The organism is Lacrimispora amygdalina, assembly GCF_900205965.1.
In the GTDB taxonomy this organism is placed as follows: domain Bacteria; phylum Bacillota; class Clostridia; order Lachnospirales; family Lachnospiraceae; genus Lacrimispora; species Lacrimispora amygdalina_A.
The window spans coordinates 1-115,343 of the sequence record NZ_OAOF01000004.1; the positions used below are offsets into that span (position 1 = coordinate 1).

The 115,343-nt window shown below is 40.5% G+C and carries 111 protein-coding genes, 1 tRNA gene, 1 pseudogene and 1 riboswitch (1 of these 114 running past the window's edge); of the genes and pseudogenes, 39 read left to right on the forward strand and 74 right to left on the reverse strand.

Annotated elements, in window-relative coordinates; translation table 11 throughout:
* Both CRO04_RS06820 and CRO04_RS27265 read right to left on the reverse strand, forming a co-directional pair.
* On the reverse strand, positions 1 to 1,731 hold a 1,731-nt coding region (locus CRO04_RS06820; protein ID WP_141400951.1), incomplete at its 3' end, for a condensation domain-containing protein.
* Positions 1,732 to 1,849: 118 nt separating this feature from the next.
* Complete coding sequence (locus tag CRO04_RS27265) at positions 1,850 to 2,134, reverse strand: cyclic lactone autoinducer peptide (RefSeq protein WP_278321359.1); 285 nt, start codon at positions 2,132 to 2,134, stop codon at positions 1,850 to 1,852.
* Positions 2,135 to 2,198: 64 nt separating this feature from the next.
* On the opposite strand from CRO04_RS27265, the gene CRO04_RS06830 reads away from it, so the two are divergent.
* The 3 genes from CRO04_RS06830 to CRO04_RS06840 are packed head-to-tail and all read left to right on the forward strand — an operon-like array spanning position 2,199 to position 4,785.
* Entirely contained in the window at positions 2,199 to 2,906 is a 708-nt protein-coding gene (locus CRO04_RS06830) for a LytR/AlgR family response regulator transcription factor (protein ID WP_097003499.1), read from the forward strand.
* Positions 2,907 to 2,918: 12 nt separating this feature from the next.
* Positions 2,919 to 4,247 (forward strand): sensor histidine kinase, encoded by a 1,329-nt coding sequence (locus tag CRO04_RS06835; protein WP_097003500.1) that lies wholly within the window; start codon positions 2,919 to 2,921, stop codon positions 4,245 to 4,247.
* Entirely contained in the window at positions 4,216 to 4,785 is a 570-nt protein-coding gene (locus CRO04_RS06840) for an accessory gene regulator ArgB-like protein (RefSeq protein ID WP_097003501.1), read from the forward strand. Before CRO04_RS06835 ends, CRO04_RS06840 begins: the two co-directional genes overlap by 32 nt.
* Positions 4,786 to 4,874: 89 nt before the next feature.
* Here CRO04_RS06840 and CRO04_RS06845 read toward each other — a convergent pair whose 3' ends face one another.
* The 5 genes from CRO04_RS06845 to CRO04_RS06865 are packed head-to-tail and all read right to left on the reverse strand — an operon-like array spanning position 4,875 to position 10,315.
* On the reverse strand, positions 4,875 to 6,356 hold the full coding sequence (locus CRO04_RS06845; RefSeq protein WP_097003502.1) for a sulfatase-like hydrolase/transferase: 1,482 nt from the start codon (positions 6,354 to 6,356) through the stop codon (positions 4,875 to 4,877).
* A 30-nt stretch (positions 6,357 to 6,386) separates the two neighbouring features.
* Positions 6,387 to 7,694, reverse strand: coding sequence for a PTS sugar transporter subunit IIC (locus tag CRO04_RS06850; RefSeq protein ID WP_097003503.1), 1,308 nt, complete (start codon positions 7,692 to 7,694; stop codon positions 6,387 to 6,389).
* Between the two features lie 44 nt (positions 7,695 to 7,738).
* Positions 7,739 to 8,044, reverse strand: coding sequence for a PTS sugar transporter subunit IIB (locus tag CRO04_RS06855; RefSeq protein ID WP_097003504.1), 306 nt, complete (start codon positions 8,042 to 8,044; stop codon positions 7,739 to 7,741).
* Between the two features lie 14 nt (positions 8,045 to 8,058).
* Positions 8,059 to 8,379 carry a PTS lactose/cellobiose transporter subunit IIA gene (locus CRO04_RS06860; RefSeq protein ID WP_097003505.1) on the reverse strand — a complete coding sequence of 107 codons (321 nt, stop codon included), beginning with the start codon at positions 8,377 to 8,379 and terminating at the stop codon, positions 8,059 to 8,061.
* 16 nt (positions 8,380 to 8,395) lie between these two features.
* Positions 8,396 to 10,315 (reverse strand): BglG family transcription antiterminator, encoded by a 1,920-nt coding sequence (locus CRO04_RS06865; protein WP_166432493.1) that lies wholly within the window; start codon positions 10,313 to 10,315, stop codon positions 8,396 to 8,398.
* A gap of 122 nt (positions 10,316 to 10,437) precedes the next feature.
* Here CRO04_RS06865 and CRO04_RS06870 point away from each other — a divergent pair, with 122 nt between their 5' ends.
* Complete coding sequence (locus CRO04_RS06870; RefSeq protein WP_330400793.1) at positions 10,438 to 11,187, forward strand: DUF554 domain-containing protein; 750 nt, start codon at positions 10,438 to 10,440, stop codon at positions 11,185 to 11,187.
* Between the two features lie 17 nt (positions 11,188 to 11,204).
* Here the strand turns inward: CRO04_RS06870 and CRO04_RS06875 are convergent, their stop codons facing one another.
* Positions 11,205 to 12,101, reverse strand: a complete 897-nt coding sequence (locus CRO04_RS06875) for a metallophosphoesterase family protein (RefSeq protein ID WP_097003508.1) — start codon at positions 12,099 to 12,101, stop codon at positions 11,205 to 11,207.
* Positions 12,102 to 12,285: 184 nt separating this feature from the next.
* On the opposite strand from CRO04_RS06875, the gene CRO04_RS06880 reads away from it, so the two are divergent.
* Both CRO04_RS06880 and CRO04_RS06885 read left to right on the forward strand, forming a co-directional pair.
* Positions 12,286 to 12,861, forward strand: a complete 576-nt coding sequence (locus CRO04_RS06880; RefSeq protein WP_097003509.1) for a TetR/AcrR family transcriptional regulator — start codon at positions 12,286 to 12,288, stop codon at positions 12,859 to 12,861.
* Between the two features lie 96 nt (positions 12,862 to 12,957).
* Positions 12,958 to 15,369, forward strand: a complete 2,412-nt coding sequence (locus CRO04_RS06885) for a PEP/pyruvate-binding domain-containing protein (protein ID WP_097003510.1) — start codon at positions 12,958 to 12,960, stop codon at positions 15,367 to 15,369.
* 95 nt (positions 15,370 to 15,464) lie between these two features.
* Here CRO04_RS06885 and CRO04_RS06890 read toward each other — a convergent pair whose 3' ends face one another.
* The gene (locus CRO04_RS06890; RefSeq protein WP_097003511.1) at positions 15,465 to 16,175 is read right to left on the reverse strand and encodes a 4Fe-4S binding protein; all 711 of its coding nucleotides are present in this window, start codon (positions 16,173 to 16,175) and stop codon (positions 15,465 to 15,467) included.
* A 268-nt stretch (positions 16,176 to 16,443) separates the two neighbouring features.
* Here CRO04_RS06890 and CRO04_RS06895 point away from each other — a divergent pair, with 268 nt between their 5' ends.
* Complete coding sequence (locus tag CRO04_RS06895; protein WP_242974366.1) at positions 16,444 to 17,082, forward strand: O-methyltransferase; 639 nt, start codon at positions 16,444 to 16,446, stop codon at positions 17,080 to 17,082.
* A 63-nt stretch (positions 17,083 to 17,145) separates the two neighbouring features.
* Here CRO04_RS06895 and CRO04_RS06900 read toward each other — a convergent pair whose 3' ends face one another.
* Complete coding sequence (locus CRO04_RS06900; protein WP_097003512.1) at positions 17,146 to 17,730, reverse strand: AAA family ATPase; 585 nt, start codon at positions 17,728 to 17,730, stop codon at positions 17,146 to 17,148.
* 155 nt (positions 17,731 to 17,885) lie between these two features.
* Here CRO04_RS06900 and CRO04_RS26135 point away from each other — a divergent pair, with 155 nt between their 5' ends.
* The 9 genes from CRO04_RS26135 to CRO04_RS06940 all read left to right on the forward strand — a co-directional run bounded on the left by CRO04_RS26135 (position 17,886) and on the right by CRO04_RS06940 (position 25,169).
* On the forward strand, positions 17,886 to 18,032 hold the full coding sequence (locus tag CRO04_RS26135; protein WP_166432494.1) for a hypothetical protein: 147 nt from the start codon (positions 17,886 to 17,888) through the stop codon (positions 18,030 to 18,032).
* Between the two features lie 52 nt (positions 18,033 to 18,084).
* A complete protein-coding gene (locus CRO04_RS06905) occupies positions 18,085 to 19,617 on the forward strand; it encodes a DUF4118 domain-containing protein (RefSeq protein ID WP_242974367.1) in 1,533 nt (510 codons plus the stop codon).
* Positions 19,601 to 20,299, forward strand: a complete 699-nt coding sequence (locus tag CRO04_RS06910) for a response regulator (RefSeq protein WP_097003513.1) — start codon at positions 19,601 to 19,603, stop codon at positions 20,297 to 20,299. Before CRO04_RS06905 ends, CRO04_RS06910 begins: the two co-directional genes overlap by 17 nt.
* 159 nt (positions 20,300 to 20,458) lie before the next feature.
* Complete coding sequence (locus CRO04_RS26560; protein ID WP_207654412.1) at positions 20,459 to 20,845, forward strand: tetratricopeptide repeat protein; 387 nt, start codon at positions 20,459 to 20,461, stop codon at positions 20,843 to 20,845.
* On the forward strand, positions 20,832 to 21,281 hold the full coding sequence (locus CRO04_RS06920) for a potassium channel family protein (protein ID WP_097003514.1): 450 nt from the start codon (positions 20,832 to 20,834) through the stop codon (positions 21,279 to 21,281). The genes CRO04_RS26560 and CRO04_RS06920 overlap by 14 nt, the downstream gene beginning before the upstream one ends.
* Entirely contained in the window at positions 21,278 to 21,943 is a 666-nt protein-coding gene (locus CRO04_RS06925) for a potassium channel family protein (RefSeq protein WP_097003515.1), read from the forward strand. Before CRO04_RS06920 ends, CRO04_RS06925 begins: the two co-directional genes overlap by 4 nt.
* A 4-nt stretch (positions 21,944 to 21,947) precedes the next feature.
* Complete coding sequence (locus CRO04_RS06930) at positions 21,948 to 23,450, forward strand: TrkH family potassium uptake protein (RefSeq protein ID WP_097003516.1); 1,503 nt, start codon at positions 21,948 to 21,950, stop codon at positions 23,448 to 23,450.
* Between the two features lie 19 nt (positions 23,451 to 23,469).
* A complete protein-coding gene (locus CRO04_RS06935; protein WP_097003517.1) occupies positions 23,470 to 24,246 on the forward strand; it encodes a Ku protein in 777 nt (258 codons plus the stop codon).
* Positions 24,246 to 25,169: a DNA ligase gene (locus CRO04_RS06940; protein ID WP_097003518.1), complete on the forward strand. Its 924-nt coding sequence runs from the start codon at positions 24,246 to 24,248 to the stop codon at positions 25,167 to 25,169. Before CRO04_RS06935 ends, CRO04_RS06940 begins: the two co-directional genes overlap by 1 nt.
* 112 nt (positions 25,170 to 25,281) lie before the next feature.
* Here the strand turns inward: CRO04_RS06940 and CRO04_RS06945 are convergent, their stop codons facing one another.
* From CRO04_RS06945 to CRO04_RS06955, 3 genes are all read right to left on the reverse strand, one after another.
* Complete coding sequence (locus CRO04_RS06945) at positions 25,282 to 25,623, reverse strand: four-helix bundle copper-binding protein (protein WP_242974368.1); 342 nt, start codon at positions 25,621 to 25,623, stop codon at positions 25,282 to 25,284.
* A 202-nt stretch (positions 25,624 to 25,825) separates the two neighbouring features.
* On the reverse strand, positions 25,826 to 26,740 hold the full coding sequence (locus CRO04_RS06950; RefSeq protein WP_097003519.1) for a non-reducing end alpha-L-arabinofuranosidase family hydrolase: 915 nt from the start codon (positions 26,738 to 26,740) through the stop codon (positions 25,826 to 25,828).
* A 165-nt stretch (positions 26,741 to 26,905) separates the two neighbouring features.
* The gene (locus CRO04_RS06955) at positions 26,906 to 27,172 is read right to left on the reverse strand and encodes a hypothetical protein (protein ID WP_097003520.1); all 267 of its coding nucleotides are present in this window, start codon (positions 27,170 to 27,172) and stop codon (positions 26,906 to 26,908) included.
* Positions 27,173 to 27,320: 148 nt separating this feature from the next.
* Here CRO04_RS06955 and CRO04_RS06960 point away from each other — a divergent pair, with 148 nt between their 5' ends.
* Positions 27,321 to 28,991, forward strand: a complete 1,671-nt coding sequence (locus tag CRO04_RS06960; protein WP_097003521.1) for a DUF2207 domain-containing protein — start codon at positions 27,321 to 27,323, stop codon at positions 28,989 to 28,991.
* Between the two features lie 190 nt (positions 28,992 to 29,181).
* On the opposite strand, the gene CRO04_RS06965 is transcribed toward CRO04_RS06960, so the two are convergent.
* The 6 genes from CRO04_RS06965 to hypB all read right to left on the reverse strand — a co-directional run bounded on the left by CRO04_RS06965 (position 29,182) and on the right by hypB (position 36,146).
* Positions 29,182 to 30,510, reverse strand: coding sequence for an AraC family transcriptional regulator (locus CRO04_RS06965; protein ID WP_166432495.1), 1,329 nt, complete (start codon positions 30,508 to 30,510; stop codon positions 29,182 to 29,184).
* Positions 30,511 to 30,678: 168 nt separating this feature from the next.
* Complete coding sequence (locus CRO04_RS06970; RefSeq protein ID WP_097003523.1) at positions 30,679 to 31,263, reverse strand: TetR/AcrR family transcriptional regulator; 585 nt, start codon at positions 31,261 to 31,263, stop codon at positions 30,679 to 30,681.
* 22 nt (positions 31,264 to 31,285) lie between these two features.
* Entirely contained in the window at positions 31,286 to 32,092 is an 807-nt protein-coding gene (locus CRO04_RS06975) for a nitroreductase family protein (RefSeq protein ID WP_097003524.1), read from the reverse strand.
* A 299-nt stretch (positions 32,093 to 32,391) separates the two neighbouring features.
* Positions 32,392 to 32,733: a hydrogenase maturation nickel metallochaperone HypA gene (locus CRO04_RS06980; protein WP_097003525.1), complete on the reverse strand. Its 342-nt coding sequence runs from the start codon at positions 32,731 to 32,733 to the stop codon at positions 32,392 to 32,394.
* Between the two features lie 20 nt (positions 32,734 to 32,753).
* A complete protein-coding gene (locus CRO04_RS06985; RefSeq protein ID WP_097003526.1) occupies positions 32,754 to 35,444 on the reverse strand; it encodes an FAD-dependent oxidoreductase in 2,691 nt (896 codons plus the stop codon).
* 33 nt (positions 35,445 to 35,477) lie between these two features.
* Positions 35,478 to 36,146: a hydrogenase nickel incorporation protein HypB gene (gene hypB, locus CRO04_RS06990; RefSeq protein WP_097003527.1), complete on the reverse strand. Its 669-nt coding sequence runs from the start codon at positions 36,144 to 36,146 to the stop codon at positions 35,478 to 35,480.
* Between the two features lie 182 nt (positions 36,147 to 36,328).
* On the opposite strand from hypB, the gene CRO04_RS06995 reads away from it, so the two are divergent.
* A complete protein-coding gene (locus tag CRO04_RS06995) occupies positions 36,329 to 37,030 on the forward strand; it encodes a FadR/GntR family transcriptional regulator (protein ID WP_097003528.1) in 702 nt (233 codons plus the stop codon).
* Between the two features lie 58 nt (positions 37,031 to 37,088).
* Here CRO04_RS06995 and CRO04_RS07000 read toward each other — a convergent pair whose 3' ends face one another.
* The 6 genes from CRO04_RS07000 to CRO04_RS07025 all read right to left on the reverse strand — a co-directional run bounded on the left by CRO04_RS07000 (position 37,089) and on the right by CRO04_RS07025 (position 44,098).
* Positions 37,089 to 37,421, reverse strand: coding sequence for a hypothetical protein (locus tag CRO04_RS07000; protein WP_097003529.1), 333 nt, complete (start codon positions 37,419 to 37,421; stop codon positions 37,089 to 37,091).
* A gap of 203 nt (positions 37,422 to 37,624) precedes the next feature.
* Positions 37,625 to 38,155 (reverse strand): PTS sugar transporter subunit IIA, encoded by a 531-nt coding sequence (locus CRO04_RS07005; RefSeq protein ID WP_097003530.1) that lies wholly within the window; start codon positions 38,153 to 38,155, stop codon positions 37,625 to 37,627.
* A gap of 21 nt (positions 38,156 to 38,176) precedes the next feature.
* Entirely contained in the window at positions 38,177 to 39,979 is a 1,803-nt protein-coding gene (uidA, locus tag CRO04_RS07010) for a beta-glucuronidase (RefSeq protein WP_097003531.1), read from the reverse strand.
* A 47-nt stretch (positions 39,980 to 40,026) separates the two neighbouring features.
* Entirely contained in the window at positions 40,027 to 41,406 is a 1,380-nt protein-coding gene (locus tag CRO04_RS07015; protein ID WP_097003532.1) for a PTS transporter subunit EIIC, read from the reverse strand.
* Between the two features lie 100 nt (positions 41,407 to 41,506).
* A complete protein-coding gene (locus tag CRO04_RS07020; protein ID WP_097003533.1) occupies positions 41,507 to 42,346 on the reverse strand; it encodes a PRD domain-containing protein in 840 nt (279 codons plus the stop codon).
* Positions 42,347 to 42,691: 345 nt separating this feature from the next.
* The gene (locus CRO04_RS07025) at positions 42,692 to 44,098 is read right to left on the reverse strand and encodes a glycoside hydrolase family 1 protein (RefSeq protein ID WP_166432496.1); all 1,407 of its coding nucleotides are present in this window, start codon (positions 44,096 to 44,098) and stop codon (positions 42,692 to 42,694) included.
* Between the two features lie 169 nt (positions 44,099 to 44,267).
* Between CRO04_RS07025 and CRO04_RS07030 the strand changes: the two genes are divergently transcribed.
* The 3 genes from CRO04_RS07030 (at position 44,268) to CRO04_RS07040 (ending at position 46,481) form a co-directional block, all read left to right on the forward strand.
* Entirely contained in the window at positions 44,268 to 44,720 is a 453-nt protein-coding gene (locus tag CRO04_RS07030) for a TrmO family methyltransferase domain-containing protein (RefSeq protein ID WP_097003535.1), read from the forward strand.
* A 106-nt stretch (positions 44,721 to 44,826) separates the two neighbouring features.
* Entirely contained in the window at positions 44,827 to 45,795 is a 969-nt protein-coding gene (locus CRO04_RS07035; RefSeq protein WP_097003536.1) for a helix-turn-helix transcriptional regulator, read from the forward strand.
* 188 nt (positions 45,796 to 45,983) lie between these two features.
* Positions 45,984 to 46,481, forward strand: a complete 498-nt coding sequence (locus CRO04_RS07040) for a hypothetical protein (protein ID WP_141400952.1) — start codon at positions 45,984 to 45,986, stop codon at positions 46,479 to 46,481.
* A 96-nt stretch (positions 46,482 to 46,577) separates the two neighbouring features.
* Here CRO04_RS07040 and CRO04_RS07045 read toward each other — a convergent pair whose 3' ends face one another.
* Positions 46,578 to 46,979 (reverse strand): sigma-70 family RNA polymerase sigma factor, encoded by a 402-nt coding sequence (locus tag CRO04_RS07045; RefSeq protein ID WP_097003538.1) that lies wholly within the window; start codon positions 46,977 to 46,979, stop codon positions 46,578 to 46,580.
* A 171-nt stretch (positions 46,980 to 47,150) separates the two neighbouring features.
* Here CRO04_RS07045 and CRO04_RS07050 point away from each other — a divergent pair, with 171 nt between their 5' ends.
* Entirely contained in the window at positions 47,151 to 47,993 is an 843-nt protein-coding gene (locus CRO04_RS07050) for a peptidoglycan-binding protein (protein ID WP_097003539.1), read from the forward strand.
* A gap of 52 nt (positions 47,994 to 48,045) precedes the next feature.
* Positions 48,046 to 49,635, forward strand: coding sequence for a pectate lyase family protein (locus CRO04_RS07055; protein ID WP_242974369.1), 1,590 nt, complete (start codon positions 48,046 to 48,048; stop codon positions 49,633 to 49,635).
* 63 nt (positions 49,636 to 49,698) lie between these two features.
* Here the strand turns inward: CRO04_RS07055 and CRO04_RS07060 are convergent, their stop codons facing one another.
* Together CRO04_RS07060 and CRO04_RS07065 are read right to left on the reverse strand one after the other, a co-directional pair.
* A complete protein-coding gene (locus CRO04_RS07060) occupies positions 49,699 to 50,553 on the reverse strand; it encodes a hypothetical protein (protein ID WP_097003541.1) in 855 nt (284 codons plus the stop codon).
* A gap of 17 nt (positions 50,554 to 50,570) precedes the next feature.
* Entirely contained in the window at positions 50,571 to 51,692 is a 1,122-nt protein-coding gene (locus CRO04_RS07065; RefSeq protein WP_097003542.1) for a phosphotransferase enzyme family protein, read from the reverse strand.
* Positions 51,693 to 51,941: 249 nt separating this feature from the next.
* Between CRO04_RS07065 and CRO04_RS07070 the strand changes: the two genes are divergently transcribed.
* Complete coding sequence (locus CRO04_RS07070; protein WP_097003543.1) at positions 51,942 to 52,181, forward strand: hypothetical protein; 240 nt, start codon at positions 51,942 to 51,944, stop codon at positions 52,179 to 52,181.
* Positions 52,182 to 52,253: 72 nt separating this feature from the next.
* Here CRO04_RS07070 and CRO04_RS07075 read toward each other — a convergent pair whose 3' ends face one another.
* Positions 52,254 to 52,832, reverse strand: a complete 579-nt coding sequence (locus CRO04_RS07075) for a MarR family winged helix-turn-helix transcriptional regulator (RefSeq protein WP_097003544.1) — start codon at positions 52,830 to 52,832, stop codon at positions 52,254 to 52,256.
* A gap of 308 nt (positions 52,833 to 53,140) precedes the next feature.
* Here CRO04_RS07075 and nirJ1 point away from each other — a divergent pair, with 308 nt between their 5' ends.
* The 3 genes from nirJ1 to CRO04_RS07090 are packed head-to-tail and all read left to right on the forward strand — an operon-like array spanning position 53,141 to position 55,301.
* Positions 53,141 to 54,325: a putative heme d1 biosynthesis radical SAM protein NirJ1 gene (gene nirJ1, locus CRO04_RS07080; protein WP_097003545.1), complete on the forward strand. Its 1,185-nt coding sequence runs from the start codon at positions 53,141 to 53,143 to the stop codon at positions 54,323 to 54,325.
* 25 nt (positions 54,326 to 54,350) lie between these two features.
* On the forward strand, positions 54,351 to 54,806 hold the full coding sequence (locus tag CRO04_RS07085; protein WP_097003546.1) for an Lrp/AsnC family transcriptional regulator: 456 nt from the start codon (positions 54,351 to 54,353) through the stop codon (positions 54,804 to 54,806).
* A 3-nt stretch (positions 54,807 to 54,809) separates the two neighbouring features.
* On the forward strand, positions 54,810 to 55,301 hold the full coding sequence (locus CRO04_RS07090) for an Lrp/AsnC family transcriptional regulator (protein ID WP_097003547.1): 492 nt from the start codon (positions 54,810 to 54,812) through the stop codon (positions 55,299 to 55,301).
* Positions 55,302 to 55,372: 71 nt separating this feature from the next.
* Here the strand turns inward: CRO04_RS07090 and CRO04_RS07095 are convergent, their stop codons facing one another.
* From CRO04_RS07095 to CRO04_RS07105, 3 genes are read right to left on the reverse strand one after another with little or no spacing between them, the layout of a single operon-like run.
* On the reverse strand, positions 55,373 to 56,128 hold the full coding sequence (locus CRO04_RS07095) for a TIGR03943 family putative permease subunit (RefSeq protein ID WP_097003548.1): 756 nt from the start codon (positions 56,126 to 56,128) through the stop codon (positions 55,373 to 55,375).
* Positions 56,125 to 57,696 (reverse strand): permease, encoded by a 1,572-nt coding sequence (locus CRO04_RS07100; RefSeq protein WP_097003549.1) that lies wholly within the window; start codon positions 57,694 to 57,696, stop codon positions 56,125 to 56,127. Before CRO04_RS07100 ends, CRO04_RS07095 begins: the two co-directional genes overlap by 4 nt.
* Positions 57,697 to 57,744: 48 nt before the next feature.
* Positions 57,745 to 58,236 carry a metal-dependent transcriptional regulator gene (locus CRO04_RS07105; RefSeq protein ID WP_242974370.1) on the reverse strand — a complete coding sequence of 164 codons (492 nt, stop codon included), beginning with the start codon at positions 58,234 to 58,236 and terminating at the stop codon, positions 57,745 to 57,747.
* A gap of 222 nt (positions 58,237 to 58,458) precedes the next feature.
* On the opposite strand from CRO04_RS07105, the gene CRO04_RS07110 reads away from it, so the two are divergent.
* A complete protein-coding gene (locus CRO04_RS07110; RefSeq protein ID WP_097003550.1) occupies positions 58,459 to 58,695 on the forward strand; it encodes a FeoA family protein in 237 nt (78 codons plus the stop codon).
* 58 nt (positions 58,696 to 58,753) lie between these two features.
* On the forward strand, positions 58,754 to 60,907 hold the full coding sequence (gene feoB, locus CRO04_RS07115; protein ID WP_097003551.1) for a ferrous iron transport protein B: 2,154 nt from the start codon (positions 58,754 to 58,756) through the stop codon (positions 60,905 to 60,907).
* Positions 60,908 to 60,996: 89 nt separating this feature from the next.
* Here the strand turns inward: feoB and CRO04_RS07120 are convergent, their stop codons facing one another.
* The 9 genes and pseudogenes from CRO04_RS07120 to nuoE all read right to left on the reverse strand — a co-directional run bounded on the left by CRO04_RS07120 (position 60,997) and on the right by nuoE (position 70,565).
* A complete protein-coding gene (locus CRO04_RS07120) occupies positions 60,997 to 61,554 on the reverse strand; it encodes a chromate transporter (protein ID WP_097003552.1) in 558 nt (185 codons plus the stop codon).
* Positions 61,554 to 62,150: a chromate transporter gene (locus CRO04_RS07125; protein WP_097003553.1), complete on the reverse strand. Its 597-nt coding sequence runs from the start codon at positions 62,148 to 62,150 to the stop codon at positions 61,554 to 61,556. Before CRO04_RS07125 ends, CRO04_RS07120 begins: the two co-directional genes overlap by 1 nt.
* A 1-nt stretch (position 62,151) precedes the next feature.
* Positions 62,152 to 62,511, reverse strand: coding sequence for an ArsR/SmtB family transcription factor (locus tag CRO04_RS07130; RefSeq protein WP_097003554.1), 360 nt, complete (start codon positions 62,509 to 62,511; stop codon positions 62,152 to 62,154).
* Between the two features lie 124 nt (positions 62,512 to 62,635).
* Positions 62,636 to 64,342 (reverse strand): S8 family peptidase, encoded by a 1,707-nt coding sequence (locus CRO04_RS07135; RefSeq protein ID WP_097003555.1) that lies wholly within the window; start codon positions 64,340 to 64,342, stop codon positions 62,636 to 62,638.
* A gap of 21 nt (positions 64,343 to 64,363) precedes the next feature.
* Positions 64,364 to 66,058, reverse strand: a complete 1,695-nt coding sequence (locus tag CRO04_RS07140) for a S8 family peptidase (RefSeq protein WP_097003556.1) — start codon at positions 66,056 to 66,058, stop codon at positions 64,364 to 64,366.
* Between the two features lie 62 nt (positions 66,059 to 66,120).
* Entirely contained in the window at positions 66,121 to 67,863 is a 1,743-nt protein-coding gene (locus tag CRO04_RS07145; RefSeq protein WP_097003557.1) for an NADH-dependent [FeFe] hydrogenase, group A6, read from the reverse strand.
* 15 nt (positions 67,864 to 67,878) lie between these two features.
* Positions 67,879 to 69,671: pseudogene (locus CRO04_RS07150) on the reverse strand (NADH-ubiquinone oxidoreductase-F iron-sulfur binding region domain-containing protein).
* Positions 69,672 to 69,684: 13 nt separating this feature from the next.
* The gene (locus tag CRO04_RS07155) at positions 69,685 to 70,080 is read right to left on the reverse strand and encodes a (2Fe-2S) ferredoxin domain-containing protein (RefSeq protein WP_097003558.1); all 396 of its coding nucleotides are present in this window, start codon (positions 70,078 to 70,080) and stop codon (positions 69,685 to 69,687) included.
* The gene (gene nuoE / locus CRO04_RS07160; RefSeq protein ID WP_097003559.1) at positions 70,080 to 70,565 is read right to left on the reverse strand and encodes an NADH-quinone oxidoreductase subunit NuoE; all 486 of its coding nucleotides are present in this window, start codon (positions 70,563 to 70,565) and stop codon (positions 70,080 to 70,082) included. The genes CRO04_RS07155 and nuoE overlap by 1 nt, the downstream gene beginning before the upstream one ends.
* A gap of 161 nt (positions 70,566 to 70,726) precedes the next feature.
* On the opposite strand from nuoE, the gene CRO04_RS07165 reads away from it, so the two are divergent.
* Positions 70,727 to 71,266 carry a rubrerythrin family protein gene (locus tag CRO04_RS07165; RefSeq protein WP_097003560.1) on the forward strand — a complete coding sequence of 180 codons (540 nt, stop codon included), beginning with the start codon at positions 70,727 to 70,729 and terminating at the stop codon, positions 71,264 to 71,266.
* 124 nt (positions 71,267 to 71,390) lie between these two features.
* Here CRO04_RS07165 and CRO04_RS07170 read toward each other — a convergent pair whose 3' ends face one another.
* The gene (locus tag CRO04_RS07170) at positions 71,391 to 73,490 is read right to left on the reverse strand and encodes a methyl-accepting chemotaxis protein (protein WP_166432497.1); all 2,100 of its coding nucleotides are present in this window, start codon (positions 73,488 to 73,490) and stop codon (positions 71,391 to 71,393) included.
* Positions 73,491 to 73,916: 426 nt separating this feature from the next.
* Complete coding sequence (locus CRO04_RS07175; protein WP_207654413.1) at positions 73,917 to 74,489, reverse strand: uracil-DNA glycosylase family protein; 573 nt, start codon at positions 74,487 to 74,489, stop codon at positions 73,917 to 73,919.
* A 249-nt stretch (positions 74,490 to 74,738) separates the two neighbouring features.
* On the opposite strand from CRO04_RS07175, the gene CRO04_RS07180 reads away from it, so the two are divergent.
* Both CRO04_RS07180 and CRO04_RS07185 read left to right on the forward strand, forming a co-directional pair.
* The gene (locus CRO04_RS07180; protein ID WP_097003563.1) at positions 74,739 to 75,332 is read left to right on the forward strand and encodes a TetR/AcrR family transcriptional regulator; all 594 of its coding nucleotides are present in this window, start codon (positions 74,739 to 74,741) and stop codon (positions 75,330 to 75,332) included.
* Positions 75,333 to 75,347: 15 nt separating this feature from the next.
* Positions 75,348 to 77,915 carry a PEP/pyruvate-binding domain-containing protein gene (locus CRO04_RS07185; RefSeq protein ID WP_097003564.1) on the forward strand — a complete coding sequence of 856 codons (2,568 nt, stop codon included), beginning with the start codon at positions 75,348 to 75,350 and terminating at the stop codon, positions 77,913 to 77,915.
* A gap of 147 nt (positions 77,916 to 78,062) precedes the next feature.
* On the opposite strand, the gene CRO04_RS07190 is transcribed toward CRO04_RS07185, so the two are convergent.
* From CRO04_RS07190 to pduA, 12 genes are read right to left on the reverse strand one after another with little or no spacing between them, the layout of a single operon-like run.
* Complete coding sequence (locus CRO04_RS07190) at positions 78,063 to 78,851, reverse strand: glycyl-radical enzyme activating protein (RefSeq protein WP_097003565.1); 789 nt, start codon at positions 78,849 to 78,851, stop codon at positions 78,063 to 78,065.
* A gap of 18 nt (positions 78,852 to 78,869) precedes the next feature.
* Positions 78,870 to 81,398: a glycyl radical protein gene (locus CRO04_RS07195; RefSeq protein ID WP_097003566.1), complete on the reverse strand. Its 2,529-nt coding sequence runs from the start codon at positions 81,396 to 81,398 to the stop codon at positions 78,870 to 78,872.
* A gap of 20 nt (positions 81,399 to 81,418) precedes the next feature.
* Positions 81,419 to 82,198 carry an MIP/aquaporin family protein gene (locus CRO04_RS07200; protein ID WP_097003567.1) on the reverse strand — a complete coding sequence of 260 codons (780 nt, stop codon included), beginning with the start codon at positions 82,196 to 82,198 and terminating at the stop codon, positions 81,419 to 81,421.
* A 4-nt stretch (positions 82,199 to 82,202) separates the two neighbouring features.
* Positions 82,203 to 83,321 carry a 1-propanol dehydrogenase PduQ gene (locus CRO04_RS07205; protein ID WP_097003568.1) on the reverse strand — a complete coding sequence of 373 codons (1,119 nt, stop codon included), beginning with the start codon at positions 83,319 to 83,321 and terminating at the stop codon, positions 82,203 to 82,205.
* Positions 83,322 to 83,342: 21 nt separating this feature from the next.
* Entirely contained in the window at positions 83,343 to 83,603 is a 261-nt protein-coding gene (locus tag CRO04_RS07210) for a EutN/CcmL family microcompartment protein (RefSeq protein ID WP_097003569.1), read from the reverse strand.
* A 14-nt stretch (positions 83,604 to 83,617) separates the two neighbouring features.
* A complete protein-coding gene (locus CRO04_RS07215) occupies positions 83,618 to 85,090 on the reverse strand; it encodes an acetaldehyde dehydrogenase (acetylating) (protein ID WP_097003570.1) in 1,473 nt (490 codons plus the stop codon).
* Positions 85,090 to 85,872, reverse strand: a complete 783-nt coding sequence (locus CRO04_RS07220; protein WP_097003571.1) for a flavoprotein — start codon at positions 85,870 to 85,872, stop codon at positions 85,090 to 85,092. Before CRO04_RS07220 ends, CRO04_RS07215 begins: the two co-directional genes overlap by 1 nt.
* Positions 85,873 to 85,879: 7 nt before the next feature.
* Entirely contained in the window at positions 85,880 to 86,734 is an 855-nt protein-coding gene (gene eutJ / locus CRO04_RS07225) for an ethanolamine utilization protein EutJ (protein WP_097003572.1), read from the reverse strand.
* Positions 86,735 to 86,747: 13 nt separating this feature from the next.
* The gene (locus CRO04_RS07230) at positions 86,748 to 87,380 is read right to left on the reverse strand and encodes a phosphate propanoyltransferase (protein WP_207654415.1); all 633 of its coding nucleotides are present in this window, start codon (positions 87,378 to 87,380) and stop codon (positions 86,748 to 86,750) included.
* Positions 87,377 to 87,904, reverse strand: coding sequence for a BMC domain-containing protein (locus tag CRO04_RS27015; RefSeq protein ID WP_097003573.1), 528 nt, complete (start codon positions 87,902 to 87,904; stop codon positions 87,377 to 87,379). The genes CRO04_RS07230 and CRO04_RS27015 overlap by 4 nt, the downstream gene beginning before the upstream one ends.
* A gap of 27 nt (positions 87,905 to 87,931) precedes the next feature.
* Positions 87,932 to 88,717 (reverse strand): propanediol utilization microcompartment protein PduB, encoded by a 786-nt coding sequence (gene pduB / locus CRO04_RS07240; protein ID WP_097003574.1) that lies wholly within the window; start codon positions 88,715 to 88,717, stop codon positions 87,932 to 87,934.
* Between the two features lie 18 nt (positions 88,718 to 88,735).
* A complete protein-coding gene (gene pduA, locus CRO04_RS07245) occupies positions 88,736 to 89,020 on the reverse strand; it encodes a propanediol utilization microcompartment protein PduA (RefSeq protein WP_097003575.1) in 285 nt (94 codons plus the stop codon).
* Positions 89,021 to 89,336: 316 nt separating this feature from the next.
* Between pduA and CRO04_RS07250 the strand changes: the two genes are divergently transcribed.
* A complete protein-coding gene (locus CRO04_RS07250; protein WP_097003576.1) occupies positions 89,337 to 90,557 on the forward strand; it encodes a PocR ligand-binding domain-containing protein in 1,221 nt (406 codons plus the stop codon).
* Positions 90,558 to 90,577: 20 nt separating this feature from the next.
* On the forward strand, positions 90,578 to 91,315 hold the full coding sequence (locus CRO04_RS07255; protein WP_097003577.1) for a response regulator transcription factor: 738 nt from the start codon (positions 90,578 to 90,580) through the stop codon (positions 91,313 to 91,315).
* Positions 91,316 to 91,477: 162 nt separating this feature from the next.
* Here the strand turns inward: CRO04_RS07255 and CRO04_RS07260 are convergent, their stop codons facing one another.
* The 11 genes from CRO04_RS07260 to CRO04_RS07315 all read right to left on the reverse strand — a co-directional run bounded on the left by CRO04_RS07260 (position 91,478) and on the right by CRO04_RS07315 (position 102,942).
* Positions 91,478 to 91,954: a hypothetical protein gene (locus tag CRO04_RS07260; protein WP_097003578.1), complete on the reverse strand. Its 477-nt coding sequence runs from the start codon at positions 91,952 to 91,954 to the stop codon at positions 91,478 to 91,480.
* Positions 91,955 to 92,142: 188 nt separating this feature from the next.
* Positions 92,143 to 93,600: a SulP family inorganic anion transporter gene (locus CRO04_RS07265; protein WP_097003579.1), complete on the reverse strand. Its 1,458-nt coding sequence runs from the start codon at positions 93,598 to 93,600 to the stop codon at positions 92,143 to 92,145.
* Between the two features lie 497 nt (positions 93,601 to 94,097).
* Complete coding sequence (locus CRO04_RS07270) at positions 94,098 to 94,535, reverse strand: arsenate reductase ArsC (protein ID WP_097003580.1); 438 nt, start codon at positions 94,533 to 94,535, stop codon at positions 94,098 to 94,100.
* A gap of 288 nt (positions 94,536 to 94,823) precedes the next feature.
* Positions 94,824 to 96,560 carry an arsenical pump-driving ATPase gene (gene arsA, locus CRO04_RS07275; RefSeq protein ID WP_097003581.1) on the reverse strand — a complete coding sequence of 579 codons (1,737 nt, stop codon included), beginning with the start codon at positions 96,558 to 96,560 and terminating at the stop codon, positions 94,824 to 94,826.
* Positions 96,560 to 96,967, reverse strand: a complete 408-nt coding sequence (gene arsD, locus CRO04_RS07280; protein ID WP_097003582.1) for an arsenite efflux transporter metallochaperone ArsD — start codon at positions 96,965 to 96,967, stop codon at positions 96,560 to 96,562. The genes arsA and arsD overlap by 1 nt, the downstream gene beginning before the upstream one ends.
* Positions 96,968 to 96,994: 27 nt before the next feature.
* Entirely contained in the window at positions 96,995 to 98,062 is a 1,068-nt protein-coding gene (gene arsB, locus CRO04_RS07285) for an ACR3 family arsenite efflux transporter (RefSeq protein WP_097003583.1), read from the reverse strand.
* Positions 98,059 to 98,424 (reverse strand): ArsR/SmtB family transcription factor, encoded by a 366-nt coding sequence (locus CRO04_RS07290; RefSeq protein ID WP_097003584.1) that lies wholly within the window; start codon positions 98,422 to 98,424, stop codon positions 98,059 to 98,061. Before CRO04_RS07290 ends, arsB begins: the two co-directional genes overlap by 4 nt.
* 71 nt (positions 98,425 to 98,495) lie before the next feature.
* On the reverse strand, positions 98,496 to 100,139 hold the full coding sequence (locus CRO04_RS07295; protein WP_097003585.1) for an FAD-dependent oxidoreductase: 1,644 nt from the start codon (positions 100,137 to 100,139) through the stop codon (positions 98,496 to 98,498).
* Entirely contained in the window at positions 100,130 to 100,453 is a 324-nt protein-coding gene (locus tag CRO04_RS07300) for an ArsR/SmtB family transcription factor (RefSeq protein WP_097003586.1), read from the reverse strand. Before CRO04_RS07300 ends, CRO04_RS07295 begins: the two co-directional genes overlap by 10 nt.
* Positions 100,454 to 100,785: 332 nt before the next feature.
* Complete coding sequence (locus CRO04_RS07305) at positions 100,786 to 101,544, reverse strand: sugar phosphate isomerase/epimerase family protein (protein WP_097003587.1); 759 nt, start codon at positions 101,542 to 101,544, stop codon at positions 100,786 to 100,788.
* A gap of 459 nt (positions 101,545 to 102,003) precedes the next feature.
* On the reverse strand, positions 102,004 to 102,942 hold the full coding sequence (locus CRO04_RS07315; RefSeq protein ID WP_097003588.1) for a carbon-nitrogen hydrolase family protein: 939 nt from the start codon (positions 102,940 to 102,942) through the stop codon (positions 102,004 to 102,006).
* 452 nt (positions 102,943 to 103,394) lie between these two features.
* Here CRO04_RS07315 and CRO04_RS07320 point away from each other — a divergent pair, with 452 nt between their 5' ends.
* Positions 103,395 to 103,619 carry a hypothetical protein gene (locus CRO04_RS07320; RefSeq protein ID WP_097003589.1) on the forward strand — a complete coding sequence of 75 codons (225 nt, stop codon included), beginning with the start codon at positions 103,395 to 103,397 and terminating at the stop codon, positions 103,617 to 103,619.
* A 379-nt stretch (positions 103,620 to 103,998) separates the two neighbouring features.
* Here CRO04_RS07320 and CRO04_RS07325 read toward each other — a convergent pair whose 3' ends face one another.
* The 3 genes from CRO04_RS07325 to CRO04_RS07335 all read right to left on the reverse strand — a co-directional run bounded on the left by CRO04_RS07325 (position 103,999) and on the right by CRO04_RS07335 (position 106,233).
* Complete coding sequence (locus CRO04_RS07325; RefSeq protein ID WP_097003590.1) at positions 103,999 to 104,490, reverse strand: NUDIX hydrolase; 492 nt, start codon at positions 104,488 to 104,490, stop codon at positions 103,999 to 104,001.
* A gap of 340 nt (positions 104,491 to 104,830) precedes the next feature.
* Positions 104,831 to 105,115 (reverse strand): hypothetical protein, encoded by a 285-nt coding sequence (locus tag CRO04_RS07330; protein WP_242974371.1) that lies wholly within the window; start codon positions 105,113 to 105,115, stop codon positions 104,831 to 104,833.
* Positions 105,116 to 105,327: 212 nt separating this feature from the next.
* Positions 105,328 to 106,233 (reverse strand): SDR family NAD(P)-dependent oxidoreductase, encoded by a 906-nt coding sequence (locus CRO04_RS07335; RefSeq protein WP_097003591.1) that lies wholly within the window; start codon positions 106,231 to 106,233, stop codon positions 105,328 to 105,330.
* Positions 106,234 to 106,395: 162 nt separating this feature from the next.
* On the opposite strand from CRO04_RS07335, the gene CRO04_RS07340 reads away from it, so the two are divergent.
* A complete protein-coding gene (locus CRO04_RS07340) occupies positions 106,396 to 106,863 on the forward strand; it encodes a MarR family winged helix-turn-helix transcriptional regulator (RefSeq protein ID WP_097003592.1) in 468 nt (155 codons plus the stop codon).
* 291 nt (positions 106,864 to 107,154) lie between these two features.
* On the opposite strand, the gene CRO04_RS07345 is transcribed toward CRO04_RS07340, so the two are convergent.
* Positions 107,155 to 107,227, reverse strand: a tRNA-Ala gene (locus CRO04_RS07345).
* A 94-nt stretch (positions 107,228 to 107,321) separates the two neighbouring features.
* A riboswitch (FMN riboswitch) is annotated at positions 107,322 to 107,438 on the forward strand.
* Between the two features lie 83 nt (positions 107,439 to 107,521).
* Here CRO04_RS07345 and CRO04_RS07350 point away from each other — a divergent pair.
* Positions 107,522 to 108,190 carry an ECF transporter S component gene (locus tag CRO04_RS07350; RefSeq protein WP_207654416.1) on the forward strand — a complete coding sequence of 223 codons (669 nt, stop codon included), beginning with the start codon at positions 107,522 to 107,524 and terminating at the stop codon, positions 108,188 to 108,190.
* A gap of 52 nt (positions 108,191 to 108,242) precedes the next feature.
* On the opposite strand, the gene CRO04_RS07355 is transcribed toward CRO04_RS07350, so the two are convergent.
* From CRO04_RS07355 to CRO04_RS07370, 4 genes are all read right to left on the reverse strand, one after another.
* Positions 108,243 to 109,214, reverse strand: a complete 972-nt coding sequence (locus tag CRO04_RS07355) for a DUF4846 domain-containing protein (protein WP_242974373.1) — start codon at positions 109,212 to 109,214, stop codon at positions 108,243 to 108,245.
* Between the two features lie 86 nt (positions 109,215 to 109,300).
* A complete protein-coding gene (locus tag CRO04_RS07360) occupies positions 109,301 to 110,176 on the reverse strand; it encodes a carbohydrate ABC transporter permease (RefSeq protein ID WP_097003593.1) in 876 nt (291 codons plus the stop codon).
* 14 nt (positions 110,177 to 110,190) lie between these two features.
* A complete protein-coding gene (locus CRO04_RS07365; protein WP_097003594.1) occupies positions 110,191 to 111,120 on the reverse strand; it encodes a carbohydrate ABC transporter permease in 930 nt (309 codons plus the stop codon).
* Positions 111,121 to 111,232: 112 nt separating this feature from the next.
* Complete coding sequence (locus CRO04_RS07370) at positions 111,233 to 112,669, reverse strand: ABC transporter substrate-binding protein (protein ID WP_166432498.1); 1,437 nt, start codon at positions 112,667 to 112,669, stop codon at positions 111,233 to 111,235.
* A 214-nt stretch (positions 112,670 to 112,883) separates the two neighbouring features.
* Between CRO04_RS07370 and CRO04_RS07375 the strand changes: the two genes are divergently transcribed.
* Both CRO04_RS07375 and CRO04_RS07380 read left to right on the forward strand, forming a co-directional pair.
* Positions 112,884 to 114,506: a response regulator transcription factor gene (locus CRO04_RS07375; protein WP_097003596.1), complete on the forward strand. Its 1,623-nt coding sequence runs from the start codon at positions 112,884 to 112,886 to the stop codon at positions 114,504 to 114,506.
* Positions 114,506 to 115,343: the 5' end (the start) of a sensor histidine kinase gene (locus CRO04_RS07380; RefSeq protein WP_097003597.1), read on the forward strand. The gene runs 947 nt beyond the window's last position; the window shows 838 of its 1,785 coding nt (coding positions 1-838); it begins with the start codon at positions 114,506 to 114,508; its stop codon lies off the right edge, out of view. The genes CRO04_RS07375 and CRO04_RS07380 overlap by 1 nt, the downstream gene beginning before the upstream one ends.

Below are 115,343 nucleotides of genomic sequence, written 5' to 3' on the forward strand. Positions count from 1 at the left end.
TCTGTCTTTTAGATGCTTTTGTGTGAGCAGAACGCCTGCGCCGCTGTCCTCCAGCATATATTCAATCCTGTCCTCCGGGTAACCGGGATCTATGGGCAGGTAGGCACCTCCGGCCTTTAGAGTACCAAATATTCCTGTCACCATATCCAGGGAACGCTCGGTCATGACAGCAACAATACTGTCCGGTTTCACTCCCTTCCTCCGCAGCGCATGGGCAAGCCTGTTGGCTTTTTGGTTCAGTTCCCTATAGGTCAGTTTTTTATCTTCAAAAACAACCGCGGTATGCTCCGGTCTTTGTTCTGCCTTCTCCTCAAATAAACCGTGGATGGTCTGATCTTTGGAATATTCCATCACTGTCTGATTAAAATCATGAAGCAGCATACGCTTTTCCGCCTCCGGTACCACTTCTATTGCAGAGATCGGAGTATCGCCATGTTCCATTGCTTTTGTGAATAAATATTCAAAATGGGAAATGAAGTTTTCAATTGGTATAAACTTTCTAAACACATCCAGCCGGTAATCAAAATTAACACATACATCCGCTTCCCCCTCATGTCCCCAGATCAGAAGCATTAGAGCATTTCTTTCATGTTGATGCGTCATTGTTACATTCTGGCATTCATCAGCAGTAACAAATTTTTTTCTCATTTCCTGTTCTTCAAAAGAAAGGGATATATCAAATAAGTTGCCTTTTTCACTTACCCCTTCATAAACCGCCCGGCTGATGTCACCAAAATTTGTTCTTTTATGCCGGTAGCATTCAAAAAGTCCATGCCTGATCAGTTTCATGAGCTCTTTAAAACTCATATCCGTCTCCGGGTTTATTCTAAGTGGTAATACATTTGCAAAATGTCCTATGGTCTGTTTATATTTGGCATTGCTCCGGTTAAAAACAGGGACACCAATCACCAGGTCCTTCTGTTTGCAGACCTTGCTGAAATAAAGATATAAAATCCCTAATAAATAATGAAATGCAGAGCTGTTTTCCTCTTTACAAAACTCAAGCATTCTGTTATATAGCACTTTTTTAATTTTTAAAGTACTCCTGTCGCTCCAAACGGAGCTGTCATTTTCACAATCATATCCGATTCCTTTGCTTAACAGCGGTTCAGGAATCGTCTGGTATTTATTCTTCCAAAATTCAATGTCTTTTAGGAAGGCAGGTGAATTTCTATATTCCTGATCCTCAGCGATAAAATCAGTGTAGGAATAAGCATCTGCCTTTATTTCCGTATTTCCTTTTGCCAGTTCATTATAAGTATCAATCATCTGGCTGTATAATAGCGCAAACCCCCAGCCGTCAATGATCATATGATACACTTTCAGTAAAATAAAATATTCATTTTCATTGCTTTTTAATAAATAAAACTGAAAAAAATAATCATTGGGATCAAATGGTTTTAAAAACTCCTTTTTAATCCATTCGGCACAGAAAGCAGCCGGGTTTTCTTTCATTGAAAAGTCCAAAAATGGAGCTTTATAGTGGATTTGGGGCAGTATGGTCAGATACGCTTCTCCTGCCCGGTCCATAAGACGTGTTCTCAGAGTATCATTTTGATTGATGATTCTTAGCATCGTATTTCTGAATATTTCGATATCAATGTTTCCTTTAATCCTGATATAACCGCCAAGATTATAAATCGGTTTTCCCGGATGCATACACTGCTCTAACCATATATCTCTCTGGTAAGAGCTTAGACTAAATTCTTTTGCATTTTCATTTGTACTCATAAATATCTCCCCTCATAAAAAAAGCAGTCTGTCCCCATAAAATTATTGGAACAGGCTGCAGTCATTGCCTGGTTTCCTTCGGCGGCCTGGCAATCATAGCTGTGTTACCAGCTATTACTTAAAATCTGCGCAGTTTTTTAGCATTGTCCGGAAGTTTGGGCTGATGAATAAACAGCATGCATGCTAAATTCATATTTAATGATGTAAAACTCAGCGCAAGACTCGCTATTATTTTTACAAGTTTAAAAAATAAAAGTTCTATGATTTTCCCCTCCTCTCTATTGTATTCTGCTTTCAGACTGTATTTTATCAAATAATTTACTATAAAATAGTTTAATGTAGTGAATGGTACTTTCGATTGATGTGAAATGTAACGATAAATTAAGAGTAGCAAAAATGACACATTTTGCTATAATAAGAGTGTAATCGACAGATTTGTTACCATTATCTAACGGAAAGGAGAAACTATGATTGATATTGCTATATGTGATGATGATAATGCGATATGTTCCCAAATGGAACAGATCATATCGGATTATGCTGCCAGAAATTTTTTGAAGATTGATTTAAGCATTTTTAACAGCGGCGAAAGTCTGTTAAAATCGTTTAACCAGGATAAATCATTTGACCTGATTTTTCTGGATATTGAACTGGGCTGCATGAACGGGGTGGAAGCGGGCAGGCAGATAAGAAAAGTGCTGAAAAATTATAACACTGAAATTGTGTATATTTCAGGCAAGGACGCCTACGACAGACAGTTGTTTGATATTCAGCCCCTCCATTTTATCCCGAAGCCCATTAGTCCACTCACAGTCATCGAAGATTTAAAACTGGCTATAGAAAGAACCCAGAGGCTGGGGGGATATTTCACCTATCAAAAAGGATATGATATGCACAAGATACCAATTAGTGAAATCATATATTTTGAAAGCTTAAACCGGGAAAACAGAATTGTTTTTACAACTGGAGAAGACTTTTTTTACGGAAAACTGGAGGACACCGCCTTAAGTGTTACAAAATATCAATTTGTTCAGATACACCGGTCCTATCTGATCAATTATAACCATATTGCGATATTGCGTTATACAGAAGTAGTGATGTCAAACGGTACGGTACTTCCTATCAGCAGATCAAAGCGTCATGAATTCCGCAAACTGCAGATCAGCGAAGAATAAGGGGGAAACTTTATGAATATGGAAAGCTACAATGCGGTCTACTGCCTGGGTAATTTGTTTATGACGTTTGTCATATACAAATATATGCATATTTTCTACTCAGACTGCAGGGTGAATTTTAAGTTGGAACGTCTGGCTTATTTCGGCTATTTTGTGGTGATCACACTTACATATATTTTTTTAAAAATTCCATTGGTAAATTTAACTGTCAATCTGATTACACTCTTTTTAACTGCACTTTTGTATGAAGGCAAAATCAGTAAGGCACTTCTTTCTACGACCATTATTTATTTTTCATTGATGATGATCGAGACACTTGTGGCGTTCTTAACCAGCATTCTGGAACTGAATCTTTTAATCCCTTTTAAATATAAATCGGGGTTTGGGATTGTTGCGCTAAATATATTATCCTTTTCTTATGTGCTGCTTGTGCAGGGATTTAAAAATGTGAAAACCAAATATCCCCTCCCCAATGTGTACTGGTTAAGTTTAATAACCGTTCCATATGGAACCATCATCATGCTTCTTACCATTTTTACTAACAATTGCAGTTCCCGCACCATTATTTTTATTTGCATGGCGAGTGCGTTCGCCATAAATATTGTTACATTCTATCTTTACGATAAAATATCTGACCTATTAGTTGCGCAGATGAACAGAAGAATTATAGAAGAACAGAACCGTTATTATGAAAATCAGGTGGAGATGATGGAATCAGCCTTAAAAAATATGAGAATGCTCCGCCATGATTTTAAAAATAAGCTTTCCCCTTTGTATGAACTGGCAAAATCCGGGAAAATAAATGAATTAACCGAACGGCTATCTGAATTAACTGACATGTGTCAGATAACTAAAGAATATGCTGTATCAGGAAACAGCACCATTGACAGTATCATTAATTTCAAATTACAGCAGGCTGAAAAAAAGAACATACAAATTAAGGCGGATATCCTGATTCCGGAAGACTTGTCGGTGGAAACGTTTGATATGGCTGTTATCCTTGGAAACTTATTGGATAATGCTCTGGAAGCAGTTGCCCAAACAGGGGACCGCTGGATTCATATAAGAATAAAATATACGAAAGGCCGCCTTATCATCGTCATAAACAACTCCTTTAACGGTTTGGTTAAGAAAACAGAGGATCACTATATGACCCGGAAAAAGGATGAAAAAAACCATGGATTGGGGCTGAAAAGTGTACAGAAGGCCATTAAGAAATACGACGGTGCCATGCAGATATCCCACGATGAAAAAGGGTTTCAGGTTAAGGTTCTGATGTACATGAATTTAAATAATTGGGGAGGTTATCATGGAACATTTAGCAAATGCACTAACGGATAAATTAATAGACTGGAAAATCATAAACAGGGAGGACCGGGATTTATATGCTTATGGATTCTGGCAGGGTGGTATCTATATTTTTAATTATGCCAGTGTATTTTTAATCGGTCTGCTGTTTGGTATGCTGTGGCAGAGTGTTGTATTTATTCTCTCCTACGGTCTGATCCGCCCCGTGGCGGGCGGTTATCATGCACGTACCCAGCGAAACTGCTACCTGTTTTCCATACTTCTGATTGTAATTGTTCTGAGTATATTAAAGTGGTTTCCGATAAGCAGCATCGTCTGCATTCTCATTCTTCTTTTCTCAGGTGCGGTTATCTTTATACTTGCACCTGTGGAAGACGAGAATAAGCCTCTCGACGAGACGGAACAGATGGTCTACAGGCACAGGTCCCGGATTGTTCTGTCAGTTCTTTCTGCGCTGACACTGATCTTTCTCGTAACGGGGCTGGTGTCAGTCGCAAACAATATTACTCTCTCTCTTTTGGTTGCGGCAATTATGCTGATACTTGGCATAATGAAAAACAAACGGAGCTGAAAAGCAGAATTTATGAAACTAAATTTTCCGTGAGACATAGCACTGGTATGGAAAAAGGGGAATGGTTTTTATTCCATTCCCCTCATGATCTATCGAATATCTTTACGGTCAGGCACATAATCTCCTGTTTCAAGAAAGAAAGTAAGCATACGCTCTTTCAGTTTTAAGATATCTTCCTTATAATTCTCATCATTGATTACATTATTTAATTCCATCGGATCTTTTTCAAGATCATAAAGTTCATCTGTCTCATACAGACGCCTGACGTATTTCAATTGCCCCATCCTGATCATAGCTGCCTTTGTATGCTCCGGACCTTCACTGCATTGTGTATCAAGTCTGGGCCAGTAAGGTGATAAAGGACCGTGTCCCTTTTCCATACAGTGCTCCTCCCCATGAAGCCTGCCTCCTTCGCAGAATACCGCATCCTTATGAAACTCCTTGCCGCTTACCGCATCCAATAGTGATTTTCCAAACTGCTTGTATGGCAGGCTGATTCCAGCCATATCTGCAACTGTTTGAGGTATATCCACCAGTTCCGCAAGTGCCTGTGTTACCCGGGGTCTGCATTCATGCCCGCTTGAGGGCTTTATTAAAAGCGGAACATTGCTGATGGGGTTCTCAAAACAATTCTGTACCTTTTCTGTTATCGTGTAATCCCCGGTGTAATCACCATGATCACTGAATACAATGATATTGGTATCATCGTAGACCCCTGTTTCCTTCAGCTTATCCGAGATTAAACCGTACTGATAATCAAATCGTGAAACCATGGCCAGATAGGTGGCTCTCAGTTCATCAAAGCGCTCCTCTGACCAGCCATTTAAATTCTGCCTGGAATTAATTCCATAAAGCATGGACGGTTTATCTTTTAAACCTTTCACACAAGGTCTTCTTGGCAGCAGCTTTTTCCTGTCTATACTGGAATACCATGGGTCTTCACATCCATAAGGCGGATGGGGGAAGGTCAGCGTCACATACAGAAAGAATGGCGGAGCATCTGCTTCTTTGCTTCTTCTCTCCAGATAATCCAGTGCACTTTTCATACAGTTCCAGTCAAAACTTTCCTGTGTTTCTTTTTTATCCAGCTTTCCGATATAGAAAGAATAATAATTATCGTCTTTTTCTGGTCTGACTGCAGGAATTTCACCTTTTTTCTTAAAACCAAAGACATTGTTACTCTCCCCTTTCGTATCCTCCATTACCACACCATTGTAGTACTCACTGCAATATTCTTCCTTGGTGCGGTTTCCTGGAATCACATCATTTCTGCCGACCCAGATCACTTCATAACCCGCCTGCTTCATAACTTTCAGGATATTGGGTTCATCCGGATTCTGAAGAAAATGCATGGTGCGGTGTCCAGTTGTATGTGGATATAAACCTGTAAGGAAACTGCATCTGGAAGGAACACATACCGGATTCTGGCAATACGCGTTCTGAAATGAAACGCCCTCCATTGTAAGCTTGTCAAGATTGGGAGTTATGGAAGCCGGATTCCCCAGATGCCTCAGGGAATCACTTCGCATCTGGTCTGCTGCAAATAATAGTATATTGGATTTTTTTTCCACACTGACTCTCCTTTCCAGATTATTTAATGATTAGTCTGTGCCCATTTCTTCTAATACAGCCTGTTTATCAAGAACTTTAAAAAACGGAAGATAAATTAATATTTGCATCGCTATTAATACAATCTGTAAAACTGCTGTTTTCCATCCTCCAGCAATAAGACCCGCAAACACCACCGGAGTACCAAGAGGAATGGTTGTACCATTAAGCGGAGGAATGATACCGATGCTCATCATAAAAAAGGAAAAAAGAAACGTGGCAATCGGCGTAATAATCAGCGGAATTATCATGATTGTATTTAATACCATTGGAAGACCAAATGTAATGGGCTCATTGATTCCGCAGGCTCCTGCCGGAAGTGCAAGCTTTCCAAGCGTCTTATACCGTGAGCTTTTTGCCATAAAAACCATAAGAATGCACAGTCCAAGAGTTCCGCCTGCTCCTCCCACTGAGGCGAAAATCAACCATGATGCATTGGTGATCAGATTAGGGCCTGCCACACCGTTTGCATATGCTTCCAGGTTTTCAAGCCCTGCTGCCGTGTATAGAACATTGATAAAAGGCATGACAATCATTCCGCCGTGGATACCGAAAAACCACATAAGGGAACAGACCAGAATAAACAAAATAAAGGTTGCAGGGCTGGCTCCAAGATTGGCCAGAGGTGCCTTCATCATTGTATATACAAAACTATTTGCATCCTCAAAAGGTGTTAAGGAAAATAAAAACCGGATCAGCCCAAAAATAAACGCAATACTAAACGCCGGAATCAAAGCACTGAACGATTTTGCAATTGTGGGCGGAACCTGTTCCGGCATCTTTAAAACGATATTGTGTTTAATAAATACCTGATAGATAAAGGGCACCAGCAATCCGATTATCATGGCTGTAAATAAACCTGCTGCTCCCAGATATGTGGTAGGTATTGCCCTGGCAATCGAGACAATTTCCTGACTTTTCTCCGCTTTTCCTGAAACGCCAAGAGGAATTAAAACAAGGAATGAAAACAGGCTCAATGCGCCGACTATTGTAGATACATTATCATCAAAATCATATTGCTCTGCCAGTGCTTTGCCAATAAGAAAAACTGCATAGACCGCAAGCATATCGGTCGTCACCTTCGGTGCAAAACCGAATATTTCTTTTAAATGAACGGCTGTTATAAGACTTTGATACGGCGCAATCTGCAGATTAGCAAGAAGTGTAAAAATTGCCCCGATCATTGTAATTGGCAGCAGTACGGAAAATCCATTGGAAATTGCTTTTAAATATTTGTTTTTTGAAAGCCTGCCTGCCATGGGAACGAAATATTTTTCAATTAATCCTGTTAAGTTATTCATATATCCTTCTCCTTTTAACGTGACTTTTTATCTGCTGCACCCAGTTACCCCAATAGTTTACATGCATCCTCCAATACTTTTTCCCCATTCATCATTCCATAATCTCTCATATCAATGACGGAAACTTTTATTCCCGCCGGCTCAAATTCCGCCTTAATATCTTCTAAAAGATACCTGACCTGAGGTCCAAGAAGAAGGATGTCAGTCTCACCCTTATATTTCCGGAATTTTGATTCTGGCATTGCTATAATTTCCACCTCCATATTTTTGCTTTCTGCTGCTTTTAACATCTTCTGTGTCAGCATGGAAGTAGACATTCCAGCCGCACAAATCAATGTAATGTGTAACATTCTACCACTCCTTTCTATTCGTTAGATATCCCCTTTTTGTAAAGCCTTACAAACTCTTTTGCCAGATCTCTTACAGTCATGGCATTCATTAAATGATCCTGTGCGTGAACCATAATAAGGCTCATAGGAAGGTGTTCCCCGGAAGCTTCTTCCTGTAAGATTCCGGTCTGGAATTCATGAGCCTTCTCAATTGATTCATCGGCTTCTTTCATTAACTCATCGGCCTGTTTAAGCTTTCCCTCTCTTGCGGCTGCAATTGCCTGCATCGCGCAGCTTCTGGCATTTCCGCCGTTTACAACCAGTTCCATCATAATTGTTTCAATTTCTATATCCATTTGTTATCCCCCATCCTCATCCTCTGATAGTTTTGTCATCCATTAAAAGCTCCATCAGCGTTTCAAACGATGCTTCCTTAATAAGCTTTAACATGCCTTTCTGATTCAGCAGAAGATTCATGGTAAGCTGATAAAAAGCCTGAAGCTGTTCCTGTTCCACTTCCCCTATGGATACAAGAAAAACTGCCTGAACCAGATTTGTATTCCACAGGACAGGTTTTCTTAGAATTCCCACGCATACAAAGTTCTCCTCAGAAAGTGTCTTATAAGGGTGCGGCAGTGCAGCCAGATTGCCAAAGTCTGTCTGGGCCATCTGTTCCCTTTTCAGTACTGCTTCATAAAATCCCCTGGGCAATTGTCTTATTTTGCCAATCCGTCTGCATAGTTCTTGAATGATTTCCTCTTTCTTTTCACCCTGGATATCTGTAAAAAACAGACGACTGTCATAAAATTCATACAAAAAGCTTTTATTTCCCATGAACAGAATTTTTTTGACTGCCAGTATCTCTCTGTCTGCCAGAAAATCTTTTACGGAAATAACCGGGACAGGAACCGTAATTTCCAAAGGTACCGTAGTAAAAATATAATCCACCCTGCTTAAATCAAAGTTATCCAGTTCATGTGTATTACAAGTGTATATTTGATTTATATAATTGCCGAACTCCTCTTTATAACGATAGGTTAACAGCTGGGCGCTGCCCTTTCCTGATGCACACACGATCAATATGTTTTTCTTGCCGTTATTTCCCTTTTCCTGCTCAAGTGCAAGTGCAAAGAGAAGGGCTATAAACCCCACCTCATCATCTGACAGGCTTTTGTGGTAATATTCCTTCAGAACAATGCATGCCTGTTTTGCAATGGCATATGCCAGAAAGTAGTTCTTTTTTGTTTCCTCCAGCAGAGGATTGTCGATACCCATGTCATACCTGACCCTGATATCCAACGGCACCATATGCTGAGACAACGAAAGAATTAAATCCCGGTTGTGTCTGAAGTCTATTTTAAAACTGTCATATACCGATTGCAGCATATTTGTGACCAGGTCCATAAGCCGTCCGGGAATTTCCGTTTTCAGCTCTTCTCCCTCCTCTTCGTCAATGCTTCTTTTTCCGGCCAGATGAATTGCCATATATTTTATCTCTGGCTGGGTAAAAACAATTCCCTGACTATGCTCCAGCCCTTTTGCCAGATCCTGTGCTATGACCATTTCTTTTTCGCCCAGACCTGACTGAAAAAAATCCGCCTCCTCAGAAGTCATGAAAAGCCCGGCTTTCATGCGCTTTAATGCGATATAAATATGAATGGTCAGATTTTGAAATAATACCTCAGACAATTTAATATTATGTTCCCTGATACAGGTGAGCAGTATATCACCGATGGACTTCATTTCATTCGTACTTCTGCGCCGGTGCCCCTGTAAAATAAAATCCGGTTTCATCAGATAGTTGGCAATACACAGCCGCTTATCAAATTCCGTTCCCTCTGCTCTGATTCCATAATGAGGTTTTCGCACCAGCCTGACATCGTATTTGGATAACATTTCCTCCGCCTTTTTTAAATCTCCAGTCAGCACATTCCTTGATATGAATAAAAAAGAACTTAAATCATCCAGTTTTACATAGTCCCTGCTGTTAAGAAAGCACGAAAGAAGATATAAAATCCGTTCCTGTGAAGAAGTGGGTAACGCCTGTTTGTCTGCTGACATAGAAATTATAAGTTCCTGATACAATGCCGGATCAGTAATTGATATCCGGTAACCATATCCTTGTTTGGATATGATATGTGCCCCACATGGCAAAAGCTCTTTATCCAGCTCCTTTACTCTTGTCCTTATCGTCTTTTCACTAAGTTCCAGTTGTCTGGCCAGTTCAGCTGCTGTAATGTATTGATTGCCGGTAAGCTTTGAGAACAAAAGCTGCTGCCTCCTGTTAAGCAAGCCGCCACCTCCTTTCGTTATCTTCATTATACCATTGGCAGAATGAAGATCCACCCGATTATTTTCCGTATGCATTACGGTAAATCTTTACGTCATTATTATTGGATGTTATAATATCGGTTATGAATCATAATACGAAAGGCGAAAATAAAATGACTGGGTCAGGAACAATTGTAAACAGCGCTGCTGTCATTGCGGGAGGAATCATTGGTCTTACGCTGAAGGGCGGATTGAAGCAGAGATTTCAGGATATTATTATGCAGGCGCTGGGCCTTTCCGTAATCTTTATCGGAATTGCAGGAGTTTTGCAGGAAATGTTTGTAATTAGCGCATCAGGACTGGAAACGAGAGGGACTATGAAAATGGTATTATCTCTGGTTCTTGGAGCCGTTACCGGTGAATTTATAAATATTAACAAACACACGGAAACTTTGGGAGATTGGCTGAAGCGGAAATTCAGCACACCGGATGACAATGGCTTTGTGGAAGGATTTGTTTCTGCTTCCTTAACCATCTGCATCGGTGCCATGGCAATTGTAGGCTCTTTACAGGACGGTCTGACCGGAGATGCTTCAATGCTCTATATAAAAGCTGTTTTAGATGGAATGATCCTGATTGTTTTTACATCTGTTTTTGGTAAAGGAGCTGTTTTTTCTGTCATACCCCTGTTTCTTTTTCAGGGCTCCATCACCTTATCAGCGTCTTTAGTCCAGCCATTTTTAACAGAGGAAGCTGTGAGTTACCTATCCTTTATTGGTTCAGCTTTAATCTTTTGTGTAGGCACGAATCTGATGTTTAAAACTAATATCAAAGTGGCAAATCTTCTGCCTGCCCTGATTTTTGCAGTTTTATTTCACTCGCTTCCCATATAGGTATAAAGGGGTATTGACTATTTCCTTCTATCATATTTTTCAATGGGTTCCGGTCCTCTTACCACGGTACGGTGAACTTTAAGACAACCCTCCTCATCTGCGGCTATTCTCCAGTCCACCAGCAGTATTTCTCCATTTATTATTTCTATTCCGGAGATTCCCCTGGTTCTGGTACAGCAGCCCGTATTAAAATATGGAAGATCCTCTGCTTTGGGAAATTTGGGTCTGTGCGTATGTCCGCAGATCAGCATAACTTTATGCCTATCAATCCATTCATCATAGATACGTTCTATTTTATGACGTTTAAATAAATTACGGGCAGGACTTGTAGGATTGTCAAACCCTACAAGATGAAGATATCTCCAGAAATATCGAAGCAGCAGCATGGACAGAAACCACAGCTGGTCATTCATAAAGTCACCCTGATGTCCATGCAGTACAAAAATCTTCTGACCAGTGTCTTTATAACGAAGTACCAGAGCTTCTTTTGGTCGTATTCCTTTAAACAAATCCACCGTCTTTTGGTTATATTCATCATAATATTGATAATAATTTAATTTTACGAAACGTTTTGATTTCAGATAAATATTATGATTACCATATAGTGAGAGGAATCGCTCAGAATCATAAAACTTCTTCATTACTGTAAAAACATCGGTATGAGCCAGTCGTATGACACTGAATTTTTTATACTCCCACAATTCATCCCCATCTCCCACCTCTACATATACATAGTTCTCTTTATAATAGTAGTTTAATGCATGTAAAAAGATGTTCTGGTTTCTGATAAATTCATCTGAAACACTGTCATCACCACGGTGACAATCACTGAAGAATATATATTTTGAAGTTTTATCAAATGTTATGGTCTCGGCATGCTTAAATGCGGTTGTAAGTCTTTTATCTGCTTTCATTATTTGCTCCATTTTTACTTTTATCATTAGTATTAAACTTATTTAATGTTTTATACGATTCAGAATCGTAAAAAGGAAGGGACAAACTTTCATTTACTTCGACAAACCAGAGTAACTCTGATATTGACGAATTTATGGCGGCAAGTTAATATAGAAATACAAACAGGGAAGGGGGGCAGTCATCTTGGGACGACCTTATTCGGATGAAGAGCGGGTAGAATTAAAGAATAAAGTAAAAGAAATCGCTTCGCTTATGTTTATGGAGGAAGGGTTTAAAAACTGCAAAATTCAGGATATAACCAAAAAGGCCGGTATTTCCATGGGCGGCTTTTATACCTTCTACAAAGACAAAGAAGCTCTTTACGAAGAAATCCTGCGGGATGAAAAAATGAGAATACGGCAGAAAATTCTGACAATCATTGATGAGGAAAACCAGACACCCCAGGGATTTTTTTCTGATCTGGCAAATGTATTTCTGGAAAAAACCTCCACAAACAAATTTTATGCCAGTGAATACGGCGGTCTTTTAGAATCACTGGTCTGGAATAATGATGCATCTGCATCTCAGGATAATTTAGACTTTATCCGAAAGCTTAAAAATATCTGGGCAGGCAAGGGGTTTTCCCTGTCAGCTTCCGATGAAGAAATCGCTTCTGCAGTTGCCGCACTGGCTGCTTTATGCATGCAGAAGGAAATGATTGGCGATGGCTTTCTTTTCTGGTATGAAAAAATCCAAAAATTAATTCTGGAGCTAATTTGATATTTTTTATTAAAGCTGTGAATATTATTTGATATTTTCATAGAACGGTGCTATAATCCAGAAAAAGGGGGTGTATATGCTTTGAAGGCTTTATCTATGAAATATGTTATGAAATTCAGTGAAATAAGAAAGGAAGATATCTCTGCCGCAGGTGGAAAAGGTGCAAATCTGGGAGAACTGTATCATGCCGGTTTTCCGGTTCCCAATGGTTTTTGCATTACCAGCCGTGCCTTTGATGATTACATGAAACGGAATGGGTTCGATTCTTCCGCACCAGGAAACAGCCTTACCAGTGAGAATATCGCTAAAGGACAGCTGTGGAAGGAACTGGAGGATGAAATCGCAGAATATTATCATGCACTGGGCCCGGATTCAAAAGTTGCGGTACGTTCCTCTGCCACTGCCGAAGACCTGCCGGAAGCAAGTTTTGCCGGGCAGCAGGAAACTTATCTCAACATACAGGGACTTAATCAGCTTTATCTGTCCGTCAAAAAATGTTTCGCATCCCTGTTCTCAACAAGGGCGTCCGCCTATCGAAAGCAAACGAACTTCGATACCATAAAGATATCGTTATCCGTCGTAGTCCAGTGTATGGTAAACAGTGAAATATCCGGTGTCCTTTTTACCGTGGACCCTGTTAGTAAAAATAAAAGCAGGATGATGCTCAATGCCTCATGGGGTCTGGGCGAATCCATTGTTTCAGGGAAAGTAACTCCTGATATCTATTTATATGACAGGGATCACCGGCAGATAGTTGAAAAACGGTTAGGCGATAAAAAGCTCCTGGTCTGCTATAGCGCAGATGGAACCGAAGAGAAAGAAACCTCCTCACAGCTAAGAAATGAATTTAGTTTAACCGAGAAACAGGCAATAGAAATATTTGAACTGGGCAGAAAAACAGAACAGCACTTTCATTGCCCCCAGGATCTGGAATGGGCCATCTCTGAGAACAGGCTGTATTTACTGCAGGCACGGCCAATCACCACTTTAAATGTAAAAAGCAGCAGCGATATCAAGATTACAAAATCTCAGAGAGCGGTATTAAACAACTGGATCGAACACTGCCCCACCCCGCTCTATCCCCTTGATGTGGCACCATGCCTGTTAGTGGATGAAGCAAAAAACAAAGTGTTTCATGAGCTGGGCATCTTTGTGGATAGCGAACTTACCATGGCTGATAACGGATTGCTTGCACTATCTGCCGGAAAAATACATATCTCACCTAAAATATTTAAAATCCCTTTCCTCCTGAGCCGTTTTACCGACTTTTCCATCAATTCAGCCAGGACAAAGGATTCTTTTCATAATATAAGGAAAGAATTGGACTCTATAGAGAATTCTGACCTTACCTCATTACCTGCCAAAGCATTGATCCGGCAGATCATGGAACTCATAAAACTTTCTGAAGAGCTTGCTTACACACGATTCCGATACAATATCTTTCCGTCTGTGGCTGTCTCAAAACTGATTCATCATGACCTGAAGAAAACAGATAAAAATATGAACGAATATGATTTGCTGAGTAATCTTTCCTATAAAACCTGGAATTTAAACATTGAATTAAAAAAACTATCCGGATACATCCACAGCAGCCCTGAACTGGAGCAGTTATTTATGGAACTGGACAGTACCAATCCCCGTGCCATATCGGCATTTCTGTCTAATCAGCCTGATTTTAAGTCGAAGCTGGAAAATTTCTTAAATGAATTCGGCTGGAAATCAAACAGCAGCTACTGTGCCTTCGGCTCCGTTTCATGGTTTGAGAATCTGGATTCCCTGTTTTCAATGCTGAAAGTGCTGCAAAACTCCGGAAGAAACGAGGAAGCAACAGATAAGTTTCAAAACATTATGACAAAGATTACAAAACAGTTTGATAAAAAGAAATCCCACCGGTTAAAATCGAAAATTGAAGAGATAAGGGTATATCATGTGAACCGGGAAGAGAGCCTTTATCTGATAGAAATGTGCTACGGTCTTGCCCGCAGAGCTGCATTTGAGCTGGGGAACCGTTTTCCCCAGCTGTTTGAGAAAGCGGACGACATTCGGTATCTCACCCTAAACGAGGTCTATGAATTACCGGGCAATATAACGGACCTGAAAGAATTGATTTCTGTGAGAAAATTGAACCGGCAGAAAAACGAAATGCTTTGGTCTGGGTTTTCAATGGGCACAAAAGCAAGTAATCAGAATACACTGACCGGTGTTTCCGGAAACGGAGGACGATGCCGAGGGCGGGTACGGAAAATACTGACTCAGCAGGAATTTGATAAAATGCAGCCCGGCGACATATTGCTCTGCCGCTATACAGATCCCTCCTGGACCCCCCTGTTTGTTCTTGCTTCGGCGGTTATATCGGATACAGGCGGTCCCCTGTCCCATAGCGCAATTGTGGCCAGGGAATATAACATACCTGCAGTGCTTGGAATTGGAAATGCAACCAATCTGTTAGAGGATGGGGATGAGGTGTTGGTTGACGGCAGTTCCGGAAAAGTGATTCTGTTAAAGTGAATATATGGCAGGCCCATCTGAAAAATGAGCCTGTCTTTTTCAATTATATCCTATTGCTTCACCACCAGATTCTTTAATACCTCATCAGTTGTGGGTCACTGTTTCTGACATATTCCAAAACTGATTGCTTTCTTAGGGCATTCATCCACGCATTCCAGACAGTTAATACATTCCGTATTATCTAATCTTCCAGATTTAACCATCTCAGCTATATTTAAACCCATAGGACAGATTCTGCTGCATTTTCCACAGGAAACACAGTCATCAGGTTTCGCTTTCAGCCTGAATCTTGGTATATGAAAAAAATCTGCAATGGTTTCACCAATTACCATAAAGGGAGCCATCCAACAGAGGCTGTGGCACATTCCCCGTCTGCCGGTCATTAGCGTGAACAAATATATAAGAGAGACTACAACTGCATAGATAATCATGTAAATTATGTTAATGTCCATAAAATGCAGGAAATCTCCTTTTATCGGGCCGTTATGTATCCACAGAAAAACGATAAAAGAAAACCACACCACCCAGATCACATATTTAGACAGATTTTTCCACCTGCTGTTCCAGGGGCGGCTGTTTGCATTGGAAATAAAATCCTGGACAGCACCTCCCGGACAGAGCCAGCCGCAGAAAAGCCTGCTCCCAATGACGGAAAACACCAGGAGCAGCCCAAAAATCATCGCGCTTCCATTCAGAACTCCATCTGCCGCAGAAATAACAATGACATAAGGCGATAAAAGAAAAAATGTCAGTGGAAACATCAGTGCAGAATACACTAATAACCCCTTGCGAACTCGTTGTCTCATTAAAAATACTCCTTTTTTATCAATTTTTTTATTTTAATATATTTTTATGATATAACATTATGATATATTAGTCAATATGATTTTTCTCATAATACTTTTTTCCTTTTAAATGCTTGATTATAATTTTAAATTGTTGTATACTGTCATTACATAAATTTCGTAAGCGTTCACGTAAGCCAACGCACTATCTGACCTACCTGGTTGGAGGGTGTGTTTTTTTTGCGTTCTCCTTCCTGTAGGAATACAAATAAAAAAGGAGAAATAAGCTATGGGAAAAGAATTGGAATTAGAGAAGACTTACATCGAAGATCTGTACAGGGTAACAACCTCTCTGCAAAAAAAGGATTTTGTAAATAAAACGGAGTGGAAAGATTTTGTGCCGGTTATAGAAGACGATACTGCGCGTTTTCTGCAATTGATATTACAGATGAAAAAGCCAGTGAATATTCTTGAAATTGGTACCAGCATTGGATTTTCGGCAACCTCTATGGCACTGACTGCCAGAGAATATGGCGGAACCATCACTACCATTGAATTCGACCCCACTGCTGCCGCACAGGCAAAAATTAATTTTATTCGTTCAGAAGTTGACAGTATCATACAGATCCTGGAGGGTGATGCGTGTCAGATTGTCCCAGAACTTCCGGATGCTTCATTTGATTTTATTTTTCAGGATGCAGATAAACGGATTTATCCCCGTCTGTTAAAGGATTGTATCCGTATTTTGAGACCCGGCGGTATACTCGCTGTTGACGATGCCCTTTTTCCTGTGATGGATCTGGATCCAAAATGGAGCGAACAGGTTGAAGCCGTGCATATATTCAACCGTCTGGTGGCAGATTCTTCTAAACTAAACAGTACTCTGCTTCCAATTGGAGATGGAATCATTGCGGCAGTAAAAAAGTAAAAATGAAGAAACAGGCTGACGCCATAACGGCCGGCCTGTTTCTTCATTCCACAACATACTGAACTAGCTTTCAATTATATCCAGTATATCTTTCATTGATTTCTGAAATTCAGTCTCTGATGAATTCTTAAAAATCAACAGATCATCTTTGCAGTCAGGATCGTCTAATTCTTTTGGAATATCAAAATTAACACCTGCAATATATTCATCCCAATGATCCAGTTTCCACCGGTCCCGGTCACTGTTCCGGTCAATCATTCTCTGTCTGCATACCTCTACATCCGTCTGAACCCAAATTACGGTAAGCACAACATTCTTTCTGGTCAGCTTCTCCCGCAGTGCATTCATATACCCGGTATCTCTGATTTCTCTTGTAAACGGAGCATTAATCAGCACAATATCATCATATTCCAGTGCTTCCATAGCGAGGTCAACGATTGCCGCATATTCATAATCCCGTATGTTTGCTTCAAAAAAATCAGAACTTCTGTTGTATTCCTGGCCCGCAACCACAAAGATCTGTTTCGATAAAACAATCAGAGTATCTTTATCAAGATAGACAACATGCTTTAAATTCTTGGCAAGCTGCTTTGATACGTAAGTTTTTCCGCTTGCAGGAGGAGATGTCACCAGTATCAGTCTTTTCATATTTTACCTCTCTTCTAAACTCCATTTTTAATCCTATTATACCATAATTATGGAATAATAACTGTATAAAAAACAGTAGAATCCTTCTTCTAAATGTGATATGCTCACATAATAAATAGCATTTCAACTGATGAAGCTTACAAGGAGAAATATTTATGAATTTTAAAATAACAGATGATATAAATGAGACAGATGAAAAAATTATCTATGAAGGTCTGCTGGATTATAATTTAGAAAGAATTGAAGATAAAAACCCCAGAGATCTGGGTATCTATCTCCATAATGAATCGGGAATCCGGTGACAGGTCAACGCCACTACTACACAAAAAATCTTTTATAGCGGAGGCAGCAGTCTTGAAATCTCTGAGAAATAATGATTTAAAAGAAATGATAAGATATGTATTAATAACAGCCCTGATCATAACCGCAGCAACCGGGATTGGCTGGATCTTCTTAATCATTGGTTTTCCGGAAACAAACATCGTCATTGTTTATCTCCTTTCTATTCTCCTGACCGCACGTTTTACAAGGGGAAGTGTTTACGGAATTGTGGGTTCTGTTGCAGCCACCTGCGCATTTAACTATTTTTTTACAGACCCTTTCTATACACTGTCTGTAAACGATCCTTCTTATTTTATTACATTCGGTATTATGACGATTACAGCAATAATTACCAGCGCTCTTACTTCAAAAGTAAAACAAAATGCTTTGGAATCTCAGGAAAAGCAGGCGGAAACAAGTGCACTCTTTCAACTAACAAACCGGTTAACAGATGCTGCTGATATATCTGACATTGCAGCCATCACCACGGAAACCATCAGCGGAATAATGAATTGCCGTGCCGCCTGTTTATGCTTTGACGAAAACGGACAGCCCCAGACCAGTTTTATTCAACAGCTAAGTGCTCATCAGCAGGTACGCAGAAAAGTTGACGATCCCTCTGAACTGAAGCACCGGATCGAGGGACTCAGGGGCGGTTACGTTGTAAGCGGAGAGTTTTACGACTGGCCCATCTATGGCAGAGAATCCATATTGGGTCTGCTTCGAATTCCAATAACAAACGCAGCTTCCATGGGGGAACCTCAAAAGCGCCTGCTGCGTTCTATGATTGAAAGTACTGCTCTGGCCATGGACCGGTATCGAAGTGCCAGGCAGCAGCAGGAATCAAGAGAAGAGACCATACAGGAACGTTACCGAAGCAACCTGTTACGCGCAATTTCCCATGATCTGCGTACACCTTTATCAGGAATCATGGGCACGTCGGAGATACTTATGGATATGACGGAATCAACAGATCCAAGATACGACCTGGCAGAAGGCATTCATAAGGACGCAGACTGGCTTCATTCACTGGTTGAGAATATACTGAGTCTCACCCGTTTGCAGGATGGAAAGCTCACAATCACCAAACAGCTGGAGGCTGCGGAGGAAGTCGTTGGCGGAGCAGTCAGACATATTTTAAAACGTTACCCCGGTTACGAGATCACAGTTGCTGTTCCAGAGGAGGTTCTTCTGGTTCCCATGGATGCGAAATTGATTGAACAGGTTTTGATTAATTTACTGGATAATGCCATCAAACATACGCCACCTGACCGCGAAATAAAAATAACGGTCAGTCAGGAGGACAATCTGGCTGTATTTTCAGTTGCTGACTCCGGATGCGGCATCGGGGCATCGGATCTGCCCAATATCTTTCAGATGTTTTATACCACACACTCCGGTAAGGCTGATGCCCAGCGAAGTGTCGGACTGGGGCTTCCCATATGCGAAGCCATTATCAAGGCCCATGAAGGAATGATCGAGGGTCATAACCGCGCAGGAGGGACCGGTGCGGAATTTATATTTACATTGCCAAAGGAGGAAATCACTCATGCAGAACCGGAATGAGCAAATTCTGATTGTCGAAGATGACTCACAGATACGGAACTTTATCTGCTATTCATTAAAGCAGGAAGGTTTCTCTTATACAACTGCAGGGACTGCCCAGGGTGCCCTGTCTACACTGGTCACAGAACAGATTGATCTTATGCTTCTTGACCTTGGACTACCTGATTTTGATGGTATGGAAGTGATTAAAAAAGTCCGGGAATGGTCTGAGATGCCGATCATTGTTGTTTCTGCACGGGATCAGGATAAGGAAAAGGCATCTGCGCTGGACAGCGGTGCGGACGATTACCTGACGAAGCCCTTCTCATCCATGGAGCTGATGGCACGAATCCGGGTAGCGCTCCGTCACTTGAAGAAAGCGGGCGGACTGCGGTCCCAGACAAATTTATCCGTAGGCGGACTTCGTATTGATTTTGATAAACATTTAGTATACCTTGATGACAATGAACTGCACACAACTCCCATGGAATACAGCCTGCTTTCCTTATTTTTCCGGAATATAGGAAAAGTGCTGACGACAAAATATATAATCAGGGAAATTTACGGCGTGGGTTATGGAACAGACACCCAGGCTCTTAGGAAGTTGATGGCTGGACTACGGCGTAAAATAGAAAATAACCCGGCAAAACCACGATATATTCTGACTGAGATCGGTGTGGGATACCGGCTTTCCGATGTATAAACGAAACTTGTTTTATTTAAGAGACTACTCTGAACTTCCAGGAGTAGTCTTTTTTTCATCCTCACAGCATCCTCACAGGGATTACCGGTCTCTCACGCCATACTCACAGCATTTTTGTTACGATCATTATGTAAAAAATCTGCAAGGAGGTTGGGATCAATGATAAATAACGAATTAAATAATAGAGAAAATCTTACAAAACTATGTGACACAGTAAAAGATCTGATCGGAATGCAGGACTATCAGACATGCGAAAACATGATCTGCCAGGCTATGGGAAGTTATCCTCACGCTCCGCAGCCCCATAATCTGATTGGAATACTGTTAGAAAAAAAAGGCGATCATTCTTGTGCCATGAAGCACTTCAGAGCTGCCTGGGCACTTGATCCCACTTATCTGCCTGCACGGCAGAATCTGGAATGTTATGGAACATTTTTTTCTAAAGGCCGGTGTGCTTATGATGAAAAAGACTGTATCACAGAAACAGATACAGGCTCACCAGCCATTACAATATTATCAGGAGGTATCAAACATGAAAATACATAACTACACGATTATTATCGGTTGCGGCAGGCTGGGTGCAAATCTGGCAAATACCCTGTCTGACAACGGTGAGGATGTTCTGATTATTGATAAAAACAGGGAAGCCTTTAGAAAACTGTCACCAGCTTTTGGCGGCCTTTCTTTACAAGGTGATGCAACAGACTTAGATGTACTGCAGGAAGCACAAATTGGAAATGCAAGTGCTGTCGTTGCTGTCACGAATCATGATAATGCAAACATTCTGACTGCACAGATTGCAAGGGAAATGTTCCATATTGAACGGGTAATTGCCCGGCTCTATGATCCGGAAAGAGAATACGTTTATCGTGAATTCGGAATTGATACCATTTGTCCGGCAGTCTTATCTGTAAAGGAAATTGATAAGATATTATCCAGGACAGAGATATCAAAAGATTCCATGCAGGAGGTGGCTCAATGAAAACAAAGGTCTTACTGGTTGGCGGAAGAAGTAAAGCAAAATCTCTAGCCGCGTCATTAATAAATAAAGGCTATCACGTGACTGTGATCAATGATACATATGAAGACTGTGTGAAGCTGTCCGAGATTGACAAGCTTACTGTCATTCATGGTGACGGAACAAGACCGTTTGTCTTAGAAGATGCAAATGCCGGGGATGCAAATATAGCAATCGCAATGACTGCAAAAGACGAGGATAATCTGGTAATCTGTGAATTATGCAAGAAGAAATTTCATATAGAAAAAACCGTAGCCCTTTTGACAGATCCGAAAAAAACAGATTTTTTCTATCGGATGGGAATAGACAGCGTTGTCTGTGCCATTACTGCAATTACCGGAATCATTGAACAGCAGGCTTTTGTAGATAAAATCACAACCTTAATCCCCATTGGGGAGGGTCGTGTCAATATTGCAGAGGTTCCAATACCTGACACATCTCCTGCCGCAGGAAAAAAGCTTTGGGAAATTAATCTTCCCAAAGAAGTAATTGTCGGCTGTATTCTCCGCGGGGATACGACCATGGTTCCAAGAGGGGATACCCGGATTCTGTCCGGGGATATGCTTGTGCTCATCTCCTCCGACAAACAGGAAATGGCTGCCATTCAGGAATTGACAGGAAGGTGATGAGATGACTCGTAAATTTTCTAACCGCAGCAACATTGGAAAGCTGATGCTGCTCATTGGCATACTTATTGCAGTTCCCCTGGTTATCGTTCCTTTTTATCCTCAGGATGCAGGTTATATTCTTCCCTTCCTCCTTCCCTCACTTGGTTCCATAACACTTGGAAGTATATTGTGTTTCATGAGAAAAAGGGAGGAATCCACATTCGAGTGGCGTTCTTCCATGCAGCGCAGCAGCCTGACCGTCCTGTTTGCATGGGGCTGGGGAGTTCTTGTGGGGGCAGGTCCTTTTGTACTGGGCGGACAGCTCACCTTTGCTCAGGCACTGTTTGAAGCAGTCAGTGGCTGGACAACTACCGGCCTTTCCGTTATGGATGTGTCCGCTACTCCCCATATCTATCTGTTTCACCGTAGCTTTATGCAGTTTTGCGGAGGCCTGGGCTTTGTTATGATGATGGTGATGCTTGTCCAGGATAAGCAGTCCATGAATCTCTATAATGCGGAAGGTCACCCGGATAAACTTCTGCCCAACTTAAAAAAAACAGCCCAGACAATCTGTCTGATGTACAATGCATTCCTGGTAATTGGTACTGCAGCTTATGTAACTGCCGGTATGAGTTTGTTTGACGCTGTCAATCATACCATGTGTTCCTTGTCCACCGGCGGTTTTTCCACCAGATTAAACAGTATCGGGGAGTATAACAGTCGTACCATTGAACTAATTACTATCATCCAGATGTTAATAGGTACTACAAATTTTGCAGTCCTTCTGCTTCTGGTAAAAAGAAAATGGAAGCAGGTTCTTAAAGTCAGTGAGGTCCGCTTTTTGTTTCTGGTACTTTTGTTTACTGTTCCTGTTACAGCCTTTTCCCTTATAAAAAGTCTGAATATGGGAATCGGTGAAGGATTCAGACGGGCACTGTTTGATGTTACATCTGCTCTTTCGACCACAGGTTACTCCAGTATGAGCTACACCTCCTGGCCTCCTCTCGCAGTGGCCATGCTGATCTTAACAATGTTAATCGGAGGCGGAATCGGATCCACGGCAGGCGGTCTTAAACTGACCCGCGTTTACCTGATACTTCGGACTACCCTTCAGAATATACGAAAACGCCTGTCCTCTCCACGAAATGTAGAAACACTTTATTATTTCAGAGCACAGGGAAAAACTACAATTGACTCCACTCTTGCCATGGACACCAGCGGCTTTGTTACAACCTATTTCATACTCTATATAACAGGCACATTGTTACTAACACAAACGGCAGATTGTTCGCTGACAGAAGCCATGTTTGAATTTGCCTCCGCTCTTGGCACAGTAGGATTATCCATCGGCATTACCTCTCCTGCCACAAATACTGCAACGCTGGTGGTAGAAATGTTTGGAATGATTTTGGGACGACTTGAGATTTTTATTGTATTTATTGGATTTTATTCCGCAGGTTCTTTAATAAAACAGTCATTTGAAAAGATGCGGCATGCATATTTTTCCCATATTGTCAAACAATAGCTAAAAAGGAGGCGTTGTTATGGCTGTAGCTCATAAAAGTGCGATTAGTGTAGGGATGCTTTATATTCCCGTAGGATTATATAAAACCACAAAAGATACTTCAGTAAGTTTTAATCAATTATGCAAAGACACTCATGAGCGGGTGAAATACAAAAAAATATGCCCATCTTGCAATAAAGAGGTGGATTCTGAAGGCATTATCAAAGGATATGAATATGAGAAGGGTAAGTATGTGACTTTTACTGAAGACGAACTGGAAAAAATTAAAACTAAAAAAGATAAGACGATTCATATCGAGCATTTTGCAAAATTATCAGATGTTGATCAGATTTTCTACGAAAAAAACTATTATGCCGTACCGGAACCAGGTGCTGAAAAGGCATTTGAGCTCCTGCGTCAGGCGATGCTGTCACAAAAAAAAGTGGGAATCGCAAAAACCGTATTGGGGTCTACGGAAAATTTAATTGTCCTTTACCCTACCAGGGAAGGAATCATTGCAAAAACATTGTTCTATCAGGCAGAAATACAGGCAGTACCGGTTGCAGTAACCAAACCAGAGGTCTCAAAACCAGAAGTGGAAATGGCGAAAACCATGATCGATTCCATGACATCAACCTTTGATCCTGCGATCTACCACGATGAATACCAGGAACGGCTGCGCCAGGCAATTGAAACAAAGATAGCCGGGAAAGAAATTGTCAATGCGGATACGGAAGGTCAGAATAATATCATCGATCTGATGGAGGCAATGAAGAAAACTGTTGAAATGGCAAAAGGGACCAAAGGGCTGGCATAATGGATATTTTTGACACCAAAGAGGTAAGCCCCATGCTTATCTCAGAAATGACGGATCCCTTTGATTCTCCCGATTATATATATGAAATAAAATGGGATGGTATAAGATGCATTTCTTTTTTAAGCGATGTGACAGAAATGAGAAATAAACGGAATAAACGTATGATTACCTTCTTTCCGGAGCTTGCTAAGCTTCATAACCAGGTGAAAGAAAGATGTATTCTGGACCACGAATTACTTGTTCTAAAAAATGGGGTACCTGATTTCTATGAGGTACAGAGAAGAGCTTACATGAGCAATCAGTTCAAAATAAAACTGGCTTCTGACCGTTATCCCGCCAGTATTATTGCTTATGATATCTTATATTACAAAGATAAGGATCTGACCGGACTTCCGCTCATGGAGCGGAAAAAGTACCTGGAGGATGCAGTTACGGAAAATAATCTGATATCCGTATCCAGATACGTAGAAACCAATGGAATCATGCTGTTTCAGCTGGTTAAGGAAAAGGGGCTGGAGGGGATTGTTGCCAAAAGAAAAGACAGCTTATACTGGCAGGGCAGAAAGACAAAAGACTGGATTAAATGCAAAGTAATGTCTACGGATGACTGCGTAATCTGCGGATATATCAGTAAGAAAAACAATATGACCAGCCTGATATTGGGACAGTACGATGACGAAATCCTGGTATATAAAGGTCATGTTACCCTTGGTGTCAGCCTTCGGATTTTAAACCAGCATAAATATAATGTAATTGATTATTCCCCATTTGGATACGTACCGGAAGGGAATCAGGATGCGGTCTGGATGGAACCGGAACTGGTTTGCATAGTTGAATCCATGCCAACTGAAAAAGACAGTTTCCGTCAACCTGTTTTTAAAGGAATCCGGGATGATAAGCCAGCAGCAGAATGTAAGATATAGTCTGAAAATAAAAAACTGCCGCCCTTTGATATGCTCCCCCTATATAGGACAATGAAATATAAAAGTCCTATATGGGGGTAGCATAGGGGCTGGCAGTTTTTTGCCGTATCATCTACATTGCAGACATATTTCTGCACTCCTGTGCACAAGTTTCGCATATCTGCGCACAATCTCTGCAATGCTGATCTTTAAACATACTGCACTCGTTTGCACAGCTTTCACAGATCTTTGCACACATTCCACAGTGCTCCTTGGAATATTGCCCGTTCATAGACATCATTGATACAGACATCTGACACATCATTGCACATTCGATTAACATACTGATGCAATTCTTTCTTTGATTTACATCCGGCTCATTCAGACAGGCATGAAAGCATTCATAGCAGGCCTGAGAACATTTTGCACATGCATCAATACAGGATTGATTCTTTTTTGTTTCCATCGTAAGCATATTTATTACCTCCAATTATTTTATCAAAATTGTATTATATACAAATAGACTTATATAATACATATTATTTGTAGGCCGATGCATTTTACTATGATATACACATAATAGGGAACACCCGGTGTCTGAACGCCGGGTGTTCCCTGCCAGCACAAGCAGAACTTCCATAAGCTTGTACCAATTATAACGCTTAGGTTATTGTAACCTATCTGTAATTCTTTATCATACCTAAATCCCAGGTGATCTGCTGATATGGTCCTGACAAGTTATTCGTACCCTGAATCAGAAAATCAACCCGGTTAATATCATTGATCTCCATCTTCTGATTATAGCCGGCACGTATAAACTCACCGTGAGATACATTGGTCGTCCATCTGTCAGCATTGTAACTTAAGTTGCCTCGCCATGCCCATTTCTCAGCCACTCTGTTCCATGGACCTCCGGCACTGTAGGACTGCCATAATTCATAATATCTGCCATCTTTCATATCTTCGATTGCAAGATAATATCTGCCATCTGCTAAGGATTTATAGACATTTGCGCCCTCAAAGGTATCTGATATGGCAACGGAAGGCGAACCCCAGCCATACGGGAAACTGGAAAGTGAAGTTTTTCGTACATATAATCTATGAGAATTGTCACTTGGGGTATTATACATATAAGCGTAAGAATCATCACAGATTATATAGTAATCCCACCCCAGGTTCCCGGAGATGCCAAAGGACTTTGGTCCTGACCAGGATCTGGGATCCGCTATATTAGTTGTTGTTGCATATGCTGCACCATGGGTTCCATCCTGATATACCAGATACCATAACCGTTTCGGCTCAAAATAAAATACCTGTGGTGCACAAAAATAGCTTTCCCCGATGGAACTCATATAGGTACGCGGGGCGTTTTTCAGGCCTGAAATTGAGGATGCTGACGTATAAAGCATCTGCCAGCCGCCGCCCTGATTGGCGCCGGTATAAAAGACATGATACTTTCCTCCATAATAAACGATGGTTGGGTCTTTTGCACCATAATAATCGTAAGGCCTTGCTTGTCCATGATAAATGACCCTCTCACCCACATACCAGGTGGGATTTGAAATTGCTGTTGCACTTAATGACTTCTCCATAAAATACTCTCTCCCTTTATATCTTTTTACTGCCCTTTACCTTTGGTATTATCTTCCGCTTTTTACCGCCTCCCTTACTATCATATGCATGGGGTGCAGAAATGCTCCCCCAGAATAACAGAGCCGCAGGAATTTACGCCTGCGGCTCTTTGTGTTAAACTAATTTTAAGCATCCGGATCATGTAATACGACCGGGTTTCCCTGGGCATCCACGATCTCCATACTTCCCGGCTCACACATTACGTCCAACGGAATTTTAAAATATCCATTTTCATTCATTGGATATTCTTTTCCATCAATTCTCCATACAGATTTGCCTCCGTTTATGTGTATAGATACCTTTCCAGGGGTAAACCCATAATCTTTTAATGTATTCATTACCCAGTCATTTTGGTAGAACAATGATACACCTACTGTATCATTATTAGCCATAACCTCCTGTAAGATACAAAGCTTGCTTATAGATAGTGATATATCGGCAAAAAATGTGGTATACTCACTATAAGCGCACCGTCAGTTCGTTACTCAACAGATATGTATAAGTATCTTATAACAGTTAAATATAGACAAGGAGAAGATAATGAAATTAAAACTAAAAAGGCTTTTTGTTTTTTTTACACTTCTTGCAGTACTTTTCATTCTGAATACAGTTGAGACATTAGCAGCAGAGGATGCAATACCATCTATTAACGTTGATGTCATGCTTCAGAATAATGGTTCTGCAGTTATAACGGAAACCTGGGATGTACGCGGTGTATCCAGTGGCACAGAATATTACAAGGCGCTGTATAACATGAAAGGAATGGGCGTTCATTCTCTTCAAGTAACGGATGAGTCCGGTAAGCAATATAAGACACTGGACACTTGGGATACCAAACGTTCCAGAGAAGAAAAGTCCGGTACATGCGGCATATTAAAAACCTCCCGCGGATATGAACTCTGCTGGGGTATCGGCAATTATGGAGACCATCAATATACCATTCAATATACACTTGAGGGATTGGTAAAAGATTACGGTGACTACGCTGGATTTTACCATCAGTTTTTATCAGAGCTTTCCAGTGCTCCCGGTTTGGCTTCTGTTCGGATCCAGCTGGCAGATACACGGCTGAGTGCTGACAACGCCCGCATCTGGGCGTATGGTTTTACCGGTGAGGCGGCGGTCGGAAACGATGGCAGTCTGACTGCTATTTCTACAGAAGCCATGAAAAGTAATGAGTATGTAAATGTGCTCTGCCGCTTTGACCGAAGCTTGTTCCCCTCGGCTTCTGCAGCCGGCATGTCCTTTGAAGAATTGAAGAATTCTGCTGATAACAATAATCAGCATATGGGCATAACTATTATTTTAGTTGTTTTAGCGGCATTTATTCTTATGACCATTCTTCTAATTACCTTTTTTTATTCCCGCTACAAACTGGCAGACAAAACGACTGTGCGCCTTCCGGCAAAAAAACGCATAGAAATAAACTGGTCAATCCCTTTTGGAGGAAGCATACCTGCTGCATATTCCACGATGATTCTGCTGCGTAAGGGTATATCTTATGATAATCTTATGGGCGCATATCTGATCCGCTGGCAGGAGGCTGGATATATCCGCATGGAAAAGCGTGATCATAAACAAGAAGATGAAAAAATAAAAAATGAGGAAGCAATCGTATTTGGCCCGGACAAACCAGATGGGACTGAAGCGGAAAACATGCTGTACTTCCTCTTATCCGGCTATGCCGATACAAACCACATTCTTTGGACCTCGGATTTGGAAAAACAGGCAAAAATAATATCAGAAAAACTCACTGCATGGGCAGAAAACGTGAAAACAGAGGGAAATAATGAATTAATTCGATTAAATGCAGCAGCTGCCGATACGAAAGGTACCATACGTTTCACTTCTTCCGGTTTTGAACAGGCTGTCAGAATGCTTGGCTTTCAGAAATACCTCCTTGATATGCAAAATCAAAGCACGGGCCAGGCTTCTGAAAAATCGCTATGGGGAGATTATCTTGTGTTTGCCACTTTATTTCATATTGGAGAAGAGGTAGCGAAAAGCATGAAAAATCTTGATCCGGAACATTTTAATTCCTTCTCAGGTATGTACGGATGCACCCCTTACAGTATGATATATTTAATGACTATGACCAGCCATATCTCAAACGCTGCCACTCCAAAGGCAAATATAGATGGAACCGGAGGTATGGCAGGTTCTGTTGGCGGCGGTGGTTTTTCCGGTGGCGGCGGGGGCGGCAGCCGGTAATTGTGGCTGCTTAACCTATAGATATTATTTCAATATATGGGAGAATTCATGATGAAACAAATGAATATAATTTATGGAAAGCACTGGATATCCACAAGCTCAGCGTACTGGTATCCAGAGGTTGGCAGCCACTCACTAAAAAATTATCACTGGATAAAGCATCTGTTTTAGTCGGCGTCCGATAGCAGTTCTATACCAAAGGATACATCACCGTTATTCCCTTTTCAGGAAATCCCCAATTGTTTAACTTCCATTCTTCTATCCATTGATGACTGCCACTTGCTATCTTATTGGCAGATACATACTGATTTACTTTCAGCCAGCTTGATACCAACTGTCTGAGATTTGTATCATACGTCAGATATTTTCCGCCTTTAAATATCTTTTCCTTAATCAGATCATCTTGAAATGCAAAATCCGAATCAAGTGTAATCATGATTTCAAACCAGTATTCTTTTACTTTGGTAAATCCATGATTGTACATATAAATTTTACTTTTGCTGCAATCGAGTTTATTCTTCTCCGCCCAGTTAAGCATTACATTCCAGACTTTATGTGCAGTCTGTTCCGAGTCACTTCCGTATTCCCGATAATATGCCACACGAACGGGCTGTACCGTCTCGTTCCCATATTCAGTCTGGCTTCTTTTCACCACAGGCATGTAGAGGTTGATCCTGATATTTTCCGGTTCCTTAAAATTCCGGTTAAGAAAACCACTTTCGACCTCATGTTCTTCCAGGCACTGATGCGCTCCCATCTCATACCGGCTGATATCCAGCCAGGATACAAATCTCTGCCATGCCTTTACGATCTCACCAACTGTTGTTTCTGTCACGGCGTACAAACCGCCTTCAAAATGTTTTTTTACTACCCCCTCTCCCCTGACTTCAAAATCATCCGGTATCGTTACAACAACTTCATATCCATATGTATCATCATCTTTTGCTGAGTTTGGAATATCATAACCATACACACGGTAATCCGGCATAATATTCCCAATATTATTTTTATCAAACCATGCTTTCAGACCCATAAAAGCGTCGTTTTCCGGCGTTTTACTCACTGCCCGAAACGCAGCTGCATAAAATGGTGCAGTTTCTTTCAGTACTTTTATATCGGGATATTTCTCTGACAGTTCCTGATCCTGAATTTCAAAATATTTATCCATTATATCAACCCTCTCAAACACGTATTGTCTTTCCTGTTTTCTGAAAATGCTGGGAAGAAATCCTGTTGCTTTTTTGAATGCACGCGAGAAGGAATCGGCACTGGTAAAACCATATTTTACAGCTGTATCCAGTATGCTGCAGTCATTGGATAACAGATCCTGAGCCGCCAGGTGAATCCGCCTTAAACGGATGTATTCTTTTACATTACAACCGACAATAGCGAAAAACAGTCTGTAATAATTGGATAATGACATAAATGAGCGTTCCGCAGCTTCAGTTAAATCAATTTCTTCATATATTTTATTTTCAATATAGTTAATGGATTCTTGCATACATTCATAATAATTCATTTTTTTAACTCCTTTCGTCTTAAGACAAGAAAAGTATATCATATGAATTTATGAAAAGTCCGACTTTTTTTCCAATTATATTGTTATTACAATTAACGAAAACACTCCCTCCTAAAGCATCAAGTGTTATTTCACCTGACTGCCCAGAAGGGAGCATCTTTTTATTTATTAATTCACAATCTTCAATAGTAGTATGAAATCATCTGCTAAACAGTTTAATTTTTCCTTGCTCATTGAAGTTCTGGCATATACCCGGATGCCTAGTAATGTACAGTGCAAAATCTTGCCCAATGCCTCTGCGCTTATTTCCCGGGAAAATTCACCTGAAACCTGACCTTTTCTTACCAGTTCCCCCAAAATTTTCTCTGTTTGAGCAAATACCGCTTCTATCTTTTCTTCCACCTCCTTATCCCGAAGAGCCAGCTCAGTTGCAGCATTTACAATAAAGCACCCCCAGGGTCTCTCCTTTGTGCCATTAATCATAAAAGTAAATAAATCTTTTATTCCTTTACTGGCAGTTTCTGCTTTTAATATAACAGTCTTTAATCTCTCCGAGATACAGACAGTATAGTAATCTATAGTTTTTAAATACAGGGTATGCTTATCCCCAAACGTATCATACAGGCTTTTCCGATGGATTCCCATGTACTCTACCAAATCACTCATAGAAGTCTTTTCATATCCCTGTTTCCAGAACAACTCCATCGCTTTCTGGAGAACAGCTTCCTCTTCAAACTCCTTATTCCTTCCCATTTATTGACCTCCTGCTGCCTGTCTATTCATTATAAAATGAAACAGATAATGGCTGTCTTTCTGTGAAACGTTTGTAGCTGTACTTAGGATATCCTACCATAACGCACCCTGTTATCTGCTTATCCTCCGGTATATTTAAGAGCTTAAGCATGGGTGATCCTTCAGCGCGTGCACAAATTTCTAATAATCCGGCCCAGCATGACCCCAGATCAAGAGATGGTGCAAATAATTCAAGATAAGTTAATGAGAAAATGGAGTTTTCTCTGCCATAAGAAAAATTTTTATCCGCCAATGTCAGAATGATACTGGGCGCACCTCTTAAAATAGTATCCACTTTAGTTTCTCTGTATCCCTTTGTTATTCCTTTCAGCAATTTACCATAGATCTCATGATTTTCAACCCAGTTTACATATTCCTCTACTACCGCTTCAATCTTTTCCTTATCATCAATAATCAGGTAAGAGATTCCTTGTGTATTACTGCCAGTTGGCGCTAAGTTGGCTACCTCAACCAGCTGCAGCAGCTTTTCTCTTTCTACCGGTTTATCCTTGTAGGAACGGATGGAACGGCGTGTCCGGATGAAATTCTTTGCTTCCTGTGGACTTAGTTTTGGCATATCTCCTATCTTTGTTTGCTCTGCAAGCGGTGATTTCACATTGTCCAGGGCTTCCTTCGGACAAATAGCGACACAATGACCACAGGCAATACACCCTTCTCCATTCACCTCTACCGGACCAGATGGTTCCAGTTTTATAATTGCTTTTGGACATTCTTCTGCACATAATCCGCATTTAATACAACTTTCTTCATTTACAGTTAAAAGACCCATTTTAATTTGCTCCTTACGATATTTTTTACCGTTCCAAATTATAGAACGATCGTTCTATTTTTTTTGTCCTGAGTATACCTTTTTTAGAATGAATAGTCAAGTATTATTTTACCCATATACGGTTTTCTGCTGCAATCCCATGTCCGAAATAAATCATTAACCAGCCCATTAATTAATTCTTCCTTTATCAATCCAACTAAAAAACAGACACTTTCTAAATGAATTACCATGTCAGGTAAATTCTCATAATAGAAAACGTCTGTTTTTATGCGGACTCTTTTTAACCGTCAGAAAATATTTTAGCAGCACACGATTTCTTTAATTATCATGTCATCACCCTCTAAAATTTCCATTTCCCTGCCGCCACAGTTGGGACAGCATAAATCACTGTAGACGGCATTAAATACCCTGCCGCATCCTTTGCATTTAACAATGCCTGGAATAACGATAAGTTCCAGCTGCGTTTTTTCCATAAAAGTCTTATAGGAAGCAGCCGGCCAGCTCTGTTCTAAATATCTGGGAACCATTCCGGAAAGCTCGCCAACCTCAATGACAAGTTTGCTGACCTCTGTCACATTCTGCTCTTTTACGATACGCTCAATGGTGTGAACCATGGAGTTTAGTACACCAAGCTCATGCATTGTTACCTCTCCTCTTCTCTCTAGCTTTTTTTGACGACACTTTCCCTGAGAGTGGTGGCAGCAATCTTTCCAGTGCGTACAATTGCATTGGCGGCAATTTTGACCGGGAGCTTCTCATAGGTATTGGGAACCGTGTCATAGATGCGTTCCAGGATGATTGCATCAAATTTACATTTGGTGGTACACAAACCGCAGCCAATGCACTTATAACTGTCGATTTCTACTGTACCGCATCCAAGACAGCGCTCCGTCTCTTTCTTTAGCTGTTCTTCAGTAAATGTCATACGTTCATCCCTAAAGGTGCCTTTTTTCTCCGGAGAATGGCCTGGTCTCTGGCGTGGAGTGGTATCAAATTCCTGTATGCCGATGGCAACGTTGTTCTTATCAAAAGCATGGTATTCACGTCGGTCACGTCCATATACAAGAGACTGTCCTGGCTGTACATAACGATGAATGGAAATTGCTGCTTCCTTTCCGGATGCAATGGCATGGATTGCAAATTTAGGACCGGTAAAGCAGTCGCCGCCCACAAATACATCCGGTTCTGAAGTCTGTAAGGTCAGACTGTCAGCTATGGCAGTACCGCTGCGTTCAAGTTCCACCCTGCTTTCTGTAAGAAGTCCGCCCCATTCTATGGACTGACCGATGGAAAGCAATACAAAATCAGCTTTTACTATAATCGTATCATTTTCATCATACATCGGTTTAAAGTGGTGGTCTGCATCAAATACGCTGGTGCAGCGTTTCAATTCCACACCGGTCACCTTTCCGTCTTCTGTCAGGATACGTTTGGGACCCCAGCCATTATGGAAGGAAACGTTGTCTTCTTCAGCCTCTGCAATCTCATCCGGTAAGGCCGGCATCTCACGAAGACTCTCCAGACAGTAAAGATCAATGGCGGCAGCCCCCTGCCTTGCAGCCGTACGGGCAACGTCAATCGCTACATTTCCACCACCGATCACAACTACATTACCGAAAAGCTCTGCCTCTCTGTCAAGGTTCACATTGCGAAGAAAATCTACACCTGAAATTACTCCTTCCGCTTCTTCCCCTTCTATGCCAAGACTTCTTCCGCCCTGTGCGCCAACAGCCAGATAAAAAGCTTCATACCCTTCTTTACGGAGTTTGTTAAGTGTTATATCCTTACCAACTTCAATTCCGGTTTTAAAGGTAACACCCATTTCCCGCAGAACATCGATCTCTGCATTCAGCACCTCTTTTTCCAGGCGGAAGGAGGGAATACCCAGGGTAAGCATACCGCCCAGCTTATCTTCTTTCTCAAAAACAGTTACCTGATAACCGTCAATAGCCAGGTAATACGCACAGGATAGACCGGAAGGACCGGAACCTACCACAGCGATTTTATTTCCAAGGTGATACCGCATAGGCGGGATGAAACGGACAGATTCATCCAGTTCTTTATCCGCAATAAATTTTTTAATTTCATCAATAGAAACCGGATCATCAATATCTCCACGGGTACATTCACTTTCACAGGCATGGGGGCAGATCCGCCCACATACTGCTGGGAACGGATTTTCTTTCTTAATCAGTTCCAGTGCTTCACGGTAACGGCCGGATGCAGCAAGCTTTATATAACCCTGTACGGAGATATGAGCTGGGCAGACTGTTTTACAGGGTGAAGTACCTTGTTCCGTAACATCCTGACGGTTCTCACGGTAATCCACATTCCAGTTACTCTCTTTCCAGACATGGTCACGGGCAGTAGGTTCTGCCTTTATGGTAACAGGTGTCTTAGAGCAGAGTTTTTGCCCCAGCTTTAATGCATTTACGGGGCAGTTTTCCACACACTGGCCGCAGGCGACACAGTTATCCTTATTAACCTTTGCGGTATAGTTGGAACGTATGGAATCCGGAGTATTAAACAGAGTTGCAAGGCGCAGGGAAAAGCAGGAACAGCCGCAGCAGTTGCAGATAGCCGCAGATTCACCCAGTCCGTCGGTATGGGGCATTTCATGCATCAGACCATTATTCTCTGCATATTGAATCAGTTCCTTTGCCTCTTCCCGTGTGATCTGGCGGCCTCTGCCTGTTTTTATGTAATATTCCGCCCCTTCCCCCATCTGGATACAGATTTCATGCTCCAGATGACCACAGCCTTCATCCAAAACTCTGCGTGACTGGCGGCAGGAGCAGTCAGAAACTGAAAACGTATCATACTTATCCAGATAGTAGGAAAGGCGTTCCCATGGCTTGGTTCCCGGAATATCCTTAATGGCCTCTTCCACCGGAATGACACGCATCATTGCCATACCCTGGGGGAATTTGGCAGCCATAGGCGCAAGACGCAGCCTGGTGTATTCTTCAAAGGCTTTTCCGATTTCCGGATGTGCATTTAACTGTTCCCGGTTGTTCACCATCATTTCCAGCATGCCGGGTGCAAAGATGTTCACAAAAAACCGTTCTTTATGATCTTCCTTATCCTTCCATACTTTAACAACCCCGGTATATGCAAGCTGCCCTAACAGATCCTTCGTCTCTTTTTTACTCTTTCCGGAGCGCTTTGCCACGTATTCAAAGGTACGTGGTTTGCGCAGTCCGATAATCATGGCAATATCGGCCATATCATCTGTTACAACACAGTCCAGTGAGTAGTATTCAGGAGAGTTCCCATCAATTTTATTCATCACTCCTGCAATACCGCCTACCATTTTTGCCAGCTTTACTATTTTAGGTCTTAATTCACTCATAGTTCCCTTTCCCGCGCGTGATTTGCGCTGTTGTTATTCACACCAGGATTTTACTGCATCTCCCAGCCAGTCGGTCCATTCCTCTATGCCTTCTTCTTTCAGTGCGCTGATGGGTATAATAACCGCGTTTGGATTACGGAGACGGATATTCTCCCTGCATTTTTCCAGATCAAAATTAAAATACGGCAATACGTCCATTTTATTGATCAGTACCACATCACAGATAGAAAACATCAGCGGATATTTTAAAGGCTTATCATCTCCTTCCGGTACGGAGAGAATCATGACATTTTTTACTGCGCCGGTATCAAATTCTGCAGGGCAGACCAGGTTTCCTACATTCTCCAGTATTACAAGGTCAAGTCCTTCCGGGTCAAGCCCTTCCAGACCCTGCCGGGTCATTTCCGCATCCAGATGACACATACCGCCTGTATGAAGCTGGATCGCTTTTGCACCCGTCTGTCTGATTGTCTGTGCATCCACATCAGAATCAATATCCGCTTCCATAACGCCAATACTTAGTTCATCCTTTAAAGCATGAATCGTACGCACCAGAGTAGTGGTCTTACCAGAACCAGGACTGGACATCAGATTAAGAAGAAATACCTTCTTTTCCTTTAATTCTCCACGAAGCTTTTCCGCCTGTATGTTGTTATCAGCAAAGACACTTGTTTTTATCTCAAGAACTTTATAATCTTTCATTTGCCGCGCTCCTTTCTTTTCCTCTGCTTCTTTATCAATATTATAAAATATTCGCTGTACACTGGCAATAATGCAAAAAATAATTGTCATTATCACATAATTATTTGTTGAATCTTGGTAAGATTATATGATAAAATAGGTACAATCTCTGGTATGACCAAAACCAGAGCAAAGGGGGAAATATGGAATTTCAGAAACTTAGCTCATTAAGCTTAAAAGAAATGTTTATCCGTCAGATTCGCGACATGATTTTATCCGGAAGAATTCCGGTAGGAGGCAAATTGCCTTCCGAAAGGGAGATTGCAAAGCAGATGCAGGTCAGCCGGGCAGTGGTTAACAGCGGGTTTGCTGAGCTTGAAAAACAGGGTTTTCTGGAGATTCTTCCGAGACAGGGAGTATTCGTAGCTAATTACGGCAAAAACGGAAACATCAATACATTAAATGCCATCATGGAATATCACGGAGATACGCTTGGTCAGTCAGATATATACTCAATTATTGAAGTACGCCGGGCATTGGAACATCTGGTAACAGATTCGGTCATTAAGAATGCATCAAACGAAGAAATTCTTGGTCTGGAAGGTTTGTTAGAAGAGGTTTCCGCTGCAAAAAACATAGATGATACAGTCCTTGCCACCTTTTCATTTCATCATAAGCTTTCTGTAATAAGCAAAAACAGTATTATACCTTTGATCTACATATCTTTTAAACCTGTTGTAACACAGCTTTGGAAACGTTTTTGTCTCCGATACGGGAAAGAAGCTCTTTACGACAGTGTACTTTGTTTATACAAATGTATCAAAGAACGGGATGCAGGGGCAGCGAGAAGATGTACGAACAAACAGCTGGATGAAGCATTAGAAGGCGGTCATCAGATATATTAAACAACATTGCTGGAAAGGCAGGACCGTTAAAAAACGGTTGCCTGCCTTTTATTAAATCTTAAACTGTATTATTATTAAAACTGTCAACAACCACAATGATAATGTTATTGCTAAAATTATCACTAAAATTATTACTGAAGTTATCGCTTAAATTATCGTTAAAGTTATCGTTAAAATTATCATTTAAATTGTCTCTAAAGTTATCGCTAAAGTTATCATTAAGGTTATTGTTAAAATCATCATCTGATACCACTACACGACGGCGGTTTGCTCTGCAGTCTCTGTAGCCATTACGGTAAGCTTCTCTAAATCTTCTTTCGCACCATTCGCGATTTTCATCACGATCATTTCTATAATAATATCTATAGCAGCTGCGATTACAACAACACATAAATCCCACTCCTTTCTTAATTAGAGTACACTATACATTATGCAGAAATCAGACAAGTAGTGAACCCTCCTTCTTTCAGCCATTGTTTTATAGATCTAAACTGCCGGTCTGTTATAAGAAAGATAGAATAATGCAAAAAATCGTGGGCAGCTGCCCACGATTAAAATGATTTATCTATATCTGTTATTACTCCCCTGAAATAATTACTGAAAATTAAACAGCGGTTCCAGAAGTTCAACCGTACCCATATGAGGCTCGCTCATAGTGCCTAATAAAGATGCATTGGGTACAAGCACCATAGTGGTTGTCTGATAGCCTTTTTCTTTAATCTTCACACAATCAAATTCTACCAGCAGCTCCCCTGCCTTCACATGATCTCCCTGCTTTACTACAGCATGAAAACCATCTCCTTCCAACTGCACTGTGTCGATTCCGATATGAAGTAAAATCTCCATTCCGTCTTCGGTCTTCATACCAATTGCATGCCCGGTAGGAAATACGGATACGATTTCTCCATCAACTGGAGCATATAGTTTCCCTTCTTCCGGATCAATGCCTACGCCTGGTCCCATCACTTCTTCTGCAAAAACCGGATCGCTTACCTTAGAAAGCGGCATTACAGTTCCCTTTAAAGGGCTGTAAACTGTTTTTGTCTCACAGGTTATACTCTTAACAACAGGAGTACCTGATTCTTTTTTCTCTTTATTACCAAATAAATTATCTAAAATTCCCATTCTATTTTGTCCTTTATATATTTATTCCAAAGATTCCCAACGGTTTTTTAATACAAATGCAGCACTTTTTGGCTGCCTTACCCGATTGAAAATTCCTTTTTTATTACCGTTTACACGCATGATTCCCTCTGTTGTCTGGAAATCAGCAAAGTTCCAAACCAATTCACCCTGTATAAAATCAAACTCATCAAATATTTCAAAATTCATATCCAGATATTCGTTCTGATACTCCTGGCTCCACATAATACTTGGCAGTTTATGTTCTGCAGCCATGGTATCCGTACCAAACTCAGTGAATACAAACGGAATATTCAAATTCTTATCTTTCCACTTATTCATCTCGACCAGGAAGGCTTCTCTTGCATCAACAAGCTCCGGTCCTCCTTTAATATACCACCCGTAATACCTGTTTAAACAGATAAAATCACAAAGCTGATAACACTGGCAGATTTCAGGCTGGCTGTTCTTCTCAAACGCTCCGGTCAACGGACGTTTCTGGGGATCCAAAAGCCTTGCAGCATCAAAAATCCTGGTAAAATACTCTTTCGACTGTTCACTGGTCGTTTCCGGTTCATTAAACAGACTCCAGGCAATTACACTGGGATGGTTTTTATCCCTTACAATCATCTCTTCCACTGCCTGAAGATGGGCCTTTAACAAATTAGGTACGGTAGGTGTTTCAAAGAATCTTGTAAACTTACCTGTTCCTGCATCTGCAAAGTTTCTGGTAGATCTCATCATACCCACAGCAGGAACCTCATCAATAATCAAAAAGCCTTCTTCATCTGCAAACTGATACCACTCTTCCGCATATGGATAATGACTGGTACGAAAACAGTTGGCACCAATCCATTTCATGCATTCAAAGTCTCTCTTTAATACCCCCCAGTTGAAACCTCTTCCAATCACTTCAAAATCTTCATGTTTACCAAACCCTTTCAGATAAACAGCTTTTCCATTAATCTGAATCTCTTTTCCTTCAATTTTTACAGTACGGATGCCGATTTTAGAAGAATATTCATCAATCAGTGTTTCCCCATCCCAAATACGCATGACTGCCTGATAAAGATATGCTTTGCCTACATTCCACAGATGGGCTTTGGAAACGGTGACACTGCCCTGCTTACCTGTACTTTTGGCTGCCAGCTGCTTATCCTCATCAAAAAGCTCAAAGGAAACCTCATGATCTCCGTTTGTCATAATCTCATAACGGACAACTGCATCTTCTCCGTGTAATTCATATTCCACACTGAAATCTACGATGGATTCCTCAGGCTTTGAGACAAGCCATACGCTTCTCTGAATTCCGGAGTAATTGAAAAAATCAAAATAAGGCTTGGCCAGTTTCCTTCCGTCACTGAGCACAACAGTGGCTCCGCAGGGAAGACTTTCTTCATTTAATTCATTATTTGCCTTTACGATAAATGTGTTTACTTCACCAAATCTTACGTGATCCGTTACTGTGGCAGCTACCGGCAGAAAACCGCCCTCATGTGCTGCTGCCAGATTTCCATTACAATAAACCCAGGCACGGTGGGTAATGCTTCCGAAACGGATTTCCAGCTCCTGTTTCTCCCATTCCCGTGGCACAAATACTTCCGTCTCATACCAGAAGTCTCCGCAGAAATCCCTCTCTTCCTTTGTTGTAAAGAAATCTGAAAAACTGGCGGGAACCGGCATGGAGATGGGGTCTGGCAGCTTATGCTGCCAGCCCTCCTGCAGTCCTTTTTCCTCCGGATCAAACCGGAATTTCCACATGCCATCCAGCGAGTACGCCATTCTTGCCTGGTTGCTGCATGGATACAATTCTGAAAAATTCAGCATCTTTCACTCTCCTGTTATCTTTTTATGTTGTTAATTTCATTCGTCTTTTATTGTACATCATTTTTATACGTAAAGAAATAAGTAACCAGAAATACAACGACAAAAGAAAACGAAATTGAAATAACGATAGCCGGACCTGCCATAGCAAAAAGGGCGGGAACTGTTAAAAGGTTGACTGGAACCTGTGCAGTACGGATACAGCCTGCAACAGCAGCAATAATACCACTGAGTCCGTTAATTACAGCCATACCAATAAATATTTTACGGTTTTTCATTAAAACACCGTAGATACCTGGCTCTGTTATACCACCAATCAGAGCTGAGATAAAAGCGGAACCGGATACTAACTTCATATCTTTATTTCTTGTTTTTAAGAATACTGCCAGACATGCTGCTGCAATACCAAAGTTAGCACCAAATGTGGCCGGTGAGATGTAATCATATCCTAATACGGAATAGTTGTTCATAATGATAGGTACAAATCCCCAATGCAAACCAAACACGATAAACAGCGGCCATAATGCGCCCATAGCAAATCCTGCTACTGCTGGAGAGAAAGTAAATACTGCCTGAATTCCTCCAGCAATCCCTCTGCTCACCATATCAGTAACCGGTCCGATCACAATCAAAGCGGCAGGGAAAACAATAGCAAAATCCATTATTGGAATAACAATGCTCTGAATAATCTTAGGAATTATTTTCATCAACCCTTTTTCCAGTTTCGACTGCGCATAAACGGTTAAAAGAATCGGCAGTACAGAACTTGGATAGCTGATCAGTTTCACAGGAATTGAGAAAAATGTAACTGCAGCTTCCTTATCAGCGAACAGAGCCGTCATGGAAGGATAACACATAGCGCAGGCGATTGCCATCGAAATAAACGGTTTTGCACCAAATTTCTGTGCTGCACAATATGCCAGAAAAACAGGAAGGAAATAAAAAATACCATCTGATGCAGCATAAAGTATGGTATAAGTGGTAGAAGTTTTATCAAGCAGGGACAGGGTTGTGAATAATACAAGAAAACCCTTTAAAAGTCCTGCACCGGCAAATGCTCCCATAAAGGGCATAAATATGCCGGAAATAAGATCTGTCATCTTCTCCATAAAACTGTTCTTTTTGTTTTCTGATGCTGAATTACCTGCTCCCGTTGGTTCATTCTGATTTTTGTCCCCAATTGAAGTACTCAGCAGAATCTGGTCATAGACATCTTCAACGTCACTTCCTATTACAACCTGATACTGACCGGCTGCCTGCATTACCTTAATAACACCCTTCATATTTTTCAGTGTTTCCGTATCTGCTTTGCTTTCGTCTTTTAATTTAAAACGAAGCCGTGTGATACAATGGGTCAGGGAATTAATATTTTCTTCCCCACCAACATGTTCTACAATATCTTTGGCTAATTTTGAATAATCTGCCATCATGATACCTCCCTAAAATTTTTTATCAAAAAAGCCTGGTTATCCTCATAAAAAGAGAGTATAACCAGGCTTTGCTGAACTAAATCATAACACTGCCTAAAAGCTAACTATTTTTTAATTGTGACAAATGAACTGCAAGATATACCAATTCATCGTGTCCTGCTTTGTAATGATACTTATCTTCAATATACTTGCATACCTTCTGGCTGCATCGGTATTCATCGGGATAGTTTCGCAGTAACTCCTCTAACATGCGCGCTCCGCCATGTTCTTTATAATAATACTTTTTCATGACACGCTGCGCAAAAAATTTCAAATGAGTCATATACCGATAATAGGGAAGCGAATCTTCCTTAACATGAAAATTCAGTTCTGACATAATCAGATCATTGAGTTCACTCACCATAACAATCATTTTTTTAGCATTTCCGCTTATCTGATTATGCCGTGCTGTTACAAAATGCATGGCTACAAACCCAGCCTCATCATTGGACAGGCGGTACCCGAATTTGGTCTCCAGTAAGTCCAGCATCTTTTGTCCAACCTTATATTCGTCCGGATAAAACCGTATGATGTCATGAAGAATCGTATTGGGTACAACAAACCCCTGCTGATAATTTTCCACAGCATGATAAATATGATCTACAAGGGAAATGTGAATGGTTTCATTAAGAGTCATATCAAAAACCTGAACTGCATAATCAATCACATCTTCTGCCACCATAATATATTCCTGTGGCACTGTATCTAGTATTTCCCGAAACTGACTTTTATGATTTTTGTCTTTCAGAATAAACTGCTTTTCAACCCGCTCCTGATCGATGGCATCACCGATACGGCTTTTAAATCCAAGCCCGCTGCCTAACAGCAGGACATCCTGTCCATTTTCATCGTTTGATATCACAGCATTTGTATTTAATATCTGTTTAATAACCATTTTCATAAAAGTTTCCTCGATCTCATTGTGTAAATAAAACAAACTGTTACAGATATATGATAACAAAAAAAAACAAGTATGCACCAATTAAAACAGATGCAGACTTGCCTAATTTAATAGTAACACTCCTGTAAACTACCTAAAGCTTATCATAGGAGCGTTACAAAGGCAATCGGTATTTTAAACAATATTATTCAGTACATTTTGTACACTTTTACGAAATTTATTCATTCACCACTATGGATTTTTTATATTTTAATCGCTACACTCCTGTAAACTATTTTATATTAGCACAGGAGTGTTATTAAAAACAACCAGTATTTTAGCTGATGTAAAACATTTTATACACTTTTACAGATTTTCCCCATTGGAGGCAATCACATTTTTATACCATTCAAATGATTTTTTCTTATATCTGTTTAATGTACCTGTTCCATCATCGTTTCGGTCAACGTAAATAAAACCATACCTTTTCTTTAATTCTGCGGTTGAAGCACTGACTAAATCAATGCACCCCCAGCTGGTATATCCCATAACAGGAACTCCATCTTCTATGGCCTCCCTGACCTGGATTAAATGATCTCTTAAGTAGTTAATCCGATAATCATCAAGAACGGTCTTTGTTCCATCCGGCTGTGTCACCAGTTCATCAACCGCTCCCAGTCCGTTTTCTACAATAAACAGAGGTTTCTGCCACCGGTCATAAAACTGATTCAGTACATAGCGAAGCCCCTGAGGATCAATTGCCCACCCCCATTCACTTTTCTTCAGATACGGATTAGTCACCCCGCCCATGAGATTTCCTTCTCCTTCCTGTGCCCTGGTGTGGTCAGCTGCTTCGCAGATACTCATATAATAACTGAATGATACGAAATCCACCGTATGATTCTTAAGCAGTTCTTCATCCCCAGCCGCCATTTTTATCTGTATATTATTCTCTTTGAAATACCGTTTCATATATCCCGGATACTGGCCTCTCACATGCATATCCCCAAAAAATGTATTCATATGATCCGATTTCATGGCTGCAATCACATCATCCGGGTTTGAGGTCAGGGGATACATAGGCATACTTAAAATCATACAGCCGATTTTACTGTCAGGCATCAGTTCATGACCAATTTTCGTTGCAAGAGCACTGGCTACCAGTTCGTGATGAACAGCCTGATAAAGATCCTGTTTATCTAACTGGCTCTTATCCGTATAGATTCCGCCGCTTAAAAATGGTTCATGGAGCACGGAGTTAATCTCGTTAAAAGTCAGCCAGTATTTTACTTTTTGGCCGTAACGCTTAAAAATAGTTCTGACATACCGCTCATAGAAGCTTATCATCTCCCTGTTAATCCAGCCGTCGTATTTTACTGATAAGTTTAACGGCGTCTCATAATGAGAAATGGTTACGAGAGGCTCAATTCCATATTTTAACAGCTCATCAAACAAATCATCATAAAACTGCAGCCCTTTTTCATTGGGTTCTTTTTCGTCCCCATCCGGAAATATGCGGCTCCAGGCAATTGAGGTACGGAAAACCTTAAATCCCATTTCCGCAAAAAGTTTAATATCGTCCTTATATCGATGATAAAAATCAATTCCGATCAGTTTCATATTATCCGGAGTCGGTTCTTTTGTTACAGGACCTTTAATACCATGAGGTGTCACATCCTGAGTGCTTAACCCCTTTCCGTCTTCGTTATATGCTCCTTCACACTGGTTTGCAGCCACTGCTCCTCCCCACAGGAATCCATCTGGAAATTTCATAAAAATTAGTCCTCCTTTTGTTATTACTGAGATGTCGACTATAATAACAGATTTTTATTAAATAAACAACCTGATAAAACAATTAATAAAATGAACAGAACACAAAAAATTTGAAGTATTTTTAAACTATGTTTATAATAAAGGAAAAAACCAAAGGGGGGATAAATTGATGTTCCAAATAGGTGAATTTTCTAAGCTGACGCAGATAACAATTCGTATGCTGCGATATTATGATGAAGCGGGACTCTTGAAACCTGCAGAAATTGACCCATGGACAGGGTATCGCATGTACTCGGTGGAACAATCCCGCTCCACGCTGCAGACAGAGAAACCCTATAAAGGTGCTCCCGAAGTAATTGGTGTTTTTGCCACAAGATCACCTCTCCGTCCAAATCCCATTGCATTGACAACTGTAGATGTTATCCACATCGATTATGAAAAAGGGGTGATTCAAATTGCGTTTATCGACGCTTACGATAATACCCCCGTGCTTGACATTAAACCCTATACACCAAGCTTTGACAGAGTGGAAACTCCAGTCGTTCCGGCATGGTGCAGTAATTGGCCTAAAAGTATAGAAGAATCCGCCAGTTTTCCCTGGGACGAAGTATTTACCTTTTAGGGAGAACTTATAGCTAAAAGAAATGATTTCAGCAAGTGAAATCAAGAATTGTAAATTCCAATCCGTTATAATTCTTTTAGAACGATTAAACGAGGTGAACATACAAATGTACGAATGGAACAGGCAGATTCAGCTAATTGTTGATGAAATTGATGAATCAATCAGACAGCATCATGATGAACCACTGACGCTGCGTTTTCTTTCCCGGAAACTTGGTTATTCTGAATTTCATACTACCAGAAAGTTCAGGGAAATATCGGGTATGCAGTTTAGAGAATATTTACGGCTCAGGAGGTTAGCTTTTGCTTTAAAAGAGGTTCGTGACAGCGGTAAAAGTTTTTTGGACATAGCTTTTGATTACGGTTTTTCATCACACGAAGCATTTACCAGAGCTTTTAAAAATTCCTATGGTATAACTCCTAGCGAATATCGGAAAAAGCCAAAACCAGTTGTTCTTCGTACAAAAATAACCCCTTTTGACCGCTACTTTTTAGGATTAGGAGAGATTGGCATGATGAAATCTGCAAATGATGTTAAGATTTATTTTGTTACCATCCCTGCACACAAATTCTTGCACATTAAAAACTATGAAAGCAATGGATACTGGGATTTCTGGCAGAAGCAAAGTCTTATACCAGGGCAGGACTGCGATACTATCTGCGGCCTGTTGGATAGTATCAAGGGCAAATTAGATGACGATGGCGGAAACCAGTCAAACAGCAGCAGCGGTCAGATTATGGCCTACATGAATGATCCAAAGGGACGGCTCTGCGATTGGGGATTTTTGCGTACAGAGTGCTATGGTGTACGGCTTCCTTTTGATTACAATGGAGAAATACCACCGCAAATGCTGTTGATTGATGTCCCAGAAGCTGAATATCTTGCTTTTGAACATGGACCATTTAATTATGAACAGGAAAACCGCAGCGTAGAAGAAAAAATTGAAAAAGCAATGGCAGACTTTGATTTTTCAGGCACAGGCTACTGCTTTGATACTACTCCCGGCAGAATGCTTTACTTTTATCATAATCCGGAAAAGTTTTGGAAATATATCAGACCAGTACGGAAGTTCTAAATCTGTTTTTATTTAATTTTTATTAATTTGAATCAACCTCCACTTCATGGTAAAATATAATACATTACACAGCGTCAGGACCTGACGATCTGATATATGAGGTGAAAAAGATGAAAATAAGAACTGTTTTATGTATCTGTTTATCCGCGGGACTCTTGCTAAGCGGGTGTGCAAAAGGAGCTGACCGTATGATTCAACAAAAAGAAAGTACCGTCCATAATACGACCAGCGAAACGTTACCGCCAACCAGTGAGACTGTTCCGCCAGCAAGTGAAACAACACAAGAAACCACATCCGGTCATGTCAAATCAACTGTCCAATTGTATGAAGGGACTTATTTTGATGAGGGCGTTTACAAATATGTAGATATTCCAGAAACAGAATCTCCGTTTGTATATTGTGAAATCGAGATCAGCCATATTACTGATACCTCATTTGATTTTACTATATCCGAAATTGTTATGTCGACTGGTGAGAGCACGGTTATCTTCCCGTCCAGTACAGCTTTTTTCACAGGAGATGGCAGCGAAGCCACTTATAAAGGAAAGGACCAGACCCTGCATTTCGAATTTCCTCATGATCAGGACCTTTACCCAATCATACGTGATATGAAGATTACCGGCTTACCTAAATTAGAAGGAAATACTTATATCAACAATAATATTCCAGGACATGAAGCCGGATAACTCCACTCGGACAGAAAGAAGGAGGCAGTAAGCGATTCATTTACTGTCTCCTTTTATCTTCTGTGGTTTTTTAACAATCCGGTATACCAGCTCTGCTCACATAGTAAAATGGTTCAATGCATGATTATGAATGTTATAAACCTGTCTCAGACTATAGTTAGTTATTTCACTGATCTCCTCCCATGTGTATCCAGAGATATACTTTAACAAAAGTATATTTTTCTCTATTTCACAATCCATCCGGTCCACATTTTTCACGATTGTTCTGCAAATCTGATTCTTATCTTCCATTTGCTTTTTAAAACATGAAACTATATCCGTCATTTTCATATCCACCCGGTCTGTACCAAAATCTCCTGACAGAACAGGCAGCGACAGCTTTTGTTCCTCTTGCACATGAATCAGCAAATCACCCAGCGTCTTTACGGAAAAACTGAGCGCCTGATAGGATTGCAAGTAAGCTTTTTTCTGCTCTTTCTTTTCAAATTTACCATTCATCCAGTTACCCTCCTTAAGTTATTTACTAAGTAAAAAAGGTGGTTGGGAACAGTTTGTAAACCAAAAGCCTTTACATTGTATTGCATACTGCAATGATTGTAAAATTCAGTTATAGAAAACGCGGATCCGATTTTCTGTAACTAAACATTCAAATAAACAGGAGGTATAAATATGGGTAAAATTGAGATCGCTGCAAAATGGATGATTGATCTGGCTGACGATAACTCACATGGCTATGATCAGACGCATAGATGGGGACCTGACTATGATTGCTCTTCCGCCGTCATCACAGCATGGGAGAAAGCAGGTGTGCCCGTTAAAAGTAACGGAGCTGCAGCTACCGGTTCCATGTACAGGCCTTTTCTGAAATGCGGGTTTTCTGACGTTACTGATCAGATCACACTGAGTTCCGGCAAAGGATTAAAATATGGTGATGTACTGCTAAAGACCGGAACCAGCGGACATACTGCCATGTATATCGGCAGCAGTAAAATTGTACATGCCAGCATTAATGAAAAAGGAACTGCTACCGGTGGAAAAACCGGTGATCAGAATGGAAAAGAAATCTGTGTCCGTTCTTACTACAACAAACCATGGACCTATGTTCTGCGTTATACCGGGAGCGGTGGCGGATCAGACGGGGACAGTACCATCAGAAGTTTTCAGATCTGGCTTAATAACAACTATTCAGCCGGATTAACCACAGATGGCGTATATGGAACCAATACAAAAAAGGCTGCTACGAAAGCGTATCAGAGAGTCCTTGGTGTAACTGCCGATGGTATTTTCGGTGCAAACTCAAAAGCTGCCGTGAAAACACTGAAATCAGGAAGTAAAGGAAATGCAGTTCATCTCCTGCAGGGAATGCTCTATTGCCGGGGATATAATCCCAATGGAGTAGATGGGATCTTTGGCTCCGGAACAACAAACGCAGTAAAGAGATTCCAGTCCGCCAAAGGGCTTGATCCCGACGGACTTGCCGGTGCCAATACGATGTATGCGCTTTATAATTAGCTGCCAGCCAACACGGCAAAAGGCTATACTGTATGAAATGAGGAGAAAAAATATGGAAGACAAATTAAATATTACAGAGAGCGGAGGCTGGTTTGAAAGCGCTTATATCAAATGGACTCCTGTCAGCAGCGCAGTTTCCTGCAAGGTGTATGTAAAACCTTCGCATGCAGCCGATTCTGCTTATGTGCAGATTGATAATGAATTAATACGAAGGTATTCCGCCTGTTGGAGAGCAGATGCGGCAGGTCTTACAGCCGGTCCATATGTTATGAAGACGGAAGTAATCCTCCCTGACGACACCAAACAAAGCACTGTTTCAGGCACTCTCACCGTAAGTGCAAACGACAGAACAGGGTTTGCTTTTTCAGGTAATTCTGAATATAAAACCGGGTCTGGTGCATACAAAGAAAACGGAACACTAAAAGATAATGCGCAAGTGATTTACGTGACTTCTGATACAGCAAAAACCGTAACACTTGATGTCGCAGTGAACAGTTCCGGAAAAAAACAGACAGGTACCGGTATTGGTGAAATTTTAAAGCTGCGTCAGAAAGGATATGATACAACTCCCCTTGCGATCCGTTTTATCGGACAAGTTACAGACGATGATATGGCTGGGCAGCTTAACAGCAAAGGATACCTTGAGGTAAAAGGAAAATCTTCCTGCAAAGAGATGAACATGACTCTGGAAGGCATTGGTGACGATGCAACCGCTTATGGATGGGGAATCTTAGTGAGAAACTGCGGAAACTTAGAAATCAGGAACCTAGGAATTATGCTGTTCCCGGACGACGGAATTTCACTTGATACGGCAAACTGCAATATCTGGGTGCATAACAATGATATTTTTTACGGAAAAGCAGGTTCCGATGCGGACCAGGCGAAAGGTGATGGCTCTGCCGATGTTAAAAGCGGATCCACTTATATCACCCTCTCCTACAATCATTTCTGGGATTCTGGAAAATGTTCTCTTTGCGGAATGAAAGATACGGAAGAATTTTTCGTAACCTATCATCATAACTGGTACGACCATTCCGACTCCCGCCATCCCAGAATCAGGGCAGCCTCCGTACATATTTACAACAATTTCTTTGACGGAAATGCCAAATACGGAGTTGGTGTTACGAAAGGAAGTTCCGCGTTTGTGGAAGCAAACTTTTTCAGACATTGCAAATATCCTATGATGAGTTCCTTACAAGGTACGGATACTTTGGGTAAAGGTACGTTTTCCGGCGAAAACGGCGGTATGATCAAAGCATTTAACAATCATATAGAAAATGCCTCAAGCCTGATCTATGCAAACTCCAATGCCGGAACAACAGGGAACGATGCAGTATCCTTTGACGCTTATCTGGCGTCTGCAAGAAATGAAACCGTACCAGCTTCTTATAAAACTTTGGCTGGAGAGACTGCTTATAACAATTTTGATACCAGCAGGGATATAGGCGTCACCCCTTCTGCTATTGATCCTTTGGATCAGGTGAAACAAATCGTTACAACAAGTGCCGGGCGCTTGGACCAGGGTGACTTTACCTGGATATTTGACAACGCAGTGGATGACGTTTCTTATGATTTAAATGCAGCTTTAATGTCAAAAATAAGAAGCTATGTCACAGACCTTAAATCAGTAGGAGGGGAATAATCCCCAGTACGCGATAACACGCGGCAGGTACGACTTGCCGCGTGTTTTTACAATGCATTACCGTCAAATTGTAAATGTCTGCTTAATCATGCTTTTGATTGCCATCATCTCAGAATTGGAGATCTCCGCATTAAACTCAGACCGGGTGTATAAACAAATGTTTTCAATATCTATATCCGATAACTTCCCGCTGTTTGTAATCTGATTCCATAATAAAGTAAAAATGAATCTGCCTGAATCAGATAGAAATTTCGTATCCATATCAAAATGTGAAAGCTGAAAAACAGATTTAAAAGCTTCACCTAAGTCATTTTTTATACTATCCAAGTCATCATAACTTTTCGATTTTCCATTATCCAACCATTCTCCTGTAGTTATTAATCCTCCCTCAGATTGTAATTTTGACAATCTGACTACTTCTTGCGGATATTCTTTTTCTAATATTGGCAGCGGAAGTTTATTTCTGCATGATAGTTGGATATTAACATCAAAATTATGGAGATATTGGCAGGCACGGTGATTCAAGGTCTCAACTCTTAAGCCATGAAAATCCGAAGTACCTGGTTCAAATAAAACATTGATTTCATTTTCTCGTTTTCTCAGGCCACAGCTCACCCAGCCAATCAGTATGGCGTTTGCGAATGCATCAATGATTGTATATGTGGAACTGTAAGGAAACGAATATGCAGGAAGTATTCGCATTGCAGGAATGCCATATTTATTTATCAGAGTATCCTTCGTATATTCACCCAGCCGTCCTGGATAAAATGAGGAATATAAGGAGGGTGAATAGGTGCCTGATGCAATAACCAGGGAAGATTTATTTTTCTCCAGGATCTTTGCTGCATGTTCAATTCGTTTATCATGTATCCCTTTCTCCCAGTTTCCTTCCACGGAAATAAAATGTAAATCAATCACAGTTAATCCTCCTCAGCCTATATCCCCAAATGTTCCAAAAGCATATCTACAATTTCTTCCATTGTATCTGACTGCTTCTCCATTTCAGCGACAAACTTAAACTGATTTTTAGCACGAATCAGATTGTGATTCTCTTTATGTATCTTAAAATACCGGTCACCTTCCAGATAATCAGTCAAAAAACGAACTCCACATTCCAAAGTCATAATTATGGCGGCCAGGGGAAGCCATTTAATTTCCTGGGCAGTCAGAGTCTGCCCCATTGCCTCAAGAAATCCTTTTGTATATGCTTCATACTTTTCAAGATTTAACTTTAATTCTTCCAGATTCTCGCCGTCTTCTGCTATTGTACTTCCACACGAACGGATTGCATCCCCATAATCATATAATGCGCTTCCCGGCATCACTGTATCTAAGTCAATCACACATCTGCCTTTTCCTGTTGCATCATCCAGCAGGACATTATTAATTTTCGTGTCATTATGAGTAACGCGAAGAGGAATAGCGCCGATTTTCAGACCACGAACCAACGTCGCTGCCATTTCTTCTCTGGACAACGCAAATTGGATTTCTTCAGAACACTGGTATGCTCTTTGCAGCAGATCATCATGTACTGCCTTTTTCAGATTTTCCAGACGCCAAATTGTATTGTGAAACCCTTCTATTGTCTCAATCAGGCTATCTGCCGGATATTCGTCAAGTAAACGCTGAAACTGACCAAATGCTTTACCAGCTTCATATAACATGTTCACATCTTCAGCAAAGGTATGTCCGGTTGCATGTTCCACAAAAACATAGGCTCTCCAGAAATTACCTTCATCATCCCGGAAATAACTCTGGTCATCATTCGTTTTTATTAAAGTCAGAATCTCATACTCATCTGTCTTCTGCTCATCAGTAATACGGTCATTTAAGTAGGAAGTGACATGTTCAATATTTTCCATTAAGCCAACTGTATTTTTAAACACCAGATGATTAACCCTTTGCAAAATATAATGCGTTAGTTTTTTTTCATCAACCATATAAGTCACTTTAAATGTGTCATTAATATGACCGTCTCCATAAGGTTCTGCCAGTTTAAAGACTCCTTTAAAGGTAAATTGATTGCATATTTGTTTCAGTTTTTCCTCTTTTTCCATTGAACCCTCCCATCTTGCCTCATTATAACGACGTTTAAATGCTGTGTCAAGATATGGGAGAACCCATGCTTACTCTCATTTTACATACTTCACTTAGGCAAAGTGCTGCCGGACAAGTTCTGATCGAACAGATACAGTTCAGCACTACCTCGTGAAGCACATTTTTTTGTATAATATTCCACTACATGTAAATAATAATTTATTAATGGCGAGTAATAAAATAACTTTTTATGCAGAGGAGAATATTATATGAATCGAGATAAACTCATAGCCCAGGTAAAAAACGAATATGCACGAATAGCCTCTTCGGAATCCCAGCAGCACTTTCATCAGACGACAACCGAGATCACACCCGAAGCTTATTATGAAAATCTGTTAAGTAACGTTATAGACGAAATTAACAAAGGAACTTTCGATAATTTCAAATCAGGCGAAGAAGTAGTGACCGCTATTGCAAATGATAAATCCTGGCTTTCAGGTTGGAAATAGAAACAAAAATTACAAAAAAACCGCAGCCCTTTTTAATGGATTGCGGTTTTTATTAATCCATATTTTCTATATTTAAAATTCCTTTCCTCGCCCCTGTCCCCTTCCGGATCTGGAGCCAAAATGTCTGCCACCCGGAAAGCGGTCATCAAAACGTCCGTTAAATGGATTCCCTCTGTGCATGCGCGGATCAAAATCACGTTCATTTTGTTCATCTCCAAGTTCATTTTCCAGAGATTCGATAATGCGATTAAGATATTCGTTTAAGTTTTTTTGTTCTTCTTCACTCAGGCAATCGAACAGCTTATCAAAGCTGAATTCCGGTTCTGCTGATTGTGTTGCATTAATTCCTTCGTTTGTGAGTTTAATATTCATAACCCGGCGGTCAGTTTCTGATGGAGTACGTACTATGTACCCATTCTTTTCCAGCTTAGAAAGAAGTTCACCTAATGATTGGGGTCTCATGTCCAGCAGGTATGATAACTCTTTTTGGCTGATTTCCTGCTTCATCTTAAGTATCGCTAAAACCCTTCCCTGACCTTTGCGTGGATCGCCCATAGGGCCAAAGTGCATATGGTTCAGTTGATGATACTTATGGAGCAGCCACTCAACACGTGTAAGTTGCATGATTAAGTCAAATTTTTTTTCTTCCATCTTATATTCCTCCAGTTATCTGCAAATTAATAAGGTACCTTTTGATGTCATTATACAGGTACCTTATTAATTTGTCAATACTATTTTTGAAGGTACCTTTTATTTTTTTCTACCGATATCTCACTGCCATATTAAATCAATCTATGCGTAAATTTAACCTCTAGCTAATTTTTCGTAATATATCAGCTTACAGTAACCTGCTATTCTGAAATAATCCAAATACGCTTCATAATATCTATACATTCACGATATAAATAAGAATATATATGAAACCTTGTTTTCGATTTGCTTGTTGAAAAGGAGCTATTATGGTAGGAATAACTAAACTATTATGCAATTCAGATAATTTTGGTGACAAATTACGTTATGTACCAGAAGCATCAAAACAAAAATCCGGTACCAGTACAGGCTATGGACCTGTAGTGGTATGGAATTGTACCAATCAATGTAATTTAAAATGCAAACACTGCTATGCTGATTCAAACAGCAGGAAATCCGAGGAAGAGTTAAATACCAAAGAGGCTAAACATTTAATCGATGACCTGGCAAGACTACATATCCCGGTACTGCTTTTATCCGGAGGCGAACCGCTGATGAGGGAAGACATCTTCGAATTAATTTATTATGCAAATAAATATAATATACGTATTACTATCTCAACAAACGGTACATTAATAGATAAAGATATCGCGAAAGATTTAAAAAAGGCTTGCGTAAGTTATACAGGTATCAGTTTAGACGGTATTGGTACCAGACATGATGATTTTAGAGGAATCCCCGGTAGTTTTAATAAATCATTGGAAGGAATAAGGAACTGCCTGGAAATTGGACAAAAGGCTGGTCTTCGTTTTACAATTAACCGGGATAATTATGATCAGTTAAATGATATCTTTGCCCTGATAAAAGAAGAAAAAATTCCCAGAGTATGTTTTTATCACCTTGCCTATTCTGGAAGGGGAAGCAAGGTGATATCATTGGATATTGAGAAAGAAGAAAAAAGGGCTGCTTTAGATTTGATTATGCAAAAGGCACTGGAATTCGGAAATAAAGTGGAAATTTTAACAGTTGATAATCATGCTGACAACGTTTATTTATATCTGCAGGCTAAAAAGAAATACCCTCAACTGGCAGACAGAATATGGGAATTAATACAAATGAATGGCGGAAACAGATCCGGTATTGCAATTGGGAACATTGATTTCAAAGGTAATGTACATGCTGACCAGTTTACGTGGCATCATACCTTTGGTAATGTAAAGGAAACTAAATTCAGCGAAATATGGACAAATCCAACAAATCCAGTAGCAATTGGTCTAAGGGACAGAAAAACCTTATTAAAAGGAAGATGCAGCAAATGCTGTTGGCTGAACGTTTGTAATGGTAATCTCCGGGTCAGGGCAGAAGCCGTTACCAGTGATTTCTGGGCATCAGACCCGGCATGTTATCTCACCAATGAAGAAATCGGAGTACCTGAAGATACAGGGTTGGTTTAGACATATGACGGAGGTATATTAGAATATGGTGAATAATTATAATAATTTGCTGAATATGATTCAGAATGGTTTCCCTATTGAACCAAGACCCTTTTTATCTATTGCTAATCAATTGGGAATGTCAGAAATTGAAGTTCTGAAAATCATAAAAGAGTTAACAGAACAAGGAACTATCCGCAGGTTAGGTGGTATTTTTGATTCAAAAAAATTAGGTTATACAGGTACATTATGTGCTATGGAAGTATCTGAGAATAAGATCGGAGAAGTCTCTCAGATTATAAACAGTTATCCCTGTGTTACACATAATTATCTTAGAGATCATAAATACAATATGTGGTTTACTCTGATTGTACCTTCTCAATACAGTCTTGATGCACATATCAATGAGATAAAAAACAAAACCGGAATTAATGAAATCATGATTTTGAACTCTCTGCAGACTTTTAAAATTAATGTTAATTTAAAGATTAAAGGAGAATAGTTTATGGAAATTTCTCAGAAAAAACAGGTTATTCAAAAATTACAGGGTAAACTGCCCTTAGTACCTGAACCATATAAAGCTATTGCAGATGAAATTGGAATATCAGAGAAAGAACTCCTTGATTATATCAAAGAATTGAAAAATAATAAAACCTTACGCAGAATAGGTGCGGTATTAAATCATAGGTCTGTAGGATTTTTAGCTAATGCCATGGTGGTCTGGTTCGTTCCCGCTGAAAGAATAAAAGAGGTTACAGACATTATGGTTTCATTTCCTCAGGTAAGCCATTGCTATGAACGGGAGGTTTTAAATAATTGGAGATATAATATTTATACCATGATACATTCTGATAGTTTTGATTTATGTGACGAAATTATTAAAAAGGTTTCCCAAATGACACATATTAATAACTATGAAGTTCTATATAGCACAAAAGAATTAAAAAAAAGCAGTATGAAATATTTTTTGGACGAAGATAATAAGAATCCCTGTTAAAACCGGGATTAAGTGCAGTGTAAAACCGCAGTCCTTTTTTATAAGGGTTGCGGTTTTAAATAAGAACTTCTTTAATATGGATAGACATATCCCTCCACTTTTTCTGCTGGTGTTATTTTTGTCACCATTATAATAGGATCCGCATACTTATGTCCATCATAATCATCGTAGTTTAAAGTCAGGATTCCCTCTACGGTTATCCAGGTATCTTCTTTTAAATCTGATACTCCCCTGTAATTACAGTGAATTCCTGCAGGCGCCAGATCAGCCACACAACAAGTCATCGCCAGTCGAGCCACTGCAAACTCATTTTCTCCATAGACCTTAGGATCTTTCAGCACATATCCGGTTATTGAAATGGTATATCCTTCGTATTCTTCCATATGCATGTACAGTTCCGAATACCACATTCCAAATAAATCATCCGATACCATAATTTTCTTTTCCACCTTATAAAGCCCCGGCATTACGTTCTCATTTTCTTCTTTGGCAGATGACATCTGCAGCTTTGAGCTTTCACCAATGGTATTATAGGAAGAGATTTCAATAGGTGTATGGGGAAGAAGCATAATGAGGACCGGGATAATCAGCAGGAAGCAATGGCTCATGCGTATTTTATATCTGGGTCTGAACAACCTGCCGGTTCCTGCTAATGACCATAATCCCATAATGCAGGCGGTAAAATACAGATACGGCCTCATTCTGGGAGTAACATACCGAAGATAAGCACCGCTGGCAGCGAGATAAACGATCATTCCTCCAAAAGACATCTGACAGAGGATTTCAGTTAACACCTGGGGATTTAACACTCTGACTGTTTTCTTCATAAGCTCATACCTCTTATCCCATACAGCAAAAAGACCAGGAAGAAGCATACCGTGACAGTTACCAGCATCAGCTTCACTATAAATCCCTTCGTAAATCCGGATGAAAGCATAAGCATATTCTTAATGTCCATCATTGGCCCAAATACCAGAAAACCCATAACAGCTCCGGCTGGCATCTGGCTGGAAATGCTGCGGGCAATGACCGCATCAGATGAAGAACACAATGACAGGATAAAGGCCGCTGCCATCATAAGCAGAATGGAAGCTGCCAGTCCGCCTCTGTACTGTGCAAAATCCAGAGGACCATTCCCTAACGCCTGGAAGACGGAAGCTGCCAGTATTCCAATCAGGAGGTATTTGCCCACACGAAAAAACTCAGCCTGCCCATGACGCAGACAAAGAACAAGTTTTCCTGCCAGTGATTTAGTTTTTTGACTATCCTCATAACATCCGCACGCACAGATTAGCCGGCTTCTTCCACTCCCCAAAAGTAAAGGAGTCTTTCTTTGAAAGGCAGCAGCAAGCAATCCAATCAACACTGCAGCGAATGCTCCGATCCCTGCCCGGCCAGCCACTACCGCCATGTTACCGCCAAACGCATAGAAGGTCGATAGCAGGACAACCGGATTCATGACAGGCGCCGCCATCATGAAGGTGACCGCCACTGGCAGCGGGATTCCTTTTTTAATCAGACTCCTAAAAACAGGAATTGAGGCACAGTCACAGACTGGCAGTAAAAATCCTCCGGCTAATGCTGCCGCCATTCCCCATACAAGAGACTTTGGAAACCACCGCTCCAGCATTCCATCCGGAATCAATATCTGAATCACAGATGAGAGCATAATTCCAATAAGCAAAAAGGGAACTGCCTGCAGAGTCATACCAAAAAACAGATTCACCATTCTGCTTAATGGAAATCCCTCCCATCCGGATATGATTCCCGCCAGAAGAAACAGGCAGATAAAAAACATAAATTCCATGAGAAATGAGCAGACCGGTTCATCTGGCTGCCTTAAAACCTGCTTGATAAGTTTACTGTCAGAGGACATTTCTAAAATTTTTAATCCGGGATTTACTCCTTCCAATAAGCGGCTGATATGTTGATAGTGGCTTTTTGTATGGCAATTACGCACAATCGCGATATCACTTTCTGAAATCTGATCAATTAAATATATTCCCATTCCGCTGAGGAGGAATTCCAGCTTCACAGCGTCGGCAATATGAATGATCTTTTTTAACCGGCAGACTGTGGGGAATACCGGGTCCCAAAACAGTGACAAAAGACAGGAAAAAGGGGCTGTACCATTCCATTCAACCCAAATCTCGTCCCACTCCCCGTTTTGTACCGCCTCGTAAATCTGACCGGGTAACTGCTCCTGCTGCTGGTCCAACAGATTCCTTGGAATCATCAGCTTCCTGTGTCCGGTGTAGCCGGAAAAGAGATCTTCTTCGCCATCCTCGAACTGTATTACCAAAGCTTTTACTTTTCTATTTTCAAAAATATTGTTTAAAAAGGTCGTTTTACCTGCATCCAGACTCCCTGTGACAACATAAACGGGAATTTCCATTTTTCTCCTTTACCATAAAGGTTCCTTAAATTATACCTTTAGATACATTTAGATTTCATGATAGGCAGACAAGTCCATAAATGTCTTAAACTTCTGATTAACAGATGGATTCTGTGTAAAGAACTCCAGCAGACTCTTAATCCTGAGCACGGTATCAGAGGCCAGCGTATGTTCAACCAATTCCGTTTCCTCCAAGGCATTTGCACTCCCTACCAATGTAAAAAAGCTTTCTATAATATTGTGGCGCTCCAATAAATAAGCACCTGTTATTCTTCCTTCTGTAGTTAAAAGGATGTTATCAAGATTATTATATTTTAAGAAGTCCAATTCAACAAGTTTGGAAACCATTTTAGATGCAGAAGGTGGTCTGACATTTAATTTCTCAGAAAGCTTATTAATGCGCGTATAATCCTCTTCTAAACACAATCGATACGTCATCTCAAGGTAGTCCTCCAAAGCAGGGGTTAATCTGCTCTCATTTTGTTTTATCAGCTGATATCCGCGAACGGTATGAAATTCGTTTTCCATTGGCTTATTCATAAGCATGTTCCCCCATCACAACATTTTTTTAGTATAACTGTAACACCTTATGCTTTATCTTCATAAATTAGTCATAAGAAATGGTGTTTCCCGCCCCTAACAGACAACTAATTACTCCATTATTTATTAACGGCTTGCCTTTTTATTATTTTAGGCACATAACAAGGACTCCAGTCTGACGGAGAAGGTAATACCAAATATATGGTTAAGGAGAATTTTACTATGGATACTACTCAAATGTCATTAAACCAATTACCAATCGGAAGAAAAGCACATGTTTCCGCTTTGACTTTTGACGGTACAATAAGAAGACGCATGCTGGACTTAGGTATCGTTGACGGAACTGAAATAGAACCTCTGTATAAGAGCCCCTCCGGCAATCCGGCAGCCTACCTTATCCGCGGTGCAGTTATTGCGCTGCGTTCTGATGTATCTGAAAAAATTTTTGTATCGATTTAAAATAGTATAGTTAAAAAAGAGATGACAATTATTTCATAATCTTAGGAGGATTGCTCATATGGGACTTACCAATGCATCAACCGGGACGGGAGTTTTAAATCACTGCGGCTTACATATTGAGAAAGTGACACCGAAAGATAAGATAATCGCATTAGCAGGAAATCCAAACGTGGGAAAAAGCACAGTTTTCAATGCTTTGACAGGGCTGAATCAGCACACAGGCAATTGGCCCGGAAAAACCGTTGTTAACGCACAGGGAAAATACCGATATAAAGATACGAATTTCATCATGGTAGACATTCCAGGTACCTATTCCCTGATGGCAAATTCCACCGAAGAGGAAATTGCCAGGGATTTCATCTGCTTTGGCGGAGCCGACAGTGTGGTAGTCGTGGCTGATGCTACCTGCCTGGAGCGAAATTTAAACCTTGTTCTGCAGACGCTGGAAGTTACCGACCGTGTTATATTGTGTGTTAATTTAATGGACGAAGCGAGAAAGAAAAAAATAAACATTGACTTAAAGGTTCTCACCTCAAGACTGGGAATTCCGGTAATCGGGACAAGTGCGCGATCAAAAAAGGGATTAGATTACTTGATGGATGCAGTGAAAGAATTATCAGAAAGTGAAGCAGCGTTTAATCCGCTGCGGATAGATTACGGTGAAGAAACAGAAGCCGCTGTGGGTATGCTGGAACCAGTTCTTGCTGATCTTTTAGGTGATAGTATCAGCAGCCGATGGGTGGCTTTGAAGCTCCTTGACGGGGATGAGAGCCTTCTTTCCTCCTTAAAGACACATCTTGGCTTTGATCTTCTGCAAAATGAGGATATAGCACAAGCAGTCAAAGAGGCAAAACTTACTATGGAGGATGCCGGGATATATACCGATCAGTTCCGGGATCAGATTGTCACAAAAATTGTTCAATGCTGCGAGAATATCTGCAGAGAAGCCGTGACCTTTGAAAAAGAGGAATATGCGGCACGGGACCGTAAAATTGATAAGATACTCACGTCAAAAATAACTGGTATACCGATAATGATTGCGATGCTGTTCGGTATTTTCTGGTTTACCATTACTGGCGCCAATGTTCCTTCCAGCCTTCTTGCCTCCGGACTATTTATGCTGGAAAAACCCCTGTCCCGGTTCTTTTTATGGTTATCTGCGCCGGAATGGTTACGCGGAATCTTCGTAGATGGTATTTTCCGTACATTGGCTTGGGTGATCTCCGTAATGCTTCCTCCAATGGCAATCTTCTTTCCGTTATTTACACTTCTGGAGGATTTGGGATATCTGCCGCGTGTCGCATTTAACCTTGACAACTTTTTCCGCAAGGCCTGTGCCCATGGAAAACAGGCATTAACTATGTGTATGGGCTTCGGGTGTAACGCCTGTGGTGTAATCGGGTGCCGAATCATTGATTCACCCCGGGAACGCTTAATCGCCATTCTGACAAATAACTTCGTCCCCTGCAATGGACGTTTTCCAACTCTGATCGCGATTATTACCATGTTTTTTGCCGGAGCTGCAAACGGAACATTTCAATCCGTCATTTCTACCCTGATGCTGACCGGAACCATTATATTGGGTATTGCAATGACGCTTCTGATTTCAAAGCTGCTTTCAAAGACAATTCTTAAGGGAATGCCCTCCTCGTTTCAGCTGGAACTCCCACCGTACCGCCGGCCGCAGATTGGAAAAGTCATTGTACGTTCTGTTTTTGACCGGACACTTTACGTGTTAGGCAGAGCCATAGCCGTTGCAGCTCCTGCAGGGCTGGTCATCTGGATACTGGCCAATATACATGTGGGAGATTTAAGCCTGCTTGCTCATTGTGCTGGTTTTCTTGATCCGTTCGCCAGATTCATTGGTCTGGATGGGTACATATTAATGGCGTTTATTTTAGGCTTTCCGGCCAATGAAATCGTGGTTCCTATTTTGATTATGAGCTATATGGCAACGGGAACATTGACTGATATGGATAGTCTGACAGAATTACATCAGCTTTTTGTAAATAACGGATGGACCTGGCTGACAGCCGTATGTACGATGCTGTTCACGTTACTGCACTGGCCATGCGGTACAACATGCCTTACAGTAAAAAAAGAAACACAGAGTTTAAAATGGACACTGGTCTCCTTTACAATTCCAACAGTAACCGGTATTGTTGTATGTATGATTGTGGCAAACACTGTCCGATTGCTGGGACTTGTATAGAACTTATGTAAAGATTTAACAGAAAAATATACCTCCAAATTGATATAAGATAGAATTATCAGTCTGGAGGTATCAGTGTTTTAATATATTTAATATAATAATCCGCCTAATGCAGCGCAAATAAGAATAATTATAATTGGAGATAATTCTTTCTTAAATTTCTTTTTTGCAACTAGCAAGCAAATCGAAACAATGGCAAGTATTGCTATTGCTGCAACATCTACTTGTATGTATTTTATATTACCGAAAAAAGTCTGAAAACCGATAAACAATCCGGTTGCGAGCATTAAACCCATGATACACTGTTTCATACCTTTAAGAATACTTTGAACAGAGGACTTATTTAAAATAGATTTAAAATTTATAGTTACAAGTAAAATGATGATGTAGGAGGGCAAAATCACTCCCAATGTAGCAAGTATTACACCTAAAATCCCACCTCTTTCTGCTCCAATGTAGGTTGCAATATTTAACATGATTGGTCCCGGAGTAGATTCACTGATGGCAACGATGTTGGTAAACATACTGTCTGTCAGCCAACCGTGAGATAATACTTCTTCTCTAAATAGCGGTATTGCACCATACGCTCCGCCAAAAGCTAAAGAACCTAATTTTAAGAAGGATATAAACAATTCGATATACCGCATTATTTTATACCTCCATTAGACTTATTTACTTTTTTACCATATACAAAATATCCTATGAAACCGCAGAAGAAGATCAAATAGATCGTAGAAAAATGAATTGCAAATAAATTGCAGCTAAATACTATCAGGAAGGAAGGAACGATAAAAACTATGGGTAATAATTTTTTCCTGGAATTTTTCATTGATTTTGTAATCATTTTAATAGCTGCTTGTGTAATTAGAATACAAATAGCCACGCTAATTCCTTTAAATGCGTTCCTGATAATAGAATTAGATAGTATATTTTCAAAGAACATTGAAATCAGAAAAATAATGATCGATGAAGGTAAGATCATACCAAAGGTTGCAATAATAGAACCAAATAGCCCTTTTAATTTGTAGCCTGTATAGGTGGCACAGTTAATGGCTATGGGACCAGGAGTTGATTCCGCTATAACAGTGATATTCATTAATTCATCTGAGGTAATCCAGTTTTTGTTTTCTACACATTCTCTGTCAAGGAGAGAAATCATTGCGTAACCACCGCCAAAAGTAAATGCCCCTATTTTGAAAAATGTGTAAAATAAATCCCATAGAATATGTTTTGATTTATTCATCTCATTCTACCTCTGTTTCATTCGTTGATTGACAGCCACATTTGCAGCTGCCTTTATTTTGACATGTAGAGTCACTATTTTCTGTATTTATTGTCCGGTCAGTCAAAGCTAGATTTTCAATGAATTGTGCTAATTCATGTAATAATTCTCTGTTGACTTCATAATGAATATGGTGCTTTATTTTTTTGCCAATTAAAAGGTCTGCTTCTTTTAATACTTTGATGTGTTGTGAGGTTGCAGGTTCACTAATACCTAATCTCTTTGATAAAGCTCTTACACATAACTTTTGCCTTAATAACATTTCGATGATTTTCATTCTGTTATCATCGGCAATTGCTTTCATTACATTTTGTTTTATCATACTGCCCTCCTATAATTAAGTATTAGCTTAATTATAGTCGTTGATTTTAATTAAGTCAATGCTTAATTATAATAGCAAAAAACACTTTACCAAACTCATCGTATTCATTCAAAATGCCCATTATCTATAAAATAGTTCTGAAAATATTATAAGAATTATAAACATCTACAATTCCATATCCCCAATTCTGATTGGGATATTGAAGATTACGGTTTCTTTCCGCTCCCCGAAGAAGAAATTTTTTGATTCCTACCGTATCCAGACTTGGATAATTATTATTTACAATTCCCCATTCAAATATCATGGCTGCTATACCTGCCATGTGAGCAGCCGCAGCACCCGTACCTGTTATGGCAGTAAATTCATTATTTAAAGTGGGACCTACTACGTTAACACCTGGGGCAGCCAGATCCGGGTTTATAATATTTGATGTTGAAAATCCTTTTCCCGACTCCGGATATAACGCTCCCGTTGCTGCGTCATAAGCTACGACTGTGATCGGTATCAGATCGTTACCAGGGGATGTTATGGTAGTGTAGGGGTTTGAATTAAGAAAAAATGTATTATTTGATATAAAATTACCGGAAGGCAGCCATATGTGGAAATCTCCAGGCAGATCACCGCCACCGGATACTTTAAACCTCCAGATGCCCGGTGCCGGACTTTTAAAACGCAGCATAATGACCTGCTTACCACTGTCCCGCTCAATCATGACATAATCAATATAAAGGATTGTCTGGTCAAATATAAAATGTACCTGCTTAGTCTCAAATAACCCACGGGAAATTGCCGGAACGTATTCACCGGAAGGAGATAAAATGTCCATTACATAGCTCATGGGTGGACTGCCCCAAAGCTCCATAGTAAAACCATATTCATCCGGTGCGACATTCAATTCTACCGTTAACTTTTCGGCAGGTCTGAGAATGCTGTAAAAATGTCTTCTGGCCTGCGCTTCATTTCCTGCGGCAACAGTAATTCCCACCCCAGGGCAGTCACCTACTATCCTTAGCAATGAGCCCAGCAGTCCACTATTACTATGTGGACCCTGAGAAGTTCCCACAGCTAAACAGACAATCAGCGGCCGTTTTAACTTATCTGCTGTATTAATCAGATACTGAACCCCCCAGTTTATATCAGTTTCCTGGTAACAAGCCACATCAGGAGGGATGAAATAGTAATCAGTAAGATTTTTTTTAGCCTGCTTTAGCTTAACGATTAATAACTCTGCGTCAGGAACAACGCCCATGAATTGATTACTCCTGTTTTCCGAACCAGCTGCAATTCCTGCCAGCATGGTGCCATGACCATTTACATCCATACTGGGAACAACCGCCAGCGGGTCCTGGCTGTTTAATGCCTCGTTAATCTGTTCAGCCGTATATTCCGTCCCGTAGTATGCAGTATATCTTAATTCGGGATATGGACCGCTATCTATGGTCTGGTCCCAGATTGCTGCTATTTTTGTCGTTCCGTCTTCTTTAAGGAAAACCGGATTCGTATAATCAATGCCCGTATCAACGAACCCTACCAGAACTCCCTTTCCCCTTAAATTAAGTGCAGGTATATTACGTAATAATGTAACTCCTGATGCAGTCAGGCTTTCATAACTCAGTAAAGAAAAGCATCTGGGAATCCCTGAATATCCAAAATCTCTGACCAGCCGGGACGTGACCTGGGATATTGGTAAATAAATACCCGCATAACCAGGATTAATAATATGTACTGAATATTCTTCATATTGCTTCAGAATATTAAGATTTCCGTTATATTGTATAATTAAATCCATATAATCATTGCTGGTTATCTTAAACCTGTCCTCTGGCATCATCCGCTTCACCTCCAGTCAACATCAGAAAATAAGTGCCTGAAAAATATTATATACATCAAGTATTCCATATCCCCATTCGTAATTGGGATATACCAGTTCCGCTTTTCTTTTCGCCCCACGAATCATAAAGACCTTTAGATCCTCCGTGCTCATTTCCGGATAATTACCTTTCACGATTCCCCATTCAAACAAGAGGGCCGCCGCTCCTGCCGCATGAGCCACTGCAGCACTTGTACCCGTCACCCGGACAAATCCATGGTTCAGAGACGGACTTAATATATCTACTCCCGGAGCTGCAATCTCCGGCTTAACTATATTAATGCGTGTGTACCCTCTGCCGGCGTTTATATAAAGACTGTTATCCTCCACATTATAAGCCGTTACGGAAATAGGGTTAATGGCACAAGATAAGGAAAGAAGTGTGATATTCGGATCAGATTTAATAAAAAACGTATCCGGTCCTATAAAATTCCCCATTGGGAGCCACATATTGAAATTAATTGGGAAAACCCCTTTGCTGTATACATTGAATTTCCACCTGCCCTGGGATGGCCTTGTAAATCGCAGCAGAATCAGCTGGTCCCCGCTCTGTGATTCTACAAGCTGAGAATCTACATAGATAATTGTGGGCTCAAATATAAAGGAAAACTCTCTGGTCTCATCAAACCGGAGATTAATGACTGGTATATATTCACCGGAAGGAGATGTAATATCAATAGAAAAAGTATTCGGTACTGATCCCCATAATTCCAGTGAAAACCCGCTTTCATTGGGACCAACATTTAATTCGACTGTTTCATATCCATTTTCCTCTGTAATAAATCCCCCGAAATGTCCCCTTTCAATTCCTTCATTGCCGACTGCAATTAATATTCCTAATCTTGGCCTGGTTGAATGGTATGATAACCAATTGCTTGTGGTACCTCTTCCATCATGTGCATACTGTGCGGTATCCACAGCAATACACATAATAATTGGCTGATCATTTAAAGCAGCATAATCCATTAAATACTGAATTCCATAAATAAGATCCGTTTCCTGATAAGCCACTGCATCTTCAGGTATCCGGAAAAATTCTTTTAAATAGGGTTTGGCTGGTTTCAGTTTTACGATCACTAATTCAGAATCAGGAGCAACGCCGGAAAATCCATTTTCAAAATCTTCGCCGCCCGCTGCGATTCCGGCAACCATAGTGCCGTGACCAATCTCATCCCTTGATGGTACAATACTGTATGGATCATCTGCCTGCAAAGCTGCATTAATCTGTTCTCTGGAATACTCTGTACCATAAGGTACCGTATCTGATCCGTTTTCCGGTATAATCGTCTGGTCCCAGATACTGGCTATCCTTGTTGTTTTATCATTATACTGGAAAACAGGATTTGTATAATCAATACCGGTATCCACAATGCCAATCAATACTCCCCTTCCCCTCAAATTTAGATTGGGGTTATTGCGGATAGCCGGTATCCCGGATGCTTCCAGACTCGTCTGGCTGACTAAACCAAACAACGAAGGGATAGAAGCATATCCCATTCTCGATATCACATCTTCCGTCATAATACTGACCGGAAGATGCACAACCGCATAAAAATAATTTATTACATTAACGGAGCCTGCTTCATACTGTTCAAGTACAGATACATCAGAGCAAAAGCTAACAAAGAAATCTGCATAATCATTGCTGTATATTTTTTCTATATCTACAGAATTCATGAATTACCTTATTTATTTTCTTATCCTATTATATTAATACGCGTTCATATAATAGCACTGTTTTACATATTATCTCGTTTCACATAATAGGTATGAAGAAGTTCATGTGCCTTTTCTCCATTGGGCTCACCCAGATATTCCTCATAAAGTTTTTTAATTGCCGGATTTTCATGTGATTTCCTGAATTTTTTGTTTTTATCTTCTTTATATATACCTTCCATTCGTTTTTTCAGAACATCAAAATTCCCAAAATGATAGGGCTGACCGCCGCCTCCGATACAGCCGCCAGGGCAGGCCATGATCTCAATGGCATGATAATGGGATTTGCCGGATCTTATATCTTCCAGAACCTTTCTTGCATTTCCAAGACCATGAGCTACAGCAATATTGATATCCTGGTCATTAATCTTTACCACAGCTTCCTTGATTCCATCAAATCCCCTGAGTTCATGAAACTCCACCTCTTTAAGAGTTTCATTAGTAAGCCATTCGTATGCGGTCCGCAAAGCTGCTTCTATGACTCCGCCGGTGGTTCCAAATATGACAGATGCACCGGTAGATTCTCCCAGTGGTTCATCAAATTCTTCATCTTTTAGATTCATCAGGTCAATATTGGCCTCTTTTAACATATCCCCCAATTCTCTTGTAGTTAATACCGCATCCACATCCTGCATATCATCATGCATAAGCTCCGGTCTGGCTGCTTCATATTTTTTAGCCAGGCAGGGCATAATGGAAACCACAAAAATATTTTGGGGATCGATCCCCATCTTTTCTGCATAGTATGTTTTCGCGATCACCCCAAACATCTCATGGGGAGATTTACATGTTGAGGGAATATCAAGCATATCATTGAACTGATGTTCAAAAAATTTAACCCAGCCCGGACAACAGCTTGTGAGTATGGGAAGCCTTCCCCCATTCTGAAGCCTGTGAATGAATTCTGCTGCTTCTTCCATAATGGTAAGATCTGCTGCAAAGTCTGTATCGAAAACTTTATCAAACCCCATCATTCTAAGAGCAGCTACCATCTTACCCGTGACCACCGTCCCTGGTTCTGCACCGAATTTCTCACCAAGAGCTACCCGCACGGCAGGTGCTGTCTGAACGATGACGAATTTGTCTTTCGCATTCAAAGCTTCCCAGACATTGGGGATATCATTTACTACAGTTAATGCAGCTGTCGGACATACGGAAACACACTGTCCGCAAATAACACAGATTGATTCATTCATGGGTAAATTAAGTGCTGGTGCGATAAATGTATCAAATCCACGGTTAACTGCAGAATACACATTCACCGTCTGTACCTCATTGCACATGGTCTCACATCTTCTGCATAAAATGCATTTGTCCATATTTCGAATGATTGCCTTACTTGAAATATCCTTTTCATGAGTTGCTCTTACCCCATGAAACTTAATCCGGCGTATATCCAGTTCTGCTGCCAGTGACTGTAATTCACAGTTTAAATTCTTTTCACAGATCAGACAGTCCGTCGGATGATTGGATAGGAATAGCTCCACAACCAGTCTTCTTGCCTTAATACATCTTAAGGTGTTTGTTCTTACCACCATCCCCTCCGCTACCGGAGTAGCGCAGGAAGGCGCAAGATTTCTCCTCCCCTCAATTTCTACCACACAGACTCGGCAGGAAGCAGAACCATTCACCGTCTTTACATGTTCCAGATTAAGGTAGCAGAGTGTGGGGATGCGAATATCCAGTTTTTTTGCAGCCTCCAGTATGGTTGTTCCTTCCTCCACTGCAATCTTTTGATTATTGATTGTAACATTAACCAGACCCATAAGTCCGCTCCTTCCTTAACCTTTCTCAATCGCATTAAATTTACATGTATTATAACATGCACTGCACTTGATACACCTTTCCTGATCAATAACATGAACCTTTTTAAGCTCTCCTTCGATGCAGTGCGCCGGACATATTCTTGCACACGCAGTACAGCCCACACACTTTTCCGGTAAAATATGAAAGGAGAAAAGTGACTGACAAACTCCGGCCGGACATCGTTTATCCTTTACATGGGCCAGATATTCATCTTCGAAATAGTGTAGTGTGCTGAGTACAGGATTCGGAGAGGTTTGTCCCAGTCCGCAAAGGGACGTATCTTTAATCACGTCGCCTAACTGGGCAAGATCCTTTAAATCCTGTTCCGTACCATTCCCTTTTGTTATCTTTTCAAGAATCTCCAGCATTCTTGTATTTCCAATACGGCAGGGAGTACATTTCCCACAGGATTCATCCTTGGTAAATTCCAGGTAGAACTTTGCAATATCCACCATGCAGTTATCCTCATCCATAACAATCATACCGCCGGACCCCATCATGGAGCCAATACTGCTAAGTGACTCGTAATCAATGGGTATATCTAAATTATCTTTTGTAATACACCCTCCCGAAGGACCCCCGGTCTGTACTGCTTTGAACTTCTTATTATTTTTTATTCCTCCACCAATTTCAAAGATGACCTCTCTTAAGGTAATGCCCATTGGCACTTCTACCAGCCCCACATTATTTACCTTTCCGGCCAGAGCAAATACTTTTGTACCTGGCGACTTCTCCGTACCGATCTTTTTAAACCAGTCAGGACCTTTTAAAAAGATCGGCGGTATATTAGCAAATGTCTCAACATTATTCACACAGGAGGGTTTATCCCAGACACCTCTTTGTGCAGGAAACGGAGGTTTTGAACTGGGCTCCCCGCGTTTTCCTTCCACGGAATGGATCAGGGCAGTCTCTTCCCCGCATACAAATGCACCGGCGCCATACCGCAATCCGATATTAAAATTGAAACCAGTGGAAAAGATATTCTCTCCCAAAAGCCCCAGTTTCCTTGCCTGTTTTATGGCAATTTCAAGCCTGCTGATCGCGAGGGGATATTCCGCTCTGATATAAATATATCCATACTGAGCTCCTATGGCATAGCCTGCTATTGCCATCGCTTCAAGAACAGAATGGGGATCGCCTTCTAATATGGACCGGTCCATAAATGCACCTGGATCTCCTTCATCTGCATTACATATAATATATTTTTCATCCGACTGACTCTGTCTTGTATATTTCCATTTAAGACCGGTCGGGTAACCTCCGCCGCCTCTTCCTCTGAGTCCTGACTGAACAACTGTATCGATCACTTCATCCGGGCTCATTTCCGTTAAGCATTTTGCCAGTGCCTGATACCCATCTGCTGCAATGTATTCATTAATATCTTCCGGGTTAATAAAACCACAATTCCTAAGTGCTCTGCGGACTTGTTTTTTATAGAAAGGTATAGATTTTTGGCCTTCTAATCTTTCGTTTGTATTTGGTTCCACATACAAAAGGCGTCCACCTTACGGCCTTTTATCACATGCTCCGTAATGATTTCTTCCGCATCCTCAGGCTTTACCGTGATATAAAATACATTATCCGGATAAACTTTTAAGATCGGACCTTTCTCACAAAAGCCAAAGCAGCCGGTAACGACCACTTCCACCTCATTGGTTATTTCATGTTTTTTAATCGATTCCTTTAGCATCTTTACAAGCTCCAGGCTGTCAGACGATGTACATCCGGTACCACCACAGACCAGTAAATGCATTCTGAAGTTACTCATATGCCCTCCTCCTTTATTCCAGGTTTTCAAATGATTTATTAATAATTGCATTTTGGAGAAGGCGGCCGTTCTTTATATGCTCATTTACAATTTCCCGTCCTCTTTTCTCGTCCACTTTTCCATATATGACAGACGGCATGTCTTTTGATGCAACTTCTACCACCGGTTCCTGGGCACAATACCCCATACAGCCGGTCTGGGTTACGCTGACATTGGTAAGTCCCTGCTTTGCAATTTCATCCATAATTGCTTTCATGGTTGTTCTTGCACCGCTCGCGATCCCGCAGGTCGCCATCCCCACCCGGACTAAAACTTTATCTTCGGATTCAGCAGTGGACCTTAAGTCTAATTGATCAAGAGCTGCCTGTCTGATCTTTTTAAGTTCTTCCACAGTTTTTAACTTAGCCATCACTCATCCTCCTGATATTCTTTCAGAATTGTTTTAACCTGATTCAGTTCTACCCTTCCATAAACCTTATCGTTTACCATCACCACCGGAGCTAGTCCGCAGGCACCAATGCATCTTAATCCTGATAACGTAAATTTCTTATCTTCGGTTGTTTCACCAGCCTTGATATTCAGTATTTTTTCAAATTCTCTCATAATGGCATCGGCACCTCTTACAAAGCATGCAGTTCCCAGGCATACATTGATCACATACTTCCCTCTTGGTTCTGTGGTAAAGTAAGAGTAAAAGCTAATGACACCAAAAACTTTTGCACTGGGTATCTCCAGCTTTTCAGCAATAAAAAAAATCACATCATTTGACAAATATCCATAGAGCTGCTGAGCCTTATGCAGTACAGCAATTAACGCTCCCCTTCTGTCTTCCATACTGTCAATAAATTTCTGCAGCTGTTTAAATTTCTCATGCGTATCGCATTTGCTTTCCATAAATAATCTCCTTTTAGCTTTATGTAGACGTTCTCTGTCATACAAAGGATAGATTTCCTGATTATTCCGACTTATAATAAGTTCCACGCCATAAACAGTAATAATATAAAAATTATATAAATATCTTTTCTATATAGCTTATACATGGCAAAGGAGTACAAATGGATTTTTTGGAAAGCAGAACGTATACGAATTTAGGTATCGCCTATAATGCGGAAGCAATTGCCAGTACAAGAGACAGAATTTTTGCTGATATAGCGAGACTGGAAGGCTACATGGAAATAGGAAATGTTTATAACGTGACCTCCCAATATAATAAAGAACATGCAAGGATCTGGTTAAGGCAGTTAAATCAAGGTATGCTTCCAAATACTGAGGAAGCACTTCTGCAATCCAGAGATAATCAATTGTATCTGGCAAATAATCAATATCAGAATTTTGCACGAATTGCACGGGAAGAAGGTTTTATGGATATTGCAGCACTATTTGCAGGGATAGCCAACATAAATTATCAACTGGGTACAAAATTTTCCAGATTGTACGAGAACGTAGTACAAAATCAGGTATTTTGTAAACCAGTTGAAACACTTTGGATCTGTATGCAGTGCGGCAATATCATGTCCGGGGAATGTGCACCTTTAATATGCCCTGTATGTGGTTTTCCCCAGGGATACTACCGTTTATATGATGAAAACTTTTAACAACATAGAAAACAACCTTGCAACATAAAGCTGCAAGGTTGATACAATGATAAGGACTCCAAGTAGTACCTATTTCATATACTTGTTCCAGATTAAGACTGGTCTTTTCCAATACACGCCACCGCTATAGGCATTCTATCGTATTATCCTGTGTTCTTATAGACTTGTGAAATTGAATATTAACATCTTTTCGGATTTTAAATTGGTTCACGTTCTGCTTCAACAAGTCAGCCTGGCCACTAAGTTCCTCGCTAGCTGCAGCACTTTCTTCTGCAGTTGCACTATTACTCTGAATAACAGAAGATATTTGATCAACCCCTATTGATATCTGAGACACTGCATCTGATTGTTCTTTCGAAGTACGGGCAATATCATTAACAAATTTTCGCACCTGATCCGATCCTGCTACAACATTTGTCATAGACTGTGCAGTTATATCAACAATTTTAGATCCCCGTTCGACCGCTTGTACTGTTTCTTCTATGAGCATAGTAGTATTTTTTGCCGCATCTGCTGACTTCTGAGCCAGATTTCGAACTTCATCCGCAACAACAGCAAATCCTTTTCCAGCAGAACCAGCTCTCGCAGCTTCAACAGCAGCATTTAGTGCCAGAATATTCGTTTGGAATGCAATATCCTCAATCGTCTTAATGATTTTACTGATTTCTGCTGATTTTTCATTGATATTGTTCATAGCCAGCTTCATTTCCTGCATTTGACTATTACTACTCATAACCTCTTCAGAAGTAGACACAACTTCTTTGTTCGCCAGCTCAGCATTGTTTGCAGTATTCTTAATTTGTAATGAGATATCAGCAATCGTTGCGGAAAACTCCTCAATGTTGCTTGCCTGTTCCGTTGTTCCTTGGGCAAGTGCTTGTGCGCCCGATGATACCTGATTGGCAGCCATTGCAATTTGTTCTGATGATGTTTTAACATTCTCGATCGTCAGGGAAAGATTATCTGAAATGTTGAAAAGAGAATCCTTTATTTTTGAAAACTCTCCTATGTATTCTTGTTTCAATTCAAAACATAAATTTCCCTGTGCAATATGATTTAAAATGTATGCTATCTCCTGAATATAATCTTTATACTCAACTAAAGTTACTCCTATCCTTTTGAATGAATCAATAAGTTCACCTACTTCACCACTTGCTTTTGTTTGTAATTGTACATTGAAATCTCCACCAGCTATTTTATTGGCAGCTTCGGATACTTCCTTTATAGGCTTTGAGATTTTCAGGCTAGTAATTATACCAAACAAAATAGCAATTAATGACACAATTGTAATAATGATCATTTCCAGCCTGATTAAATTTGTAATGGGACTAAGAATATCACCCTTATCCAAAAGCGCTACATACCGCCAATTTGTTTTTTCACTTTTTACAGTCTTAATTAAATAAGCTTTATTATCCACTTTTGCTTCATTGAAATCTGCCCCTGATAAAATAAGATTACTTAATTCATCTCCATATACCTCTGTTACATTTTTAAAATTATTATCACCGTTACTTGGATCTGCAATAATCGTTCCGCTATCATCAACAATGATAAAATATCCTTTTGAATCTTTCCCTGCTTTGTCAACCATCTCTGTAATCTTATCTAAACTCATATCCATTGCAACAACACCGATTACTTTCCCACTGGCATCTTTCAAAGCTTGAGAAGCACCTAAAATAACAATGTCATCCGTTGCAAAGTAATATGGATCTCCTAATACTGCTTTATCTGGACTGTTAAGTGCAACAGGGTACCATGGTCTCTGCCGCGGATCAAAAGGGCCTTCCATGTTCCCTTCAGGGTATTGAACATATCCTCCCGATTCCACCCCCATATATACATATTGATAATTAGGATGTGTTTCGCCAAATTCTTTAAATCGCTGGAAAATTTTCTGTTCGACCCCTCCATTTTTACCAGGCGTCATTTGCGTAACTCCATCATTATGTAAATAATTTGTAAGAGATCCATCTGCCTGTTTTATGATTGATTCGTTTGCAAACTCACTTGTATTATTCAATAATTCATCAATAATTGAATCAATATTACTATTAAACATCTCAAGCTGCTTTTTGGATGCGCTCTCCTGTTCAGACATTATACTCTTACCCGTAAAATTAATAAATATTATAGAAACCAAGATTAATGGACACAATGAAAATAATAGAATAATTATACTAAGCTTTACCTTCAAACTGAAGTTCATTTTTTTCATCATTATGATCATTCCTTTCAATAAAATGAGTGTTCAATATCTCTTAATAAATTTCTCTTTAGTGTTTAGCTGAATAACTTTTATCTTCCTAAATTATTTAATATTACACCTCCTGTACATTATATTTTACTACAATTTCATACAATATTCTACAAATATCTACAAACCAATTATATTGTATTTACAAAAAATATGCAACAAATTCTTACGGCAAATGGCGATCCTTGAGTTTTATCTTGTCCAATCAACCCCTGCGGGCCTTCTTCTGGTATAATATTTTTTGCAGTTTTGCTCAGGTAATTTTAAAAAGCCAGCACTTCGCCCATGGCGAAAAGCTGACTATTAAAGACGAATGTAGAGTTGTAATGATAAGGGATAAGGGATTATACGTTGTTTCAACTTATGTTTGACAACATACCCTTTTGTTTCTTATAAGTTCTTATGGACAATTTCCTTTAAAACGGGTAAAACCTCCTCCTCATACCACGGATTCTGTTTGAGCCACCCTAAATTTAAAGGAGAAGGGTGCACCAATGGAAAATATTCAGGTAGATATTTTTGAAAATTTCGTACTGTCTCAGTTAAACTTTTCTCACGCCTGACATTTAGATAATATTTTTGTGCATAGCTGCCAATTAAAATAATGCATTCTATATCTGGCATCTCCGCTAGTAAACGTGAATGCCATTTTTCCGCAAAACCTTTTCTAGGTGGTGCATCACCGGTTTTTGCTTTTCCCGGATAATAGAAATCCATAGGCAATTGAGCGATGCGGTTCGTATTATAAAATACATCTCTTGATACTCCCAGCCACTCTCTTAAGCGATCACCACTTAAATCATTCCAAAACAATTGCGTTGCTTCTGCTTTACGTCCCGGTGCCTGTCCCACAATGGCGATGCGTGCTTCTGCGGAAGCTTTAAATATTGGCAAAATCCCCATTTTGGTGTAGGATTCATTCATTGGGTCAGCCATGATTTCCTGTTTAATATTTTCAAACATATTCATACTCCACTTCTGCCCTCTCAAATTGTTTGTGTCAATATATTCTGTAAACATGATAATTATATATCAGTTCACGTTTCAATGCAATCAGCATAGTTCATCTATTTAACTAGCTTTTCAGCTGCAAATTATCTACTTACGGTACAACAAAACTGTATGCAGCATATACTTCTATTGACAACCGAACGCTGGTCGCTTATAATCAATCATAGAAGCGAACGCTGGTCGCTATTGGAGGTGTCATTTATGCCAAAAGGATTTACATTAACATCAGAACAACTAACGGAACGCCGCCTTGACATCATGAAAGTAGCTCTGAATCTCTTTCAGGTCAAAGGAGTCGAGAAAACGTCAATGAGAGAAATTGCTGATCTGGCAGGGCTGGGGAAATCTAGTCTCTATGATTTTTTTCAATCAAAAGATGACATTGTCATATATGCAATTGAAGCTCAGGTTAATAACGCAGTCACAACGGTACAAAAGATTATCAATGCAAACCTTACTCCGGATCAAACCCTGAAGGAAATTATGAAGATTAATCTTAGTTATTCAAAAGAAAATAACATTTTATTTATGTGGCTGGCAACTAAAGCTTATTTTCTGGATGAGGATCACCAGGAGCGGATTAAAAAAGTACGTCATACTTATCAGAATATTGTACAGTCGGTGATTGAACAGGGAATTAAGGATGGTTTATTTCGAGTAACGGATTCGGAACTGGCATCACGGCTGCTGATTAATTCAATGCTTTCTATCACATATACATCCCATCCATCTCATAGTATGGAAGAAATGCTCAATGAAGCGGTCAATATATTTTTACATGGCATCACTTCTTAAATGGAGGTATCCGATATGACTTATATTTTATCAATGAAACATCAACAGGCAACACTTGAAACCGTAGGCGGCAAGGGCATGTCCCTGTCGAAAATGCTGACAGCCGGATTACCGGTTCCGGATGGTTTTCATGTTACTACTGAGGCTTATCGGCTCTTTGTTAATACAAATAAAATCCAACAACAAATTATCGACGCATTAGATGGACTTGACCCGGGTAATACAGCAAAGCTGGAAGCAGTATCCCTGCAAATAAGCAACATATTTACAAAAGGTAAAATGACTGACGAACTAAAAAAGGAAATTACCGCCGCATATCAAAAACTGGGCAATGTACCGGTTGCCATCCGTTCATCGGCTACTGCCGAAGATTTGCCCGGTGCTTCCTTTGCCGGCCAGCAGGATACTTATTTAAATATTCAAGGCGAAAGTGAAGTTCTTACTGCCGTTAAGCGTTGCTGGGCCTCTTTATGGACAGCTCGTGCGATCTCCTATCGTTTGATCAACCATATTGATCAGGCAACGGCAGCACTTGCCGTCACCGTTCAAAAACTGGTTTTTTCAGATGCTGCAGGAGTATTATTTACTGTCAATCCAGTAAACGGAGATCGGGATGAGATGCTCATTAATGCTGCCTGGGGATTGGGCGAAGCGGTAGTATCCAGCCTGGTCACCCCTGATACCATTGTTGTTTCTAAGACTTCAGAGAAAATTACCTCGTATGAGACCGCAGACAAACAAATTATGACTATCCGTACTGCAATAGGGACTAAAGAGGTGCCAGTTGCTGATCCACTTCGTCAGAAACCGGCTCTCACCGTAAATCAGGTAGAATTATTAGGGAAACTTGGAAAAACAATCGAACAATACTATCAGATGCCAATGGATGTGGAATGGGCTTTGGAAAAGAATCAGGTGTATATCGTTCAGGCCCGGCCGATCACAGTTCTACCTCCCGAGTGGAAGCCTCTCGAAAAAGGTGTAATCTATACCAAAGGCAGTTTGGCTGAACATCTCCCCAGTCCCGTTACTCCTTTATTTGCAACTCTGGGAATGGAACTGATTAATCAGGCGACGCATATTCTATGGAACCATATGTTTGGAAACAGCGTCCAAAAGTTGTGGCCTGAACATGGCGCATACGTCACGATTAATGGATATACCTACATGTCCTGCAGATTTAAACCACTACTTCTCATTACAAAATCTTTTTCTCCAAGATCCATACGCCGTACTTATCAAAAGAGTGTGGAAAGATCTAATAAAGCCCAAAAAGAATTTGCTGCGGTTGTTACGGAATGGGAAAGCAAATCTATGGAATCAATGAGCGCAGAGCAACTGCTCAATGGGGTCCAAATCGTTTTCGGAGCGGCCTGTACCTACTTTACAAAAATTCAGCTCTGCCTGCCTGCAGCACTTACAAGTGAAACGCTGTTGACAAAATTATTTAAAGGTACAGCCGCCAAAGCTGGCATACCGGATATCTCAGTACTTTTACTTGGAATGGAAACAATTGCTTTCCAGTCAGAGAAATCGTTATATAAAATTGGCAGGTGGGCCTCCCAATACCCGGAATTGATCAACTATCTCAGAATTACTTCATATGCTGATATCAGCAGGCAATTCTCATCCGCGATACCGCCTTCAATGATCTCCGATGAGCTATGGACACAATGGAAAAAACAGATCCAGCTGCATTTCGTTAATTATGGCCGAACCGCCTATGAATTTGATTTTTCCAATCCTACCCCCCAGGAAGTTCTCACTCCGGCCTTCGAATCAATTAAAGCCTTAGCAACCGGTCAAGGAGAGAGTCCGTTAACACGTCAGGCAGAGGCTAAAAAGCGACGGATAGAAGCTGCAAAGGCAATCTCAAAGCAGCTTAACGGTCCCAGAAGGAAGCTGTTTTTAAAACTGCTGAATTGGGCACAGGCAACCGCACCTGTGAGAGAGGATGTTATATTTTCAATGGGAATGGGTCACCCGATGATTCGCAGAATGCTGAAAGAAGTTGCCCAGCGGCTTATTAAAAAAGGAGCGCTTTCCCAGCCTGATGAAATATACTGGCTCAATGAGACGGAATTGACAGATCTGGTTAAGAGGCTTGACCGGAGAGAGACACTTCAGGATGTGACAGGAGCAATTCCTGGACGCCGGGAAAAATGGAAAAAGGACCAGAGCTATACTTCCCCGCCTGAAATCCCAGAAAAGAAAAATGCTCACAGTAATTCGGAAAAACCAGAAATAATCAATGGCAACACGGTTCTTTACGGAATCGGTACCAGTCACGGAACAGTGACAGCTCCAGCCTGCGTTCTGTACGGACCGGCCGATTTTGATAAATTCCATACTGGAGATATATTAATTGCCGTAACTACCACTCCCGCATGGACGCCTTTATTTGCTTCAGCCAGTGCTGTCGTAACCGATATTGGAGGTCCTTTGAGCCACTCCAGTATTGTAGCCCGTGAATATGGCATACCGGCGGTGATGGCCACTCACTGTGCAAGCAGGAAGATTCAGACCGGACAAATTATTACCGTAGATGGTAAAACAGGGACGGTGATGATTCATAAAAAATAAATCCATCCTCATCCACCTTTCCTCTCGTTATAAATTAGCTTGAACAATACAGGGGCACGACATATAATATAAAAAGCCAGCCTTCGCCCATAGCGAAAAGCTGACTTTTATGTTTGAATATAGAATTGTAATGATTCCCTATCTCCCTTATCCGCCGATCTGGCATTCCAGTCCTGACTTTCTGGCAATCTTCAGCAACTTTTCCATCTGTTCACTGTTCATGGGTTCTATTCCCTTTAAGGAATAATTTTCTCCCAGTCCTTCATATTTCGCCTCCCCCAAACGGTGATACGGCAGAAGATGAAGACGCTTTACTCCCTGTATGGAGGCCGCGTAGGCGGAGATCATATCAATCTCCTTTTCAGTATTGTTGAATCCGGGAACAACTGGTACACGAATAATCAGTTCCGTTTTTGACAGACCAATCTTCCTGATGTTTTCCAGTATCCCTCTGTTTGTCAGTCCCGTAAACTTCAGATGCTTTTCCTCATCCACATGTTTCATATCACAAAGTGCCACATCAAGCCAGGGAAGAAGCGGTTCTATCTGTTCATATTCCGCAAATGCTGATGTTTCAATGGCTGTCGAAATTCCCTCAGACTTGCATGCCTCAAGTAAAGACCTGGCAAAGTGCGGCTGCATCAGAACTTCCCCTCCGGAGATTGTTAAACCACCGTGGGAACGGTAATAGTAAATCATGTCTTTTCTGATCTCCCTCATGACTTCCTCTACCGTCATTTCCTTCCCAATCAGCTTCTGTTTTCCCTGAACAAGCATATACTGCGGTTCTCTGACCAGATTCTCCGGATTGCAGCACCATTTACAGCGCAACGGGCACCCCTTCAGAAAAACAAGTGTTCTGATTCCTGGTCCGTCGTGTACGGAAAATCTCTGAATTTCCGAAACGATTCCTTTCGCTTCATATATTCCCTGCATGCTCCGTCTCTCACTCTCCTAGAATACTTGCTCTGTACGATTAATGATGTCATCCTGAAGGCTCTTATCAAGGTAAATGAAATGAGCGCTGTATCCAGCCACACGGACAACCAGATTCTTATATTTATCCGGATGATTTTGTGCATCAACCAAAGTTTCACGGCCTACTACGTTATACTGTACATGCATTCCTTTCTGATCAAAGAATCCTCTTACCAATGCAGAAAGTTTTTCCAGTCCTTCTCTTCCGCTTAGAGCAGAGGGATGGAATTTCTGATTGAATAACGTACCGTTTGAAACAATCATGTGGTCTAAATGTGCAACTGAATTCGCTGCCGCAGTCGGTCCATTAGTGTCCCTTCCGGATACCGGGGATACACCGTCAGCCAAAGGCTCTCCTGCCTTTCTTCCGTCCGGCATCGCACCAGTCTGTTCACCCATAGGCACATTTGCAGATACCGGATACAAACCTGGCTGGAATTGTCCTCCCCTGACATTTCTGTATTTTTCTACTTCACGGCAATATACCAGTGCAGAAAGTCTTGCCAGGTCATCGGCTGCTTCAATATCATTTCCGAACTTCGGCACATTTTCCATATCCTCCAGCATAGTGCTGTAATCGCCGGAAGCTTTCTTTCCTGTTATTCCCTGGGAGGTAATCTCTGCAAGACGGGCAATATGTTCCGGAGTCAGGCTCTTTCCCCCTTCTGTCAGACGGCGTACTACTTCCTTTAAAATCTCTGCATCCACGGCTTCTACAGATGTTCCGCCGAAGTTATCCTCCATGGCCTGCTTGATCTGGGCGAGAGTATACTTTTTCTTATCAAATACAAGTTCCTTGATACACATCAGAGAGTCGCCCACATTTGCAACGCCAACGCCCTGAGGTCCGGTAAAGTTGTAATGGGCTCCACCGCACTGAATCGACTTTCCTTTTCCAATACAGTCATCCACCATAGATGATACAAAAGGAAGGGGCGCTCTCTGGCCATGGGCCATATCAACCGAATTATCTGCATTGGTGAGGAATTTCACACAGTATTGCATCTGTTTCTGATAAGCTTCCAGAATCTGCCCAAAGCTTGTAAAGGAAGTAAATTCTCCTGTTTGAGGCGTAATTCTCACTCCATCCAGACAGCCATTGTAAACCACCAGTTCCAGAACTTTTGCCAGATTAAAGAATGCTGCATCATGCCAGCCTTCCGTCTTTCCGCCGGCCTGAGGCTCCACGCAGCCGATGATTCCATAATCTCTCGCATCTTCCAGAGAAAGTCCCCGGTTTACCAATGCCGGAATAATTACCTCATCATTGTAATATGCGGGCATACCAAGGCCCAGTCTTGATGTCTCAGCAGCCTTAATTAACAGTTCATGAGGAGAACCGTTCCAGACACGGATTGAAATAGATGGCTGGGGAAGCTTCGTATGCTGGGTTGCTTCCAGGCATGCAATAGACAATTCGTTGGTCGCATCGATTCCGGTCTTATCCTGTCCTCCTACAATCAGGTTCTGAAACATGGGATAGCCGCCAAAACCTTTGGTGGATCCGGTATCACGGACTTTGTTCACATCGTTAAACTTTACCCACAGGCAGTCCAAAAGCTCCTGGGCTCTTTCCTTTGACAAATTCAGACTGTCGATATCTGTCTTATAGTAGGAATACATGTACTGGTCAAAGCGCATAGGTGAAATGGAGTGGCCATTGGATTCAATCTGTATGATTGCCTGCACAAACCAGAAAGATTGTAAAGCCTCATAAAAATTCTCCGCCGGATTAGCAGGAACTTTCCTGCAGTTTGCTGCAATCACTCTCAATTCCTGAGCGCGCTTCATATCTCTTTCTTCTGCTGCCATCTTTTCAGCCAGAGCTGCAAAACGCTGAGAATAACGAATTGCTGCTTTTGATGTAATAATTACCGCATTTAAGAAATGGGTCTTCTCAATCGAGTCAGGACAGCCTTTATCCAGGTTCGCCAACGCATTCTCCGCATCTTTGATGATGCCTGAAAAACCATTCTTCAAAACCCTTCCATAATCAACGCTGATATGGCCTACTCCATTAAAATAATAATTTCCTACAGTAAACACATTATGATTCATGGCTGTCTTTGTATCATCATACATTAATTCTGTTGCCAGTTCATTAACAGTACGGCCATTCCAGTATGTAAAGCACTCTTTCAGCTGATTTTTCACTTCATCTGTAATGGTAAATACATCACCCTTACGCTGTGCGAGTAAATCAAACTCTTCCAAAAGCCATTTGTTAGAAAACTCCGGGAAAATCTGCGTGGATCTCGGTGCTGTTGTAAGATTACCTACAATCAATTCACCGTCACGGATCACCAGCGTCATATTTTCCAGAATATATTCCAGTGCTTTTGCTCTTCTAAGAACCATCGGCAGTGCTTCTGTCTCTTTATAAGACTTTGTTATCAGTAAAGCCCTCTCTGATTCCACTGCAGGCAATGCCTTATATAATCCATCTATTAAGTTCTGAATCCTTGGGCTTGTTTCCTCCGGCCCAATATTTAATAACTGCTTCATGGTTTTTCCCTCCATCTCCACTACATTCTTTCTCTCAAAGGTTTCATGACTTTTTTATAAATTCCGCCGCCTAAAATACCTCCGAGAATAGGCCCGAAAATCGGAACAACTAATCCATAAAAATTGCTGCCTAATGCGTATTGCCCCCAGCCTGCTGCCATTACAAATAATCTTGGACCGAAATCTCTGGCTGGATTCATTGCAAATCCGGTCAGAGGGCCAAAGGCGATCCCACAGAAAATAACGATGGCACCAATGGCAATGTCTCCGATTCCCGTGTCGGGTGCAGAAATATTATCTTTGTCTGTAACCGCATATATAGTAAGTACCAGCATTGCAGTCATGACTGTTTCATTGATAAACGCTTTCAGCATTGTTACCCCTGCTGCCGCTCCTGTCACAAAGATCCCCATCGCTCCGGTTCCTTCTGAAGTCCCTCTTACAAATCCGTTCACTTTCTCCATTTCTATAATTCGGGAAGAAAACAGATAGTAAACGAATGCGGCCGCACAGAAAGCACCAAGTATCTGCGCAGCTATGTAACACACAGCCTTTTTCCTGTCAAATCCATCCCATACAACCAATGCCGCGGTAACAGCAGGATTTAAATGAGCGCCGCTCACACCTCCCACAATATAAATCGCAATCGTAATCGCACCGCCCCAGCATACTGCCATAAAAGGATAACTAACATCGCTCATTTTCAGTACCATGGCTGCTACAGAGGCAAATCCGATTGAAACGAATATGAATGTACCCAGGAACTCTGCCAGACATGGAATCAGTATTTTTTCCTTCATCCCCTTATTCTCCTCCTGTAAAGCTTTTTTTGTACAGTTCCTTTAAATCCTTTTCTGTTGGCTGAAGGGGATTTGTCTTTGTACAGTTATCTCCTAATGCAGCCATTGTCATCCGGTCCAGATTATCATAAAAATCTGTCTCTTTGACACCTGCTTCTTTGAATGAGGCCGGAATTTTAATCGCTTCAGACAGCATTCTTACCGCTGTCCGGAGTATCTCAGCCCCGTTTTCAGCATTTTTCGGAGAAAGTCCAAGCCTCCATGCAAGAATTCCATATCGTTCCCTCGCTCTTTGATCGGCTGCATTGTAACCTAAAACCCATGGAAGTAAAATTGCATTGGCTCTTCCATGGGGAACGTGCAATGCTCCGCCGATTGCATGTGCCAGAGAATGATTGATTCCCAGAGAGGTATTCGTAAATGCCATTCCCGCCATACAGGACGCATCATGCAGAAATCCTCTTGCCGCTGAATCGTCTCCATGCTTTACTGCTGCCGGAAGGTATTCAAATACAATCTCCACTGCTTTTTCTGCCAAGGCATCTGAGAAATTACTTGCATCAGCAGAAACATAAGCTTCCAAAGCATGAGTCAATACATCCATCCCGGTATCGGCAGTAATGGAAGGAGGAACCGTTTTAGTCAGATCTCCATCCAACACTGCTATATCCGGGAGCAGAGTATCATCAACCACAGGAATTTTACGCTGATCCATTTTAATAACCGAAAAATTAGTCACCTCTGATCCAGTTCCGCTTGTGGTGGGTATTGCTGCAAACACCCGTTTTTTTTCATTTTCTGCGATCTTCCCACTGCAGTAAAGAATGCTTTTGGCTGCATCAATGGTGGACCCGCCCCCGCAGGCTATAATCAGATCCGGATCCGTCTTTATAAAAACTTCCGTCCCTTCTGCAATCAGTGCTGTATCTGGGTCAGGATAAATATGGTCAAACACAGTTACCTGTGCATCTTTTCTTAACTGTTCCATGACAGGCTTAATATTTCCGCTTTTGACCATAAACGGATCGGTGATGACCAGTGCGCTTTTATAGGTCAATTCATCCAATACCTGTATGGAACCGGCACCAAAATATACTGCCGGCTTAATCTGAAATTTTTTCATTTTGATACCCGCCTTACCTTATTAAAATTCAATGGTATCAACAATTCCCACAATGGACATATCGCCCACCATGCTCATATCGTTGTCTACGCTGCCGCCCCAGTCAACCAAAACACAGTCTCCTACACCTGCTCCAACCGCATCAATAGCCACATAGGGAGTTTCACTTTCCATCAGTTTTCCTGTCTCATCCACTGATTTTATAACCAAAAGCTTTCCTCCCACCAGTTTGGCTGTCTTCTGAGTGGCAACTACTTTGGCTATCACTTTTGCCAAATGCATGTAATCACATCCTCTCAGATTCCGTTTAGTATCCGGCGTACCAGATCTTCCACTTCTGCATTGGAAACAGATACTGAAGCCTTTTGCTCCGTCTCCACGCAGCCGCAGACCGGAATATCCCTTTTCATTTCTTCCAGGGAACGAACTCCATAAGCGATACGGCGTATATTGATCAGGTTCATGGGCCCAATGTTATCAGATGTGGAACTGCCTCCCACTGCACCGCAGCCCAGTGTCAGGGCCGGAACAAGATTGGTGGAAGCTCCGATTCCGCCGAGAGTGGCAGGAGTATTGACCAGCAGACGGGATACATTCTTCTTCAATGCAAACTCACGGATAATATCCTCATTCTGGGAATGAATCGTCATGGTATGTCCTTTTCCTTCATTGTTTAAGATTTCCAGACAGCGCAGGCATGCACTTTCCCATGTAGGCTCCGTGTAGAATGCAAGAACTGTTGTCAGTTTTTCCCTGCTGTACGGATTTTTGTGAGAAACCGTATCCTGGAAAGAAACCAGAACCTTTGCATCACCGGGTATATCAATGCCGGAGAGCTTTGCCAGTTCCTGAGCGCTTTTTCCAACAATTACCGGATTCATGGTCATATTGGGACGAAGCAGAAATCTTCCCAGTTTTTCGGACTGCTCCTCTGTCATAAAATAAAAACCCTGACGCTTCATTTCTTCTACGACCGTTTCTTTCATATCTGCTTCCACAACAACAGACTGTTCCGACGCACAGATTACACCATTGTCAAAGGTTTTGCTCTCTAAAATCTGACTTACAGCCTTTTTTACATCTGCGCTTCGCTCAATAAATGCAGGTCCATTTCCAGGTCCTACCCCAATGGCCGGGGTTCCTGAACTGTATGCTGCCTTTACCATGGCTTCTCCGCCTGTAGCCAGAATCAACCCGATATCCTTATGCTTCATCAGGGCATTGGTGCCATCCACCGTCGGGACATTGATGCATTCAATTAACCCCTCTGGTGCTCCGGCTGATACACTTGCCTCCTGAAGGATCTTCACTGTTTCCTTGATGCAGTTTACAGCAGATGGGTGAGGCGAAAATACAATTGCATTTCCTGCCTTTAAGGCGATCAGGGATTTGAAAATAACCGTTGAGGTAGGATTCGTAGATGGAATCAAGCCTGCGATGACTCCCATGGGGACGCCTACCTCCATCACTTTCAATTCTTTATCATCACGGATTAATCCTGCCACTTTCTGATCTTTCATTGCCTCATAAACATACTTGGCAGCAAAAACATTTTTAATAATTTTATCTTCCCACTTCCCGTACCCGGTCTCTTCTTTAGCCATCTTTGCAAGCATTTCAGCATTTTTAAGTGCTGCTTCCATCATGGCTTTTACAACCTGATCCATTCTTTCCTGGGAAAATTCCTGATAAGACGACTGCGCTTCTTTTGCCTTAGCCACCTTATTTCTGACCTCCTGTATACTACGGAGGTCCTTATCATATTCCATCACGGCTGATTCCCCTTTTTCTTTTCAATAATTTCTACAATAATGTTCGTTTCGTTTAATGCTTCTCTTGCCGAAGGAGTAATGACACTCCTGGACGATACTCTGATCCTCTGCCCCGGACTAAACCTTTGCACATCTTTCAGAGTCAGCACCTGATAAACCTCTGATGATATTTGTTCTGATGATGTTTGTTCCGGAAAATGGCTTTCTGAATAAATGGGAATTTCCGGATAAAGAAACTTCTTCAGCCTGGAAGAAAATTCCTCCCGTCCAATCAATATGGCGCCAAATTCTTTCCAGCGTTCCTCATAACCAGCTATCATCCGATTATAGGATTCATTGAGATTCATCCCTTTTTCCCTTGTATGTCCGCTGTCCGGACTGCAGTTTTCCGTCACTGCCAGAATCGGGATCTTCTTCATAAAGCCGGCTGCGATCGCCATGGAAACTAAATTATCCTGAATTCCCATCGCTCCCTTTGCCAGAGTATTTCTGGTTAATACCGGAATAATGATTATATTAATTTCATCTATTTCCTGATATAATGTTTCTCCATTCATAATATAGCGTGAGTCCGGCCTGCCGCTGATATCAACGGAGGCAAGACTTTTAAAAGCCGGGGTTACCGCTATTCTGGCTTTTGTCAGCAGCAGCTCATCAACCATCTTCTGATATTCCTGATAATCTGCAGTGCCTCCAGTCAGAAGAACCAGTGCCTTTTTATCCATCATTGGCAGAAGACTTTTTAAAATATTTCTGATAATTTCTTCTTTTTCCATCATTTTATCACTATGCCTTCTCTTTCACAGATGGAATTGACATAGCAATTCCTATTGGCGTCACCAGCAGGGGATTCTTCGGTTTATAAACTGCAATCCCCAGATATTTCTGAAAAACTGCTTCAATCCCCTTTAAACAGCTGGTTCCTCCTGCCAGATAAATGGGGCCTTCCTGTTCTTGCATAAAGGAGCGGGTAATGTGTGCCATCTTTTCTATAACAGGCTGAACCATGGTGAAAACCTGCGGATAGTTATCCTGGCTTTTTTTGAACTGCTCCGCCTCTGAAAATTCCAGTTCCATAGCACCGGAAACCACTAAAGTCATGTGTGTACCGCCGGTGGGTTCATCCATGGAATATAATATCCGTCCAGCCTTTACTGCCGAAACACCGGTAGTACCGCCGCCTATATCTACGACAATTCCGTCCCTGATTCCCATCATAACGGCGGCAGCCTCCGGTTCATCAATTACATGAGTTACATGAAAACCGGCATTTTCCACAACATTACTGATCACCTTCGTATTTCCAGCTATGATACCTGGCGGAATTGCTGTCGCGGCTTCTTCCAGTTCTGTGTTCAAACGTTTTTCCAGCCTGCTTTTCAGCTTTTCCAGTATCCGGACCGCATCTAAGTATTGCACTACAATTCCGTCCTTTACCACGTTGGCCGGCTCCATTTCAAATGCTACCGGGCGGTTTTTCTGGTCTAAGACCGTCACAACAATATTTGAGGTTCCCAGGTCTACGCCTACTTTCAGAGGCAGCACAAATTGTTTTAAATCTATGAATTCTTTTTCGGAAGTTGCATCCATTTGAAGCAGATATTCATTGGAACGATCCATTCCAGACTGCTCTCTGATCATATTACCATTCCTCTCATTTAATCAGCCAAACGGCAGCATTTGCCGGGGTCCCTGCCGCATTGGCCTCATCTGTGTCGATGTGAAACTCCAACGCAGACTGCTCAGTTACGCGTATCACCACACCGTGCATGGTATAGCTTTTTTCTCCCGGGATTTCTACCGATACCGCATCCCCGTCATTTACATGAAAATACAGAGCATCTGCAGGACTCATATGGATATGGGGCTTTGCAACAATAACGCTTTCCTTCATAACCATCATCCCCTTCGGCCCGATCACACAAATGTCTGCTGCACCGCTCAAATCGCCGGAAAGACGCACTGGAGGATTTACACCTAATGAAAACGCATCCGTACGGCTGATTTCGATCTGATTTTGTCTTCTTACCGGGCCAAGCACTCTGACATTTGAGAAACTGCCTTTTTTTCCGGCAATGCACACGGTTTCCTTTGCTGCATACTGCCCTGGTTGTCCCAGATCTTTTGCCTTAGTCAGTTCATATCCCTTTCCAAAAAGAATCTCCATGGATTCCCTGGTGAGGTGGATATGACGGTTTGAAACACCCAGGGGGATCCCATTTTCAACCGGCTGATTCTCCAGCATGGACAATATCTTTTTTACAGTAAATTCCCGATTATTTGTCATTTTTCATTTCCCCGCTTTCCTCTTGCATGAATGCACAATTTTTCCATTTGTCCCTTTTCCCGCGGGCATTTGGGGTCCTTGCACAGATTGCAGGTATATGCTGGTTTATTTACATTCTCAGTTTCGCTGTCAGTCATAATCTCAGTTTCTTCCGGGTTCTCCTCATTTTCTGTTCCGGCGGTCTTTTCTTTGTCCTCTGCAGGTTTCTCACCGCATTCCACATGTGGAGTTTCTTCCGCTTCTGCGGATTCTTTCTTCATCAGCCAGCCCTTAAGCCCTGCGGCCATCCGGGGTATTACATGAGCAGATACTACTGTCCCGACCTTTTCTGCACTTGCCCGTGATGCAGCAACCGCCGCTTGAACCGCTCCCACATCACCGCAAAGCTTTACTGTAAAATAGGCTCCTGTTGCATTCTCTATGCCCACCAGAGAAACATTTGCTGATTTAAGGCCGGTATCTGCTGCTTCTACCGCCGCAAGCAGACCAATTACTTCTATTAATCCAAGCGCATCATCTTTCAAAAAACTCTACCTCATTTCTGTGCCATTTTACAGCATGGGTGTTGTAACAGATACCGGATTCTGTCCCATGCCGCGCAGAACAGAAAGTCCCACATCCCTTGCAGCCAGAACAGACTGTCTGACAGCTCCTGAATCACCTGAAAATGTCACAATAATCTCATTGGAATAACATGTGCCTGATGCAGGGCTTGCATATGTAACAATATCAACATTTGCTGTTTTCATAGCCATATCTGCCATCAAAAGCCCTACTGCTGCCGGAGCTCCTACCGTAATTCCAAACGCCTTTCCTATGGGAGCCTGGAACGCCTTGTTAAGCGCATAACTGGCCCGGGCGGTGTAATGAAGCTCAATATGCCCTGCATCGCAGCTATACACATTACCAAAATTCCGATCAAGAGCTGACAGCATAATCTCTACGGCACGTCTTGCATCCGATACATCTTCTGCTGCAAAAATAATCGTACTACCATGTCCTGCTCCGCCTTTTGTATCACGGCAGAATTCTACGCTTACCACTTCCGTGTTTGTAGCTTTTACTGCCTCATCCGCTGACATCACATGCGGTGCTCCGCCTGTTCTGGAACTCACGATACCGATAGACCGGTACTTGGGATCCAGTTTCATATTTTCATGCAGATGATAATCCAGATTTGCAATTACCAAACCAACGGTGTCTCCGATCCCGGCTCCTACAAACTCGGTAAGATTGCACTCAGATGAAACAGCTGTCTCCACTTTTTCTGTTGTCTGATCTTTATTGTCAGAACCAGTAACAGAGCCCAAAATCTTTTCTAATAAATCTTTATCCATGATCTACCCTCTCCTGAATTATTTTTCCTGAAATTTTGGTAACATTTTCTCCACATCTGTATGTGGTCTTGGAATTACATGAACAGATACAACCTCACCCACACGCTTAGCAGAAGCTACTCCTGCATCAGTAGCTGCCTTTACGGCACCAACATCACCTCGTACCATTACTGTTACTAAACCAGAGCCAATTTTTTCATAACCGATTAATGCTACGTTTGCAGCTTTTACCATTGCATCTGCTGCCTCAATTGATGCAACCAATCCCTTTGTTTCGATTAAGCCTAATGCTTCCTGTCCCATTTTGTTACCTCCAGATTTTTTAATTTTATCTATGCAATCACGCAAACAGCATGTTACATTTTCACAAATATAGGTGATAATTTGCTGTTTTCGTTATAAATTTTAACACACACAGTTGCATTTCCTTAGGACTTCAGGAAGTACTTCTAGTAATTTTCCCATATATTATCTGGTATTTTTTCTACCTCTTTTTTTGACTATCCGCTATTTAAGGGGTTTTCAAGGTGGGAAAAATACCACTTCGTAAAAGTGAATTGAAAAGACCAATCAACTATGATATGATTTTATATATCTAATACGAGGAGTTGAGTTTTTCATGAATCCAGAATTTGATCTTTTACTCGAAAACTTAATTGACTTCGATGAATTCAGCAAAATTCAATCTGAGCTGTCAAGCATCGTAAGCTTTTCTGTAGTAACCGTTAATACCGATGGGAAACCTTTTTCTTCTCTTAGCAATTTTTCTACTTTTTGCCAGTTAATCCGAACTTCTGCCGCAGGCCGCCAGGCCTGTATATCATGTGACAACTACGCGTTGAAACATTCGCTTGAATTAGGACATTCTATTGTATACGATTGCCACTGTGGTTTAAAGGACTGTGCAGCTCCTATTATTGTTAACGATGTTCTTTTAGGTGGTGTCTTGGGCGGACAGGTTCTGATTCACGAACAGGATAGAGCGTTAATTGATACAGAAAAGTTAGCAAAGCAATTTCATCTGTGTAAAGAAGATTTAGACCGGACTGTAGCAGAAATTCCTGTTGTTGCAGAAGACTATATCCAAAGATGTCTCAGGTTTTACAGTTTTTTTGCTGAATATATCGCTGAAAAAAGCTATAAGACCATCATTCAGCAGCAACTTAATCATGAAACAATAGAGCGGATCCGCCAGCAGCAGATTGCTTCCGCACAGACCTTAAAAAGGATTCAGGCACAAATGAATCCTCATTTTCTTTTTAATGCCTTAAATTCCATAGCACGAACAGCTCTTTTAGATGGTTCTGCAAAGACAGAACAGCTGATTTACGATTTATCAAACTATCTGCGTTATACAATTAAAAACACTTCTGATACTCCAACCGTTGAAGAAGAACTTAACAATCTGAACCATTACCTGAATATACAAAAAGCTCGTTTTGGGGATAAGATTACCTGCCACATTAATGTAGATGACAGCATCAGAAACTGCCGTATTCCCAGCATGACCCTTCAGCCTTTGGTTGAAAATTCTTTCATCCATGGTTTAAAAGACTGTATGGCAAATGGATTTATAAGAATTGATATTTCAAAGACGAACAAAAATCATAAAGATGATATCTTAATTCAGATTTATGATAATGGAAGCGGTATTTCTGAGGATATCATTGAATTGCTGCAAACGGAGGAAAACATTGAAAACCCCGCCTCTGGATTAGGATTAATGAATACACAGACTCGTATTAAAAAATTGTATGGTCCCGAATACGGAATAACAATTGAAAGCAAAATGTACACATATACTGAAATAGATATTCTGCTCCCAGTCACTTACCGTTAGCACTAAAGGATGTGGATTGTATGTATAAACTTTTAATATGTGAAGATGAATCATTGGAAAGAAAAGCGCTGAGTCTAATTATTCAGCGTCATTATTCCAACATTCATATAGTTGGATATGCAACCACTGGTTTTGAAGCGATTAAGTTAGCTCATCAGCATTTACCAGATATTATTCTGATGGACATTGACATGCCTCAATGCAATGGTTTAGATGCGCAAAAAGAAATTTCTCATTTTCAGCCTAATGTCAATACTGTTATTATCACTGCATACAATGACTTTACTTATGCACAGCAGGCAATAAAATGCGGTGTTATTGACTTTTTACTGAAACCAATTGCTCCAAATGATCTGTATAACTGCCTGGACAAGATAATAGGATCTATGAAAAAAAATGATACATCTCCAGCTGTTCTGTCTAATTATACCGATTATATACAAAAAATACTAAATTATATTGATTATCACTTTTTAGATGATTTGAATTTAAGTGACCTGGCTTCTGAATTCAATTTAAATGAGAAGTACCTCAGCAGATATTTTAAACAAAAAACAGGAACTTCTTTTACAGAATATATAATCAAGCTGAAAATACAGCGGTCAAAGAATATGTTAATATACTCTGATGCTCCCATCTACGTGATTGCAGCGGACCTTAATTTTAATGACGCTTCCTATTTTACAAAAGTTTTTCAGAAACAGGAAGGTATTTCTCCCTCCCAATACAGAAAAAATGAAGGCAGAGACCTCATTTGATAGGTTTTCCTCTTTTTTAAATTTACGAAAAAGCAGGGGAGCATTGCTCCTTTTCTTTTTAACAAAAAAATCAGTCGGCCTATCTTCTCAGATAGTTCAACTGATTTAAGTACAGTTTAATGATTATGTTAATATACTATATTAATCTTGTTAAAATTATTTTTATGTCATTCGTTTTCTATTCAACAAATAAATTATAATTGGGATTATTAATATAATCCAAAACAATGCATTATAGTGTAGAATTCTCCATCTTCCAAAACCCTCTGTTAATTCATACTTATTAAAAATATGTATAAACAACCTAAGCCCTGCAATCTGAATTACTTCAAATAAAAAATATGATCTTAAATATGTTTTTATATTAATTTTTCTAGTAAGCAATATAATTCCGATAATAATCAGAAAGAAGTAGCTGGCTAATAAAAATGCATTCGTACAATATTGGGAATATTTTTTAAGATTTTCGGCTTGTACGATCATCTCTTTTCGCTTTTCTGCTGTTACTCCGTTTGCTTTCAGCATTAATCCTATATAATTATATATAAATTTTAGAGCAAGCATATGAAAAGATAACACTAATATGGATAAGGCTGTAACACAACCAAAATACATCTTTGTCTTTTTATCTATCATCATTTTCCAGCCTCCCGCTTCTGCACTCACTATATTCCCCGCATTTCACAAAAAACTTATAAAATCAATGGATGTGAAATCGACTAAAGAAAAGGGATTACTCCCCTTCCCTCGTCTAAGAACCGTACGTGAGAGTTTTCCACTCATACGGCTCAAGTAGTTTTTTTAACCTTTTATAGTATCCCTGGTGATCAGTCTACAAACTCCGGCATAATGGAATATTGCAGCGATGTTTTTTGAAGCAGTTTCTCGCAGGCCTCACTCAGCCCTTCTATTTTGATTTTAACATGCTTTTCACTATACTTCATAATTAACTTGTCAAATGCATCCCCCGCCGATTCATCCCAGAATTTAAGATGAGTGACATCAAGACCTATGGTCTGATTGCTAATATCAAAATCAAACTTTTCTAAAAAATGAGTGGTTGATGCAAAGAACAGCTGACCATAGCAACGGTAAATAATACCTTCTTCTGTTTCAACCTTTTCAACCATTGTCTGGGATATCTTGTATACAAAAAACAAGGCGCTCATAATAATACCAACAATTACACCATACGCCAGATTATCTGTCAATAATACAATTGCAACTGTTGTTATCATAACTGCAGTGTCCGTCTTCGGAACTTTTGTCATTCGCTTAATAGAATGCCAGTCAAAGGTCGCAATGGAAACAATAATCATGACCGCCGCAAGTGCAGCGATTGGAATCTGGATAACCCAGCTGTTTAGTGCAACAATAAAAGTCATCAGTAATGAGCCTGATAAAAAAGTGGACAACCTGCCTCTGCCACCGGATTTGTGATTAATAACGGATTGGCCTATCATAGCACAGCCTGCCATACCCCCGAAAAGACCTGAGGCAACATTTGCCAGCCCCTGTCCGATACATTCCCTGTTCTTATTGCTTTTTGTATCTGTTAACTCATCTAACAGCTGTGATGTCAGCATGGATTCTACCAAACCTACAACTGCCAGCGAAAGGGAAACCGGGAAAATAATTTGAAAGGTATTCATATTAATCTCGATATCAGGTAATAAAAGCCCCGGCAATGTTCCGGCTATATCACCCATGTCGCCAATTCTTGTAACATTCATATCAGCAGCAATGGTAATAATTGTCAATAATACAATTGCGACAAGAGGAGCTGGTATTGCTTTGTTTACTTTCGGGAAGAAAAAAATGACTGCCATTCCAGCCGCGACCAAAAGATACATGGTGATATCAGCACCTATAAAATGAGACAATTGGGATTTGAAGATTAAAATTCCTAATGCATTTACAAATCCGGTCATTACAGGGCTTGGTATAAACCGAAGCAGATTACCTGCTTTTAATAGTCCCATCATCATTTGCAGGATACCTGCCAAAATAGTGGCCGCTAACATATATTGTATTCCATGTTCCTTCACTAAACCTGCCAATACTAAAGCCATTGCTCCTGTTGCCCCTGAAATCAGGCCAGGGCGCCCTCCGGCAATTGAGGTTACAATTGCGATACAAAAGGAAGCATATAATCCAACCATGGGACTTAACCCGGCAAGCAATGCGAAACCTATTGCTTCAGGAATCAGCGCAATTGCTACTACAATTCCTGACATTACATCATTTTTTACATTTCCGAACCATTCTATTCTAACCTCTTTCATAAACTCTCCTTGTATTGTATTTATATGTAATCTTCCCTAATCAGGAAGCTTCTTTATAAACATATTCATCTCCTTTTCTATTATAAATGTCCACAAAAATAAATCGTTATTCTGCTATTACCAATAACGACTTCGCAAAACATCGATATGAAATCCCTTAATATAATATATACCAAGGATTATTTCCCACCTTATATACCTGTTTCTGTAATTGCTTCCGTCACTAATGTTGACATTTCTTTTCATAGGATACTGCTATTCATCAATAACATCATCCTCTAAAAGCTTCGCAATGAATAAAAACATAGCTGCCAACCTGTATTGTACCTTTTTCTTCTACTACCATTTATATGATTATAACATACTATAATTCAGATTTGAATAGTAATTTTACTTATAATTTATTATTTTTCAATTCAACCTATTATAAACTATAGCAAAAAAAGACCAACTAAGATTATTTCTTCCTAATTGATCCTATATATAATATACTACACTTATTTAACTGTATTTACAAATTCATCAATTCTTTTTGCAATATCATCCCGCAATTTTCTAGCCAGTTCCAGTTTTTCTTCCTCTGTCCCTGTAAAATCGTCAGGATCCCTAAATTCTCTCCAGCTTAATCTTGTAACTTTTCCCGGAAAGATTGGACAATCCTCTTCTTCTCCTCTGTTACAAACTGTAATTACATAATCATATTTTCTTCCCTGGTTGTAAAAATCCAATAATTCATCAACACACTTATTGGATATATCCAGGCCATATTCCTTCATCACTTCAATAGCGAGAGGATTAATGCTTTTCTTTCTGAAGCCTGCACTTTCTGCCACAAAAGATTCTCCATATTTGTGATTCAGGATTGCATCAGCAATCTGACTGCGGAATGAATTGGAAACACAGACAAACAGAACTCTTATTTTTTCTCTTTCCATAAAATCTCCTTATATAACAGCATATATTGTTATACTACCTTTCCTTATTGTTTTAAACATTTTGCAAACATATATTTTAACTATACCGTAGAAACATTATCTTATCTATCATAAATAAGTAAAATAAATGTAAATAGAACTACTTTTTCAGTATATCAAATTTAAGGATGCAGTAGCATGCCCTCTTATCTCCATCTTTTGAAATGGGTATTAAAAATAAGTAAGTTCACAAAAAAATAGTAGCAGTTTCTGTTTCCAGACACCTGTTACTATTTCTTCAATTTCACTCTACAGCAGGTAAAGATTCTCGCCTTTTATTTCATCCGAGCGCCAGCTGATTACTGCAAAATTTCCATTTGCGTGCTCATCCACCTTATTAATCCATTCAATTTCATTACTGGCTTTCGCTGACAGCAATTTATTAGTCGTACCGGTACGGTAAAGGGAAGAATTGATTACCCACCACTTTGCAGCAATATCCGCCCGCTTTAAATCTTCCTCAAGACGCATGGCTTCATAAACCGGAGTGGTTTCTGCGAGCGTTACAATAATAACCTCTGTTTCCGTTTTATTCCGCAATCTTGGCAGCAGCTTTTTTGCGGATTCAGGAACATCCCCCTGGGAACGCTTGATCTCCTGATTATAGCTCTGAGTTGAATCTAAGAGTAACAGCGTATGTCCGGTAGGTGCGGTATCAATGACAACAATCTGGTCTTCTGCCTTATCAACGATATCTGCAAATGCCCTGAATACAGCAATTTCCTGGGTACAGGGAGATCTTAGATCTTCTTCGACATATGCGATATCTTCTTCCGACATGGTCTCCCGCGCTTTTGAAAGTACCTCTAGCTGATACTTCCTAAGTTCTTCTTTTTCATCGATATGGCTCATTGTGATTCCATCTGTCTCATTCATAACAAATTTAAGATGAGCCGCCGGGTCGGTTGTGGTTAAATGCACCTTTTTCCCTCTTGATGCCAAACCTAATGCAATAGAAGCTGCTATTGTTGTTTTGCCTACTCCGCCTTTACCCATAGTAAAAATAACTTTTTTGTTGGTGTGATATAAATCATCAATCACATCTTTTAAACCTGGAATGATTTCTGCCTTTATTTTATCAGCACGAATCGTATAATTATCATTTTCCAGAAAAGCTCTTACGTTCTCTATACCGGTTATATTATAAGCTCTAAGCGGAATGGAATACAGTTTCATATTCCTGATTTCTTCCGGCATTCCGGCAAGGGCTGCCTGTTGCTTTTTATATAAGCTTTCTGAAATAATATCATCATAGGATGTTAATACTCCATTTACAACCATCACCTGATTATTTACTCCAATATCTGCGAGTTCGGTGGAGGCTCTTGCTGCTTCTTTTAAAGGAGTTACCTCCGGTCTTGAAACCAGAATCAAGGTTGTACGATTTCCATCAGCCAATGTTTCTACAGCTCTTTTATAGATTTCTCTTTTGCTTTCCAGCCCGGATAACTGACCCAGGCAGGAAGCACCGTGTGTATTTTCGCTGATAAAATTGCTCCATGCAGATGGAAGCTGAAGCATCCTTAGTGTATGCCCTGTCGGTGCAGTATCAAATATAATATAATCGAACTCTTCCTGAACTTTTTCATCCGTAATAAATTTGGAAAATTCATTAAATGCTGCAATTTCAACGGTACAGGAACCAGAAAGCTGTTCCTCCATATTTTTCAACACAGTTTCAGGAAGATGTCCGCGGTATGGTGCGATTACGCCTTCACGATATTGTGCAGCTGCTTCTATGGGGTCTAAGTTTGCTACCACCAGATTCGGAACTTCATGAATGGGCACGCCTTTATTATTTAATTCTGTCTCAAATACATCCTGGAGGTTGGATGCCGGATCCGTACTGATCAGCATAACTTTTTTTCCTGAATCAGCAAGGGATACAGCTGTGGCACAAGCTGTTGAAGTTTTTCCTACCCCACCTTTTCCAGTAAAAAAAAGATATTTTGTGAGTACTGCTTCTTGTATATTAAAATTTTCCATTATAACTCCCTTTCACCACAGCAATCTCCTCCAGAACATCCACAACCCTGTGTTTTCTTATCTGCAGCTTTTACCACATTTGGATTTTCACCAATATAATTTTCCGGCACATCAAGCAATTTTACAAATTCATCATTAGAAGGGTATCTTCCAGTTATAATAATTTCTCCATCTATAACAATAACCGGTAAACCTTCCACCCCTTTTTCCTTAATAAAGTTATTTACCGTTTTATTCGTTACAAATTCCTGAGGCGCATTTGTAAGGTTAAACCTGTCAACATGTACTCCATTATTCTTTAATGTGTTTAATACCGTAGAGATCCTTAATAACTCAGAATCGACTCCAACGCCGCAAAGTCCTGTTGAACAGCACATAGCTGGTTCAAATATCTGCATCTTTTTCATTATGAATTACTTCCTTTCTAATTTCTATTATTTTTCAATTGCATTCGAATTCTCTGGAAACCAATGAGAAGTCTTATTTGCTATTTTAACAAGTATTAACATAATCGGTACTTCAGTTAAAACGCCTACTACGGTAGCAAGTGCTGCCGGAGAATCCATTCCAAACAAGGCAATCGCAACCGCCACTGCAAGTTCAAAGAAATTGGAAGCACCAATCATGCCTGCAGGAGCTGCTATATTATGAGGAAGCTTCAGCATCTTTACTGCCAGATAAGCAATAAAGAAAATCAAAAATGTCTGTATGGTTAATGGCACTGCTATCAGTAATATGTGCAAAGGATTGTTTAAAATAACATCGCCCTGGAAGGAAAATAAAAGTACAAGCATCAGTAATAATCCAGCGATTGTTGCATTATCAAATTTAGGAAGGAACTGATTTTCAAAATATTCTGTTCCTTTTTTCTTACTCACATACATTCTTGTTAATACACCTGCGGTTAAAGGAACTACCACAAACAAGACAACTGATATAATCAGAGTATCCCAGGGAACGGTCACCTTACTCACTCCCAGTAAAAATTTAACTATGGGCACAAACGCGACCAGAATAATCAAGTCATTGGTTGCTACCTGTACTACCGTATAGGCCGGATTTCCTTTCGTCAGCTGACTCCACACAAATACCATGGCAGTACAAGGTGCTGCGCCTAATAAAACGGCTCCAGCTAAATATTCTTTCCCTAAATCTGCAGGAATCATTCCCTTAAATACCACATAGAAAAAGAATGAAGCGATTGCAAACATAGTGAAAGGTTTTATCAGCCAATTGGTAACCCATGTCACATATAATCCTTTGGGATTTCTTCTGATATTTTTAATACTTTCAAAATCCACCTTCATCATCATTGGATAAATCATGACCCAGATCAGTATTGCAGTAGGAATCGATACATTTGCATATTCAAACTGATTAAAGAACACAGGCACCGCTGGTAAAAACTTTCCGATTAATACCCCTGTAACCATGCATAAAGCTACCCATATGGTTAAGTATTTCTGAAAAAAACCAATTTCTTCTGATTTCTCTTTATTCATTTTTTCTCTCTCCTTTCATGTATTATTTTCGAATTTGCACAGACATCAACGGTTTTGTACTTTTCGCATTGTTCATGATCTGCCTGATATGTTGGTAATTCAATCATCTTATGCTGCAGATACTTCCACAGGTCTTTATGTTCCTTTTTAAAACTATCGCTTATCCCGTAATATGCCCATTGTGCCTTCTTATAACAATTAAGGATCCCACAGTTTTTAAGTACAGTCAGATGTCTGGAAGCGTTTGACTGCGTCATATCTAAACAGACCTCAATCTCACAGACACACATTTCTCTTTCCATCAGTAAAGTCAGGATCCGTAACCTGCTTTCTTCTGATAGTGCCTTAAAAATATCAACCACGATTTCACCCCTTCCTGTATAAATATTTATATGAGCATATATGCATATTCTATGCACGAAGAAATCATATGTTACAATGATTTCCTGTTTTTTCTGTAATTTTTATGTCCGCCAGATAAATTATAAACTTCCTTAAACCCGTGGTTTAATAAGATATTCTGCGCCGCATTACCGGTGACCCCTTTGTTGCAATAGGTTATCGTTATGGCATCTTTATCCAGTTCATCTAATGAATTCCTTAATTTTGCATGGGGTACGTTTACCGCAGTTTCTATATGATCCTGCTCGTACTGTGAAGCGGCTCTGGCATCTATTAATTGATAGTCCTTACCGGAGTTTATTAGCTCTTCCAGTTCATCAGAAGTTATGAGCTTTCTGTCTGAGTGAATTGCATTATCTAAAATCATGCCCGTATACATAACCGGATCTTTTGTTGTGGAAAATGGAGGTGCATAAGCCAAATCCAGATGAAACAGGTCTTCCGCCTGTGCTTTATAAGTAATTGCTGTAACAAATACATCAATCCTTTTATCAACGCCTTCAAATCCTGCAATCTGGACACCTAAAAGTCTTCCGGTATCTTTATCTGCGATTCCTTTGATGACCATTTCCCTGCCACCCATATATTCCGGTTTATTGGGCTTTATATTATGGCAGACTGCGACATGGTACCCTTCCTTTTTTGCTTCTCTCTCTGTTAATCCCGTAATCGCTACCGTCATATCAAAGACCTTAAAAATACCAGTTCCAAGAATACCTCTAAAGGATAAATTTCCTCCTGTTACTACATCCCCTGCGATTCTTCCGGTTTTATTGGCGGTAGATCCCATCGGGCGATATACCGGTTTGCCGGTAACTACGTGATACTGTTCCGAACAGTCACCACAGGAATAGATGTCTTTTACATTCGTCATCATCTTTTCATTTACTTTAATGGCTCCTGTTACTCCCAGTTCAATACCTGCTTTGGCTGCTAATTCTGTATTCGGTCTTACCCCGGTTGATAGAAGTACAAAATCAGCTTCCACTTCTCTTTGGTCTTCCAGAATCACCCTATCTTTTTTTATCTCTGCTACTGATAGACCCGTTAAGAGCTTAATCCCGTTTTTCCTTAAATGGTCTTCCACATATACTGCCATGTCTCCATCCAGGACTGGAGTTACCCACGGAAGTCTCTCTATGAGCGTTACCTCAATACCAAGTTCTTTTAAGTTTTCACATACTTCCAGACCTATGAATCCAGTCCCCACAATAACTGCTGATTTTGGTGCGTATTCATTGATAAAGTCTTTAATTTGATTCATATCCCCGATATTTCTCAAGCTAAACACATTCTTTAAATCTGCCCCTTTGACCGGTGGTATAACAGCGGCAGCACCAGCAGCTATTACAAGCTTATCATAGTGATCTTGAAAGGTATCACCCGTAGCCAGATTTTTTATCTCCAGTGTCTTATTTTTATGGTCAATGGATAGCACTTCATGTCTTATTAAAATGTCCACATTGTATTTACTTTTAAAAAATACAGGATCTCTGGGAGTGAGTTTTTTGGCATCCTCCACCTCACCACCGATATAATAAGGCATTCCGCATCCTGAATAAGAGATATAGCTGTCCTTGTCATAGATAATAATCTCCGCATTTTCATCGTTTCTTCTTGCTTTTGCGGCAGCTGAAGTTCCGGCGGCAACTGCACCGATAATAATTAATCGCATCGATTGTCCTCCTTAGAACATTTACAGATACAGTCTTCCTGTTCCGTTGTAATGTTATCCCAAAAAATTTTTATATGTTCTATTAAATCGGTATTATTGCTGTATCGGATCCATGATCCTTCTTTTCGGTTTTTTACGAGACCGCAATCTGTCAATATCTTCATATGGTAGGATAATGTGGGCTGTGTAATTTCAAAACATTCCAGAATATCACACGCGCAAAGCTCACCGCAGGATAACATTTCTATGATTTTTAGTCTTGTAGCATCACCTAATGCTTTAAATACTGGTGCATAGTCTGCATGCAGATCCATTTTGTCTTCTCCATTTTTATATTCAAAGATTTTCGATATAGATATTTGTCTATGTCCTTATTATAAAGAGCATATAGATATCCGTCAATGTGTATCGTGTAATCTTTATGTCATTTTTATGTAAAATATTTATTTTTTCTATATCAGACAACATTAAAAACGACATTTTGAATTTCTATTCTAACAGGAGCTTCCGCCAGATACAATAAATGCCTGCTTCACAAGTACCGCCTAAGCAGCCACTCCCTGAAACCACATTTCTTATGTAATGCCCTCCTTAAACCTAGTTCGTCTATCTACATTCATAAATCAAGATTATGATAATAACTAACTTAAAAAAAATGATTATTCATCAACCATTGTATAGATTTTTCAGTGTCTTCTAAACTGTTTGTTTCAATTAACCATGTACTATTTGGAGAATGTTTTTCCAACGCCATACATATCTCCATGAAGTCTATAGTTCCACTTAAAAAATCTAAGTGTTGGTCAGAAAGTCCATTATTGTTGTGTAAATGTACGAAACTTATTTTTTTATTTAAGTGTTCTATCCATTTTAATACAGGAGTACTAGAATTACAGTTGGCATGACCCACATCCAAACAAATACCTAACCTTTTATCATTTACAGTTGTAATAACTTCAGAAACTATATCTGGTGAATGTTCAAACTGATTTTCTAGATGAATTGCAATGCTTTCATCTTTTTCCCTTAGAAATTCCTCAAAAAATAATGCTGCTCTTTTTATCCAATTAGACGGTATACTTGTTCCAGGTATATAACCATGATGAAGAATAATATTAGGGCATTTCAATAATTTTGAAATATTGTAAGCATTTTCAAATCGCTCCATAGTAGCTGATCTTATTAGTTTATCTTTGCTGCCCAAACACAAGTCTTTGTATGGTCCATGCATTGAGACAATATTAATATCATGATACACCATTAAAGTTTTATTAACCTCTTTACAATAATCATCATAAACATCAGTTTCAGAAAAAGCATCAATATTTACTGATATACCATATTTTTTACATAGCATTGATACTTCTTCAGGTTTAGATCCATCACATAAAACTATTTCTTTCATTGCTCATGACCTCCTTTTCTGATTAATACCAAGGGAAGCAACAGCATATCAAAATCTTTCAGATAATTATTTTTCATCTATTAACCCAAACTTCAATAGAAATCACAATATACTTTCCAATCAGATTTTTGCGAGTTGTAGAAGAAATAGAAATTCCCACTATCTACAATATTAAACAAAGCTTTCTCATCTGACGGAGATTGCGATAAGCTCAATCCCAGCCAATTCTGCCGGTAATAAAGGCAGGTTATTCAGGAATATTGTTGCAATGGGAATCATGTTATTTTCTCTCTTATCTTTAGGCAAACTTTCACCTTCATGCTGCCATCATACACTGCCAATCCAGCTTTCAAGTAATTCACCAGTTGGTCTTTTCCCTCCAGTTTCAAAAATAATGGCTTTTTTTGAGAGTTTTTCCTTTACTTCTTTAATTGTCATAGTTGTCACACCTCTAATAGTTTAAATGTTATCTGCTTTTTTATAATAAGGCAGTGCAACGGTATTATAATAGTGCTTACCCTTGGGATTGATGGTATCCCACGCCTGTATGTCGGAATCTGGTAGATCAGGAATCCAATACTTATCCGGGAAAATCTTTTCTGTTTTTTGACAGGTAGTATTCAACAAGATGTCTGCTATCACAAATCCTCCACCTTCAAAAAAATTTCTTCTTGCAAGCACTTGACCAGTCCCATCCACAATTTGTGCTGCCCCAACAAACTGCCTTGTTTGTAGCTTATCAGCATTTGGAAAATTATACGCCGTAACTATACCACAATGGTTTGCATGCACGATCGGAACCCGTGACAATTTTGCAAAGGTAACAGGAACTTCATATGCAAGACCTTGATTATATTGTCGCAGTGATTCCCGTTCAGCCGGAGCCTCAATAGGAAGATCCCACCAGCAGGAGCCGGATAAAATGATATCAACTTTACCGGCAATTCGCTTTAAAGTATCATAACGAATCATTTCCCAACACAAAGCAACTCCAAAGTTCCCAATAGAAGTAACCAGCACATTATTATCATCTCCCGCTGTGTAATAGCAGTTTTCAAACTGTGTCGGAATATCTTTTTTATGTTCATAAATTTTCCCGCCAGGAAATACAAGTTGAAATAAATTAAATGCGTTCTCTCCATCAAAACTAATATAAGAGCTACCAATTATTATTTTGAACTTATCTGTCAACTGATTTAACCAATTTGGTATGTTTTTATTTTGCCTGGCGACATCCAGCATTTGTGCAGAAAAGCCCATGGCAGAAGAAAAAAACTCAGGCAGTATAACGAGTTCAGCACCGGCCAAAGATGCCTGTTTGATATAGTTTTCACATTGCGCCAAGTTAGATGCTACATCCGCGAATTTTGCATTTAACTGGATACTTGCTATTTTCATTTTCTCATCCCCCACGAAAAACAATTTGCAATAATTATATGTTTAACTAAACATGATAGGTATTATTAAATCCTTGATAATTGCTTTTATAAATATAATGGGAAGTTCGTAACTTAGAACAACTTTGTACAAACTTAACCTCGTTTAATGCTAATATCATTAATTACTGTTTTCATCAGCGAGTTGCTTTATTTTATCAAAAAATGATTGCTTACCTTCCGTATATTTTTTCCTGTCATTGGAATACATTGAGATGGTCGAAATATTGCTCAAGGGTTAGTTCATCATAGCAATGTATATATTGTAAAGAGACCTCACCCTCACCTTACCAGTCGCAACTTCACCAAAATACTCATATCCGTTTTTCTTCATTGTTGTGATTCAAGTTAGTGCTATTTTGCTTCTTCCAATGATTTGGGGAATTTATCATTATTAAACAAGGAGTGTATGATATGAATTCTAATCTATTACCTGTCAGTCAAAGTGATTTTACCGATTACAAAAAGGAGATGCTGGAGGCTTTTCAAAAAAGAGCCGCAGCGGAGTTTACTGATTTGGATATGGAAATACTTCCCGAAGAGGATATTGACCGCTCATTAAATACCAAGGGAGCAATCGCTTATAAAGCTATTGACGATGATGAAATGGTCGGTGGAGCAATGGTAAGCGATGAATAAGATACCGTATGGCATAATTCACATTTGGTGTATCAAAACGTTAAAACGGTAATGGCATATGATTTTCTGGTGTTATATTTCCAACATTCCAGTTGCCGGGCAGAACAAAACAGCAGATCTTGTAAAATAGGCCTTTCAGTCCGTGAAGGGAAACGTTTTAAGTACTTCTAGGGATTTGTAGGACTCTACACATTGCTGATACAGAGTATTTGAGGGCATTTGCCTTGATCACATTTACTTTCGTCCTAAGATCAGCGCTGCTATAGAATGATTACCCTTAAAAAAATTGTCTAGAAAACTGTTGACAATCCAATATCTATTTCTTCTATTCAACTATTTTAAATAAAATATGTAGTTCGCTTGATCAATACATGGATACTTACAGAACGGTACCAAGGAATTCTTCTAATCTTTTTTTATGAGCGTATATATACTTTTCACTTTCAATAAATTTCAAAAAATCTTGTTTTCCCAGCCACATAAATGATATTGTTTCTTCTGGCTGTAAAGAAATTGAATTTTTATCCCAATTAATTTCACATAAATACCCATTATAAATTGTATCCTTACTTTTGCAACAATATATTTGCATTAATTCATTTGCCTCTATTCCTGTTTCTTCTCTTAGCTCTCTTTTAGCAGCTTCAAGAGCAGTTTCTCCTTTAAGTGCGCTTCCTCCTGCACTAGCCTCATATAATCCTGGAAAGTTTATTTTATTATAGTCACGTTGCATTAATAAATATGAACCGTCTTTATGCCTTACAATGACTTCACATACTAAATGAAACAGACCAAAAGGAATTTGACTGCCACGAATTAGATCACACCCTGCAAGAGCACCATCTTCTAAATAAGCATCCCATATTTCCACATTACTACCTCCATAAAATAAGCAGATAATTAGTAATTAAATATCAAGTAAAGCTATGTTTGCTGTTTCAAATTTAAATTTACATAATACTTACTTACATTTTATAACTTGAGTACTTTATTTATTTTATGTCTAATTGTAAAATAATTCAACTAAATTATGGTATTCTATTTTTCGTTATCAATATCTCACATATAGTAAATCAACATTTTCACATATCCTTAATAATGCTCTTGATTTAACAAGTGTCCCGTCCCTATAAGTTAATAGAGTAGGGAAAATAATTGCTAAGAATTATTTCCCTCTCATTGAACCGTACGTACGGGTCTCGTATACGGCTCTACAATTTATATTCCAACTTTTGATAATAATTTAAAGGATTGAGCAACCCAGCTACGTCCTTTATTTTTGTTTCTAACAGTTCAGGATTTAAAATGTAATTCACCACATCCATACTACTTCTTTTGTACCAACCCAACCTTGAATTTGCAACCTTGAAGATACTTTCTTCATTAAACCCGTTCTTATATTTCCTATTATCAAGGTACACATTGGAGAGTATTACTGAGATGGGGCCTCCTTGAGGTACTCCAGTTTTGGTGGCTTTTACGATTCCTTTTTCCATGACTGGACTTTCACCAGCTAGATTAGTACCATGCCTGGCACACTAATTTAAGCCACAAGCATTCATGCCTGTGGCTTACCGTTTAAGTGGAGATAGTGGGATTCGAACCCATGACCTCTTGAATGCAATTCAAGCGCTCTCCCAGTTGAACCACACCTATTGGCTTCCAGTCCAGCCAAAATAGTATTTTGAAATATTCACCTACAACTCCCCTATATCATCCCTTGAACACCTGCTGAAACATATTCAAGGTATCCTCTTTGTTCCAGTAAGCTTTTCGTAGCCTTCCATAGATTACCCTGCATGGTGCTATCGCCGCCTGGATATATAGGTACAATGGATTTTCCTGTACCGACGTTAAAATATCCGCCAGTCACTCCTTGATACTGTGGGTCCGAAGCCAAACGGACAATAATATCAGCACCTTTTCTTGGGTCTCCTATATGCAAAGTTTTCAGTATTTTAGAAAGAACAGAAGAAAATCCTAATTCCCGGCCAAGACCTGTCACATTAAAACCGGGGTTCAAAGCATTGGCGGTGACTCCCGTTCCATATAGCTGACGGCCAAGCTCCCCTGTGAACATGATATCAAGCAGTTTCGTCTTTCCATAAAGCACAGATGAACCTCTGGCCGTAAATTCTGAAGTATCTGTTAAATCCACCGGCAATTTAAGTTCACCATGATTGCGTGATGCTTCAGAGGCGACATTCACTATTCGTGCATTTTTTGAAGCTGTCAATGAATCTAATAGCGTATGTGTTAACAACCATGGCGCTAGATAGTTCACTGCAATCATTTCAGGAAATCCCTCCTTGGTTATTCGCTGTTCGAAGCCGTGCAGTCCTGCATTATTCACCAATATATCAATTTGGGGATATGCAGTTTTAATCTGATTCCCAATTCTTCTTACGTCCTCCATAAGTGACAGATCACCGAAATAAAAGTCTATTTTTGCTTCAGGTACAGCATACTTTATAGTATTACCGGTGGATTCCGCGCGTTTTTCATTCCTGGCCGTTAATACCAGTTGTTTTCCTCGTTTGGCCAATTCAATTGCTGCCAGTTGACCAAGGCCGTTGGTAGCACCAGTTACTACTGCAATTGGGTATGTCGACATATAACCCTCCTTAATTCCTAACTCTAAACAAAAAGTTTTATTGTTGTGTACGATACGTCATTTGGCTGCTTGACATGAATCAGAATTTCAAATATACTTGATATATATCAATTATATTATTTTGCTTGATATATGTCAAGTATATTTATGTGAGGTAAATCTATGGATGAAAATAACATTGCAAAACCGGATTCAGCAAGAATTCAACTTGAGCTAAGCCTTGGCGAGCAGCTCAATGTGCTGCTTAGTGCATCGCATGCGTTAAACGTAAGAACGGCAGCCGTTTTTGACCCGACATTACAACCGGCTGCTTTCCTGATTGTCCGCTGGCTTCTGTCCAACGGACCGGCCGCTGCTACTCTTTTAGCCGAATCGACTGCTATGGACCGGAGTTCCGTGAGCCGCCTTGTCGCCCAGCTGAAACAGTTAGGCTATGTTAAAAGTGAGACTTATCCGGAAGACCGCCGCGGAGTATTGTTATCTTTAACAGAACCAGGCCGTGAAAAAGCGTTAAAGGCTATTAAGGATAAAGAAGAAGAATTTTATAAGCGCATTTCAAAATGGAAAAACTCAGACCTTGAAACATTTGTTTACATGCTCAGGTGTTTCAACGGATATGACACCAAATAGATGATTGTTAATCCAAAAGTAGCAATCAAAGAATAAACCATCGTTTCATCATTTATTATCTGGCGTTCTTCCAGAACACAAATCCGAATGCCAATTTCATTTAACAGTTGATCTGACCCCGGCTACAAAATATAATCATTAAATCAATTTATATCAGTAAAAGTAAACAATAAAAAAGGTACATTCTCAAAACTGAAAACGTACCTTTTTTGCCCTTGATTTACCAAGTGTCCCGTCCCTAAAGTTATAATTTAAGCCACAAGCAATCATGCCTGCGGCTTATTGTTTAAGTGGAGATAGTGGGATTCGAACCCATGACCTCTTGAATGCCATTCAAGCGCTCTCCCAGCTGAGCTATACCCCCATGACGGCTATTATAGCAAAGAGTAAAAAAAATTGCAACTAGATATTGCATTTAACAAAAAAAATGTTATAATACATTCAGAACAACTGCATACAGATGTCTTCAGGGCAGGGTGAAATTCCCGACCGGCGGTAAAGTCCGCGAGCGCTCAGAGCGCAGAATTGGTTAGATTCCAATACCGACAGTAAAGTCTGGATGAAAGAAGATGTGTTAAATGTGATAATACACCTGTCTATTTTTAACACCTGAAAGACACTCTTTCAGGTGTTACTTATTTTTCAGGAGGTCTGTATCATGAATATGAGCAGAAAAGCAAACAAATTAACTGTAATGGCGATGCTGTGTGCATTGGCATTCGTAGCCGTGGTGGCAATCCGGATCCCGCTAATCCCTATCGTTCCGTTTTTGGAATATGAACCCAAAGATGTGATTATCATGACCGGAGGCTTTTTATTTGGTCCTATGTCCGCAGCACTGATCTCCATCATTGTCTCTTTCATTGAAATGATTACAATCAGCAGTACTGGAATCATCGGACTTATTATGAACATCCTTTCAACCGTGGCCTTTGTCTGTCCTGCTGCCTACCTCTATAAGAAACACCACTCCATGAAGGGTGCCTTTATTGGGATGGTTGCCGGAACACTTCTTATGACACTGATTATGGTACTGTGGAATTATTTCATCACTCCAATTTACATGGGATATCCCAGAGAGGCGGTGGCTGAGCTTCTGCTTCCAGCATTTGTCCCCTTTAATCTGCTGAAAGGCGGAATTAATACAGCACTGACATTGCTGGTTTATAAACCTCTGGTTACTACTCTCAGAAAATCCAATCTGATAAGCTTTACAGATACTGCTTCAGAAAAGAAACGCATGGTTAATCTGGGAATCACCCTTACCGCTGCGGTCGTTTTAATTACCTGCGTTATGGCAGTTATGGTAATGAGAGGCGCAATGTAATCCTATAAATGCTAAAAGGTCCACCCCTGGGGGAAGGACCTTTTATTTTTCTTTATCTGCTGAATTCTTTCCACCGCTTGAGACTGTCAACGGAAAACGAATACTCCGGAGTCGCAACAGTATCCTTAATCTCAGTACTGTAATACCAGGGATCATCATCATGAAGAGGATTATTCAGTACGTGAAACTCCTGCGCGGGCATATACCCCTGTGCCAGTAAAAAGCAGCGGTTCCCAAATTCATCTTCTGCCACATCCACTACCATAACACAGTGACCCGGACTTCCTCCCCGAATCAATAAATCACCTGCCAGTACCTGGCTTAAATCAACGGATGTACACTCTTTTTCGAGAGACAGTGTCCCTGCATATACCATGACCTGCCGTAAATATTTCAAAAAGCTTTCTCTGCTTTCATCATAGTCAGCCTTCTTCACCCATGATACATGATTATTATCCACCACAAGGCGCTTTCCTGCCCTCCAGGAGGGATAATCCATTAAAAATCCGTTCGTTAAATGAAATGCAATTGCATCATAGGCTTTCACTGACCACAAATATTCTCCGTACATTCGTATGACGCTGTCCGCACATTGCTGTAGATCTCCCGCCACCAGTGGCATTGCAAATACAGCAGCGTGGACATCCTGGCGGTTTTTCTCCTTACCATTATATAAAAGAACGGGACTCTTGTCCGGCTTCATGGAAAACTGTCTTAAATAACCCTGTAAACTTCCGGCAGGCTTCTCCAGTCTGTTGTAACCGGCAGGAACAAGAAAACGGCTCTCCAGTGTTGAGCCGTCGGGATCCAGAAGCGTGACCTCACCATCAGCCAGATGTCTTTCATCCGAAGAACTTTCTTTTTTTCTTTCATCCAGGGAGACGATGGAAATGCCCGGCCATGGCGCAGAAGCAAGGGCTACCGGCTGCTCGTTCAGAACAATTCCCGGATAACCTGACTGCACCCAGACAGCTGCCATACAAAGTATCGCCCCCGCTAAAAAAAAACTGATGGTTCGCTTCATAATAAGACCCCCTGCTTACTGGTAATGTTTCCCAGACTCTTTTCTAACATTGTAGCATAGTCTGATTTTGTTTACCAGATGGAATCTTAACCCTTTACCGCTCCTGCTGTCATTCCACCCATAAACTGCTTGCTTGCCGCAATATATACAAGGATAATGGGGACAATGGCAATGGCAGAGCCTGCAAACAGAATATTCCAGGCTGCCGCTCCGTCTCCTGCATTCTGGAGAGCTACAACTCCTACCGTCAGCGGACGAAGCTTCTCATTGGTCATAGTAAAGATTAATGGAAGAATGTATTCGTTCCAGCCGCCGCGGAAGGATAACAGGGCAACGCTTGCCAGGGCGGGTTTTAATACTGGCAGAATGACTTTGCTGTAGATTCCGAAGAAGCTGCAGCCGTCTATCTTAGCAGCTTCATCCAATTCCTTTGGAATGCTGTTCATAAAGCCATGAATCAGGAATACATATGTAGCCTGACCGCCGCCTGCTGAAATCAGTATGATGGAAATCAGTGAACGGTTCATGTTCATTTTTACTGCCAGCTCAAACAAAGGGCGAAGTGCCACGCTTCCTACATTTATGAACATGAACATTACCATGGAGTTATAGATCAGACTTTTTAAACGGAACTCTTTTCTGGAAAATACATAGCCTGCCATACTGCTCACAGTGAGGGAAACCGCCATGACTCCAAAGCTGATGATCAGACTGTTTAAGGTGTATCTGGAGAAATTTGCCATTTCCCATGCCTGAATATAGTTATCCATAACAAACTTCTGTGGAAGCAGATTTACGCCGCCCCGTACCAGCTCATTGTTTGTTTTAAAGGAACCAAATAAGATATAAATTACCGGATAAACAGTAAAAAATGCCAGCGTAGCAAGAAGAAGAAAAATAGCTGCATTTATTAGTTTGGTTTTACGGGATTCTACAGAATGCCCTTTTGTTTCTTTTGCCATTATTTTTCTACCTCCTATGAAATCTCATCCATTTTTCTGCTGATCTTTAAATATACAATCGTAATTAATCCCACAATAAGCGCTGAAATAATGCTGAGGACGGAGCCATATCCGATCTGAAGCTGGGTCGCTGCTCTTGAGGTACCAAATACCATCTGAAAAATATAGGAGAACATAACATGGGTCCGGTTGTTGGGACCGCCTGCCGTCAATACCAGGATGGACTCGTAATCTTTAAATGCGGTGGTGATTGCCAGCATTATTACAACTTTTAACACAGGTCCCAGCATGGGAAGGGTTATCTTGAAGAAAGTCTGAATGCCATTTGCACCGTCTATCTGTGCACTTTCATAAACATCGGAAGGGATTCCTGCCAATCCGGAAATCAGAAGAATCATGTAATTTCCAAAACCGCCCCATACTGCCACAATGACAACTGCCGTCATGGCTGTCTTGCTGCTTCCCAGCCAGTCTATTGGCTGATTTATAATCCCGATGACCTGAAGAAAAGCATTTAAAACACCATTATAAGTAGCAAAGATAAAATACCAGATCAGACTGTATACCGCCGAACTGATGACAGTAGGAAGAAAGTAAATACCCTGAATCAGTCCGCTTCCAAACCGTCTTTTCTGTAACAGTACCGCAGTCACCAATGACAGAGGTAACAGAAACAGAAGCTTTAATATGGCATATTCAAAGGTGTGAAGAACGCTTTTCCAGTATATCCCATCTCCAGTCATACGTTTAAAGTTCTCAAATCCAACAAAATATGCTTTAAAACCATTGTAATCATAAAAAACATACCGGATCAGCCATGTAAATGGATACACCGACATTACCAGGATAAAAAAGATGGTGGGAACCAGCATCAGCCACATGGGAATATCTCCATGATCCCAGCTCTTTTTTAACCGATGTCCAAAAGAATTGTTTGAATTCATTTCCTTCACTCCTTATTATTAATCTAGAATCATTTGCCCCACTCCTGCTCACCCGGTGAAAGAAAAGCTGCTGCAAGACAATAGTTCTGTTTGCAGCAGCCGTAATACCATTTTACTTATCCAGATATTCCACTGTGCCTGCGCCTGGATGAAGAGGATCATAGTCCTTAATAACCACACGTTTTGTCTTGCCCATTTTCACTTCTTTATCCAGAGCATCGTTGTAGGTCTGATTTAACTTTGCAATGGTATCGTCAATGGAAGGTCCTTCCGGCAGACATGCATTCCAGAGTGCATCTCTGAAATTTTCTCCATCAGGAGTTACAGATGGAACAACCGGGTACACTGCTTCGTAATCAGCGCCTGCAAAATCAGCCATTCTTCCGACTTTGCTCTTATCAATCTTGTCTTCCATATATTTGGAGATTGGCAGGGAATAACCACCTTCTAAATAGCCCTTTAATACTTTTTCTGAACCAAAATATTCAATAACTTCCCAGGCTTCCTTGGGATGCTCTGTAAATGCACTCATCATCCAGCCGGTATTGGGAGAACAGGCCTCAGCACCTTTAATTTCGCCATCCAGTGTGGGAAGCTGTGCAACGCCCCACTGAATCTTAGCTGGGAACTGCTCGGTAAACACGGTTGCTTCCTGAGACGCATTGCCATGAATTGCTGCATGGCCTTCTGCAAACTGCACACGTGCCGGATCGATCTTCATGGAAGCAGAACCAGGAAATACACTTTCTTCTTCAAACATCTTACGTACGGTTTCAAGGTATGGTTTAAATCCTGTAAAATCAAATTTTCCTTCTTTATAATTATACAGAGTTACTCCGCTCATTTCTGCAGAATGCTCTAACCATCTTTCAAAAGGACCGCTGGCTCCCGGGAAAATAATTCCGTAATAATCTCCGGCTCCTGCCTCTGTGATCTTCTTTGCTAACTCCGGAAGATCGCTGACTTTTTTCGGAACTTCAAGTCCCAGTTTGTCGAAAATATCTTTGTTATAGATCAGTCTGGAACCGCTTCTTTTACCGCAAGGCACCCAGTATATTTTATCTCCGATTACATTGAAGCCTTCGTATAAGTTCTGATCCACTTCATTTACTTTTTTAAATTCATCAGTCAGGTAATCATTGATTGGCTGAATGATTCCATTCTCTGCAAAGTTCTTGAAATCTTCACCACTGATCTGGGAGAAAATATCCGGAGACTGACCGGAATTTGCTGCCATAGAAAGTAAATTTTCATAATTTTCTGTCTGAATAACATAATCAAGCACAATATGATCATTGGTTTTATTGAACTCATCCACCACCTTGTTCATGTACTCCAGGTCATGTCGGTTATCTGTCCAGATGGTTATTTTTACCTTGTCTGATGAAGCTGAATCTTTTTTTGTTTCTCCCCCTGAAGCGGTTGTCTTCTCTTCGCCTCCCGCTGCCGCAGTGCTTTGCTCTGTACTTTTTGCCCCACATCCGGATAATGCCGATGCTGCCATCATACATGCCATCCCCATTGCTGCAAGTCGTCTTATTTTTCTCATAGTTTCTGCTCCCTTCATTTGTTTGCTTTTACCTTCTTGTTGGTGATGTGCTTATATAATAAAACATTTTATCCAATCCAGACACCACTTTTTCTACTATGAATGTAACATTTTTTTCGAATTATTTTATCATAGTCCGTTCACCTTGCTTTTCATTATGCACAATGCTATAATTGGCTTGCTTCTCAATACTAACTAAGGAAAGGATACCGTTATGAGCCCAATATCCATGATTACGTTACTGATTGTAGACGATGAGGCGGAGATCCGTTCCGGACTTCGTTCCATTATACCCTGGGAAGATTATTCTATTACATTGATTGGTACCGCTGCCAATGGTGCGGAGGCCTTAGATAAAATCCGCTATTATGAGCCGGACATTGTTATCACCGATATTCAGATGCCGGGAATGAACGGCCTTGAGCTGGTACGGCGTGCCAGAGAAGAACAGTTTGACTGTTCTTTTGTTATATTAACCGGTTATGACGAATTTGAATATGCAAGAACTGCAATCCGGTACGGAGTGCGGGAATATCTGTTAAAACCCATTTCCATTAAGGATCTGACCGAACTGATCCAGAATTTAAAAGAAGATATCTTAAGCAAACGGGATTATCACAGCGACCAGCTTTCTACACTGAGAAAGCTGCGCAAAGCACAGGTTTCCCTTCGAAAGCAGAACTTAATTCCCCAGCTTCTGCGGGGAGAGCTCTCTGCCACGGAGCTTCATAAAGTAATACAGGAGTACAATCTGCCCATACAGGATAAGGAGAGCTGCGCTGTTTTAATCCAGGCCTTTTCCACTTTTCAGTATACGGAAGAAACTGCTGAGCTGGCCAATACCCTTGTCCCCATGCGGGAGGCTCTGGAAAAAGAGATAAATGGTTTACCGGCACTGATCTCTGATTATCCTCCTGCCGGTCTTGTGTTAGTGGTAAATCTTCCATTTCAGTCAGACCGGTGGTGCTCACTGCGGGAGCTGCTGGAGCATCACATCCGGATAACAAATACAGGTGGAGCAGCCTGCGTAACAGCCTCCATAGGAAAGCCGGTTCCTTCTCTTTGCGCCATTGCTGCCTCTTTCCAGGAATCCAGGCAGATTATTACCTGGCATATCTATCCCCAGACCGGTCCTGTTCTGGATTCTGCTGTTTTAGATCCCCGGCAGCCTTCGGTGATCATGCCTGGAGATGATCTTCTGGAAGCTGTGTTAAAGGATGACAGAGAAGGCATACAGAACTGTTTTCAACTTTATTTAGATAAACTGACCGCATCTGTTCTTCCTCCGCCATCTTATCTGTACAGCATGTGTAATTATGTAATTATCACATTGCAGAGCCAGTTGTCCCGTTACTTAGACGGACCTCCTAAAAGCTACTCCGGTAATTCCTTTGCTGCATTGCAAAGCTTAAATTCACTGGAAGATATCAAGTACTTTATGGTAAAGATCCTTTCCGGATTTGCGGAAGAGCTGACGGTCAGTCAGGCAGCTAAGAACGATCCCCTAATCCAGAAAGCACTTGATTACATTAATAAGAACCTTTTAAAGAATCCGCGGACGGAAGATGTATGCAACTATCTGGGGCTTAGCAAAAGCTATTTCAGCACTTATTTTAAGAATAAAACACAGCTGAATTTTCGTGATTATACCCTGGATTTAAAAATTAACTATGCGCAGGAGCAGCTCAAGTTTCAGGAACATACCTCAGGGGAAGTCTCCCTGTTACTTGGTTATGAAGATTACCGTTCCTTCAGCCGGGCCTTTAAGGCAAGGACCGGACTCACCCCCTCTGAATACCAGAAACAGTTTGCTGCCGGTGAAAGGAGCACTTCTTAATGAAATGGTTTGCAAATTTAAAATTTCGTTATCAGCTTGTGACCGGAATGATTTTCATCACATCAGCTGCCCTTTTTCTGATTGGACAGCTGTCCTATTCGTATTTTTACCATCGCAATACCAATGAAGTCCTAAGAAGAGCTGGCAGTTCGGTTCATATGGCGGGAGATTCCCTTTCGTCTCAGTTTAATTCGCTCTCAGCGGCTACCAATCATCTGTTGGTGAAAGACCCTTTTCCCCAGATGATTGCCGACATCAACAACTATAAATTTACAGGCTATGCCAGGTATTTCACCGCCGCTACGGCTGTTACAGATTCATTCCTGCAGAATCATGATCTTGTAAATAATGTACTGGTCTACGGTGATGATCACATAATGTTCAGTCCTTCTTCCCTTGGAATCAGCAGGCACTTTGACCAGCTTCTCCCTGAGGATATCTGGCAATATCCCCGTATCACGGTTCTGCCTACCCGGTATAGCAGTATGTTCGGCAAAGAAGGGGTTATTCCAATCTCTTACCCTGTATCCAGCATTCTCTCTTCTAAGCATCTGGCTTATCAGGATATTCCCAACTGCCGAAAAGTCCGGTTCATTCTCCTGATCGATACGGATCAGATCCGGGATTATTTTAAACGAATGTCCAACCGCTACACTTACTGCATGTATCTGGCCGATGAGAACGGACAGCCTTTGGATATTACCAAAAAAGAGTATCCGGATGCATTTCTCCCCCAGATCTGCAATTGGATTGCAGATGGCTCTCCCGGGCAGGAGGGAACGGTGAAAGCAGAAAATGAAGATCTGTTTCTGACTATGGATCGCATTAAATTCAGTG

Coding starts and splice junctions, on each gene's coding strand:
- CRO04_RS06830 (WP_097003499.1), top strand. CDS start 2,199: ATGATTGATATTGCTATATGTGATGATGATAATGCGATATGTTCCCAA.
- CRO04_RS06835 (WP_097003500.1), top strand. CDS start 2,919: ATGAATATGGAAAGCTACAATGCGGTCTACTGCCTGGGTAATTTGTTT.
- CRO04_RS06840 (WP_097003501.1), top strand. CDS start 4,216: ATGGAACATTTAGCAAATGCACTAACGGATAAATTAATAGACTGGAAA.
- CRO04_RS06850 (WP_097003503.1), bottom strand. CDS start 7,694: ATGAATAACTTAACAGGATTAATTGAAAAATATTTCGTTCCCATGGCA.
- CRO04_RS06855 (WP_097003504.1), bottom strand. CDS start 8,044: ATGTTACACATTACATTGATTTGTGCGGCTGGAATGTCTACTTCCATG.
- CRO04_RS06860 (WP_097003505.1), bottom strand. CDS start 8,379: ATGGATATAGAAATTGAAACAATTATGATGGAACTGGTTGTAAACGGC.
- CRO04_RS06870 (WP_330400793.1), top strand. CDS start 10,438: ATGAATCATAATACGAAAGGCGAAAATAAAATGACTGGGTCAGGAACA.
- CRO04_RS06875 (WP_097003508.1), bottom strand. CDS start 12,101: ATGAAAGCAGATAAAAGACTTACAACCGCATTTAAGCATGCCGAGACC.
- CRO04_RS06885 (WP_097003510.1), top strand. CDS start 12,958: ATGAAATATGTTATGAAATTCAGTGAAATAAGAAAGGAAGATATCTCT.
- CRO04_RS06890 (WP_097003511.1), bottom strand. CDS start 16,175: ATGAGACAACGAGTTCGCAAGGGGTTATTAGTGTATTCTGCACTGATG.
- CRO04_RS06895 (WP_242974366.1), top strand. CDS start 16,444: ATGGGAAAAGAATTGGAATTAGAGAAGACTTACATCGAAGATCTGTAC.
- CRO04_RS06900 (WP_097003512.1), bottom strand. CDS start 17,730: ATGAAAAGACTGATACTGGTGACATCTCCTCCTGCAAGCGGAAAAACT.
- CRO04_RS26135 (WP_166432494.1), top strand. CDS start 17,886: ATGAATTTTAAAATAACAGATGATATAAATGAGACAGATGAAAAAATT.
- CRO04_RS06910 (WP_097003513.1), top strand. CDS start 19,601: ATGCAGAACCGGAATGAGCAAATTCTGATTGTCGAAGATGACTCACAG.
- CRO04_RS26560 (WP_207654412.1), top strand. CDS start 20,459: ATGATAAATAACGAATTAAATAATAGAGAAAATCTTACAAAACTATGT.
- CRO04_RS06920 (WP_097003514.1), top strand. CDS start 20,832: ATGAAAATACATAACTACACGATTATTATCGGTTGCGGCAGGCTGGGT.
- CRO04_RS06925 (WP_097003515.1), top strand. CDS start 21,278: ATGAAAACAAAGGTCTTACTGGTTGGCGGAAGAAGTAAAGCAAAATCT.
- CRO04_RS06930 (WP_097003516.1), top strand. CDS start 21,948: ATGACTCGTAAATTTTCTAACCGCAGCAACATTGGAAAGCTGATGCTG.
- CRO04_RS06935 (WP_097003517.1), top strand. CDS start 23,470: ATGGCTGTAGCTCATAAAAGTGCGATTAGTGTAGGGATGCTTTATATT.
- CRO04_RS06940 (WP_097003518.1), top strand. CDS start 24,246: ATGGATATTTTTGACACCAAAGAGGTAAGCCCCATGCTTATCTCAGAA.
- CRO04_RS06945 (WP_242974368.1), bottom strand. CDS start 25,623: ATGCTTACGATGGAAACAAAAAAGAATCAATCCTGTATTGATGCATGT.
- CRO04_RS06950 (WP_097003519.1), bottom strand. CDS start 26,740: ATGGAGAAGTCATTAAGTGCAACAGCAATTTCAAATCCCACCTGGTAT.
- CRO04_RS06955 (WP_097003520.1), bottom strand. CDS start 27,172: ATGGCTAATAATGATACAGTAGGTGTATCATTGTTCTACCAAAATGAC.
- CRO04_RS06960 (WP_097003521.1), top strand. CDS start 27,321: ATGAAATTAAAACTAAAAAGGCTTTTTGTTTTTTTTACACTTCTTGCA.
- CRO04_RS06965 (WP_166432495.1), bottom strand. CDS start 30,510: ATGAATTATTATGAATGTATGCAAGAATCCATTAACTATATTGAAAAT.
- CRO04_RS06970 (WP_097003523.1), bottom strand. CDS start 31,263: ATGGGAAGGAATAAGGAGTTTGAAGAGGAAGCTGTTCTCCAGAAAGCG.
- CRO04_RS06975 (WP_097003524.1), bottom strand. CDS start 32,092: ATGGGTCTTTTAACTGTAAATGAAGAAAGTTGTATTAAATGCGGATTA.
- CRO04_RS06980 (WP_097003525.1), bottom strand. CDS start 32,733: ATGCATGAGCTTGGTGTACTAAACTCCATGGTTCACACCATTGAGCGT.
- CRO04_RS06985 (WP_097003526.1), bottom strand. CDS start 35,444: ATGAGTGAATTAAGACCTAAAATAGTAAAGCTGGCAAAAATGGTAGGC.
- hypB (WP_097003527.1), bottom strand. CDS start 36,146: ATGAAAGATTATAAAGTTCTTGAGATAAAAACAAGTGTCTTTGCTGAT.
- CRO04_RS06995 (WP_097003528.1), top strand. CDS start 36,329: ATGGAATTTCAGAAACTTAGCTCATTAAGCTTAAAAGAAATGTTTATC.
- CRO04_RS07000 (WP_097003529.1), bottom strand. CDS start 37,421: ATGTGTTGTTGTAATCGCAGCTGCTATAGATATTATTATAGAAATGAT.
- CRO04_RS07005 (WP_097003530.1), bottom strand. CDS start 38,155: ATGGGAATTTTAGATAATTTATTTGGTAATAAAGAGAAAAAAGAATCA.
- uidA (WP_097003531.1), bottom strand. CDS start 39,979: ATGCTGAATTTTTCAGAATTGTATCCATGCAGCAACCAGGCAAGAATG.
- CRO04_RS07015 (WP_097003532.1), bottom strand. CDS start 41,406: ATGATGGCAGATTATTCAAAATTAGCCAAAGATATTGTAGAACATGTT.
- CRO04_RS07020 (WP_097003533.1), bottom strand. CDS start 42,346: ATGAAAATGGTTATTAAACAGATATTAAATACAAATGCTGTGATATCA.
- CRO04_RS07025 (WP_166432496.1), bottom strand. CDS start 44,098: ATGAAATTTCCAGATGGATTCCTGTGGGGAGGAGCAGTGGCTGCAAAC.
- CRO04_RS07030 (WP_097003535.1), top strand. CDS start 44,268: ATGTTCCAAATAGGTGAATTTTCTAAGCTGACGCAGATAACAATTCGT.
- CRO04_RS07035 (WP_097003536.1), top strand. CDS start 44,827: ATGTACGAATGGAACAGGCAGATTCAGCTAATTGTTGATGAAATTGAT.
- CRO04_RS07040 (WP_141400952.1), top strand. CDS start 45,984: ATGATTCAACAAAAAGAAAGTACCGTCCATAATACGACCAGCGAAACG.
- CRO04_RS07045 (WP_097003538.1), bottom strand. CDS start 46,979: ATGAATGGTAAATTTGAAAAGAAAGAGCAGAAAAAAGCTTACTTGCAA.
- CRO04_RS07050 (WP_097003539.1), top strand. CDS start 47,151: ATGGGTAAAATTGAGATCGCTGCAAAATGGATGATTGATCTGGCTGAC.
- CRO04_RS07055 (WP_242974369.1), top strand. CDS start 48,046: ATGGAAGACAAATTAAATATTACAGAGAGCGGAGGCTGGTTTGAAAGC.
- CRO04_RS07065 (WP_097003542.1), bottom strand. CDS start 51,692: ATGGAAAAAGAGGAAAAACTGAAACAAATATGCAATCAATTTACCTTT.
- CRO04_RS07070 (WP_097003543.1), top strand. CDS start 51,942: ATGAATCGAGATAAACTCATAGCCCAGGTAAAAAACGAATATGCACGA.
- CRO04_RS07075 (WP_097003544.1), bottom strand. CDS start 52,832: ATGGAAGAAAAAAAATTTGACTTAATCATGCAACTTACACGTGTTGAG.
- nirJ1 (WP_097003545.1), top strand. CDS start 53,141: ATGGTAGGAATAACTAAACTATTATGCAATTCAGATAATTTTGGTGAC.
- CRO04_RS07085 (WP_097003546.1), top strand. CDS start 54,351: ATGGTGAATAATTATAATAATTTGCTGAATATGATTCAGAATGGTTTC.
- CRO04_RS07090 (WP_097003547.1), top strand. CDS start 54,810: ATGGAAATTTCTCAGAAAAAACAGGTTATTCAAAAATTACAGGGTAAA.
- CRO04_RS07095 (WP_097003548.1), bottom strand. CDS start 56,128: ATGAAGAAAACAGTCAGAGTGTTAAATCCCCAGGTGTTAACTGAAATC.
- CRO04_RS07100 (WP_097003549.1), bottom strand. CDS start 57,696: ATGGAAATTCCCGTTTATGTTGTCACAGGGAGTCTGGATGCAGGTAAA.
- CRO04_RS07105 (WP_242974370.1), bottom strand. CDS start 58,236: ATGAATAAGCCAATGGAAAACGAATTTCATACCGTTCGCGGATATCAG.
- CRO04_RS07110 (WP_097003550.1), top strand. CDS start 58,459: ATGGATACTACTCAAATGTCATTAAACCAATTACCAATCGGAAGAAAA.
- feoB (WP_097003551.1), top strand. CDS start 58,754: ATGGGACTTACCAATGCATCAACCGGGACGGGAGTTTTAAATCACTGC.
- CRO04_RS07120 (WP_097003552.1), bottom strand. CDS start 61,554: ATGCGGTATATCGAATTGTTTATATCCTTCTTAAAATTAGGTTCTTTA.
- CRO04_RS07125 (WP_097003553.1), bottom strand. CDS start 62,150: ATGAATAAATCAAAACATATTCTATGGGATTTATTTTACACATTTTTC.
- CRO04_RS07130 (WP_097003554.1), bottom strand. CDS start 62,511: ATGATAAAACAAAATGTAATGAAAGCAATTGCCGATGATAACAGAATG.
- CRO04_RS07135 (WP_097003555.1), bottom strand. CDS start 64,342: ATGATGCCAGAGGACAGGTTTAAGATAACCAGCAATGATTATATGGAT.
- CRO04_RS07140 (WP_097003556.1), bottom strand. CDS start 66,058: ATGAATTCTGTAGATATAGAAAAAATATACAGCAATGATTATGCAGAT.
- CRO04_RS07145 (WP_097003557.1), bottom strand. CDS start 67,863: ATGGGTCTGGTTAATGTTACAATCAATAATCAAAAGATTGCAGTGGAG.
- CRO04_RS07155 (WP_097003558.1), bottom strand. CDS start 70,080: ATGGCTAAGTTAAAAACTGTGGAAGAACTTAAAAAGATCAGACAGGCA.
- nuoE (WP_097003559.1), bottom strand. CDS start 70,565: ATGGAAAGCAAATGCGATACGCATGAGAAATTTAAACAGCTGCAGAAA.
- CRO04_RS07165 (WP_097003560.1), top strand. CDS start 70,727: ATGGATTTTTTGGAAAGCAGAACGTATACGAATTTAGGTATCGCCTAT.
- CRO04_RS07170 (WP_166432497.1), bottom strand. CDS start 73,490: ATGATGAAAAAAATGAACTTCAGTTTGAAGGTAAAGCTTAGTATAATT.
- CRO04_RS07175 (WP_207654413.1), bottom strand. CDS start 74,489: ATGTTTGAAAATATTAAACAGGAAATCATGGCTGACCCAATGAATGAA.
- CRO04_RS07180 (WP_097003563.1), top strand. CDS start 74,739: ATGCCAAAAGGATTTACATTAACATCAGAACAACTAACGGAACGCCGC.
- CRO04_RS07185 (WP_097003564.1), top strand. CDS start 75,348: ATGACTTATATTTTATCAATGAAACATCAACAGGCAACACTTGAAACC.
- CRO04_RS07190 (WP_097003565.1), bottom strand. CDS start 78,851: ATGCAGGGAATATATGAAGCGAAAGGAATCGTTTCGGAAATTCAGAGA.
- CRO04_RS07195 (WP_097003566.1), bottom strand. CDS start 81,398: ATGAAGCAGTTATTAAATATTGGGCCGGAGGAAACAAGCCCAAGGATT.
- CRO04_RS07200 (WP_097003567.1), bottom strand. CDS start 82,198: ATGAAGGAAAAAATACTGATTCCATGTCTGGCAGAGTTCCTGGGTACA.
- CRO04_RS07205 (WP_097003568.1), bottom strand. CDS start 83,321: ATGAAAAAATTTCAGATTAAGCCGGCAGTATATTTTGGTGCCGGTTCC.
- CRO04_RS07210 (WP_097003569.1), bottom strand. CDS start 83,603: ATGCATTTGGCAAAAGTGATAGCCAAAGTAGTTGCCACTCAGAAGACA.
- CRO04_RS07215 (WP_097003570.1), bottom strand. CDS start 85,090: ATGGAATATGATAAGGACCTCCGTAGTATACAGGAGGTCAGAAATAAG.
- CRO04_RS07220 (WP_097003571.1), bottom strand. CDS start 85,872: ATGATGGAAAAAGAAGAAATTATCAGAAATATTTTAAAAAGTCTTCTG.
- eutJ (WP_097003572.1), bottom strand. CDS start 86,734: ATGATCAGAGAGCAGTCTGGAATGGATCGTTCCAATGAATATCTGCTT.
- CRO04_RS07230 (WP_207654415.1), bottom strand. CDS start 87,380: ATGACAAATAATCGGGAATTTACTGTAAAAAAGATATTGTCCATGCTG.
- pduB (WP_097003574.1), bottom strand. CDS start 88,717: ATGGATAAAGATTTATTAGAAAAGATTTTGGGCTCTGTTACTGGTTCT.
- pduA (WP_097003575.1), bottom strand. CDS start 89,020: ATGGGACAGGAAGCATTAGGCTTAATCGAAACAAAGGGATTGGTTGCA.
- CRO04_RS07250 (WP_097003576.1), top strand. CDS start 89,337: ATGAATCCAGAATTTGATCTTTTACTCGAAAACTTAATTGACTTCGAT.
- CRO04_RS07255 (WP_097003577.1), top strand. CDS start 90,578: ATGTATAAACTTTTAATATGTGAAGATGAATCATTGGAAAGAAAAGCG.
- CRO04_RS07260 (WP_097003578.1), bottom strand. CDS start 91,954: ATGATGATAGATAAAAAGACAAAGATGTATTTTGGTTGTGTTACAGCC.
- CRO04_RS07265 (WP_097003579.1), bottom strand. CDS start 93,600: ATGAAAGAGGTTAGAATAGAATGGTTCGGAAATGTAAAAAATGATGTA.
- CRO04_RS07270 (WP_097003580.1), bottom strand. CDS start 94,535: ATGGAAAGAGAAAAAATAAGAGTTCTGTTTGTCTGTGTTTCCAATTCA.
- arsA (WP_097003581.1), bottom strand. CDS start 96,560: ATGGAAAATTTTAATATACAAGAAGCAGTACTCACAAAATATCTTTTT.
- arsD (WP_097003582.1), bottom strand. CDS start 96,967: ATGAAAAAGATGCAGATATTTGAACCAGCTATGTGCTGTTCAACAGGA.
- arsB (WP_097003583.1), bottom strand. CDS start 98,062: ATGAATAAAGAGAAATCAGAAGAAATTGGTTTTTTTCAGAAATACTTA.
- CRO04_RS07295 (WP_097003585.1), bottom strand. CDS start 100,139: ATGCGATTAATTATTATCGGTGCAGTTGCCGCCGGAACTTCAGCTGCC.
- CRO04_RS07300 (WP_097003586.1), bottom strand. CDS start 100,453: ATGGATCTGCATGCAGACTATGCACCAGTATTTAAAGCATTAGGTGAT.
- CRO04_RS07305 (WP_097003587.1), bottom strand. CDS start 101,544: ATGAAAGAAATAGTTTTATGTGATGGATCTAAACCTGAAGAAGTATCA.
- CRO04_RS07315 (WP_097003588.1), bottom strand. CDS start 102,942: ATGAAAATAGCAAGTATCCAGTTAAATGCAAAATTCGCGGATGTAGCA.
- CRO04_RS07320 (WP_097003589.1), top strand. CDS start 103,395: ATGAATTCTAATCTATTACCTGTCAGTCAAAGTGATTTTACCGATTAC.
- CRO04_RS07330 (WP_242974371.1), bottom strand. CDS start 105,115: ATGGAAAAAGGAATCGTAAAAGCCACCAAAACTGGAGTACCTCAAGGA.
- CRO04_RS07335 (WP_097003591.1), bottom strand. CDS start 106,233: ATGTCGACATACCCAATTGCAGTAGTAACTGGTGCTACCAACGGCCTT.
- CRO04_RS07340 (WP_097003592.1), top strand. CDS start 106,396: ATGGATGAAAATAACATTGCAAAACCGGATTCAGCAAGAATTCAACTT.
- CRO04_RS07350 (WP_207654416.1), top strand. CDS start 107,522: ATGAATATGAGCAGAAAAGCAAACAAATTAACTGTAATGGCGATGCTG.
- CRO04_RS07355 (WP_242974373.1), bottom strand. CDS start 109,214: ATGAAGCGAACCATCAGTTTTTTTTTAGCGGGGGCGATACTTTGTATG.
- CRO04_RS07360 (WP_097003593.1), bottom strand. CDS start 110,176: ATGGCAAAAGAAACAAAAGGGCATTCTGTAGAATCCCGTAAAACCAAA.
- CRO04_RS07365 (WP_097003594.1), bottom strand. CDS start 111,120: ATGAATTCAAACAATTCTTTTGGACATCGGTTAAAAAAGAGCTGGGAT.
- CRO04_RS07370 (WP_166432498.1), bottom strand. CDS start 112,669: ATGAGAAAAATAAGACGACTTGCAGCAATGGGGATGGCATGTATGATG.
- CRO04_RS07375 (WP_097003596.1), top strand. CDS start 112,884: ATGAGCCCAATATCCATGATTACGTTACTGATTGTAGACGATGAGGCG.